Genomic DNA, 115,343 nt, shown 5'->3' on the forward strand with positions numbered 1-115,343 from the left:
GATCTCACCCAACAAGAACGACCAATGCGTCGGAAAGACCTTGTTGATCGACCGCTTGACGAACGCCGCGGCACGATACCGCTCATCCGCCTCATCGGCTTGAGCTGCCACAGAAGGACTCATGAGCGACGCTCCCAGTAGGCCGGGCCGAGCGGCTCGATGAAGTCGCCGTTGGCGACCAGGAAACCCTCAGCGTTGACAGTGATCGGCAGCTGCGGCAGGGCGCGAGCGGCGGGACCGAAGACCGGCTTGCCCCACTCGGTCGCTGAGAACTGCGACTGGTGGCAGGGGCACAGAATCCGGTTGGTCTGCTGCTCGAACAGCGAGGTCGGGCAGCCGAGGTGGGTACAGATCTTCGAGTAGGCGAAGTAGTCGCCGTAGTTGAAGCTCTCCTGGCCCTTGCGCTTGATCGCCTTCTGCGCGTCTTCGGTGCGCAGGCGGATCAGCATGACGGCGTTGCGGATGCCGCGCAGCGACTCCAGCGTGGCGTGCTCGTCGCCGCGCCACTTCTCTTTCCATGGAAACACCGTCTCCATCGCACCCGCGTCCAGATCTTCGGGACGTACAAGCAAGACGTCGTCCGGACGACCGGTGTCGCGGCGGATGTAGATGGTCTCGCCCGGGTAGTCCGGGGTCCAGCCCGAGACCCACAGGGGCGACTTGGCGCCCTTGGCCCACGGGTTCTTGATCATGCCGCCGACGAACACCAGCAGCGCGCCGACGCCGAGCACACCGACGCCCGCACCCGCGGTACGGGTGATCATCTTGCGCCGGCCCAGCGTGGAGGTCTCCAGCGCGTCCTGCAGCTCGGCGACCAGGGTGCGGCGCTCGACCTCGGGCGACGGACCGTCGTGCCGCTGCTGGATGGACAGCTCGGCGGGAATGAACAGCTTGCGGATCAGCACTACCGCGACACCGATGACCAGCACCGCGACACCGAGGGTGATCCCGATCAGCGGGGTGAACAGGGAGTAGGCCTGATGCCCCTCCTCGTCCGCGCCCTTGAACTCCCACGGCCAGAACAAGAAGACGCCCACCAGCGCGGCGGCCGCGATACCGGACACGGCGAACCAGAAGGTCACCGCGCGCTCGGCCCGCTTCTCGGCACGGGTGCCGGGGATCGGGAAGCGCTCACGCCGGTAGGCGACCTCGACGTCGTCGCGCTCGGTACCGAGCTTCACCAGCTCGGCCTGCGACATCGCGTCCAGTTCCGCCTCGGTGGGCTCCGCCGGAGTGGTGTGTGCCGACTGCTCTTTCGACGGCTCAGCGTCGTGGCCCTCGTCCGGCCGACCCATGTCGTCTCGCTCCTTATCGCTCATGCCTGCACCTCGCCGGCGCGCGGCTCCGGCACGAGCAAGTGCTCGGCGGTGACCATTGCTCGCTCGCTCATGACCTCGATCCGATCCATATCGCGGCGCCGACGACGAGCGTGATACCGACCACCCAGATGGCCAGCCCCTCGGTCGCGGGACCGAATCCGCCGAGGTCCCAGCCACCCGGGCTGTGCTCTTCGGACGCGTTCTTGACGTAGGCGATGATGTCGCGCTTCTCCTCCGAGCTCAACTGCCGGTCGGAGAATTTCGGCATGTTCTGCGGGCCGGTGAGCATCGCGGTATAGATCTGCTGCTCACTGGCCGGTTCCAGCGGTGGCGCGAACTTACCGGAGGACAACGCGCCGCCGCGTCCGGTGAAGTTGTGGCAGGACGCGCAGTTCATCCGGAACAGCTCCGAACCGCGGGCGATGTCGGAGCCGCGCAGCGACTCCTGCGCGATCTCGCCGTTCGCGTCGCGCGCCACGGTCGGGCCGCCGCCGTTGGCCGCCACGAACGAGCTGAGCGCGTCGGTCTGATGTGCGTCGAACTTCGGTGGTTTGCGTTGCGCCTGGGCCTCGTTACGGGCCATCGGCATCCGCCCGGAGGACACTTGGAAATAGACCGCCGCCTCACCGACACCGATCAGGCTGGGACCGCGGTCCGAGACACCCTGCAAGTTCGCGCCATGGCAGGTGATGCAGGAGGTGTCGTAGAGTTGCTGGCCCTCACGGATCAGCGCCGACTGGTCCTCGTGCGCGGTCGCGCGTTGCGGATCCGGCGTCAGCGCCGATGCCAGGAAACCTGCTCCGACGAGGCCCACCAGCAGCGCAAGTCCACCCGCGATACGACGGCGAACGCGGCGCTGCCTGCGCGTCCTGCTGGCCTGGCCGTTCCCGGGGCTCGCGGGCTCTGGCGCTGATGGGGGAGATGAACTCATCTGTGTCCCTTTGGAGTAGACGGAACCGACTTGTGCAAAAGCTCGAGGCGTCTCGCCCGGCTCAACGGACGAAGTAGATCGTGGCGAACAGCCCGATCCACACGATGTCGACGAAGTGCCAGTAGTACGAGACGACGATCGCCGCGGTGGCCTGCGCGGGAGTGAACTTACTGACCTTGGTGCGGGCCAGGAGGAACACGAACGCGATCAGACCACCGATGACGTGCAGACCGTGGAAGCCGGTGGTGATGTAGAACACCGAGCCGTACGCGCTACCGGCGATCGAGGTGCCCTCGTGCACCAGGTTCATGTACTCGTAGCCCTGTCCGCAGACGAACATCGCGCCCATGATCAGCGTGACGACATACCAGCGGCGCAGGCCGAAGACGTCACCCTTCTCCGCGGCGAACACGCCCATCTGGCAGGTGAACGACGACGCGACCAGAACGGCCGTGACCGGCACGGCGAGCTTCAGGTTCAGCTCGGTCGGCTCCGGCGGCCAGTTTCCGTGCGCCTGCGCGCGCGCGACGAAATACATCGCGAACAGGCCGGCGAAGAACATCAGCTCGCTCGACAGCCAGATGATGGTACCGACGCTGACCATGTTGGGCCGGTTCAGCGAATGCACACGCTGAGTAATGGCCGATCCTGGGGTCCCTACTGCGGTCGTCACGGGGGTAAGTATGACTCGTCGTAGTACGACAGGAGTACTCGGGTTCGAAACTTGTCTTCCGGTGTCGGAAAACACACGGGGGGACGAGCTCTCGACCGGGCATCGGCGGGTAAGTTCCGCCCGCTGACGGCGCGTCTTGCCGGGATCGCGGTGTCGGACGGACGCCGCACGAGCATGGCAGGCGAGAGTAAGGAGAAGCTGAGATGGTGGCAGATGTGCTCGCACGAGTGTGGCGGCGAGCCTTCCGGCGGGGCCGGTCGGCAACACTCGACCCGAGCCGGGCGGATCTCGTGGTGGTGGCGTCCGGTTTCGACGACGCGGAGGCGTGTTCGACGGCACTGGCGCGGGCGACCGCGCTGACGCCGGAAGCCCCCGCAGTGCTGCGGCATCATCTGCGCATCCCATCCCGGCATGTCGAGACCGTGTGCGCGATCGCCGCGCAGGACGGATACGCGCCCGCGCCGAGGACCGTCCGGCCGGGCTCCGCGGAGTCGCCGGAGTTGCAGACCGTGGTCCTGCAGCGGGTTCAACTGCTCGATGCCCTGCACTGCGCGCAGGAGCGCTCGCGCATGGCCGGTCTCGCGCAGCGCCACGACGGCCACGCCGACGGCTGGGATGCGCTGCAACCGAACCCTCGGCCACAACGTCTCGCGGATTAGGCTGCTTCCCGACAAACTGGTGCGCGAACCAGTGTGACGGGAGAAGTGGTATGAGTGTGCGCAGCTGGCCCCAGGTGCTCGGAACCCTCGCCGATGGTGGCGACCTAGCCGCGGACGACACGGCATGGGCGATGAACGAGATCATGTCCGACAACGCCACCACCGCGCAGATCGCCGCATTCGGCGTCGCGATGAAGATCAAGGGGCCGACCGCCGCAGAGTTGACCGGCTTGGCCACCGGCATGCTGGCGCACGCCCGCCTGGTTCGGATCGACGGCGACGCCGTCGACATCGTCGGCACCGGCGGCGACCGCTCGGGCTCGGTGAATATCTCCACGATGTCCTCGATCGTCGTGGCGGCGGCCGGGGTTCCCGTGGTCAAGCACGGTAACCGGGCAGCATCGTCCAAGAGCGGCGGCGCCGACGTACTGGAGGCGCTGGGAGTGAAACTCGCGCTCGGACCGGAGGCGGTGGCGCGATGCGTGCAGGAGACCGGCATCGGATTCTGCTTCGCGGCGGCGTTCCATCCCGCCCTACGGTTCGCCGGTGCCGCGCGCAGCCAGATCGGTATCCCGACCGTGTTCAATGTGCTCGGGCCGCTGACCAACCCAGCGCAGCCACGGGCGGGACTGGTCGGCTGCGCATTCGCCGACCTGCTGCCGGTGATCGCGGGCGTGTTCGCCGAGCGCGGCGCGAGCGCCATGGTGGTCCGCGGCAACGATGGACTGGACGAAATCACGACCTCCGACACCACCGAGGTGTGGGTGGTGTCCGACGGACGGATCCGCGAGACGGCCATCGACCCCACCCGGATCGGCATCCCGCGCGTCGACCTGGACGCGCTGCGTGGCGGCGATGCCGAGGTGAACGCCGGTATCGCCCGTGACATGCTCGCGGGCTTCGGCGGTGCGGTCCGCGACGCCGTGCTGTTGAACTCGGCCGCCGCGATCGTGACGTACGACTGGTCGCGCGGGGCGGGTGACCCGGAGGCGGATCTGCACGAGGTCCTCGCCGCGGGCATCGAACGCGCCGCCGAAGCGATCGACACCGGCAAGGCGGCCGAGCTGCTCGACCGCTGGGCGAAGTTGACACAGACGCTCGGCGACAACTGACACGCAGCGCTCCCACCGAGTCGCCCGGAATCACTCCCCGAGCGAGAAACCTGCTTCCATCTCGGCGCGCGAGTACGACTTGAACGCAATGTGGGTCGTGGTGCGCAGCACGCCGAGAACCTTGTCGATCCGACCGGTCACCACCTGGGCGATCTGCTCGTGGTCGCGCACCCGCACGATCGCGATCAGGTCCACGTCACCCGCGCAGGAGTAGACCTCGGTGACGCCCTCGGTGTCCGCTACCGCTTGCGCGGTTTCGGGGATGCGGCCGTTGTCGGCGTGAATCATGACGATCGCGGTAATCATGGTGCTCAGCCTAAGCGCTCGAGATATGCCTGCTCGGTGGGTCGGGCGCGAGCCGCCGTGTCGGCCAGCACGGCCCAGCTCAGCCATCGGGCCGCGCTGTACATCTGCTCGCGGTACCCCTCGGTGGTGCGTACGATCCGCACCCCTGGCCGCGCCAGCCAGCGCACGGCCAGGGCTACTTCTTCCGAGGGGGCTCCACGCAGAGGTGGAGCGTTCACCAGCGACGGTGTGTGCTCGGCCACGCCGACGTGCGCGGGTACCGATCCCGCTGACGGGTGCGGCCCGGGCGGCGGCATCTCGGAGTGCGACGGCCGCACCAGATCCGCGAACTCGTTGTCGGCTTGCGGTAAACCACCTGCCGGAACGACAGTCTCGGCGGCCGCGACTATCTGTTCCACGATCGGCATCGGTGCCACACCCCGTGCCGCGGTACCGGAACCAGCAAGCCGGCCGTACCGAACGACCGCGAATTCCCAACCGCCGTCGCCGTCGGGATGTGCGGCGATCAGTTCCGCGATGCGCGCTACCGCGGCGAGTCGCTGGGTACGGTGCAGCGCGCGCACCACCGCGACGGCTCGGTCACGCAGCCGTGCGGCGGCCTCGAAATATTCTGCGTGTGAGTAGCTTTCGATTCGATCGAACATGGCCCGCAGCGGCGCGTCGCAGCGCCCGGCGAACAGTGCCCGCACGAGCGCGGGCGCGGGTGCGTACTCCGCCATTCCCAACGGCCTCCCGCCCGAGCCTGCCGGGCACCCGCCGACAATCGCGGACGGGCAGTGGTGGACCCCGCGCCGGGGCAGCCGCCTTGTACAGGTACGCAAGCCGGTGAACTCGGCGATGATTACACCCAGATCCGCGGCGTCGTTGCGGGAGCTGAACGGCCCCAACGCATCCCGGCTCGGCTCTCGAACGACCGAGAACCGCGGGAACGGCTCGTCGGTGAGGGTCAGCCACCAAGCCCGCTTCGGAAACTTCGACCGCCGGTTGTACGGTGGCGCGTGCGCGACGAGCAGTCGGAGTTCGCGTACCCCAGCCTCCAGTGCGTGCGCACAGACGACGTGGTCGACCCGAACCGCCAGCGACACCATCTCTTTCATCCGGCCCCTGGTTTCCGAGCCGGTGAAGTAGGTGCGAACTCGGCGGCGAAGGTTCACCGCTGTCCCTATATAGAGGACTTCGTCGGAAGGCCCGCGGAACAGGTATACGCCGGGCATCGCGGGCAGTTCGGCCGCGAGGGAGCGCTTGGCGCGTTGCCGGGGCGTGACATCGGGCAGGTAGTCGAGCAACTCGGTGAGACTGTGCACGCCTTGATTGCCGACCCGGCCGATCAGCGCGTGCAGCACATCGACCGTGGCGCGGGCGTCATCCAGAGCGCGGTGGGTCGGCTGTGTGGTTGCGCCGAGCAATCGCGCCAGCGTGCTCAGTCGCACCGAGGGCGCCTCGTCGCGGCCGAGCACCCGCCGGGCCAGTTTTACCGTGCACAAGACCTGCGCCGCGGGCCACGGGGTGTCGCACTGTGCCGCCGCGGCCCGCAGGAACGCCAGGTCGAATCGAGCGTTGTGCGCGACGAGCACAGTTCCGGCGGCGAACTCCAGGAAGCCGGGCAGAACCGCCTCGATCCGCGGCGCGGCGTAGACCATCGCGGTGGTGATCCCCGTGACGTGCACGACCGCGGGCGGAACCGCCCTTCCCGGGTTGACCAGAGTCGCGAATTCGCCGAGGACCACACCGCCACGCACCTTCACCGCTCCGATCTCGGTGATGCCGTCGGCGCCGGGGCTGGTCCCGGTGGTCTCCAAGTCCACAACCACGAAGGTGGTGTCGTAGAGGGGCGTGTCGAGATCATCGAAAGCCAACTGCTGGGTGGTGGCTTTGCGCGGCGCGGGGTCGGACACGGCGTGCAGCCTAGAGCCTCGGTCCGACAGGAACTGGGGCGCGATTTATTCCCCGAATGTTCGAATTACACATTGGTGATTTCGCTGAATTACCCGCGAAATGATCTAGAAGCGTCAATTGAGACGTACGTCACATGCGAGATAACAGAGCATCAAATGCTCGGGCGAGTCCTACGGAGCGCGCAGCACTTTTTGCGATGCTGCGATCAGCCCTGACACGGCGACCCCATACCCAGATCACCACCCATGACCTCGATCGATTCCCTGCGTCGACCTGGGGAAAAATCGATGACGCGACATGAGGTGGCAGACGACCAGGTTGTGCGCACCACATCCCGACGACACCGGCCGACACCGAGAAAACGCCGCCGTTATCTTTTCGTGATTGCCAGAGACGCATCTCACATCACTTGTCCGCACAATTAGTTGCTCGCGCGCATTTCAGATTCCGTCGGCTTTACAAACAACCGTGATTGGTTCGTAACCTTTTCGAGACCTCACGGAGTCCGGCACACCGAACGGTGCGACGCCGACGAAGTCCGCGGCACCACCGGGTGCGGCGTCGTGAGGCAGATCGGGAGTAAGCATCATGACGACCAATGCCGTCAAGCGACAGGCACGACGCGCCATTGCCGCCGGGGCCGTCGGCGCTGCCACCATCGGCGCGTTCCTCTTGCCCGCCGCCCCCGCGTCGGCCCAGCCGGTGACCATCCCCGGTGTGGGAACCTTCGAGGTCCCGAACGAGGTCCAGATCCCCCAGGGCGTTCCGGGCATCGAGTTGCCGCAGCTAACTCCACTCCCGTTTCTCGCCCCCCAGAAAAATGTCGGTGAGGCCGCCCTCGACGCAGCCATGAGCAAGCTCGGCGCGCCGTACGTCTACGGTGCCGCCGGCCCGAACTCCTTCGACTGCTCCGGCCTGGTGCAATGGTCCTACCGGCAGGCGGGCAAAGAACTCCCACGCACCAGCGGCGCTCAACTCGCCTCCGGCACCCCGGTATCGGTGGACGCCCTTCAGCCCGGCGACCTGGTCTCCTTTTACGGCGGCGGCCACTCAGCCCTGTACGCGGGCAACGGCAACATCGTGCACGCGTCGACCTCCGGAACACCTGTGCAGCTCGCGCCGATCTCCTCGATGCCCATCGCTGGCGCCCGCCGCTTCTGAGAAACCCGTGTAGGGTCGCGAGCCGCGGGCTTACCGCCGCAGCGGGCGCGTGATCGTTTCGTTCTCTAACTGGACATCGACCTACGCCGTTCCGTAATCTAATCGAGATCTTCCTCAGGGTACCCGGGTTTGCGCACCGCAAACCTCGGCATCACCGGAAGTCTCTGCGTCGGTTTCACGAGAGATAGCTTCACGAGAGAACGGGGCACCGCGGGCCGTGGCTGTACATCACCGGAGACTCCGCACGAAACGTCTGGTGGGCGGGACGCTTGCGGCCGGAGTCCTGGCTACCGCACTCTGTGCTGGCAGTCCCGCCGGAGCGGATCCGGTCGCGTTACCCGGGTCGGCGACCGACGCCGTACAGCAGATGATCGACCTCTCCCATCAGTCCGAGCAGCTCAACCAGCAGGCGCTCGCCGCGCAGGACGATCTCGACGCCAAACTCGTTGTCCAGCGCGCCGCCGACGCCAAGCTCGGCGCCAGCACCGACATGGTGAACCTGGCCCGCGACGAGGTGCGCAGATACCAGCCGATCATCGACCGTACGGCGATCGCCGCCTATCAGGGCGCCCGCACCAACCGCTTGTTCGCCGTGCTGGTCAGCGACTCACCACAGCAGCTGCTCGACCAGATGTCCACGCTGGATGTGCTCTCCGCACAGACCGCCGAGCAGCTCGACCATTACTCGAAGGCCACCGACGCCGCGACCGCGGCCGAATCGGCCGCACGCGCCGCCGCCGACACCGCCCGCATGGCCGCTCAGAAGGCGGACGCGGTACGCGGCGACCTCGAGCACAAGCGCAGCGAACTGGGCGGCGCCATCGCCCAAGTGGTGCAGGCATGGAGCGCGCTGTCCACCAAAGACAAGTCGGCACTGGCCGGCTCCCCGTTCCCATCCGGTTTCGACCGCGACACCCTGCTGCAGGGCCTCGTTCCCGGCAGCGGCACCAGCGCGCTGGCCGCCGGACTGACCCGCGTCGGCGACCCCTATGTGTGGGGCGCGACCGGTCCACAACAGTTCGACTGCTCCGGCCTGGTCCAATGGGCGTTCAAGCAGGTCGGCAAAAACGTACCGCGCACCAGTTCGCAGCAGGCCACCTACGGCACGCCGGTCGCCAAGAAGGATCTACAACCCGGCGACGTCGTCTTCTTCTACTCCGACATCTCGCACGTCGGCATCTACGCGGGCAACGGGCTCATGTTGCACGCTTCCACGTTCGGTGTCCCCGTCGCCGTGGCGCCGATGGACTCGACGCCGTTCCATTCGGCTCGGCGATTCTAGACATCGTGAGCGAGCCAACCACCGGCGTCGCATGACCGCACACCACAGCGCCGAACAGCAGCGCCCAGCAGCCGTGAGCAGCGTGCGGCGCTTGTTCGACTGGTGGTCGGCACGGCGGCGATTCGAGTTCTGCCTGACCGTTTCGATGGTGATGGTGCTGAGCGGGATCTGTGTCGCCCTGCTCATGCTGCCGAACTGGGTGCTGCCGAACATGCGTGCCACGCCGCCGGCCCCGATCGATTCCGTCGGCCAGGTGGCGGCCACCGATCCCCGGCTGACCGAAGTGCGCCGCATCGTCGAACCATTCGGACCGGTCATCGCCCGCCGGGTGCCTACCGGCGACGGACAGCAGTCCCTGGTCATCGGCCATTCCCCGCAGCAGACCGACATCGACATCCTGCAGCGCGAACTCGCCGCCGCGACCGCCGCGGTTACCGACGTCTGGGGCACGGACTGGGCGCAATCTACACTCGTGGTCGTTGCCTCCTCCCCCGCGGAATTCGCTGCTCTCGTTCGCGCGGCCGCTCTCTTGCCAACCGAAGTCGCCGCCGCATCGGTTGCCGACCCCTTCCCACCGGGTACCCGGCCCAGCGGACAACGCGTGGTCTTCAGCTCCGACGCGGGCCACCGACTCGACCCAGCGGGTCTGGCGACCCTCCTGCGCCACGAACTCACCCACATCGCGGCCCGCGCCCAGACCGCCGACGGCGCACCGCTGTGGATGGTGGAGGGATTCGCCGATTACATCGCCCACCATGACCAGGGCCACCGCTTCGCCGACATCGCCCCCACCGTCACCGCACACGGGCGGGTACACGATCTGCCACCAGAGCTGCCCACCGACACCGAATTCTCCGGCCCCAACGCCGCGTTCACCTACGAAAAGGCCTGGTCCATCTGCGCCTTCGTCGCTGAAAAGTACGACAGCTCCCGCCTGGTCCAGCTCTACCACCGCATCGCCGCGGCCAAGCAGAACCCCGCCACCGAGGACCGCATCCTGCGTGATGTCCTTGGTACCACCCGCACCGATTTCCTCACCGACTGGCACTCCTGGCTCATCGCCCGCACAGCCTGAGTCCCGACCGAGGCATCCGGCCCCGCACATTCCCGGCCACCCGACATCCAACCAACAACCGGACCGACCCACACCACCCTGAACACAACAAATAGCCCACTCACCACACCCACTCACCCGTCGAGTGCGAGTCCTACGAGCACCGTTCGCGGTCCCGCTCGCGTCCGAGCGGCCGCCGCGCCCGCGACGAAGTCGCATGCGGTCGCTCGGACACGAGCCAGAAAGGGCCGCGAACCCGCAGCGCCGCAGGCGCTGCAAATCCAACACAGTATTTTGTTGCACATGGCCCGAACTCTGCTGGTTACCAATGATTTCCCGCCGCGGCCGGGCGGTATCCAGTCGTACCTGCAGGCGTTGGCCGGCGAACTGCCGCCGGATGACCTGGTGGTCTACGCTCCGCGCTGGCGCGGTGACAGCCATCTGAAGTTCGATGCCAACCAGAAGTTCCAAGTGGTTCGGCACCCCACCACGCTCATGCTGCCGACCCCGTTGGTACTTCGCCGTGCCATGCGCCTGCTGCGCAGCGAGAGGTGCGACACGGTCTGGTTCGGGGCGGCGGCGCCGCTCGCAGTGATGTCGCCCGCGCTGCGTCGCGCGGGGGCCGAACGCATTCTGGCCAGCACGCACGGCCATGAGGTCGGCTGGTCGATGCTGCCCGGTGCGAGACAGGTGCTGCGCGCTATCGGCGAGCACACCGACGTGGTCACCTACGTCAGCCGTTACACACGCCGGCGGTTCGCCTCCGCGTTCGGTCCGAACGCCGCGTTGGAGTATCTGCCGCCCGGCGTGGACTCCGAAGTATTTCGACCGGATCAGGCGGCGCGTGCGGAATTGCGGCACCGCTACGGCCTGGGCGACCGTCCGACGATCCTGTGCCTGTCTCGACTGGTTCCGCGGAAAGGGCAGGACGCTCTGATCGTTGCCATGCGCGACGTCCGCGAGCGGGTGCCGGGAGCGAGGCTGGTGATCGCGGGCGGCGGGCCGTTCGAGGACAAGTTGCGTGGGCTGGCGGTCGCCGTGGGCGTCACCGACGATGTGGTGTTCACCGGCCGGGTCCCGTCCGGCGAGCTGGCGGCGCATCACACACTGGCCGATGTCTTCGCTATGCCGTGTCGGACCAGGGGCGCGGGTCTGGACGTTGAGGGCCTCGGCATCGTCTACCTGGAGGCGTCCGCGTCCGGGGTTCCGGTGGTGGCAGGCAATTCCGGCGGTGCGCCGGAGACGGTGATCGAGGGCGAGACCGGTCGTGTGGTGGATGGCCGCTCGGTGCGACAAGTCGGGGATGCGCTGGTGGAGATCCTGTCCGATCGGGATGCCGCGGCCCGGATGGGTGCGGCAGGTCGTGCGTTCGTGGAGCAGCAGTGGCGTTGGGACCGATTGGGCGCGCGCCTGCGACAGCTGCTGCGGTGATCCGCGCCGCATCCATTACGCTCAGCGGAGTGAGCAGTATCCAGGTCGCAGATCAGACCTTTGTCGCCGCCTCGGGGTCCGCCGTCGCCGACCTGCTGACGGGACCGAACAATTGGCGCCGTTGGTGGCCGGATCTGACTTTGGATGTCCGAGAGAACCGGGGCGACAAAGGAATCCGCTGGTCGGTGCGCGGCGCACTGACCGGGACCATGGAGGTGTGGTTGGAACCCTCGATGGATGGGGTGATCCTGCATTATTTCCTGCACGCCGATCCGGAGCCCGCACTGCCCGCGGGCAGACTCGCCGCGGCCAACCGGGCACGCCGGGTCGCGGGCAAGACCATGTCGTTCGAACTGAAGTCCCGGCTGGAGGCCGGCCGGCCGGCGGGTGTCGCGCCGGCGCAGGTTTCTTGACATCCCGTGGCACCGACGCTGAAAGGAATCGCCGTCCGCATGGCCGACAGGACCCAGAGGTCGATCATCATCGAGGCCCCGTCGCAGCAGGTGATGGCCGTCATTGCCGACCTGGAGTCCTACCCGGAGTGGGTATCGGCGGCGAAATCTGTCGAGGTGCTGGAGAGGGGGCCTGGTGGCCGGGCCAAGACCGCGCACTTCGTGCTGGACGCCGGGGTGGTGAAGGACAACTATGTGCTGTCCTATACCTGGCGCGGCGACGACAAGGCGGTTAGTTGGACGCTACTGAGCGGTGAATTGCAGAAAGCGCAAGACGGGACCTACGAACTGATCGATCAGCCGGACGGTGGCACCGAGGTGGTCTACACACTGACCGTCGATTTGACGATCCCGATGATCGGCATGTTCAAACGCAAGGCGGAGAAGGTGATCACCGACACCGCGCTGAAGGAACTGAAGAAACGGGTCGAAGGCTGACCGCGCACAAGACCCGGGTCGAGTTGTTCATCGGCAAGGGTGGGGTCGGCAAGACAACGCTGGCGTGTGCCGCGGCGATGTCGGAGGCCCGGTCGGGTCGCCGTGTGCTGATCGCCTCGCTAGATCAGGCGCATTCCCTCGGTGACGCGCTCGGCTTCCGCTTTCCGCATGATCCGGGGACGGTGAGCGGTGTCGCGACCGTTCTTCCCGGTCTCGACGTGATCGAGGTGGATTCGCTGGCGTTGCTCGAGGACCGGTTCCGCGAGGTGGTACGGATGATCTCGACCGGTCGTGGGCATGAGCACGGTATCGATGTCGCTGCTCTGGACCCGGCCGAGCTCACGGGGCTACCCGGTGTACAGGAACTGTTGATGCTGGTCGAGATCGCGCAGTTCGCCGCGGAGGACGACTGGGATCTGATCGTCGTCGACTGCCCGCCGTCGGCGGACATGTTGCGCATCATCACCGCGCCGGACACCCTGCTCGGCTATCTCGAGCGGATCTGGCCGCCGCACGCGCGGGCGATGAGTGCCGTCGGCACCGATCTGCACCGCGCCGTGCTCGCGGCCGTGGTCGAGCGGATCGTCAAGGCGGTCACCGAGGTTCGTGATCTGCTGGCCGACCACGTGCGCACCGGAGCGTGGCTGATCACGGTCGCCGAAAGAGTGGCGGTGGCCGAGTCCGAGCGGGTGCGTTCCGCCGCGGCGCTGCTGGGCGTGCGACTGGACGCCGTGGTGGTGAACAAGGTGCTTCCCGAGGTCGCGCCGCCGACCGGTCCGGTCGAGGCGCAACATCCCGCAGTGCACTGGTATCTGAACCGGCACGGCGAACAGCTGGACGTGATCGCCGAATGGCGGGGCAAGATGCCAGGTGTTCCCGTGGTGATCGCGCAGCACACCGGGCCGGAGCCGGTCGGGCTGAGTTCGCTGGCCGCGCTGTCGTACGCGGTGGGCTCGGCACGGAGCACCGGCGCCGCCACGCTTATGCTGGGCGACATTCAGACGGAGGTCGACGCGGTTTCCGGCGGACCGGTGGTTCGATGGGAATCGGGTGCCGGGTTGCAGTCGGTGTACGCGTTGCGCATGCACCTGCCCGTAGTCGACGCCGCGACGCTGCGCCTTGGCCGAGTGGAGGACGATTTGATCGTGGGAGCGGATGGTGTCCGGCGCCGGGTGCGGTTGACGCCGGTGTTACGGCGATGCGCGGTCGACGGCGCGGAGTTGAACGACGGCTATCTGGTTGTCCGCTTCCGTCCCGACCCCCTGGTTTGGTCGCACGCACCCGAAAGCCACGAACATGACCGCTGACGCACACTCGCGTACGGGCGAGGAAAGGGTGCCGGATGAGATCGCCGAACTCGTGGCAGAGCTGAAACTGCTCGCCGAGGCGGCGTTGGAGCGGGTCGAGCCGGTGCTGCGCGGCGCAGCCGAGGAGCGGACCGAATGGACGAGTTGCAGCTGGTGTCCGGTGTGCGCTGCCGCGGCATTGGTGCGCGGCGAGCACCATGAGGTGCTCGCCGCGGTCGCCGAGCACGGCACCGCGATCGTCACCGTGCTGCGTGAGGCGCTGGCGGGGGCGCCGGTCGAGCCGGTGCTGCCACCGGACGTCGACCCGGAACCCGGTGTGCCGCATCGGCACGCTTCGCGCGAGGATGCGGGCGATCGCGCACGTCCCCGTTACGTAGACATCCCGGTGACGATCCATCCATGACGCACCACATGACCGATGCGCGAGCGCTGACCGTCGGAATCGACGTCGGCGGCACCAACATTCGTGCCTCCGTGATCGATGGTGGTGGCGAGGTGCTCGACACCGTGCAGGCGCCCACCCCGCATTCGGCGCGAGCGCTGGAGGACGCGCTCGACCGTGCCGTCCGCGAGTTGTGTCGCAGGCATCCGATCAGTGCGGTGGGACTTGCCGTCGCGGGATTCATCAACGGCGACCGCTCGACCGTCCGTTTCGCCCCGCATCTGCCCTGGCAGGACGCTCCGGTCGCGCAGCGACTCACCGAGCGCCTCGGACTGCCGGTGATCCTGGAGCACGACGCCAACGCGGCCATGTGGGCCGAGTATCGGTTCGGCGCCGCGGCGGGTGGGAACAATGTGGTGCTCATCGCGATCGGCACCGGCATCGGCGCAGCCCTGCTCATCGACGGCCAGTTGTATCGAGGAACGCACGGTGTCGCACCGGAACTCGGCCACCTACAGGTGGTTCCGCAAGGACGAGCGTGCCCGTGTGGCAAGCGCGGATGCTGGGAGCGGTACTGCAGCGGTACGGCGTTGGCTGACACCGCCATCGAGATGCTCGCCACTGACCCGGTGCGCTCGGTGTTGGCCAAGGATGTGCTGCGTGACCCGGGCTCGCTGACCGGGCGGCGGGTCGCGGGCGCCGCGCAGGACGGCGATCCGCTCGCGGGGCGGGTGCTGGCCGACTTCGCCCGCTGGCTCGGGCTCGGGCTGGCCTTTGTCAGCGATATCTTCGATCCGGATCTCGTGGTCATCGCGGGTGGGGTCAGCAGTTCGGCGCCGCTGTTCTTGGACGAGGCACGGGAGGAGTACGCGCGAGCGGTCACCGGCGCGGGACACCGTCCGCTGGCTCGGATTCGGACCACGCAACTGGGCGAGGCGGCGGGGATGATCGGCGCGGCCGACCTCGCCAGGGCGGCGCTGCCCGCCGGCGCTCGGAAATCCGCACGCGTGGCGCGAAGCAGTCCTTGATCGCGCGGCGGCCGTTGTCACGGCGCGGCGGGACCTCGTCGCCATTGGCCGACACGCCGTCGGCCGTCGTCGGTCGTCGTCGAGACCGAACTGTGGTGAGATTCGCCTCTGCGGTTGGATGTGATCTTGCACCAGCGGTAAAGTCGGCAATTGACGCAGGTACCCGCCACTATCCCGGTCCCGGGGGAAGGACGTCATGTTCTACTGGCTGCTGAAGTTCGCGCTGCTGGGACCGTTCATTCATCTCTACAATCGGCCCACGGTCGAGGGTGTGGAGAACATTCCGGCGGACGGGCCGGCCATTATGGCGGGTAACCATCTCTCCTTCGCCGACTGGCTGTTCGCGCCGTTGCTGAGCCCTCGGCGGATCAACTACCTCGCCAAGGCCGAGTACTTCAATACCCCGGGCGTCAAAGGCCGGTTCCAAAGGTTCTTCTTCAGCGCCTCGGGTCAGTACCCGATCGACCGCAGCGGCGCCGACGCAGCCGAGGACGCGCTCAACGCGGCCCGCAAGTTGCTCGACGAGGGCCGGCTGGTCGGTCTCTACCCGGAGGGCACCCGCTCGCCCGACGGCCGCCTGTACAAGGGCAAGACCGGGATGGCCCGGCTCGCACTGGAGACCGGTGTGCCGGTGATCCCGGTCGCCGTCACCGGCACCAACGAGGTCAGCCCGCCCGGACCATTCCGCTGGCGCCGCCGCAAGGTCACGGTCAAATTCGGCAAGCCGATCGACTTCTCCCGCTACGAGGGCATGGGCGGCAACCGCTTCGTCGAGCGCTCCGTCACCGACGAGGTGATGTACGAGCTGATGCAGCTCGGCGGCCAGGAGTACGTCGACGTCTACGCCGCCAGCCTGAAGAAGGGCGTGCCGAGCGGCAACCGCCCCCGGGCGGCGCGGATTCCCGACACTGCGGCGAGCTGACCGGCGCCTTCCACCAGGCGACCGATACGGTGCGGACCGAGTGTGTCGAATCCGGTCGACGACCGATCCGAATAGTGCGACATACGCTGATTCCGACACGCTCGGATCCTGTGCGGCGTCACGCATGTCGCACGAACGCGCTCGATCCTCGACCTCGGCCGGGCGACGGCCGGTGCGGTCGTCGACCAGCCGGTGCACGCCGCGCGGTCGGGTCTGCGGGCCGCTGAAGGCCGGCGCACTCGGCCCGAACCCACTGGACGGAACCCTCGACCCCGAGGCGGTGTCGTGCATGCGTTGTCGGCAACAGTTGCCGTTGGATATCTTCCGCCATTTCGGCGAGATGCGTATCCGCGGGAGTCGAGCGAACCGACCGTTGACCTGTACGACTCACACGGATCCGTGCTGTCGCGCGAGCGCCTTGCGCCCGCGGTCCGATAACCCGGATTCGGGTGCGCGGCACGGGCCGCGCTGTGGTTAGCTTTCGTGCCATGAGCACGCCGCAGATTGTCTCCAACGCCGAAGAATTTCTCCCCCGGGATACCGCCGATGTCGTTCGCACGATTAGGGATTCACGCGGGCGATCGGAACGGCTGATGGTGCGCGGCGGCGAACTGATCGACGAGGGTCTCACCTTGCCCGCCCAGCCGACCGTGGTCTCGCTGCGCCGGATGAACCAGGTGCTGGACATCAACCTGGGCAGGCGCACCGTCCGAGTGCAAGCGGGCGCCAAACTGTCGGACGTCGACCGCAGACTCGGTGCGCATGGGCTCGGCCTGCCCATTGTCGGCGACCACCGCGACATCACCGCGGGCGGCTTCGCGTCGGTCGGCGGCGTCAGTGCGGCCTCGCACAAGTACGGCCTGTTCATCGACCAGATCGTCGATCTGGAATACGTGGACACCGACGGGCGGATCGGCACCTGCGGCCGCACCCACCACACCGATCGGTTCCAGCGCATCCTGGGTGCGGGCGGACGCGCGGGCATCATCACCGCGCTCACCCTGGACGCGATCGAGGTCGACAAGGCCCACACCTGGCTGACCACCACCGCGGACCGGTTTCTCGACTTCGACTCGTTCGTCGAGCATGCCTACGCCGAGATCGCGCGCCCGGGCACGTCCGCGCTGCAAGTCGGTCGCTGGGTCGACACCGCGCCGCTGAAGGTGGCGCGCCCGGTCGGCACCGGCCATGTGCAGCTCGGCACCGTACGTTTCGGGCAGTGGTCGAGCTTGTACCCCACCGCGCCCACCAGGGGGCTGCGAGCCCGGCGCGAGGTCGGGTCGCGCGCACGGAAATCGTTGGGCGCCATCGCCTCCGCCGCGCCAGGCAAGGCGGGCATGCCGGTCCGCAATGCGGCCGCGGGCGCGGTGATGTTCGCGCCCAAGGTGCAGACCCTGCGCGACGCCGAGTATCTGGCCGACACGGCGCTCAGCTCGTCCGAACGTGGTCCGGCCTACCGGGTGGGCATTTTCGCGCCCCTGTCGAGCTATACGTCGGTGTTCTACCGCGTACACGATCTGTTCGCGGGACATCGGGAACGCTCCGGCTGCTTCACCGTCATCTCCGCGATGACCTATGGCGTGCGCTCACGCCACCTGCGCGCGGAATCGGCGGCACGTGGCCTGTCCCCCGAGGACTACGGCCTGATCACGTTCACCTGCCGCCTGCGCCCCACCGCACTGCCGTCGGGACTGCTGCGTGACATCGTCTCCGGTATCGAGGAGATCTGCCGCTCGGAAAACGCGTTGCGTTACGAGAGCGAGTAATCTCCAGCAATCCGGGCGCAGGGGATGGATGTCCCCCACCGACCCCTGTGCTGATCGATGCTCGTATGAGCATGCACCATCGGCGGTGGGGCCTCCCGGCGAGGCAGTCTGCGTCCAATCGACTCGCTCAGGCCATTCGGCCTCCAGGTGTTACTCTCCCAGATCTGCTCGGCGATGCAGCTCGCTGGCAATGACATCGGAGCAGGCGGGCAGGACCACGGTCTCGGTGTTCTCGACACTGATGAGGTAGCGGCCGTGGGCCGGATCGTCGTCTCGGATATCTATCCAGCTCACATAGGAGGGCGGGTGTGGCCTTGGGCGTGCGGGTAACGTTGCACTCGTAGGTGCCCCTCCGCGGTGCGGGGCAGACTCAGCAGAGTCCGGATACGTTCTTCACCTGGACGTTCGCGATCGGATGACGATCTCCACGAAGTGGGTGGTTGTTCACCGCGAACGCGCGGTGTGTAACCGATCAATCGGCCCGCAGCGCCAGCGGGCGCCGCAGGCATGGTTGCGGCGATGTGCAGTCCGAGGCTCTGCCGCTGCGTGACGACCAACTTGATATCTGCGCCGAAGTCAGCTCTCGTGCCGGATCGTTGGAAGAGAACAACGCCGAGGCTGCCCACCGCAGACCGTTTGCGTTGTCACCGGCCCGCGCCCTCGACTCCGTCATCAATGATCGGGCCGGTACCGGAGATCGTGAATACCTGCGGTTCGCTCTCGGCACCGTCCGGATTGTCGTCCATCACCGGGCCATTGCCGCTGATCGTCACCGTCTGGCGTTGGGCATATGCGTCTGCGTCCGCGGTCGGATAGGCATCCATCGGCCTGGCATCGGGGCTCTTCGCGGCGGCCGGAGTGTCACCGGAGCCGGTTGATTCGGCATCACCGATATGTACCCGATCACGGCCTGTGGTGACGTTCTGCGATCTGCCCGCCACTTCGACAGGACCGGGAGCATGCAGACGTGTTTGGTCTAAACCGGTGTCGTCCATGGGGCGCGGGGCGGATGGGGTTTCTGGCGACGCTGCTGGCTGCACTCCAGGCGTCGGCCGGTAGTCGTACGTGCTGGGCACGGCGTGATCTGGTGGTCGAGTCCAGGACGGGGAGGTTCGACGCGGCGCAGAATCCAGGCTGGAGTCGCCCATACGCCCGACGCTGGCTTCATAGTCGAATTCGGCGAACTGATCGTCGCCGATAACGCCGACTGCGCTATCGATACCCTCGGTCCAGTCGGAATGCACCCGCCGGAGGTAGTCGGGGGACTCGTGTGTTACTTCGTCGTCGTTCTTTCGAGTTCCAGCAGCGGGACTCATCGGTCCCATAGGTGTCCCCGTTCCCCCACGCAGGCCAGCCGAACCACTTGTGCCAGTAATTGTCACTGGCCGCCCTGAGATCGGCGGGGCGGGAAGTGCGGAGCCAGGCCCGCCGGGGCCGAGACCAACGCTGCCTGGACTCCCGAGCCCGGCCCGCCTGGCGAGAATCCCGGTATGCCTGGAATGCTCGGTGCCGGGCCGAGCCCGGCAGGTGTAGTTGCGTTGCTCGGCGTGGTATTCGGTTCAGGGAGGAGCCCTTCGGGCAGTTCGAGCCCAGAGGGGAGGGTCGGTGCCTCGGTTGAGGCGCGGCCTGTACTGGTGGGTCCGCGCGGATCCTGCTCAGGTGCTTCACTACCACAGCCCACTGCCGAAGATCCGATTGAGGCCGATCAGGTTGAACGTGGATAGATTCGCAAGATCGGAATAGCTCTCGAACCAGAACTCCTCCGAACAGTGATCACCGCGAAGTCTGCGGTCTTATTGTTCGAACAGAATCGGCGACATCGCCGCGGTGGCGCCGAGTTCACATCCCGGTCGTGGACGGCTCCACACCGGGACGTCCACGATCACACCGACAACGGTTTCTTCCCGTCGATCCCCCGCGGTCCGACCCACGTCTCCGATGGGCCTCGCGGTAGATCGTCAGTTCAGTGTTTTTCCGGGCCGAGGTAGTACTCGAACACCAGACCCGCAGCCGCGACCAGGATGCAGACCACGCCGATGCCGATCAACCAGAACTGGAAGAACGCCAGACCGAGTGCGGTCACCGAACCGGCGGCGGCCAGGGTAATGGGCCAGAAGCTGCCGGGCGAGAAGAAGCCGAGGTCACCGGCACCGTCCACGATCTCGGCGTCCTCGTAGTCCTCGGGACGCAGATCGAGCCGGCGTGCGACGAAGCGGAAGTAGGTGCCGATGATCAGCGACAGGCCCGCGGTCAGCACGGTGGCGGTAGTACCAGCCCACTCCACGCCGGTGCGCGACTGGCCGGTGAAGAAGCCGTAGACCACCGCCACGATGATGAAGAACACCGTGAGCAGTTCGAAAATCCGCGCTTCGATCTTCATGTCAGATCAGTTCCTCACTTGCTCTCGGCCGCGGCCGCGCTCTTGGTGTCGCGCTTGGTGTCGAACGGCGTGGTGGAGGTGGCGACAGGGGACTCACCGATAGACCCGAGCGCCTCGGCATTGGTCTTGCCCGCCTTGCGCGCGTCCAGGTACTTGGTGAACTTCTCCGGCGAGACCGCGCGGACCTCGAAGTTCATCATCGAGTGGAAGGTGCCGCACATCTCGGCGCAGCGGCCGACGAACGCGCCCTCCTTCTCGATCTTGGTGATCTGGAAGACGTTGTCGGAGTGGTTTTCCTTCGGATTCGGCATCACGTCGCGCTTGAACAGGAACTCCGGCACCCAGAAGGCGTGCACCACGTCCGCGGCGGCGAGCTGGAATTCGATGATCTTGTTGGTCGGCAGAACCAGAACCGGAATCTCGGAACTGGTGCCGATCGTCTCGACCTTGTCGTAGTGCAGGTAGGACAGGATGTCGTTCTCCGGCTTGCCGTGCACCGGGCCCGGCTGGGGGTGACCGTCCTTGGTGCGCTCTTTGTACTCCTCGAGCTGCTCCTGGTTCGCGGCCTCGCGCGTGGTGTCGATGCCGTCGAACTTATAGCCGTCCTTGAAGTCGACTTCGCGGTAGCCGAACTTCCAGTTCCACTGGAAAGCGGTCACGTCGATCGTCACGTCGGGGTCGGCCACCTTGTCGTGCACGTAGTTCTGCACGACAACGGTGAAGTAGAACAGCACCGCGATGATGACGAACGGGATGGCTGTGTAGGTCAGCTCCAGCGGCACGTTGTAGCCGGTCTGCCGGGGGAACTCCGGCGAGTCCGCCTTCTTGCGGTGGAAGGCGACCGTCCAGAAGGTCAAACCCCAGACCAGGACGCCCATTGCCAGCGCGGCGATGACCGACCAGGTCCAGAGCTCCCGCATCCGGGTGGCCTGCGGCGTCACACCCGAGGGCCAGCCGAACCTCAGCCAAACATTGTCGATCGAGCAGCCCGAGACGAGCACCGCGGTGATCCCCAAGGACACCGCCAGCCCGGCCCGTCGAAGGATGCGGCCCTGCCGACCCCGTGCGGGTCGTGCCCCGATCACTTCGCTCGCCTTGTGCGCCACGCTCACGCCTTCCTGGTCGCCACACATTCCGACAGTGCATTGTCAGGGCTGCGATCGACCTCGACAATGCATCTTCAGCACGTTTCAGGGCCCCTCCGGGCCGGCGCGACAGCGCACGGGTCGCCTGAGAGAGACCTGAGTACTACGCAGCGTAGACCAAACGGACGGCTGGTCCGTCGTCGGGTCGGATTCGACGCCCCACCCGACCGTGCCGGGGTCACCGCCACCAGCGTGTCCGGCCCGGACGCGGTGCGCGTGCCACGCGGACCCGGTGTGTGCGGCATACTCGGACACTAGATTTCATCCCCCGCGCTCCGCCCGGTGAGCGCGTACCCGACTGCGCGAAACGAGGTTGCCGACACCGTGTGTGGACTGCTCGGATTTCTGACATCTGACGAGGCAGCACCTGGCACGGTGGAGCAGGTCTACGAAGCCTTGCACTGCGTGCGCCACCGCGGCCCCGACGAGCGCGGCACCTGGCACGACGATCACCTGATCGTCGGCTTCAACCGGCTGTCGATCATCGACATCGAGCACTCGCACCAGCCGCTGCGCTGGGGTCCGCCGGACAACCCGGACCGCTACGCGCTGACTTTCAACGGCGAGATCTACAACTACCTGGAGTTGCGCGCGGAGATCGCCGAGGCGCATGCCGCCGACTTCCCGGACGGGACGATCTTCCGCACCGAAGGCGACAGCGAGGCGATCGTCGCCGCATTCCACTACTGGGGCCCCGAAGCGGTGCGTCGACTGCGCGGCATGTTCGCGTTCGCCATCTGGGATACCGAAACCGAGGAACTGTTCCTCGCCCGCGACGCGTTCGGCATCAAGCCGCTGTTCCTCGCGACCGGGCCGGGCGGCACCGCGTTCGGCAGCGAGAAGAAGAGCCTGCTGCAGTTGCTGCCCGCACTGGGGCTGAGCGACGCCCTGGATCCGCGGGCCCTGGAGCACTACACGGTGCTGCAGTACGTGCCGGAACCCGAAACGTTGCACAAGGACGTGCGCAGGCTCGAATCGGGCAGCTATGCCACCGTACGGCCCGGCGCGGCGCCCGCGATCACCCGCTACTTCACCCCGAAGTTCCAGGTCCGTCCGTTCGCACCGGGCTCGGCGGCGGCGCGCTACCGGGAGATCGGCGCCGCGCTCGAGGACTCCGTCGCCAAACACATGCGTGCGGACGTCACGGTCGGCTCGTTTCTGTCCGGTGGCATCGACTCCACCGCGGTCGCCGCACTGGCGATGCGGCACAACCCGAAGCTGATCACCTTCACCACCGGGTTCGAGCGCGAAGGCTACTCGGAGGTGGACGTGGCCGCCGAGAGCGCCGAGGCGATCGGCGCGCGCCACATCGTCAAGGTCGTCTCCCCCGCCGAATTCGCCGCCGCGATTCCCGAAATCGTCTGGTACCTCGACGATCCGGTGGCCGATCCGGCGCTCGTTCCGCTGTACTTCGTGGCCAAGGAAGCCCGTAAGCATGTCAAGGTGGTGCTCTCCGGCGAGGGCGCGGACGAGCTGTTCGGCGGATACACCATCTACCGGGAACCGTTGTCGCTGAGGCCCTTCGAGCGCCTGCCCAGCGGGCTGCGCAGACTGGCGGGCAAACTGTCGGAGCGGATTCCGGACGGCACCCGGGGCAAGAGCCTGCTGCACCGCGGTTCACTCACCCTGGAGCAGCGCTACTACGGTAACGCGCGCAGTTTCAACGACGCCCAATTGCGTGCGGTGCTGCGCGAATTCCGCCCGGAATGGACCCACCAGGACGTCACCGCGCCGCTGTACGCCCAATCCCACGGCTGGGACCCGGTGGCGCGCATGCAGCACTTGGACCTGTTCACCTGGCTGCGAGGCGACATCTTGGTCAAGGCGGACAAGATGACCATGGCCAACTCGCTCGAACTGCGCGTACCGTTCCTGGACACCGAGGTGCTGCGGGTCGCCGAAGGAATTCCGTTCGATCAGAAGATCACCAAGGAGACCACCAAGTACGCGCTGCGCCAGGCGTTGGAGGGCATCGTGCCTCCGCACGTGCTGCATCGCGCCAAACTGGGCTTCCCGGTTCCGTTGCGGCACTGGCTGCGCGGCACCGAACTCTACGACTGGGCCCAGCAGCAGATCGCTGAGTCGCAGACCGACCACCTGCTGAACAAGCGCGCGATCAGCGACATGCTCGTCGCGCACCGAGCCGGGACCTCCGACCACAGCCGCAGACTGTGGACGCTGTTGGTGTTCATGGTGTGGCACGGAATCTTCGTCGAAGACCGGATCAAACCGGAGATCCAGGAGCCCGTCTACCCGGTCTCGCTGTAGCTGTTGCGCCGCCCCGGGCGGTCCTACGCTATTGCGCCTCTCGGGGTGGCCGTGATCCGGCGGCCACCCCCAGAGCCTTCAGCGCAAGAGATGTCGTGAGTAGATGAGTGACTCGCCCGGCAACGTTCAGAACTCGAGCGCCATTCGACGCAGGACCTCAACACCCATCGAACGTCACCCGACCGGTACGGCTTCGAGACCCGGAGAGGCGGAACAGAGCAGGGGCTTGATGTCCGCCGCGGCTTCGGGGCCGTATGCCAGGGTGAGGCGCTCCAGTGCATCGTCCCGGTTCAGCGTCCACTCCTGGGTGCCCATGGTCTCCAGCACGAGGACGGCGGTCAGCGAGCCGAGCTGAGCTGCGCGTTCCAGGCTGAGCCCGGCGGTGTGGCCGGTCAGGAAGCCCGCGCGGAACGCGTCGCCGACACCGGTCGGGTCGACCTTCGCGGTGTCGGGGACCACGCCGACGGTCACTTCGGTGCCCGCACGGTCGACGATCAGCACGCCGTCCGCACCGAGCGTGGTGACCCGGATGCCGACCTTCTGCGCGACCTCTTCCTCGCTCAGGCCAGTCTTCTGCAACAGCAGCGCCCACTCGTACTTGTTCGTGAAAAGGTAAGTGGCCCCGTCGATCAGCTGCACGGACTGGTCACCGTCGAGGCGAGCCAACTGCTGGGAGGGATCAGCGGCGAACGGGATGCCGAGTTCGCGGCACTCGGCCGTGTGGCGCAGCATCGCCTCCGGGTCGTTCGCGCCGACCAGGACGAGGTCGAGTTCCCGCTTCTCGGCAAGCTGGGCGATGGAGATATCGCGCGCTTCGCTCATGGCTCCCGGGTAGAACGACGCGATCTGCGCCATGTCGTCATCGGTGGTGCAGACGAAGCGGGCGGTATGCGCATGATTGGAGACCAGAATGGCGGAGCAGTCGACGCCGTGCGATTCCAGCCAGGCGCGGTATTCGGCGAAATCGGCGCCCACGGCGCCGACCAGCAGTGGTGTGTGGTTCAGCAGACCCATGGCGTAGACGATGTTCCCGCCGACCCCTCCCCGACGGATCTGCAGATCGTCGACGAGGAAGCTCAGCGAGACGTGGTCGAGCTGATCGGCCAGCAGTACGTCGGCGAACCGCCCGGGAAAACGCATGAGGTGGTCGGTCGCAATGGACGCGGAAACGGCGATGGACACGTGACTGAGCCCTTCAACGGTAGGCGGCAGGCGGTGAGACCGGGACGGGAAGCCCCGATCTCACCGTAGTCGATCCACCCCTCCGATCCAGGTGCCGCGGCACAGCAACCCGCCCGAACGCGACAACTGATTTCGCAAGGACACGGGTAACTCGCCGGGAACGCCCAAAACTCGAGCGCCACCGACGCAAGACCTGTACGCGAATCGGCTGTCACCCGACCGGTACGGCCTGAATACCCGGAGAGGCGGAATAGCTCAGTTGAAGGAGTCGCCGCAGGCGCAGGAGCCGGTGGCGTTCGGGTTGTCGATGGTGAAACCCTGCTTCTCGATGGTGTCGACGAAGTCGATCGAGGCGCCCTGGACGTACGGAGCGCTCATCCGGTCGACGGCGAGCGTGACGCCCCCGAAGTCGACGACGAAGTCGCCATCGAGCGAGCGGTCGTCGAAGAACAGCTGGTAACGCAGGCCGGCGCAACCACCCGGCTGCACCGCGATTCGCAGCGCCAGGTCGTCGCGACCCTCCTGATCCAACAGCGCCTTCGCCTTGGTGGCGGCGGCGTCGGTCAGAGTCACACCATGGGTGGCGGTCTCGTTCTGCACAGTCATGGACTCTCCTCGAGGAACCTATGGTCAACCCGTGAACAGCGCACGGTCGCGTCGGTCAACACCACTCGGCGGGCTGCTATTCCCTATCTTGCCACCACCTGGCCGCCGACGGCACGCAACGTCCGTGAGCTGGCGCACTTCGGCGAATCGGACCGCGTTTCTCGCCGCGAAACGCATCGAATAGCCTGGTCGGTGTGAAATTGTTCCGTCGCGGCGAGTCCAGTACCGACGTGACCGTCGAATCGACGGCAGTCATGGAAAGCGGCTCGGTCGCGGGTTCCACCCGGACGGCAGCCCCAGCCACCGCAGGCAAAGGCCGTCCCACCCCGAAACGCCGTGACGCACAGGGCAAGCGCCGTGGTCCGGTAGCTCCCGCCCCACTCACCGCCAAGGAGGCCCGCGCCCGGCGCAAGGCCGCCCGCGGCACCAGGGCCGAGCGCAAGGAGGCGTCGGCCGAGCGCCGCGCCGCGGCCCAGGATCGGCGGGCGCGAATGCTCGCGGGCGAGGACAAATACCTGCTGCCGCGCGACCAGGGGCCGGTGCGCGCGTTCGTCCGTGACATCGTCGACGCCCGACGCAACCTGGTCGGCTTGTTCATGCCGATGGCACTGGTGCTGATCCTGTCGATGTTCGTCGCACCCGCGCTGCAGACCATCGTCACACTGGCCATGCTGGTGATGATGGCGTTCATGGCCGCCGAGGGCTTCCTACTCGGCCGGGTCGTGAACGGGCGGGTCAGAGAGCGTTTTCCGGACAGCACCGACACGGGATACCGGCTCGGCTGGTACGCCTTCGTCCGTGCCTCCCAAATCCGCAAGATGCGTGCCCCGAAGCCGCGGGTCGGCCCCGGCGACGCGGTCTAGTTCCGCAGCGCAGCGGGGTAGTTGCGCAGCGCAATTGGCGGACTCGGGCGTAACCGAAGCGCCGCGCCGGTCATCCGCGGTGGGCGTCGCGGCCGAGCATCGCGGTCAGTTCCGCCTGTACGCGCTGGGCGTCGCGGTCGATGACATCCGACGATCCCGCGTGGCCGGTGCGGTACGCGACGAACGCGGCGAAGGCCACGCAGGCCGCCAATGAAACGAGAAAAGTGATCATGGCGGTAATTTTGCGCTCACCTATTTACCGCCGAAAGTGGCTGCACTGACACTGTGCGCAAAGATTCGGCCAGTAGACTGGGCGCATGCTGTCAAAGGTCGCCGTGGTGCTCTCCGAGCGGATGGCCATGTTCGAGTTCGGTGTCGTCTGCGAGGTTTTCGGTCTCGATCGGACTGCCGACGGGCTACCTGGCTTCGACTTTCGCGTGTGCGGAGCCGAGCCGGGTATCCCGTTGCGATCGACGAGCCCCGGGATCACCGTCACACCGGAATACGGGCTCGCTGGACTGGCGGGGGCCGATCTGGTCGCCATCCCGGCCGCCGCCACCACGACCGGCGCGGCGTTGGATCCACGAATCGTCGAGGCCGTCCGCGACGCGGCAGCGGCGGGCGCCACGGTGCTCACCGTGTGCTCCGGAGCGTTTCTGGCTGGTGCCGCCGGACTACTGGACGGGCGCAAATGCACCACGCACTGGCGTTACGTGGACAAACTCGCGGCCGACTACCCCGAAGCGACCGTCGATCCGGATGTGCTGTTCGTCGACGAGGGTGACCTGATCACCAGTGCGGGCACGGCCGCAGGCATCGACGCTTGCCTGCACCTGGTGCGACGCGAACTCGGCAGCGGCGTGGCCAATGCGATCGCGCGACGCATGGTGGTCTCACCGCAGCGCGACGGCGGACAGCGCCAGTTCATCGAACGCCCGGTCGCAGCCTGTACCTCCGACAGCCTCATCCCGACCCTGGAGTGGATGAACGAACACCTCGACCTGCCACAAACCATCGAGGAACTCGCCACCCGCTCCGCCATGTCCACCCGTACCTTCGCCCGCCGGTTCGCCGCCGAGACCGGAACCACCCCGGTGAAATGGCTCACCAACCAGCGCGTTCTGCTCACCAAACACCTCCTCGAGGACACCGACCTCGGCCTGGAACAGATCGCCACCCGCTCCGGCTTCGGCTCCGGCGCTCTACTGCGCCACCACTTCCAGCGCCTGGTCGGTATCGCACCCACCGAATACCGCCGTCGCTTCGGCGCGAGCCCGGATGGGGGGCAGGAGACGTAGCGCGCGGTCGAGCGGTCGGCGCCGAATGTCGGATGTGAATTCGGCGCCGAGGTCGGTCAGCCCGTGGGCGAGTTCACAGGGTCCGGTCCGGGTGGGAACGTACCGCCGTCGCAACGTCGACGGCGGTCGAGATGCCGGCATCGGCTTGTCTGCGCGACCGTGGGGCGCTCGTGACCGGCGCAATCAGAAGTGATTGTCGCGCGGCGAGGGAGAAGAACCGGTGTCGGTGACCTTTCGGTTGATAGCGTGCACCCGTGTCGCAAGGTTCGTCGTCCACAGCGCCGCGCCGCACCCTGGTCGTCGGGGGCGCGCGGTCCGGCAAGTCGGCATTCGCGGAGAAGCTGGCGGCCGACGCGGGCGGCGCGGTCCGTTATGTCGCCACCGCGGTGCCCGACCCGGCCGACTCGGATTTCGCCGAACGCATCGCCAAGCACCGCGCCCGCCGCCCCGCCGACTGGTCGACCGTGGAAAGCGCGGACCCCGCGACGATTCTCAGCGCCCCGGACAACCCGTCGGACGTCACGCTCATCGATGACATCGGGACCTGGCTGACCGCGCGCATCGATGCGCGTGCCGCCTGGGACGCCCCGCGCGGCACGATCATCTCTGATACCGACGCCTTGCTCGAGGCCGTCGCCGCCTACCAGCACCACCTCGTCATCGTGACCCCCGAGGTAGGCATGGGCGTCATCCCCGCCACCCACTCCGGCCGCCTGTTCCGCGACGAGATGGGCACCCTCAACCAGCGCCTCGCCCAGGTCTGCGACGAAGCATTCTTCGTCGTGGCCGGCCTTCCGCAGCGCCTGAAGTAGCGCATCCGGCCCAGCGCGCCGTCTTCGCGTCCAGGGCCTGCTCGCGGAGAGGACACCGGGCCGGGAAGGGGCTCTGCGTGGGCGAAAGCCCGGCTCCAGCGGCGCGGGACGCCGGGAATGGCAAGATTGGGCGGCGAAGTCGGCGGGAACCGCCACGACCGGAAAGGCTCGACAGTGACCCACGGATTCGGACCGGTAGCGCCGCCGGACGCACAGTTTCGTGCGACGGCCGAGCAGCGACAGGCGCAGCTGACCAAGCCCGGTGGCGCCCTGGGACGGCTGGAGGAACTCGGCAATTGGGTCGCGGCGTGCCAGGGCCTGTGCCCGCCGAAGCAGTTCGAGCGAGCCGCGGTCGTGGTGTTCGCCGGCGATCACGGCGTCGCCCGACACGGGGTGTCGGCGTATCCGAGCGAGGTCACAGCGCAGATGGTCGCGAACTTCCTCGATGGCGGCGCGGCGGTGAACGCTCTCGCGGCGGTGGCGGGTGCGACGGTCCGGGTCGCGGACATCTCCGTCGACGCCGACACCGATCCGCGGGTGTCCGAGCACAAGGTGCGCCGTTCCAGCGGTGCCATCGACCGTGCGGACGCGCTGACCGGCGAGGAGGTCCAGGCGGCGCTCGCCGCGGGCCGCGCGATCGCCGACGAAGAGATCGACGCGGGCGCGGACCTACTGATCGTCGGCGACATGGGCATCGGCAACACCACCCCGGCCACCGTCCTCGTCGCCACCCTCACCGACACCGAACCCGTCGCCGCCGTCGGTCGCGGCACCGGCATCGACGATGCCGGCTGGGCGCGCAAAGTCGCCGCCATCCGCGATGCGATGCGCCGCGCGCGTCCGGTCGTCAAGGATCCGGTCGAGCTTCTGCGTGTCGCCGCGGGCGCCGATTTCGCTGCGATGGCCGCATTTCTCGCCCAGGCGGCTACCCGTCGAACTCCTGTCATCCTCGACGGCGTTGTCGTCACGGCCGCCGCGATGGTCGCCGAAGACCTCGCCGCGGGCGCGAGCGCCTGGTGGCTGGCCGGCCACCGCTCCACCGAACCGGCTCATACCCTCGCATTGAAACACCTGCGCCTCGAGCCGGTGATCGACTTGACCATGCGCCTCGGCGAAGGTTCCGGCGCTCTCGCAGCCCTCCCCATCCTCCGCAGCGCGGTGGCTGTCCTCGCCGACATGTCCACTTTCGCCGAGGCCGGTGTCAGCACCGCCGACGCGCGACCGGCACCGACCGCTCCGGACCTGCGCAAGTGAATCGTTCCCGGCCCCACGACACAATCGGTGCGGCGGCACCGGATGTTGTTGTCGGGTGCGTGCAATTCGTTTCCTGGGTTGTCTTGACACACACCGGCGCCCGCAGGGTTCCGGCATGGTCGCGGCAGGTCGGCGTGGCGTCTGCGCGGCTTCGTGGCGAGTACGGAGCGTCGAGCGTCGGCGGAAGCCGCGCACGGTGACCGGGGTACGACTGGCGCTCTCCTGGCTGACCGTGTTGCCCGTGCGCGGACCGGCGGACGTCGATCGCGCGGCGGCGAGACAGGCGATTCGGCTTGCGCCGATCGTCGGTGTGGTGCTCGGGTCGGGTGCTGCGGGACTGCTGTGGCTGCTGACCTGGGCCGGCGCGGCCACTCCGTTGGCCGGCCTGCTGGTGGTCGGCGCATTGGCGCTGATCACCAGGGCCATGCATCTCGACGGGCTCGCCGACACCATGGACGGCCTGGGCAGCTACGGTCCGCCCGAACAGGCCAGAGCGATCATGAAGCGTGGCGGCGCAGGTCCGTTTGGTGTCGCCGCACTGGTGTTCGCCATAGGGATACAAGCATTTTCCTTCGCGGCCGCGGCCGACTCGGGCCGGTGGTGTGCGGTGGCCGTCGCGGTCGCGACCGGGCGGGTGGTCGTCGTCCTCGCCTGCCGACGCATCGACGCCGCACCCGGTACCGGCTTCGGCGTCTTGGTCGCGGGCACCCAGTCGACACTCGCCGCCGCGTCGTGGTCGGCCGTATTGATCGTTCTCGCGGTCTGGGCTGCGCCCGACCGTCCCTGGCTCGGCCCGCTCGCCGTGCTTTTCGCCCTCGCCACCGGGATGGTCCTGGTCGGCCACTGCGCCCGCCGCTTCGGCGGTCTCTCCGGCGACGTCCTCGGCGCCGCGCTCGAAACGTCGGTCACCGTCACCGGGACAGTTCTGTCGCTGGCCGTCTAGCCGTGTCGACCAAGCCATAATGGCGAGGTTGCCGCGCCGGCCCAGATGGATATCGGTCCAGTGGGGACTGGAACAGGAGCCCAAGACTCGGGCACATTCCGGCTGTCGTGCGTAGATCGTCTGAGTCGGGCAATAAGGTGTGCGGTATGTCTTCTGAGCGCCGCTATTTTCGCCAACTGTTGTCGGGACGCGACTACGCAGTCGGCGATCCGATCGCGACGCAGATGCGCAACTTCGCGTACCTCATCGGCGATCGAGAGACGGGTGAGTGCGTAGTGGTCGATCCGGCGTACGCGGCAAGCGATCTGGTGGACATCGTCGAGAGCGATGGTCTCCGGCTGACCGGGGTGCTCGCGACCCATCATCATCCCGACCACGTGGGTGGCACCATGCTCGGCTTCACCCTGTCGGGTCTGCGCGAATTGCTCGAAAAGACACAGGTGCCCGTACATGTCAACGCGGAAGAACTGACGTGGGTAGCCAACGTCACCGGCATCGCCGACAGTGAGTTGACCGGTCACGAACACGGTGACAAGATCACCGTCGGCGCTTTCGACATCGAGCTGTTGCACACGCCTGGACACACTCCGGGCAGCCAATGCTTCCTGTTCGACAACCGTCTCATCGCGGGCGACACCCTGTTCGTCGACGGCTGCGGTCGCACCGATTTTCCCGGCGGGAACTCCGACGATATGTTCCGCAGCCTGCGCTACCTCGCCGGACTGACCGGTGACCCGGTGGTCTACCCGGGCCACTGGTACTCCGAAGAACCCCACGCTGCCCTGTCCACCGTCCGGGACAACAACTACGTCCTGCGCCCGCAGACGCTCGAGCAGTGGCACATGCTCATGCCGGGCTGAGTCACATCCCCCGCATCCACCCGTGGATGTCGGCGAAGGTGCCGCGCTGAATGCCGGTGAGCGTGTCACGCAAGGCCATGGTGACCTCGCCGGGCTCGCCGCCGCCGATGCTGAACTCGTCATCGCCGGAGCGCACCCAACCGACCGGAGTGATCACCGCGGCCGTGCCGCACGCGAAAACCTCGGTGATCTCACCGGATTCGGCGCCCGCGCGCCACTCCTCCACCGAGATCTTGCGCTCCTCGACGGGGAAGCCGGAGTCGGCGGCCAAGGTCAGCAGCGACTCGCGCGTGATGCCGGGCAGCAGTGAGCCGGACAGCTCCGGGGTGACCAGCCGAGCCTCCGAGCCGGACCCGAAAACGAAGAACAGGTTGTTGGTACCCATCTCCTCGACGTAGCGGCGTTCGCACGCGTCCAGCCACACGACCTGATCACACCCTTGCGCCGAGGCCTCGGCCTGCGCGAGCAGCGAAGCGGCGTAATTGCCCGCGACCTTGGCCTCCCCGGTGCCACCGGGTGCGGCCCGCACGTACTCGGTGGACAGCCAGACCCGCACCGGCTTCACACCGCGCGGGAAATACGCGCCCGCCGGGGAACCCAGCAGCAGGTACTTGTACGAGGCGGCGGGCTTCACACCCAATCCGGCCTCGGTCGCGAACATGAACGGACGCAGATAGAGCGACTCCTCGCCCCCCGCCGCGGGCACCCAGTCTCGGTCCACCTCGAGCAGCTGGCGCACCGACTCGATGAACAACTCCTCCGGCAACTCCGCCATCGCCATGCGGCGAGCCGATCTGCGGAACCGCGCGGCATTCGCGTCGATCCGGAAGCAGGAGACGCTACCGTCGCTCTGTCGATAGGCCTTCAAGCCCTCGAATATGGCCTGGCCGTAGTGGAACACCATGGTCGCCGGGTCCAGCGCGAGCGGGCCATACGGCTCCACACGTGCGTTGGTCCAGTCACCGTCGGTGTAATCGATCGAGACCATGTGGTCGGTGAAGTAGCGTCCGAACCCGGGTGCCGCCAGTACCTCTTGTCGCCGCTGCGCCGGAACGGGCGCGGTATGCGGAACACGGGTGAACTGTGCGGCGATGGTCATGCCGGTGATCCTATCCGGGCGCGATGTCCCCGGTACTCCCCTGGTCCGGCCAGTGACCCCGACTACTTCGTGTTGGTCTCCACGAAGGGCGGACGGACGACCCGGCACCGCACCCGGCGGCCGCGTACGTCGACCTCGACCTCGGCGCCGGGTTCGATGTCCGCGGCAGTGTCGAGCAGTGCCAGTGCGATGCCGACCTTCAGGGTGGGCGAGAAGGTGCCGGAGGTGGTTTCGCCGACCGGCGCACCGTCGCGGAGCACCGCCTGTCCTTCCCGGAGCACGCCGCGGTCGAGTGCCCGCAGCCCCAGCAGGAGCCGGCGCGGGCCGGCCGACTTCTCGCGCTCCAGAGCGGCTTTCCCCCAGAACTCCGACTTCTTCCAGCCGACTGCCCAGCCGCAGCGCGCCTGCACCGGCGAAATCCGCCGCGTCAGTTCGTGCCCGTGCAGCGGGTAGCCCATCTCGGTGCGCAGGGTGTCGCGGGCGCCGAGGCCCGCCACCTGCCCCCCGGCTGCCCGCACCTGCTGGATAAGGGCACGGAACAGCGGTTCGGCATCATCCCAACGCGGCAGCAGCTCGTAGCCGTGCTCACCGGTATAGCCGGTACGGCACACGCGGACCGGGCGGCCATCCCATTCGGCGTCGACGTACGCCATGTACTCCAGTTCGGCGGGCAGGCCGAGCGCGCTCAGCACTTCGATGGAGCGCGGACCCTGCACCGCGAAAACGGCGTGATCGCGGTGCTCGTCGGTCACGGTGACGCCCTCGGGCGCGGCCACCCGCAATTCGGCGACCACCGCCGCGGTGTTGGCGGCATTAGGGACGAGAAAGATGTCGTCGTCGCTCACGTAGTAGGCGATCAGGTCGTCGATCACGCCGCCGTCCCGCGCGCAACACAACGTGTATTGCGCCTTGCCCGGCTGGATCCGCCCGAGGTCGTTGGTGAACGCCGAGTTCACGAACGCCGCGGCTCCCGTCCCGCGCACCGTCGCCTTTCCCAGATGGCTGACGTCGAACAGCCCGACCGCGGTGCGAACCGCGTGATGCTCGGCCACCGTCCCCGCGTACGAAACGGGCATCTCCCACCCCCCGAAGGGCGCGAACGTAGCACCCAGCTCGACATGCACGGCGTGAATAGGTCCTTGCAGCAGGTTCGTCTCGGTCACCCGCCGAGCTTATCCGCCACTACCACGGGCGTATTCGGCACTGGCACGCCCCCTGGCGCGGTCCGCCACCAGCCCGACCGACGGATCACCGACGAGTGGCATTCCGAAGAAGTCGCGAATTCATCGCGGCCGGCTGCCATTCGACGGGCGAAACCACATGGGAATGAGAGTCGGGCCATCGTCCGGGAGAAGGTGCGCGGTTCCGGCGCGGACGAAACCGGAACGGGCGTAGAGGCGGGCGGATCGTTCGGTGCTGGCTTCGAGGAATGCCGGGACTGCCGCCGCTGCGGCGGCTCGGAGCCGGTCGGAGAGGATTACGGCACCCGCACCTTTGCCGCGATGCTCCGGCACCGTGACGATCACTTGCAGGTACTGGTGCGGAAATTCCCGTGGGTGTGCACGGGCGAGCAGGTCGGTCACGGTCGCCATCCGGCGCAGCGGCCGCACGTCGGGTGCCTGGCCGGCCAGCGTTCGTGCCTCGGCGGCCTCCTCGGCGAATCGCTCGACCGAGGTGACGGACTGCCAGATCGAGACCGACCAGATGTCCTCGCCCGGCCCCGCGACCCAGATCTCGTCATCGCGCAGTGCTCGATCGACCAGGCCGGGCACGAACGCGGTCCGGATATCGGTGTCCGGCTGGTCCGCCAGCACCCACGCCGTGACCACTTCGTCCGCGCCGGCCACGCCGAATGCCTCGATCAGCGCGTCGCGGTCCCGAGCATCGGCGCGTCGTGCGGTGAGTTCCATCGACCACCCTTTCGTGGTGAACATTGTCTGTGATTGTTCAATTTATGCAGGTGATAACCATCTTGCTAGTATTTCGTCACACTGGTTTGTGTGACGAAAGGGAAGGGTCCGCGGATGCGGTGCACGACCTGCCGAGACGAACTGACCCAACCGGCCCTCGGTCGCAGGCGGAAGTACTGCTCGCGGTCCTGCCAGGCCCGCGCCTACCGCGCCCGGCGGGACGGCGTGGCGCCCACCCGCCGCAGCACCCGGCCCACCCGGATGTCCAAGATCACCATCACCCGAGCAGCCGTCGATCTGGCCGACAGCCACGGCATCGACGGACTGACCATGCGTCGACTGGCCGCCGCCCTCGGGGTCGCAACGGCCGGCCTCTACCGGCACTTCCCTGACCGGGAAGCACTCCTCGCGAGCATGGCCGAACTGGTGCTCGATGAGATCCCGCCACCCGCCCCGCTCTGCACCGATTGGCGCCCGCGGCTACGACACGAGGCGCTCCAGGAGTGGAGCCTCTACCGCAGACACCCGTGGATGCTGCCCATCCTGGCGCGCACCCGGCCGCCGCTCGGCCCTGCCTTGCTGGACATCCTCGAACGCAATGTCGCCGCGATCGATCACCCCGCCCTGACCACGCGGACCGCATTCGCGATCTACCTCTCACTATCCGGCCTGGTCCAGGGCCTGGCACTGTTGTGGAGCTCCGAACGCGTCGACCGTCTCGGTGCTCCGCAGTCGTCAGCCGAAGCCGCGCTGCGCGACGAGCTGGCCGAATTGCTCGACCCCGCAACCCGCCCGGTCCTGCATCGCCTCATCACCACCGACCCGGCCGGCTTCGCTCTGGACTTCGACGAACTCCTCGACGCAGGCGTGGAACTCTTGCTGGATGGCGTCGCGATGCGACACCGAGAGCGGACCGAATAACCTGTGCCAATGACCGCTGTTGCAGATCGCTCGCTCGGACCAGAACTGGCGCGCACCGAAACCATCGGCGCGGATACCGATGTACTGGTCGTCGGATTGACCTCGTCCGAAGACGGCCCCGCTATCGTGCCCGAGGACCTGTTCGGCGACGTACTGACCGCCGAGGTGCGCGCCGAACTGCTCGACCAGCTCGGCGCGGTCGGTGCGAAGGGCAAGGCCGAAGAACTCACCCGGGTTCCAGCCCCGACCGGCCTGGGCGGGGTGTCCAGCGTGCTCGCGGTCGGCCTCGGCGCCGCCGACAAGGTCGACGCCGAGCAGATCCGCCGCTCGGCAGGGGTGGCGGCCCGCGCGCTGTCGGGCACCGAACTGGTGGTGACCACGCTGTCGGGAATTGACCTCGGCGCCGCGACGGAAGGCTTCTACCTGGGCGCCTACTCGTTCACACCGTTCAGGTCGACCAAGTCCGCGCCCAAGCCGGATGAGCGTCCCGTGGCCCGCGTCGAGTTCCTCGTGCCCGAGCCGGGCTTCGGGGAGCAGGCGTTCTTCCGCGCGAAGCTGACCGCCGAAGCTGTCGCCACCGCACGCGACTTCGTGAACACCCCGCCCAGCCATCTGTTCCCCGCCGAGTTCGCCTCCCGCGCGCAGGACCTCGCCGAGGCTGCCGGCCTCACCGTCGAGGTGCTCGACGAGAAGGCCCTGGAAGCAGGCGGTTACGGCGGTGTACTCGGCGTCGGCAAAGGCTCCTCCCGCCCGCCCCGCCTGATTCGGATCACCTACGCCGGTGGCCCGAAGAAGGTCGCGCTGGTCGGCAAAGGCATCACCTTCGACACCGGCGGCATCTCCATCAAGCCCGCGCAGAACATGGAGAACATGACCTCGGACATGGCGGGCGCGGCCGCCGTGATCGCTACCACACTGCTGGCCGCACGACTGAACCTGCCGCTGACCGTCACCGCGACGGTGCCGATGGCCGAGAACATGCCCTCGGCCACCGCGCAACGTCCCGGCGATGTCCTCACCCAATATGGCGGCACCACCGTCGAGGTGATCAACACCGACGCCGAGGGCCGCCTGATCCTGGCCGACGCGATCGTCCGCGCGGCCGAGGACGACCCCGACTACATCATCGATGTGGCCACGCTGACCGGCGCGCAAATGGTCGCGCTCGGCACCCGCACACCCGGCGTGATGGGTACCGACGAATTCCGCGACCGCGTTGCCCGCATCTCCCGGGAGGTCGGTGAGAACGGATGGGCCATGCCGCTTCCCGGCGAGTTGCGGGCCGATCTGAACTCCAAGATCGCCGACCTGGCCAATGTCGCGTCGCACCGGTGGGGCGGCATGCTGATGGCAGCGACGTTCCTCCAGGAGTTCGTCCCGGGAGATGTGCAGTGGGCCCACCTCGACATCGCAGGCCCGTCATACAACACCGGCGGTCCGTTCGGCTACATCGGCAAGGGTGGCACCGGCGTCCCGGTTCGGACCCTCATCACAGTGATCGAGGACATCGCTGCCGAGTAAACACGCGGGGGGCGTTGTCGGAGCTGGACGACGCCCCCTTACGGTTCGCGCAATTCCGCGTCCGACGCTCGCTGGCGTTCGACCCGCTTGCGCGCGTCGTAGTCGCGCATCCGCTGCGGATAGCCGGTCTTGCGCACGTCGTAGACAGGGATTCGCAAATTTCTCGCAAGCCGCCGTGCCCCGCGCTCGCCGACGATCCGACGAGTCCATTCACCATCAGCGGCAATAAGAATGACTGTGACATCGGTCACCGCCGTCTTCGGTTCGACGTAGCCTTCGACTCCCTCGTGGCTCCGCACCCAGTCGGTCAGATAGCGAGCATCCGCACTGTCCACCGAACCCGCACGTAGAGCGGCACCGCCACGGGTCGCGCCGCCACGGAAACGATCCAGCAAACCCAACGACGTCGACCTCCTTTCCGGCACCGGAGAATGTTCATCGCCGGTCTTCCCATACTGCCAGCTCCGCGCAGTTCGCAGCCCTGCGCTTCGCGGCGGACGGGCGAATGCAAGGATGGACCGCGGTACCAGAACCACACAGCATCTCCGAGGCCACGCACAATGATCGGTGGCGTTCGGACACACGTCGCGACCTGCGACGAGCGTCCGCAGTGAGATCAGCTGTTGTAGAACCCGTCGAGCAGTCAGAGGAGTCAACGGACATGGCCTTCTCCGTCCAGATGCCCGCTCTTGGTGAGAGCGTCACCGAGGGAACGGTGACCAGGTGGCTGAAGCAGGAAGGAGACACGGTCGAGGTCGACGAGCCGCTGCTCGAGGTCTCCACCGACAAGGTCGACACCGAAATCCCGTCCCCCACGGCGGGTGTGCTGTCGAAGATCGTCGCGCAGGAAGACGACGTGGTCGAGGTCGGCGGCGAGCTCGGCGTCATCAGCGAGGCCGGCGAGGTGGCTTCGTCCGCACCCGCGCCCGCTCCGGAGGCCGCGGCCCCCGCCCCCGCGCAGGAGGCTCCCGCCCCCGAACCCCAGCCCGCTCCCGCCGCCCAGGAGCCTGCCCCCGCCGCACCGGCCGCGCCCGCTTCGTCCGGTGACGGCACTGCGGTCAAGATGCCGGAACTCGGCGAGTCGGTTACCGAGGGCACCGTCACGCGCTGGCTGAAGGCGGTCGGCGACCAAATCGCCGTCGACGAGCCGCTGCTCGAGGTGTCCACCGACAAGGTCGATACCGAGATCCCGTCTCCGGTCGCGGGCACCCTGCTGGAGATCACCGCGCAGGAAGACGATGTCGTCCCGGTCGGTGGACAGCTCGGCGTTATCGGCAGCAGTTCCCCCGCAGCCGCCGCACCGGCACCAGCGCCCGCACCGGCACCAGCGCCCGCACCGGCACCGGCACCGGCACCGGCACCGGCACCCGCTACCGCAACTCCCGCACCTGCTCCGGCACCCGCTACCGCAGCTCCCGCACCGGCACCAGCGCCCGCACCGGCACCGGCACCCGCTACCGCAGCTCCCGCACCTGCTCCGGCACCCGCTGCCGCAGCTCCCGCTCCGGCGCCCGCCGCCGATTCGGCAACCAATGGCGCGACCCCGTACGTCACCCCACTGGTTCGCAAGCTGGCCGAAGAGAACAACGTCGACTTGGCGTCGCTCACCGGTTCCGGTGTCGGCGGGCGCATTCGCAAGCAGGATGTGCTCGCCGCCGCCGAGGCCAAGAAGGCTCCGGCTCCCGCCGCTGCTACGTCGGCGCCCGCCGCGCCCGCCGCCAAAGCCCCGGCGGCCCCCGCCGCGGTGCGCTCGGACCTGGCCCACTTGCGCGGCACCGTGCAAAAGGCCAACCGCATCCGTCAGATCACGGCGACCAAGACTCGCGAGTCGTTGCAGACCACTGCGCAGCTGACCCAGGTGCACGAGGCCGACGTCACCAAGATCGCCGCACTGCGCAACCAGACCAAGGCCGCGTTCAAGGACCGTGAGGGCGTCAACCTGACGTTCCTGCCGTTCTTCGCCAAAGCCGTCGTCGAGGCGCTCGGCGTGCACCCGAACGTCAATGCCAGCTACGACGAGTCCACCAAGGAGATCACCTACCACGCCTCGGTGCACCTCGGCATCGCCGTCGACACCGATCAGGGCCTGCTGTCCCCGGTGATCCACAATGCGAGCGACCTGTCGCTGGCCGGCCTGGCACGCGCTATCGCCGACATCGCCAACCGCGCACGCAAGGGCGGCCTCAAGCCCGACGAGTTGGCCGGTGGCACCTTCACCATCACCAACATCGGCAGCCAGGGCGCACTGTTCGACACCCCGATCCTGGTTCCGCCGCAGGCGGCCATGCTCGGTACCGGTGCGATCGTCAAGCGCCCGGTCGTGGTGACCGATGAGACCGGCAACGAGTCCATCGGCGTCCGCTCGATGTGCTTCCTGCCGCTCACCTATGACCACCGACTGATCGACGGCGCGGATGCCGGTCGCTTCGTGACCACGATCCGGCACCGGCTCGAGGAGGCGGCGTTCGAGGCCGACCTCGGCCTGTAAAGGAAGCTCGGCACGAAATGAAAGTCGTGATCGCCGGCTCGTCCGGGCTGATCGGGACGGCGCTCGTCGCGGCATTACACCGCGACGGGCACGACGTCGCCCGACTGGTGCGCAGAAATCCGGCGGGCCCAGACGAATTCGTCTGGGACCCCGCCCGCGCCCACCTGGACGAGCAGGCGCTTCGCGGCGCGGACGCGGTGGTCAACCTGTGCGGCGCGAGCATCGGCCGACGCCGCTGGACCGGTAGTTTCAAGCAGGAGTTGCGCGACAGTCGCATCACCCCCACCGATGTGCTGGCCGACGCGGTCGTCGCCGCCGGCGTTCCCGTACTACTGAACGCCAGCGGCGTGCACTACTACGGCGGCGACACCGGCGACCGGGTGGTCGACGAAGCCTCGTCCTCCGGTTCTGGTTTCCTGGCCACCTTGTGCCGGGACTGGGAGGCCGCGACCCGCCCCGCCATCGCTGCCGGTGTGCGCACTGTTCTGCTGCGCAGCGCCGTCGTGCTGTCCGGCTCCGGCGGGATGCTGAGCATCCTGCAACCGCTGTACTCGGTCGGGCTCGGTGGACGGCTCGGCAACGGACGCCAGTACACGCCGTGGATCTCGATAGCCGATGAGATCGGTGCGATCCGCTTCGCGCTGGGTAACGACGGCCTGTCCGGGCCGATCAACGTCGTCGGCCCCGCGCCGGTCACCAACGCCGAGTTCAACCGCGCGCTCGGGCGGGCACTACACCGACCCACCCCACTGGTGCTGCCCGCATTCGTCCTGCACACACTGATCGGAGAGTTCGCGCAGGAAGCAATCCTGCACGGCCCGCGCGCGATCCCCACGGCCCTCGAAGAGGCGGGCTACCAATTCCTGCATCCCACCATCGGCGCCGCGCTCGGGGCCGCGGTGGGGCGACCCGGAGACGCCCGATGACCGACCGACTCGATACCAGGCCAGTTACCGTCATCCGCGACGCGCATCTTGACGACCTGCCACCGATCCTCACCATCCACAACACCAACATCGCCGCCTCTACCGCGATCTGGGACACCGAGCAGGTGCAGTTGGACGAGCGCATCGCCTGGTTCCGTGCTCGCACCGCGGCGGGGTTGCCGGTACTGGTCGCCGCGATCGATGGGGAACTGGCCGGTTACGCGAGCTACGGTCCGTGGCGCACCAAATCTGGTTACCGGTTCACGGTGGAGAACTCGGTTTACGTCGACGAGCGGTTCCACCGCCGCGGCATCGCCACCGCACTGCTCGGCGAACTCATCGACAGAGCGCGGCGGGCCGGCACCGTGCACGCGATGGTCGCCGCGATCGAATCCGGCAATACCGGTTCCGTCCAGCTCCACGAGCGCTTCGGCTTCCGCACGGTCGGTGTGCTGCCCGAGGTCGGGCACAAGTTCGGGCGCTGGATGGATTTGACGCTCATGCAACTGACATTGCCGATCGACGCCGACTGAGCCCAGCTACGGCCGATCCAGGCTGCTCCTACGGTCCCAGTGGTTCGAATCACTGCCCAGCAATTCCACTCGTCACGATCGGCGGCCACCCGGGGACATCGCGCCGCTCGTCGGCAACCTTGGCGCCCCAGGTGGCACCGCGCCATGCTCAGTGGCCGAGCGAATGATCAGCTCTCCCCCGGCAAACCGGATCCGATGTGGTAGTTCCCACACCGAGGCGGTGGAGTCGGCTATCGTCCTGGGCGTACCGTCATGGCTGTGAACGACACGCGCACCACCCTGTCCGCTCGATTCGACACGACCCCGATCGTGGTCGAGGATCTCGGACTTATCGACTACCACGCCGCCTGGGACCTGCAGCGCACCATCGCCGCGGAGCGGGCCGAGGGCAGCGGATCCGATCATCTGCTGCTGCTCGAACACCCCTCGGTGTACACCGCGGGCCGCCGGACCGAGGCCGAGGATCTGCCGATCGACGGCAGCCCGGTAGTCGAGGTGGACCGCGGCGGAAAGATCACCTGGCATGGCCCCGGCCAGCTTGTCGGCTACCCGATCGTGCGCTTGGCCGAGCCGGTCGACGTGGTGAACTATGTGCGCCGTCTCGAGCAGGCGCTGATCACCGTCTGCACCGAGCTCGGCCTCACCTGTGGCCGAGTCGAGGGCCGTTCCGGCGTATGGCTGCCGGCGACCGAACTGTTCGCCGAGCGCAAGATCGCGTCGATCGGAATTCGCGTTCAGCGTGGCGTCGCCTTGCACGGCATCTCGTTCAACTGCAATTCCGCCTTGGACGGCTTCCAGGCCATCGTCCCGTGCGGCATCCGCGACGCGGGCGTCACCACCCTGACCCGCGAGCTCGCCCGGGAGGTGACCGTGGCCGAGATCAAGCCACTGGTGTCCGACGCGATCATCCGCGCCCTCGACGGCGAACTCCCAGTCACCGACCACGACATCCCCCGCGCGACGCAGGTCGGTACGACCCCGCAGCGCCCGACAGCCACGGCGTAAGGTCGATCGAGTGACCTCAGTCGACACCCCGACACCACATAACGGCGCCGCGGCGGAATCCGCTGCGCGGATCTCAGGGCCCTCCATGACTTCGCAAACCTCCGCCTCCGACGCTCGTGCCGCGAACGGCCGCAAACTCCTGCGCATCGAAGTCCGCAACGCGGAAACCCCGATCGAGCGCAAGCCCAAGTGGATTCGCACCCGCGCTACCATGGGCCCCGAGTACTCCGAGCTCAAGGGCCTGGTGAAACGCGAAGGCCTGCACACCGTCTGCGAGGAGGCGGGGTGCCCCAACATCTTCGAATGCTGGGAAGACCGCGAGGCCACCTTCCTGATCGGCGGCGAGCAGTGCACCCGCCGGTGTGACTTCTGCCAGATCGATACCGGCAAGCCCGCCGCGCTCGATCGCGACGAGCCGCGTCGCGTCGCGGAGAGCGTTCAGGCCATGGGCCTGCGCTACTCCACCATCACCGGCGTCGCACGCGACGACCTGGAAGACGGTGGCGCCTGGCTATACGCCGAAACCGTGCGGGCCATCAAGGCGCTGAATCCCAGCACCGGCGTCGAACTCCTCATCCCCGACTTCAACGCCGATCCCGACCAACTGGCCGAGGTCTTCTCCTCTCGCCCGGAAGTGCTGGCACACAACCTCGAGACCGTGCCTCGGATCTTCAAACGCATCCGGCCCGCGTTCCGCTACGAACGCTCCCTCTCGGTGCTGACCGCGGCCCGCGCCGCCGGACTGGTCACCAAGTCCAACCTGATCCTCGGCATGGGCGAGACCCCCGAGGAAGTCACCCAGGCCATGCGCGACTTGCATGAAGCAGGCTGCGACATCCTCACCATTACGCAGTACCTGCGTCCTTCCCCGCGCCACCACCCTGTCGACCGCTGGGTGAAGCCGGAGGAGTTCGTGGCGCATTCGACGATGGCCGAGGAAATCGGCTTCGCAGGCGTCATGGCGGGGCCGCTGGTCCGTTCCTCCTACCGAGCCGGTCGCCTCTATGCGCAGGCGATGGTCCACCACGGCCGCGAGATCGCCCCGACGATGGCGCATCTCGCCGAAGAAGGCACTGCTTCCCAAGAAGCCAGCGCCGTCTTGGCGCGCTTCGGCGATTGACCATCACGTTCGGCCTACGGCTCGAGGACACTACCGACCACCATGCATACCCGGGTCATGGTCGCCGGCTTCTGTCCGGCGTCGGTTCTCGGTGATCCGGCCCGGATAGTGCGGCGACCGTGTCGGCGATCGCCCGGTAGCCCTTGTCTGCCGTCTCCAGGACTCGCCGCTGCTGGGATTCGATAGGCCGCCAGCTGGCCGACATATCGACGCAGCGGCAGTGTCCGGCCACCAGTTCGACGCTGAACGGCGTCGACTCCAGCGCGTCATGCCAGGAACGGGTTTCGGCGCGAAGCCGCCGCATGATCTTGCGCGTCGTGGTTCTACTCGGTCGGACGCTCGGCGCGGACGGCGTCGCGCAACCGCTCCATCAGGTGGCCTTTACGGTCGATCGTCAGGTCGAAATATGCCGCGCTCTCGGCCGATCGGCACAATTGATGAATCCGGTTCTTGGCCTGCTCTTCGAGGTCGACCGCTTGTTCGGCGAGTTCGCTGAGCGTCGCGCCGAGTCCGCAGTGGCCGAGGGTGAACGTCTTCAACCGGTCTCCGATCAGGTCGGTAGCGAGGTCGGGCAGCGCGGATTCGGCGCCGAGCAGTTCGAGTGACACTCGGTTGGTGAGCCCGTCGAAATCCTCGTAGGTGCTGGCGCCGCCGAATTCGGGCACGAAATCGGTGAGGTCGTTGAAGATCTGCCTCGCCAATCCGAGTTGCCGCATCGCATCGTCGAGTTCGGCCAGTTCGTCGTCCGGCACGCGCAGTGCGATCGCGGCGGCATTCAGTGGCATACGGAACAGTGTCGAGGTCTTCAGCGTCGCGACCGACTCCCAGAACGTCAGGCGGTCTTGTGCTTTCGCCGCCACGATGTCGCGGCGAATCTCGGCCAGCCGGGTCGACATGTCCACCGCCTGACCGATGAAACCGTTCTCGACAGCCTGCACCAGATAGCTCACCACAGCGGGTGTTTCTGTGTGGCGCAGCGCGGCGAGCACCATCCACGCACCGGTATTGAGAGCGAGCGGCACCCCGTGGACAGCGTGCAAGGCGGGTTCGCCGTATCGGACCGGACTGCCGTCCTCGATGTCGTCGAGAACGACCGCGGCCTTCAACAGAATTCGGACCGCGACCGCGACCCGGCGGATGACCGGAAGGTCGGCAGCCGCCTCGCCAGAGTTGGTGAAACCGCGGTAATTCCGAAAGACCCAATACGAGATGGACGGCCGGAAGCCGGGTCCGCCGGCCGGGCGCAAGGCTTGCTGCCCCACCTTCGAGCCGAGTGCGTCAGCGACCGGTCCGTGGAATGCTTGCCGCAGAGCTGAATCCAACTCTCGCGGCCCATTGGCCGCGCCCGCCACATGCGAGGCCGAGACCGTCAACTTGGCGAGGAATACCGCCAGATCCACTTCCAGCAGTTCCGAGTCGGCGCGCACGGTGTCGTTCACCTGTATGCGATTATCCACGGCGGTCATTTGTGGCCTCTCCTGTTATCCGGACCGACCCCGGGCCTTCGGGTCCTCCCACCGCGGCCCCCGAGGTTATTCGATGGAGGCCGTACACCTTGTGGGAGTGTCAGGAGTGTACGAAGGAGCCGAGCAGGAATAGCTTCCCACATTCGGGAGGGTTTACCAGGTCGACCGATCCCGCGTCCCATGCGGCTCGTCGCGTGCCGATTGCCGGATCACGCACTTCCACAGGATATTTCGTCGCCACCGAACCGAGCCGCAGCGGGAGATGCCCGTCGATGCGCGACGACCTCGGTGCGCCGACGCGCGGATGGCTCCGCACCGAGGTGTGGGGTCAGCGGGCCCGGGTACGCAGGCGAAGTGTCCGCGAGCCCAGCACGAATCTGGGCGCGGCGCGGGTGCGCGGTACCGAAGCGCCATCCGCTGATGAGCATGGCCAAGACCAAAGTCATTTCGTTCAGGGCCAAGTCGCCGCCGATGGGCTGAAGGGCACCCCACCCCGAAGGGGGAGCATCACAGCACGGTGCGGCGGACCACCGTGCCGTCCGGGGTCGAATCGCTCCGGATCCGGGCGCGGATCCCCGCGGTGATGAATGAGGCACGGGCTGCCCACAAGAGTGATCCCCACCGAAATATGTTGTCCGGCAGACTCAGTGGCGACTGTTGTCACGCGGATCAGAAACCACGTCGGTGGATACAGCCGGAGCGTCTGCGCGACAACCCGCCTGGTGAGCTCCCACGCGGGCCTGTCCGCGGCAGTCGGGGTCCGGCCGGACAGCACGGTGTCGACTCCCCGACGCACTGGCTCGACGATGTCCGGCATATCCGTCAGCGAGTGCGGCGCCCACACCATGGCCGCGGCGGTGGCGTCGACCGTGGCGATCAGAGTTGTCGTGACTTGATCGGTGAGTTCCGGCACGGACAGCCCTGGCCGTTCTCGTCGCGAGCCGCCGCTAGAACGGTCAGGATGGCCCCACCATCGGTGGCCTGCGAACCAGCGATGATGTCCGCGTCCCGGCCGCCGCCGCATAGCCGGGCAGCAAGTCTCTACGGAAGGCCGGTTGCACCAGCCGCCGCTGGCGACGGTCGGCGTGACTACAGGTGACCAGGCCGTTTCCCACGATCTCCCTGCCCCGCTCGCCGGTAAGCGCGCACACTATCTCTGTGGGACTTGATCGCGCATCAGGAAGGCGCGGCGGGCGAAGTGATATCGCCACCCCCACCGCCGCGCACGCCCTCCTGCGCCGGCACCCGAAGGAGTTCGCCGAGTTCCCGAACGAGCCGCTATCACCCAGTAAGGAGTTGACCACGATGACCACACTGCTCAGCACCATCTTCGACGCCTATGGCGGCCTCGATCGCTGGCAGGCCGCCGAACAGATCTCGGCCCGACAGCGGGTCGATGGCGTGCTGTGGCCGATGAAGGGTCACCCGGGCGCCCTCGATGACATCCGCGTCACCGTTGATCTGCACCGACAGTTCACCTCGCACGAGCCGTTCCTCGCACCGGACCGGCGCACAGCGTTCACCCCCGATCGGATCGCTGTCGAGACCACCGACGGCGACGTCGTCGAAGAGTTGCGAAATCCTCGCGATTCATTCGCCGGGCATGAACTGACCACGCCTTGGACCAGGTTGCAACTTGCCTATTTCGCTGGATACGCGATGTGGACGTACCTGACCGAGCCGATCTCACTCACCTTTCCTGGCGTACGGACCGAGGAGATCGAGCCGTGGACCGAGAACGGGGAGAAGTTTCGGCGGCTGAAGGTGACCTATCCCGCCGACATCGCCACCCATAGCCCCGAACAGATCCTCTATGCCGATGCCGCGGGCCTGCTTCGGCGCCGCGACTACAACGTCGACATCAGTGGAGGCGCACCCAGCGCGCACTATATGTCCGGCCATCGCGAGGTCGACGGACTCATCATCCCGACCACCCGAATGGTCTACAGCCGGGACGAGGCCGGCAACAAAGTGTCGGAACCCCTGATTGTGACCATCGCCCTGGATGACATCGTCGTCCGGTAGCGACCGTTGTGGTGCGAGCAGCGACAAACGATGGCCGCCACGCGGATGCCGCCCTATGCCGATATGATCGATGCGGCGATGATCACCACTGGTATTCGAGAAACTTCCCGTCCAGGGTCACGACGACACGATCCCCGCCAGGGTCCGGGCGGCGCCGCACGTCCACGGTGAAATTGATGGCACTCATGATCCCGTCACCGAATTCTTCGTGAATCAGCTCCTTGAGTGCCGGCCCGTACACCCGCAGCGCCTCGTAGAATCGATAGATCGTCGGGTCGGTCGGGATCAGGGAGTCGGACGCACCGCGATACGGCTGGACCTGGAGTGCCTCTACGACGCCGTCGTCCAGTTTCAGCATCTCCCCGACTTTTCTCGCGTCTTCCTCGCGCATCGGGTGCTGACCGAGTAGCGCTGCCGTCGTCCATACGACAGGCTTGCCAATTTTGCCGGCGATCTCCGACCAAGAGATGCCGGACCGGAATCGCGCGCGGGAGATTATTTCTCCGGCTTCGGTTTTACTGATCATCAGGTTCACCGCTTCTTCGAATGTCGCCCTAGTTGTAGACCATGACGGCACGTCCGATGATGTCACCGCGGGCCAGCGCGTCGACCGTGTCGTTGATGTCATCGAAGCGAACCGGGGTCACGGTATGCCGAATCCGACCGGCTTCGGCCAACGCGAGCACCTCGGTGAGATCGTTGTAATTGCCCCAGAACGATCCGAAATAGCTGAATTCCTTGGCGACGAACGGGAACAGGGGAATGTTGATGCGGTTACCGATCAGACCGACCGAGGCGACCGCTCCCTCGATCGCGAGCACGTCGAACGCCATCCGGATGGATTCTTCGGATCCCGCGCATTCGATGACCGCATCGACGTCCGGGCGCCCGGTGCTGCTTTCCAGCGCGGCCCGCACTTCATCGGCTGTCTTGCCTCGGGTGTTGATGGTGTGGTCGGCGCCGTTCTCCCTGGCGACCGCGAGTTTGCCGTCGTTGCGGGCGAACGCCACCACTGTCGCGCCGCCACCGAGCAACTTCGCGTACTGCGTCGCATAGACGCCAAGGCCCCCGACACCCATCACCGCCACCGTGCGCCCGGATCCCAGGACGCCCGCGGATCTGAGTTTCTTGAGTCCGCGGTACGGCGTCAGCCCGGCATCGGTCAACGGTGCCAAGTTCTCCGGAAGAACATCATCGTGTGCCGGTACCCGGATCAGATGCCGGTAATGCACGGGCACATACTCCTGATAGCCGCCGGGCGGACCGAAACCCGCCCACTGTCCGTGGCCGCACAGCTGTTCGTTTCCGTCGTGACATTGACGGCACACGCCATCACCCCAACAGCTTTCGACGACGACCTGATCACCTTCCGCGAGACCGGCCGACTTGGGCACCTCGGCGCCGATGCCATCGACCCAGCCGGCGATCTCATGGCCGGGAGTAACCGGAAATTCCAAGGTCAGCGAGTCCGCGAAGTAGCCGTCTATCATTTGGAAGTCGCTGCGGCATACCCCGGCGCCGCCGACCTTGATCAATACTTCCTCCGGTCCGAAACCCGGAACCGGAATCTCTTCGAGCCGCAGCGGCTCTTTATACCCGTACATTCGGGCCGCACGCATCTTCATGGTCACCAACCTCTCTACAACACGGTCAGAGATTCGGCCCAGGCACCCGATACCACGGGTTCTAGAAGGCGGGCATGTCGAAAATTAGCACTTGTCGTCGCTCGACGTCAGAAAGCACGCACAATTGTTGCGATAAGGAGATAGCGGCACAGGCCGATATTTCCGCGCCCCTTCGGCGCGTCATATCGCCTTCCGAGAGTGAACTCGAATCCCTACGCGCATTCCGGACGCCGGCCGCAGATTCCGCGCGGACCGGATACCGACCGGCAAGCACCGCGGCAGTCGTCGACCGGATCTGGACAACACATACGCATCCGGCGGCACATACACATCCGGCGGCTGACCGCGTCGGTACTCCCGCCAGTGATAACAAGCACAGACCCACCGCCATCTAGTCTTGGGACATGCCCCGTTGGAGCGCACTTGGTCGGACGGCAGCGAGACTCGGTCCACCGGTTCGGATCGCGGGCGATCCCGAAGAACTCGTTGCGACATCGATCTCCATGACGAGTGCGAAATCAGCCACCACCACGAGCGGTGCCAGTCCGGCGTCAGATGCCGACCGCGACCCACCTGGATCACCGGTCCACCGTGACGCCCGCCGCGAGCTGCGACGATGACCGGCGTTGAATCACCCGGCGGCTCCGACGCGGAAGCCCCGACGCAGACGCCCACACCGAAACCGCAAGGCACACTGGACGAACCGCACCGCCTGCGCCACTCGAGCGCGGCCGCACTCGTCGGACTCTGCATCGGCGTCGTGCTTCTGGTGGTCTCCGGTTGTCTGATCGCCGACCGTTCCACCGACCCCGCGGCGTCGAAGACCGCGTTTCGTACCAGCACTCCGCCCAGCATCACGACACCCGCGACTACCGCGCCCGCGACAACGTCGGTGGTCACCCCGGTGGGGGGCGGGGCAGCCTTCGGGAGGGTCGCGACCAACGACGGCAAGACCCTGGTGGTCGCGAATCTGGCGACCGGCAGTAACACCTATGTCCACACCAACGCACGCACCAGGGTGTACGTGATGCTTGCCACTCGGGCGGCCGACATCCGTGTCGGTGCCACCGTTGCCGTGTTCGGGCAGAAGCAATCCGATCACTCGATCGTCGCCGGCGTCATCACCGGCTTTTCGATCGGCGCGCCCGCCAAATGATCTCTCGCGCAGAGGTGCGAGCCATCCGCCTCGATGCGGAGTCGGTCGACTGCGCTACCGCGTCGACCTCAGTGACCCCAGGACCTGGCACACCTCCGCCGACCTGAATCAGACCGGCGGAGGCGAGCGAGTGCCCGATCTTATTGGAACAGTTTGAGCAGATTCACGACCAGGCGATCGACGCCATAGGCGAACGGCACGGTAACCCACACCCAGGAGAAGACCAGTAGTGGCATACGCTGTGGCGAGGCGGCCTCGGCCCGGTTGAATTCGGTCATGTCGGTTGTCCCTCCGCGACGACGGCCGGCGCGGCGACCGGCCGATGGTACTTCGCCGCGACCGGGCGAATTAGTTCGTTGGCGACGAAGCCAACGCAGAGCAGCGTGATCATGATGGCGAATGACGGCCCGTAGAGTCCCGGCCCGGTCTTACCGGCTTCCTGGCCCGAGTCCGCGATGGCGTTGACGATCAACGGCCCGGCGACGCCCGCCACCGACCACGCCGTGAGCAGTCGACCATGGATCGCGCCGACCTGATACGAACCGAATAGATCCTTGAGATACGCCGGAGCGGTGGCGAACCCACCGCCGTAGAAGGACAGGATCACCATGGCGCCGAGGATGAAGACCGGCTTGTTCGCCTGACCAACCGACCAGACCAGCGCATAGGCGAGTGCACCGACACCGAGGTAGATCCGGTACATGCTCTTGCGACCGATGAGGTCCGACAGGGACGACCAGCCGAGGCGACCTGCCATATTCGCCGCCGACAGCACGGCGACGAAGCCGGCCGAGGCGGCGACGGTCACCGGAGTCTCGGTGTTCTTGAAGAAGTCCACTACCATCGGCGCCGCCTTCTCCAGGATGCCGATGCCCGCGGTGACGTTGAAACACAGCACGATCCACAACAGCCAGAATTGCGGGGTGCGGATCGCGTCGCGCGCGGCGACGTCGTAGCTACTGATCAGCTTGGAGGCGTTCGCCGAAGGCTCCCAGCCCGCCGGCCGCCAACCGGGCGGCGGCACCCGGATGAGCAGCACGCCGACCGACATGAACACCGCGTAAATCACGCCCATGACCAGGAAGGTCTCGGCGATACCGGTCTGGTCTTTACCGAAACTGGAGAGCAACTGGGTCGTCCACGGCGACGCGATCAGCGCGCCGCCACCGAAGCCCATGATCGCGAATCCGGTCGCCATGCCGGGCCGGTCGGGAAACCATCGGATCAGGGTGGAGACCGGCGAGATGTAGCCGATACCGAGACCGATCCCGCCGACGAACCCGTACCCCAAGACGACGAGCCAGTAAGCGCCGACTGCCGCGCCGAGCGCGGAAATCAGCAGACCGGACGAGAAGCATGCCAGGGAAATCTTCATCGCCCAGCGCGGACCGCGCCGCTCGACAATGGTGCCGCCGAAGGCCGCCGACAGACCGAGCATCACGATGGCGAGCTGGAACGGCAGCGCACTGCCGGTGCCCGAGATGTGCATCGATTTTTCCAGCGGGGGCTTGAAAACACTCCACGCATACGCCTGCCCGATGGCGAGATGGATGGACAGTGCGGCGGGCGGAACCAGCCAGCGGCTCCAGCCCGGCGGCGCGATGACGCGGGAATAACCCGGCGCCTTGACTTCGGTTGCTACGGTCATGCTGCGATCTCCACAAGTTAGCTGTGCGGCGATCATAGAGGGAAGATAGTTCGCCTAACAAGCTATAGTTTCCACGCCGGCAAGAGGCATCAGCTACCGAACACGCAGGCTGTCGCCACGCCACTCGTAGCCAGGAGTCGCTCCCCGAGCCTCGTCGCCGCACAGCTCGCCCCCGGACGCTCGATTCGCTGGCTCCACCATGGCCCTCCGGTGCTGCCGTGATCTCGCGCTGATGGCCGGCAGCACCGTCAAGAATCCACTGCTGCCAGGCCGCGCGCACAGGCGCCGCCCGTGCTGATCTCTCCGACCGATGGCACGCCGTCGCGGAACACGAGCAGGGATCGAGCCCTGCCCGGTGCGCACGCACGTAGGTCGTCCGGAATCGCCATCCTGGCGTGTTTTCGGAGAACGAGCGCTATCCGGGCAGAATTCTCAGATTCTCCCGGCATCCGCAGATGCGGACTGCCGATCGCCTTTCTTCACGGCGAGCGTCACCAGCTGACGGGTATCCGGATGCAGACAATGGGAGTGCAGGTCGAGACCACTCTGGAAGCAGATCACTTCCTTGTCGAGAACGGTGAGACCAGCCGTACTCAACCACTCGATCACGGCATTCTCCTCGGTCCAGGAGATGTGATGTCCCGGGATGGGATGGTCGACCTCCACCGGCAGCGAGAAGATGAAATGCGTGCCGGCGGGCACGCCGTCGACATAAGAATGCAGAGTCTCGGTAGGACGCAACGCATGCTCGATCGAATCCTGAAAGATATAGACGGAATATCCGGAGGGAAGCGGGTCGTCATCCATGCTGTGTTGACGCAATGTCACCGAGTCCGCCCAGTCGGGCCGCCAGTGCTCGAGCACTGTCGCCGCGAACTCCAGACTGCCGGCATCGTATTCACACAGGGCAATCGCCGTCCTGGAGCCGCCGATCAACTCCCGGACGTAGCGTTGCGGAGTGCCGAAACCGATCTCACAAATAGTTTTCGGCGCGATTCTGCTCAAATACTCCACAACAGCGGCCTGCCGCCGGTCGTGCCAGTTGCCGGCCAGCGAATTATGCAAGTGCATTGCCAGTCGGAGCACCGTCGAAGAATACGCTTCATTCGAATAACTCGTGATGGAGAGATCATAGAACAGCCATGCGGCTATTATTTCTTCGCGGCTGACCGAAAGGCGGTGCTGTAAATATTCGATCTCCGCGCGATGTTCCGGCACTTGCAACAACGAGTCGAGCAGATTCGCCACCACGGCCGCGTAATCGATCCCACTCCGATCCAGCGGCATCGGACTGTTCCGCTGCGCTGGCGCGGTCATAGGGCACCGCCGGCATCTATCGTGAGAGTTGTTCCCGTGACGTACCGACCGGCATCGGACACCAGGTAGTACACCGCATTGGTGACGTCCTCGACTTCCAGAGCGGCGACCGGCAGCTTGTTGAGTGTCCGCGCGGCCACCTCGAAATCTGCGCGGTTCGGATTGTCCAGATCCGGTCGGAAGAGCCGGTATACCGAGTCGTTGAGAATCATTTCGGTCGCAACGGTCGTCGGATGTACGGTGTTGACGCGGATCCGGTGCGGCGCCCATTCGGTCGCCATCACCCTCATCATCGCGACCAAGCCGGCCTTCGCGGCGCTGTAGTGCGCCATATTCTCGTTCGTCTTCATTGCCGCCAACGAGCTTGTGATCACCACCGCTCCGCCCCGGCCGCCGGCGATGATGTGCGGGACGGAGACCTTCAGGGATTTCCATACCCCGGTCAGGTTGATGTCGATCATGTCCTGCCAGGCCTGCTCGCTCATCTCGAGGGTGGACGCCGGGTTCGAGATCCCCGCGTTGGCCACAACGATGTCCAGCCGCCCGAATTGGTCCACACCGCGCTCGACAATCGCAGCCTGTGCAGCGAGATCGCGTACGTCGGCCTGACCGGCGACGATCTTCCCGCCGACCGCCTCGACCGCACGCACCGTTTCCGCCAGATCCGCCGCGGTGGCAAGAGGATAGGGGACGCTGTCCACCTGCGCGGGAATGTCGGTGGCGATGATGTCGGCGCCTTCTTGCGCCAGCCGCACCGCGTGGCTGCGCCCCTGCCCACGCGCGGCCCCGGTGACGAACACCACCTTGTTCGATAATTGGCCCATTGGACCTCCTCTGACTCTGTGTCGATAGAACGAGGCTTCGAACCTCGTCAGTCGTTGGTCGTGCTCGGCGGATTTCGCAACCCGAACCTGCGGCAGGTTGTCACGCGGTCGTCTGGATCAGCTCGCTTTCAGCACCGGGGACATACGCGAGACTCGCGCCGGAGTCGGAACAGACGGATAGGTCAGGTGAACCCGGCAGCGGCGAGCGGGCGGCGCCTCGAGCAGGTCGAGCTCGTACCGAGACAGCACGCCATCGAGCGTGACGGCAGTCAGAATTTTGCTGAATTCCCGTGCGACGCAACCGAACGCACCGCGGCCGAACAGCGCCAACTGTGTGCTTTCCCCGCCCGCGTGCCGGTCGGGCCGATAGTCGTCCGGGCTCCGCACCAACCCCGGATCACGGTTCAACGCGCCCGGAAACACACCGACATAACCACCGGCCGGCACGTGATATCGCCGACCGTCGTGGTCGATGTGCAGTGGCACGGTCAACGAGCGGACCAGTGAGGTGACCGGGTTGAGCCGGATCGTCTCCTGCAGACACCGGCTCAGAAACGCTTGACGTTCGGATAGTTTCGGCTGCGCTCGTAGCTCGGCAAGCAACGGCGGACGCTGCAGTATGTCGATCAATGTCCAGTAGGTGTAGCTGCCCGGATAGGCGGTAGCGTTCCACAGTACGTACATGAGCATCCAGACGGCGTCGGCGTCCGACCGTACCGTGTTGTCGACCCGAGCCTTGGCGACCGCCGCCAGAAGTGGCGAATTGGCATCGGTATGCCGTCGCTGGGCCCCCCGTAGCACCCGATACAGGGCCTTGGTTGCCCGATATTCGGGCATGAGAATCTGCAACGGGGTCTTGGCCAGCGTGGCTCGTGGAATGTCTATGCCATCGGCGATCGTCCGATAGAGCGGAATCAGCTGTTCTCCGATGTCCGCCCAGACGCGCTCGCCGAGCAGTGAGCGGCACGATGCTTCGTAAATGATGGGGTGGATGTCGGTGGAGAGATCGACCCGGTCGCTCCAACCGTGGGTTCGCTGGGTGACTATCTCGGGGATAGCGTCGGCGAGTTCGGCCATTCGTGCGGACGTCATCAACTGCGCCATCAGGCGCCGACCGGCCAACACCAGGTTCTGCAGCGAGTCCGTATCACGCGATGATCGAGGGAACCAGAATCCGACCGTCGGTACGTTGCCGAAGACGGGGCCGATAGTGGCCTGCTCCGCGGGCAGGGACATGACGGCACGGTAAGCGTCGGCGCCGAGCACATAGGTGAGGTCGAAGGCGAACGGGATCCGCAGCGTGAACAGATCGCCGTGCGTAGCGGCCGACCGTTCGACCAGACCGACCGGATCGGTGATGATGGCTCGAAGCCGACGGTAGACACCCACCAGCGGCGTCCTGCCGCCGGCGGGGAAAGCCAAGGGCGGCGAGGCTCCTTGCGGCGACATGCACGAAGAACCCTGTTCTGCGACCGCGACTTTCATGACACCTCCGGGGACGCGAACGGGTTGTCTGCCACGTGAAACTCACTGTCTCCCTGGTAGAACTGCTGTGCCCACTTGCGGTAGCGGCCGATCGGGCCGTCACCCGCAGCCAGCGCGGGCCTGCCGAGGTAGCACTTGTGGTTCCAGATCGCGATGTCGGCGCGCACCTCTGAGACGAACGCGTGCAGTGCGAATCGTTGCAGCAGCAGATCCGGGCCGGCCCACACCCGACCGCGTCTACGCACGGTGAGGGCGAGGCGCAACTCCACCCGGTCCCGGTCGATCGGAGTGGGCAATACCAGCTGTCGCACTTGCCATCCGAGCGTGGGCATCGTGAGTTCGACTCGCGAAAAGCCCAGACCGTCGACGTGCACGTCGAATTCGAGCGGCAGGCTGCCGCGCAAAAACGGCGTCCGCCGCCGAATGGCGTACCGGGTAAACAGTCGCTGGCCGTCGACGCGCAACGGCTCGAGTACCTCCACGTTCCGGAAGCCGTGCAGCACCGTGAGATGGCCGAGATCCACACTGTTCTCGGTGACCTCCTGCGGATGCCCGCGATGCCGCAGCGTGGCGTGCCGTACCGGCCACCATTGCCGATCGAGCTGCTCGGGCGCCGTCACCTCCCAGGACGGCTCAGCACCGCGCGGGTCGTGAAAGAGCAGAAGAGCACCACACACCTCCCGCAGCTGAAGCACACCGAGCCGGGCCGACGGTGGTGGGGACCCGTACGGAGTCGCGGCGCAGTTGCCTGTGGTGTCGAACTGGAAACCGTGAAAGGGACAGCGGAGGTTCTCCCCCGTGACGACGCCGCCTCGGCCGAGATGCGCGCCGAGGTGCGGGCAGTGGGCCTGCACCGCCGCGGGACGACCGCTCGCCGTGCGGAACAAAACGATCTCCCGCCCCATGAAGTGCCGCGTCAGCACGGCACCCGCACGCAACTCGCGGCTGAACCCGACCGCGTACCAACCCTGCGGATACGGTGGCGGAGTGGGAGCGGGCCTGCGGCTGTCGATCGCGTTGCGCGCGCTGCTCATCGGGGCATGCCAGGAGAAACCGCAGTTAAGCGGCGACGAAGATTGTCGAGCATCGTGACATGCGCATCGACACCCAACCGCCGAACGATCGTGACCAGCCCCCACGGTGCGGCGAAGCGTAACCGTTCGGTCAGCAACGTACCCGAGTCGTGATCGGCGAACGAGACCTCGTTCTGCACGTGAATCCGCGGGAACTGGTAGACGTCGACGACAAGGTTTCCCTCGTCCGTCATTCGGCTCCGCACCCGGTAAGTGATCCGATACGAGAACAGTCCGAACGGCATGCGATCTGTCACTCGATAGTTGCTCGAGCTGACGCCACCCTCGTCGGTGTCGGGTAATCGGTCGACACGGACGACGAGTGGATGAACCCGACCCAGCTGAGAAAGGTCGCGATAGAAATCTCGGACATCGCCGGGCGAGCCCGGAACCACCTGGGTAAGAGTCGTTTCGGCGTAGGGAACTCTGGTGGCCATCCGTGTCGTCCTTCAACCAAGTCGCGGGCGCCGCATCGCGCACCGCGTCCGGCTCATCATCGAACAGCACCGTGTGACCCGCAACTCGAGGGACAACCTCGAGAGAGCCGATTCTGTGACAGTCAGATCGCATCGGGTTGTGGCAGTACGACTTCCAACCCACGCAATTCGTAACTGTTGATCTCCTCGTTGAAACTCACCCGTGGCGGCGCCGCCATGCGCACACCGTCCAAGGCGAACAGTCTGCTGAGGAAGATATCGGTCTCCAGCATCGCGATGTGCACGCCTGGACATTTGTGCGGGCCCGCGCCGAAGGACAGCCCCACATCGATGACGCCCTCGGCAACGGGGCGGACGGGACGGACGGTCGACGGGTGCGCGCCCATCGCCTTCGGGTCGAGGTTGGCCACGCTGAGCACTATGTCCACCAGTTCACCCGGAGGCACGGTGACTGTCCCGCCATCCGCGGTCGGCACCTCTACCGCGGTCGTGGTGCGCCGCAGCAGATTTCCGATCACCGGTTCGAGCCGCAGCATTTCCCGCAGGATTGCCAGTCGGTCGGATTCCGCCGCGGTTCGGTACCGTTCCAACAGCAAGTTATCGGTGAAAAGATGCCACGCGGCGACATTGACGAACTCGCGCGCGGTGATCATCCCGGCAGCCGCGAACGTCAGGCATTCGCCGAGGATCTCGCCATCGGTGCACCCTTCGTCGAGCAGGTGCGAGATCAGGTCGTCCTGCCGTTCTCGACGCCGCGCTCGAACCGCAGGCCGCACATCGCCGAAATACAGTCGCAGCCACGCCGAGGTCTGCCGGATCGTCCAGTAGACCCCACTCACACTGGTCAGCCCGGGCTTGCCGAACTTCTCCGGGAAGAAACGGTCCAACCTGCGCTGGATACCGGGGCGACTGTTGGTGAGTCCGATCACCGCGGACACGACCTCGATGGCGAGCGGAAAACTCAGCTCTGTGAGCTGTTTACGGCCCGCCCGTCGCAGCTCGGCGAGCTGCGTTTCGGCCACGCGCACCATCACCTCGCGATAATGCTCGTCCACGCGACGCGGAGTGAAGTACCGGGCCGTCTGCCGTCGGTGTTCCCGATGTTCCGGACCGTCCCGGTACAACACCGGGCGGCGAATCCGCGCCGGCAGCTTTTCGATGGTCTCGATCCCCAGTCCTGCCTGTCGAGTTCCCGCGCTGCGCAGCATCGCGAGGCCGGCCGCGTAGCCCCGAACCCGCCAGACCCCGTCCTGGCCACGCTCGACCGGACACCCGATCTCGGGGCCGCCGCGAGCGGCCTTACGAGCATTCACCCCGATATCAGCCATATGCGCGCACTCCCTCCGAGAATTCCGGCAGAGTCTAGTGTTCCCGGGGCTGCTTCACACACCGACCGATGCTTGGTCCAGTTCCCATGTGCACGTGCACAACTAGCCGCAAAGATTTCCCGACCCAGGCCAGGAACGCCGATGCGGGACGGCCAGGAACTCGCCGGCAAGCGTGGTGGCATTCGGGCCTCGGCGACCACTGCCGGAAGCTCGGTCCCGGCTTCGGTCAGCACCTCGTTCCCCATCAGGCTCAGCTCGCTGACGTATTGGTTCGACAGTGATCGCGCGGCCCGCTACCAAGTCCCGCCCGAGGAAGCGAGGCTTGACGTCGACAACGAACTCGACGATTCGCCGGGCGCGAACAACGCGAGGGCCTCGTCCATCGAGAGGTCGCGCTGGACGGTCGCCCCGCAGAGCGCAGCCACCTCGGCAGTGCGCCATCGACCGATCGCGGTCATGACATGGTCACGGCGTGCCCGGTTGAGAACATCCAGGGCGGACTCGGTCAACTCGGTAATGCCCTTGTCGTTCGGAACGGGGGCCGGTACCGCCGCGCCCGCCGCGTCTCGCTGGCGGTTGGGCTTGTACAGGTACTTCTTCGCCACCATCAGGTGGGCGGCCGACAGTCGCGCGTTGAGTTCCAGGTACAGGTAGCACTCGCCGAGGGCTGGGCATCGGCGCAGCGCCGATGCCAACTCGGAGTCCGACATGGTGGCGAGGTCGACGGTGGACAGCCCGGCCTCGTCCAGCAGAACTCTGGGCAGCGAAGGTCGTACCGCCGCGTCGGTGACCACCTGTCGCTCTTCGGCCAGCAATCCGGCGTGTATCCGCTCGACGTGGCGTTTGAAGCTGGGCAGCTGAATATCGGTCATCAGGTCGCGCAGGATGAACTGGATGTCCTGCGGACCGCTGGGCGGGACATCGTCGTGATCCCAGTGGATCGCGTACTGACGAAAGACATCCACGAAGTGATCCACCGACAATGCGCCACGCTCGTCGCCCAGATGGAAGTTCAGGAACAGCCGCCGAACACCGGCCAGCATCAGCCGAGCCGTCGCGAACCGCTCGGCGAGTTCGTCGCGACCCATGGTGGATGTCCCACCGGCCCAGATCGGTTGCAGGACTTCGTTTGCGGCCAATTCGAGGGTCTCACAGCGCTTGAACAGCTCGATGATCAACGTTTCGCCGATCTCCGCGGTGTAGGTGCGGATACGGCCGTCGTCGAAGACACTGGGTACCGTGCAGAGGCGGCTGACACCCCGATACGCACTCATCTCCGGCGCGTTCCAACGGATCAGCGAGGCATAGGCGTCCCGGTTCGGGTGGCCCGTACCCGAACGTCCGATGAGGTCACTGAAATACGCCCGGAACGGCGTCCTCGTCGCGCCGACGCGGAGTGCTTCCAAACTGTGTCCAGGATCGCGCCGGGCTAGGGCGAGGTTCTCCCGGTGGCTGTAGCAAGCAACCGAGGAGCCGATAATGCCCAACTCGACGATCAGCCGCCGCGCCGCGTCGGGATCATTGTCGTCCGCGAACGGTAGATCCGCGAGAGCCTGGTTGGCCAGACCGGCGAAGGCGGACGCGGTCAACGAGCCGTCGACGACCGAGGAGCCGAAAGTCGGGAGCGAATCGATCACCCAGGCCGAGAAGATGTCGCGCGATCGTAGCGCAGAATAGGGCTGTTCCGACACAACTTGACCCATCACGCTACCTCTACCGTCTATTCACAACGAACTTTCGCCGCCATTTTGACCGACGAGCAAATCAGCAGCTTCCCGATTGTGGGAAACTCGCACGTTTCATGCCTTCTCGCCCCTGACGGACACCGACTCCGAACCTTCCGCGGTTCATGAACGCACCTCGTCATCGCCCCGGTCGGACCCCTCCGTTGCGGTCCAGATCAGTCGCCCAGACACGCAACGCCACCACTATCGACCCCCCGAACCGCACGGACTCTTGGCATCGGCCGACACCACACTGCGACGTCAACTTCATCTCGGGCACGCACGACGGCGTGACGTAACCAGTCAGAAGTCACAGCTTCGCAGTTCACTTGGCACCTACACCGTAGCGGCCGCGAATATTTCAGCGATGGACACCGGGCCGGCGAGCGCCCTATCACAAATCAGCCCACAATAGAAATCGCGTGATCGAGGCACAATGCTTGTGCGCCAATTCAATCGGGAACAGCAGGTGAATATCATTTGCGCGGGGAGCCCACCATCTGTGGCTATCGCCACACTCATATCGTCCCAATCGTGCACCCGAGCCTGGCATTCCACCAGGGCCGCCTTCCACCAGGAGTCGTCGCCGCGGTGGCGCGCGAGCAGCGTCGTAAACACCGACAACCCGCAGTTTTCACTCAGCCGCCATGGCATCCCGAACAACACCGCGACCAGGGGTTCCGGGCGAATCGCGCGGAAAACAACGACAATGGCTTGACCAGCAGCGATGGCGGGTTGCCGGGGTCCCGGTAGTAACGGCGGAAAGCCAACGGATATGGACGTATTCGCTGGTCGGGCCGCAACCCGGCCCGTTGTCTGCAGCTACGATCCTGCTGCGAAGTCACCCCGCTTGACCAGGACTTATGTCGAAATACGTTGTTTTTTGCGCCGTTACTACCGGAACCCCAACTACCCGGGGTGTTCGCGGACGAGTCGTGCCGAGTCAGCCGCCGATCGAGCGGATCCACAATTGCCAGCCGCTGCCTTGCTGGCCATAGACGCAATCGGGCCGGGTGTCGGAGCTGCGGTACTGCTCCCCGGCTGCCACACACTGTGCATTTGTCTCGTACTCGCCGACAAACACGCCCTCGGCGGTCGCGGTGCCCGCCGCCGCACCGAGAACAACCATCGCCGCGGCACCGGCTGCCAATACTCCCCACACTGTTCGCATGCCCGACAGCATGCCATGCCGAGGGGACACGGCGTCGCTTTATCTCGGCGCCGAATGTCGTAGAGCGCGGCAGCGAGATGTCTTGTGTGTGGCGCACATTGACGGTCCGGTATGTCGGGGTGGCTCGGTATCTTCTCGGTCATGACCGGTATCAGCCCGCTCGCCAACGCCGCGCGGGTGAGATTCGGTGACCCCGGAATCCACGCGCTCGTGCGGTCCGGCCGCACCGTGCACGCGGTGCGACTCGGGAAGTGGGTCGGTGGGGAGATGTGCCCGAGTTGGTGTGCCGGACCGGTGTGGCGGGGTGGGATCCGGGCGCGCTCGTCGCGACTCGCGATGAGGTCAGATGCGCGCGGTGCCGGCGGATCCTGGGCGGCACCCTTCCCCAGGCTCAGCTGTTTCTGCTCGGCCGGGACCGGTAGCTACTTTTCGCGGCCGTACAGCACGTCGCCGCCCGGCAGCGCGAGGAGCCGCGCCTCGATGCCCAGCTTCTCGAGTTCATCCCGTGCAGCCATCACCTCGGCGAGGGCGGTGCGCCCGTAGCCCGAACATCGTCGAGCCGACACGTCAGGCACCCTTTGCCCAAGCCCAGGCCGTCAGCCGCCACTGTGTTCCAACTTTGCCGAGCGCGATGGTGAAGGTAGAGCCGGTTTGTGTTACCTGCGTGCCCTGCACATTGACCGTCATGGTGGCGGGAACAACGACATACGCGTGGTCACCGGCGATGTCGACGTGTCGTGGCTCGCCGACCGCAATGTGGTAGCCCGATGCTCCTGCGTGCTCGCCCTCCTTGCACACGTCGCGCCACCAGTCTTGGCTGGCTGTCGGCCCTTGCCACACATGCGGTGCCATTCCGTCGAGTATCTGCATCGGATCAGCGCACAGCGCTGCCATCGCCTTCGAGTCACCGTTGTTGAAGGCATCGACGTATCGGAGCACCACTGCCATGGGCGGGTGGGGGGCGATGTCCATGCTGGGGACGGTAACTCATCGGCTGGCTTGAATCGTCCCTTGGCGGTGATGACTGCTGGTGAAGGTACAGCGGTCATGGGTCCTGTGCGGCGAGCGCTCGCCGGACTCCGGGTGCCTTCGGTGAGTTCGGGCAGGCACTTGTAGAGAGTGGTCCTGGAGACGCCGAGCAGCCGCGCGATCTAGGACACCGACATCAGGCCGGGTGAGCAGCGCGCGGGCCTGGCGGACCTGTTCGTCGGTCATCGCCGGTGGTCGGCCGAGGCGCTGACCGCGAGCACGGGCAGCCGCCAGGCCTTCGTGGGTGCCTTCGACGATGAACTCGCGAATGAATTCGGCTAGGGCGGCGAACACATGGAACACGGCCGCCAGCGGTGGTGGTGTCGAGCGCTTCGTGTAGCGACCGGAACCCGATCCCGCGGCGGCGGAGGTCGGCCACAATCGAGATCAGGTCCTGCAGGGAGCGGCCGACCCGGTCCAGCGAGGCGACCACGAGGGTGTCGCCGGCACGCATGTAATCCAGGCACGCCGACAGTTGCTCACGCTCGCGGTCTTTTCCGGACTTCTTGTCGGCGAACACCTTCTTGCACCCCGCGGCCTTCAACGCGCGGGTCTGCCGATCCAGATTCTGGTCGCGGGTCGATACCCGGGCATACCCGATCAGAGCGCCTCCCCCGCCGATCGGATCCAGAGCATCGCCATCGAGGGAAAACGGTTCGAGCGCATCGGTATCCGTCACCCAACAATCGCAGATAAAAGGGTGGCTCACCATTGTTGAACAGCTAGACTTTACGACACGTTTTTCGAACAGTCGCCATTTTCGGCCGACCTGGGCGTTCCCGTGCCGAAGCCGGTTTCGGGCCGAGTGTTCAACAACCGCAATTCATGAACAGTCCCTGCGGACGGGTGTCGCGGGTTGTTCAACCCTCGGTGGCGAGGCGGCAGCCGAAACCGATCAACGTCATGCCCGCGATCGCGTCCAGGCGCCGGCGCACTCGCGGGGTCTGCATCCAGGCGGCGATCTTCCCGGCCACGGCGACCAGGAGCGCGCAGTAGATCGCGGTCAGCACGATGTAGAGGGCACCCAGCCCCAACGTGGTCCAGCCCACCGAGTGCCCCTGCGGGACAAAGCCGGGCACGAAGCTGATGAACACGATGCCGATCTTGGGGTTGAGCAGATCGGTGAGCAGACCGGAGGTCAAACCTCCGGCACGGCTCATTGGCGAAACCGGCCGTGTCGGCGCCGGGTCGGCGGCCGCGACTGCGGGGGCCGCGCGCAGGACCGACCGCAACGACCGCACCCCCATCCAAACCAGGTAGCAGGCTCCGATGACCCTGAGTGCGTCGTAGCCGAGTTCGCTGGCCTGCAGCAACGCCGACAACCCCGCGACAGCGGCCAGCATCCACACCATCAGCCCGCACAACACCCCGACCGAGGTGAGCACTCCCTCCCGGCGGCCGCCGCGCACCAACCCACGCAACACCACCAGGGTGTCGGGGCCCGGCAAGATAACGAGCAGGACCGCGGCGAGGGTGAACGAGACGAGAGAAGCGAGCACCCACCGATCCTAGGAGCCGCTGCGGGCTCCCTGGCAAAGCGGATCACTCGCCACTTCGACACGCTCTAGCCTGGCGACGAAGTCCTCGATACCTGTCTCGAAACCTTCTTGGGCTCAAGACCCGCCACGTCGGGTTCGGACGAGCCGACCGATCAGCGTGTGGCGCTGCATTGCTGGAGGAGATCACACTTTGAGTTATGAGCAACCCGAACTTGCCCACCGACGTCAGCGAAATCCTGGAGTGCATCGGCAGATACGCCGAAGGCTATGGCGGTCACATGAAGTGGAACGAGGAGGCGAAGCTCAAAGCCGACATGATGAATATGCGGCACCGATGGGGACGGAACCGTGTCTCGGTAGATGTGCTGAGACACAAGTGTCGCGAAGTCGGCCTGTCGGTTGAGGACGCCGGCCGGATCGTCGATTCTCTAACCAAGACCCAAGCCGGTCGACGCCTGATCCCTCAGAAGACGTCTCGCGACTTCCCTTTCGCGCAGGAGGTCGAGGGCTGAACCGACTGGCTCACAAACCTGCCTCAGTCATCAGTACGAGGCGGGGTTCGGGTGGTAATCGCCGAAAATCGGGCGGATATGGCGTATTGCCTGGTATGGGCGGGGTTTTGTGCCGCCGGTTCGGGTCGTTGATGCTTGGCTTGGCCGCTGATGAGGTTGATCGGAGCAGTTGGAGGTTTGGGAGTTCGTGGCGACGCGGCTATTCGCGGACGAGGAGTTGCAGCGTCTGCGCGAGTTCCCGGAGATCAGCCGGGAGGAGTTGTTCCGGTATTTCACGCTGACGCCATCGGATTTGGCGTTCGTCGATCCGGGCCGAGGGCGGGGTTCCGGCGGATCGGTAGGGCCTGTCGGTGACGCTGTGTGCCTTGCCGGGGCTGGGATTCGTGCCGGACAAGGTGTCGGCGGCGCCGCCGGTCGCGGTTGCCGTTACGCGTCCGCGACACCCTCTTCTGATCGGGTGCGCGAAGTGTGCGAGTTGACCTTCGGCGACTACGGCCGCACTCCATCCGGTGGCCGGATACCTGGCCGATGACCGAACACCGGCACGGGAGCAATGGCCTAGTGCTCGGTGGGGGCCGACGAGTCGGATTTGCCACCTGACCGCAGGCGCTCGATCTGAATAGGGCTGAGCTGCTGAACTTTCCGCATGTGCTCGATAGTCAACTCGAACTCGGTGTCGGTGTGCTCGCTGATCATAAACCGCCGCCCCTCGCCGAGGTCGTTCCAGACCGTCGTGACGCGGGCCACGCGTTCGGGGACCGGGGTGACCAGCACGCGGCGCCGATCGTGCGTGTCTGGCACGCGGGTGACGTAGCCGCCGCGCTCGAGTTGCCGAACCGGTCGTCAACCCGGTCATGTCGGCGATCTATTTCACCGTGAGTGGCGCGATTACTACGGGAACCCCGACTACCGCCCGAGTACCTGCCGGCAGCGGGCCGCCCAATCCCAACGTCGGCGACGCTAATTCACCGCGATCAGATACCTCGGTAACTCCCACAGATCGGCAATCTCATCGGGGAGATCCCGCACCGATCGACGGTAAGCCGTGGCCAGTTCGGCCGGACTGAAAGTCTGGACCGACCAGCCACTTTCGGTCAACCACTGCACCGGATCAGCACGCTCGTCGTCGTAGAACAGTTCGGTCAGGTCGATATCGCCGAATGGACTGTTGTCGAAATACTTCGATTCGATGCTCGCGAAGCGCTTGACATCGGTACCCGCGACGAAGCTCTCCACGCCGAGATGACTACCGGGTGCGGACAATTCGTCGATCCGCTCGAACAACGCGTCCTGCGCCGCACCGGGCAGATACGGCAGCAGCCCTTCGGCCGACCACGCGGTGGGCTGGTCGGGATCGAAGCCCGCCCGATCGAGCGCGGCAGGCCAGTCGTCGCGTAGGTCCACCGCCACCACTCGCCGATCCGCCTTCGGGTGCGAATGATGTTCGGTGAGCACCTTCTCTTTGAACTCCAACACCTTCGGCTGGTCGACCTCGAACACCGTGGTACCCGCCGGCCACTCGAGCCGGTAGGCCCGCGCATCCAACCCTGCGGCGATGATCACCGCCTGCCGCACCCCGTCCGCGCCGGCCGACAAGAAGAACTCGTCGAAGAACTTTGTCCGAAAGCCCATGAAACCGGGAACCAACGGCGTGTCGGCAAGCGTGGATGGGTCGGCCAGCAGCCCGGTGAAATGCGGTTCACCAGCGGCCTCGACGAACAGCGGCGCGTAATCATCCTGAATCAGCGGATCGGGACCGGCCGCCTCCAACGCCCGAAACGTCGCGACACCCAACGCGGTGAGTCCGACGCTGCTGACAATGTCCCACTCGTCACCTTCAGTTCGCATAGCCGAAACACCATCCGATCTTGTCGACAGATGTTGACGTGACAACGAACCAGGCGAGCCGACCAAGAGTGCCGCGCCTCGACGGCCCCACATCGAGCCGCTCGCCCACACCGAGTTGAAAACACCCGACTGCCCGGTATTCTACGTCGATCTGGCGACCAGGGCTGCCGCCGCGCTGGTCACAGTCACTCACCCCGCGTGCCGCCGGGTAGGTCGTCGACTCGAACCCATCCCGACGCTCGCGCCGAATTGTGCATGCGGAGCACCTCGCCTGTGCCGAATTCTCGACCCGTCCGGTTCAACCGCCGCTCGCACGGCCAGTGCCCGCACCGGGGGTCGGCCCACCTCCCGTCCACCACAGACTCGCCAGTCGCGGCCGCGATCACCCATCGATACCCGCCTGGATCAATGTGAGGCGACCTCGACGCCTGCGTGCCGACACGGCGATAGGGACTGTTACGGTTCGATCTCCGCCCGGCGCGCCGCCCGCTCACCTGAAACGAATATCTCGGGAACGTCGACAGACCTGTCGATTCATATTCAGCGTCATCGAATTCACCGAGGAGTTCTGTATGAACCGCATCATGCGCCGAGTCGTCGGAGTTGTGGCGACCGCGGCCTTGGCCCCGATCCTGTTGAGCGCGACGGCGCAAGCCGATCCGGGACCCGTGTACTTCAGCGTGGGCAGCATCAACTGCGCCATCGCCGCAGACGGTACGGTCGGCTGCGACTTCGGCTACCCCACGCGCCTGCAGTACAGCTTTCTGCCGTTCCCGTTCAGCGTGAACGACATCGTCATCGATCAACCCTGGCTGCCCGCGCACCCGACTTTCGGCTCGGGCGCCGCCTTCACCCTCCCCGACGGCAACCCATCCCTCGATTCGGTGAAAACGGGCAGTGGCCAGTGGGGCCCGTTCATCGAGTACGCGGGATCCAGGTGTGCGGCCGGCTTCCACGGCAGCTTCGGGTGCCAGTCGAAAGGCCGGGCTTTCACCGCCTACAGCGGAACCATCTCCGCGTGAGATGACAACGGGCATCCAGCGCGCGACTGCCGCGCTCGCGCGCTGGATCTCCCAAGAGGGCAGCAGGGTTCGCCCGGCCAATCCGCCGACCCCGCACGCTGAGATGGATACTGGCCGGATGACCCGCTCCCTCGTGGATCCGCAATGGCTTCCCGTCGAATTGCGTCCATACTTGGAAGACCTCGTTCAGCGCACCCGCGCGGTCTGCGGCTCTCATCTCGTCAGCGTCTTCGCGGTCGGGTCCATCGCGCTCGCGGACTATCGACATGGACGCAGTGACATCGATGTGGCAGTGGTGACCGACCCGGACCTTCCTGCCTATGCCGTGCGCGAACTGGCGCTGTCGGTCGCCCATCCGGCCCTGCCATGCCCGGCGGCCGGGTTGGAGTTGGTGGTTTACGACTCGGACTTCGCTTCGCATCCGTCTGGTGCGGCGGGATACCTGCTGGATCTCAATACCGGCCCGCTGCTGTCGAACCGCGCCAGCTTCGATGCGACGCGAGCACCAGCCTTCTGGTACGTCATCGATCGCTCCATCGCCTATCAGACCGGGCGTCTGCTCTTCGGGAGTCCGGTCCGGCAGGTCATTGCGGCGCCGACCCGGCATGACCTGTTGACCGCGATTCTCGCCTCGGTCCGCGAACACACCGACGGGGAAGGCCACCTGGCCGACAACCAAGTGCTCAACGGCTGCCGCTCGGTCGCGTTCTGCCGCACAGGCCGCTGGCTGGCCAAGCGCGAGGCCGCACAGATGATCGCAGCGTCGCAGGACGATTTTCGGCCTCTCATCGAAACCGCGTTGCGCAGCTTCCTGCGCCCCCGCGTGGCAGCACTCGCGCTACCCACCGCCGAGGTGCGAACCTTCCTGGTCTGGGTACGCGAACGTGTCGAAGAAATCAACACCTGACCGTACCGCTGTACCGACGATCCCACCCCGCTCCGCCCGCCGATCCGCGGCGCGGCGAGCGCGCCAGAGCATCCTGCCGGACCGCGTCCCGGTGACTGGCCGACCTGCCACAACGCCGTCGACAACGCGGGCTGACTCGAGTGCCGCGATCGCCCGGTTCTTGCCCGATTCATGGACGTGCCGCAGTCGGAGGTGGGAAGCTCGAAGTACTGCGGTGTCGAGGCGAGGAAGCGAGACCCATGGCGGACAAGTCGAGCGGTACTGCGGGGGGCAACGGCAGAGGAATGGCGGCTGAGCGGCCGGAATACATCCGGAATGTGGCCCTGGTCGGCCACAGCGGATCGGGAAAAACCACGCTGGTGGAGGCGATGGCGCTCACCGCACGGGCGGTGAACCGGGCAGGACGGGTGGAGGACGGCACCTCGCTGTCGGATTATGACGAGATCGAGCATCGGCAGCACCGGTCGGTGCAATTGTCGGTGGTGCCGGTGGCCTGGCGGGGAATGAAGATCAATCTGCTGGACACACCCGGGTACGCGGATTTCGTCGGTGAGCTGCGGGCCGGGCTGCGCGCCGCGGACGCGGCGCTGTTCGTCATCTCGGCCGCCGAGGGAGCCGAAGGCATCGCGGGCATGACGAGGGCGCTGTGGGAGGAATGCGCCGCGGTCGGCATGCCGCGCGCCATCGTGATCACGCACCTCGACACCGCACGGGCGGAGTTCGACGAAATGACCGAGACCTGTCGGAGGGTGCTCGGCAATGGATCGTCGGAAAATATCCTGCCACTGCATCTTCCGGTCTACGGCCCGAAGAGTCCGGACGGTCACCGCCCGGTCACCGGAATGGTCGAACTGCTGCCGACCTGCGTCGGCGACTACTCCTCCGGCGAGGAGGTCGAAAACGATCCCTCCCCTGAGCAACTTCCGGAGTTGGAGGAAGCGCGCAACAGACTCATCGAGGGCATCATCGCCGAAAGCGAAGACGAAACCCTGATGGACCGCTATCTGGAGGGCGAAGCCATCGGCCTCGAGACCTTGATCACCGATCTGGAACGCGCCATCGCTCGTGGCAGCTTCCACCCTGTCCTCTTCGCGGCGCCGGCCCCAGAAGACGCCAAACAGGGACTTGGCACGGTCGAACTGCTCGACCTCATCACCGGCGGATTCCCGACCCCCGCCGAACACGCGGTATCCGCCACCAACGGCGCCCAGCCCCATCAGCTACGTTGCGACCCCGAGGGCGAACTCGCGGCAGAGGTGATCCGCACGGCGTCCGACCCCTATGTCGGCCGGGTCTCACTGGTGCGCGTTTTCTCCGGAACCCTGCACACCGACGACACCGTGCATGTCCGCGGCCACGGAATGGCGAACCGCGGCCATCCGAGCCATGACATCGACGAGCGGGTCGGCGCCATCTCCTCTCCATTCGGTAAGCAGCAGCGGCCACTGGGCCAGGCGATCGCGGGCGATATCGCCTATGTCACGAAACTCGGTCACGCGGAAACCGGCGACACCCTGTCGAGCACCGACACGCCGCTGCTGATCGAACCATGGCCGATGCCGGACCCCTTGCTGCCCATCGCTATTCACGCTCACAGCAAGGTAGATGAAGACAAGCTCTCGCAGAGCCTGGCGCGTTTGGCGGCCGAGGATCCGGCGATCCGGCTGGAGAACAACGGCCAGACCGGCCAGCTGGTCCTGTGGTGTCTCGGTGAAGCACATCGTGACGTGGCATTGGAACGCTTGCGGACGCGATTCGGTGTTCAAGTCGACATGGTCGAGCACAAAGTAGCTCTGCGAGAAACTTTCGCGTCCAAAGCGGCCGGCCACGGCAGACATGTCAAACAGTCCGGCGGTCACGGCCAGTACGCCGTATGCGACATCGAGGTCGAACCACTTCCCGGCGGTTCCGGGATCGAGTTCGTGGACAAGGTTGTCGGTGGAGTCGTTCCGCGACAGTTCATTCCGTCGGTGGAGAAAGGCGTTCGCGCGCAAGCGGCGCGCGGAGTGGCGGCCGGGCACCCGCTCGTCGACGTGCGGGTCACGCTCTATGACGGCAAAGCGCATTCGGTCGACTCCTCCGACGCCGCGTTCCAGACCGCGGGAGCGCTCGCCCTGCGGGAAGCGGCAGCTGCCGCTGGAATCGACCTGCTGGAACCGCTCGCCGAGATCTGGGCGATCGTCTCCGACGACTACCTCGGCCCTGTACTTACCGATCTGTCCAGCCGACGCGGCCGGGTCCTCGGCACCGAACCACATGGCAACGGACGAACTCGCGTCCACGCCGAAGTACCGGAACTCGAACTCAGCCGTTACGCCATCGATCTGCGCTCCCTGTCGCACGGAACGGGCGATTTCACCCGCACCTATGTGCGTCACGAGCCCATGCCCGGTCAGCTCGCCGCGACGATGCGCGGTGACAAGACCCGCGCCTGACCGGCACGCCCCATAACTGTCCGTAACCGTCGGCCCGGCACGTCGAGCATGGACGGCCCGTTCACCAATCGGTGACATCGTCGATACCGCACCCGCATTCACCCATTTCGAACACGGGCTGACCGACCCGAAGTGCGTCGAGAACATTTCAATGCCGGGAATACCCGATACTTGGGTAACGCATGTGCGCCGCCGGGTGCCAGGAGACTTCCAGTCAGAGGTTACGGATGCTGTTTGTTGGTCCGCGGAGAACCGCAGTATGGACCGCGCCGGGTGGAGGGCACGCATCATGACGACGACCTTCGAAGACATAGAGATCGATCTTCCGTATCCCGCCTATGCCAACGACGGTCTCAGAGCGTTCGTCGACATGGCGGAAGAGTACATGCAAGGGTCGATCATCCTGTTCGCGTCCGGTTACGACGGCGGACAGCCGGACATGATCACGTGGCTGAAAGACAACGATCTGCTCAGTGCGGACGGACTCGAACTCACCAAGGATGGTGCCCAGACGCTCGACCCAGGATCGTCGGTGATGACCGAAAGCTACGACGACAAGCGCAACAAGATCCTGGACAAAACATCGCAACTACGCATGCAGAACGACAATGTCAACCAACGCGCCTTCGCGAGCTTCGACACCTCGAACCAAGCGTTCCAGGATGTCGTGGGGACCGTGGACAAACTCAAAGCCGAGCTGAGTCGTCCGCCTGGGGAGCATCAACTGACTCGGTTGCCTGATGGCAACCTGCACCTGACCGCGGCTGAGGAAACCAGGTTGCTGCGCCTTATCGCGGAGGCCGTGGACCGTGTGAGTGACACGATCGAGGATGCGGACCGGGGCATGCAGAGAAATGCCGACAATATCTACGATCTGATGCCGGACCTCCCTCGAAACCCCCACGGCAACGCGCCGGATGTCGGTGAGCGGTCTCCATGGACGCCAGCGAGCAGCGCCAGTTGGGAGCCCGGTAACGGAACCCCTGACGATATCGTCGAGAAGGCGAAAGAGCAGCTGAAGCTCGGCGTTTCCGAAACCAATGGCAACAACATCCCGATATTCAAAGGCCCGGACGGCAAATTCCACGAGGCCCCGTACAACATCAACGACGCATGGTGCGCAGCCTTCTCCACCTGGGTATGGGACAAGGCCGGCTACAACGTCGACTGGACCAACCCGAACTACGTACCCGCGATCTGGAACGACGCCAAGCATATGGGGTTGGCGAAGAATATATCAACTGCCCAAAAAGGGGATATGGTCATCTTCGACTGGGAGGGCGATGGCACCCCGGACCACGTGGGAATCGTGGAATCCGTGGACCCCGGAACCGGCCGAATCAACACCATCGAAGGCAATTCCAGCAATGCACTGCGGAGCAAGAATTACTCCATGAACGCAGGATCACTCGTCGGTGTCGTCAAGCCACCCGCCTAACCTGAATCTTCTCGCGCGGCTGACGTGTTGGCCTGATCGGTATTTCGTGGCCGGTTTCCGACAAGATCACGGCCGATCTCCCTGGACCGCGTAGTTATTTCCCATGGCGCACAACTGATCCGCAGCACCGCCGGGACTCCCCGCCCGTTGTCGATCTCTCTCTGCCGGGTACAGTTGGCCTCCTATACGGGCCGATTGCCAAGTGGAGAAAAAGATGGATGCCTCCCGCTGTGTCGTGCTGGTACCGGCGAGCGATCATATCGAGCCCGAGTGCGCTCAGGGGTTGGCCGAACTCGAACGGCGCGGCCATCCGGTCTGGCGCGTATACGGTTGTTCTGCGATAGACCAGGCGCGCAGTCAAATTGCCACGGATGCCTTGGCACGGGGGTTCGAGGAGCTGATGTGGATCGATACGGATGTCAGCTTCCATCCGGATGCGGTGGAAATGTTACGGTCCCACGATTTGCCGGTGGTCTGTGGCATCTACCCCAAGAAGAGGTCGCGCGAACTGGCCTGCAGTCTCATGCCCGGTACCAACAGAATCATATTTGGCGAAGGCGGCGGCGCGATGGAGATCCGATATGCGGCCGGGGGGTTCCTGCTCACCAAGCGGTGCGTCTACGAGAAGATCGAACAACAGGAAAAGCTCCCGACCTGCAATACGCAGTTCGGGCGTCCCAACGTCCCTTACTTCCTGCCGCTCGTCATCCCGGATGGCGAGAACCACTGGTATCTCGGTGAGGATTTCTCATTCTGCGAACGCGCTCGCCGGTGCGGTTTCACAGTCCATGCCGATACCCGACTGCGCCTGGAGCATATCGGTAAATATGGATACACCTGGGAAGACGCGGGCAATGGGCGGAATCGCTACGGTACCTACGAATTCGAAATCCAACAACTATCCGCGAAGATCGACACCGATGCCGGTGAACAGATCGATGCGAGTGCCGACGAATCCGACTGAGCAGAGCCCTCCACCGAAAGAACATTGCGCAGGACGGCCCGCTGCTGATTCGCCGGACAGAAAACGCTCATCACGGAGCGTCTGATGATCCATCGCTCGACGAAGGGGAATCCGGCACCGGCGAATACAGCGGTATCGACGAGCGAGCCCGAGGGATGCCGAAGCTATGTGCCACGTGCAGTATCGACGCGCCATCGACATCAGCGAGAACACGAGCCAATCCGGCTCGAGAAGAAGGAGAACGTGCACGCTTCGAAAATGGGTCGTCCGGCATACTCCGGCACACATCCTGTGCATCCGCCACAGGCACCGACTGCAACCTGCTCAGCAGCGCGCGGTGCCACTCCGGCACCCGATCATACTGATGCACAATCGGATACAGTTTTCCTCCGGCCGTCTGCACGCCCTCCGCAGCGAGAATCGGCTCGGGTTCCAAGAGAAATGGGCGCAAGGTCGCAACCTTGTCAGGATCCCCCAATGTCCCCGCCGGACAGGCGAAACCGTCTTCCGAGGCCACCAACTGCACCGCTGAGCGATACGGCTCCATATCGAGCAGCAGGTTATATGCGCTCTGATCCGCGATAGGCCTCCCGGTGGACTCGGCGATCAGGGAGACGGCGAGACACAGATCCGCCATCATATCGACGCGGCCGGCGAGAACACCGACATTGCGGACCACTGTCGACCGCAGGCGACCGGTTTGCGCCGGGAAACTTCGTTGCAGGTTGTCCCGATTCCACTCCTCGTCGGAATATCGCACCGCTTCGCCGACAGCGAGAAACGGTCGTTTCAAGTTGCTTTCCAACCACGTGACCGGGTCTGTTTGGAAGTACACATCACGCACGTCGGTGACAACGACGAATCGGACCGAACGCGCGAATGTCCGCAGCACATCGGCAATATCTGCGAACCGCGTGTTGTATACGCTGCCCCGGAGCGGCATTCGCACGGCATACAACCCGAGTGATTCCAGATTCCGGGCCACGACATCACCGCGGTGATCCCGGTCGTATACGATCACGACGGCCACACCGGTGAATTCGGTCGCGACGAGACTTCTCGCCCACGGCTCGACATGGGCCCAGTCATACCCCGATACCGCACCAATGACAATGTCGTTCTTCGGGCCCATCTCCCGCGCCGCTCAGATCATTTTCGGTGGTGTGACTGGTGGTGGTCCGGCGGGTTGTGCCTGGTTCACCGACGGCGAGGGTGGCGCCGCGGATGATCCGGTGTCGGTACCAGCGACGCTATCCAAACCGGTCGGATGGATATAACCGGTGAAATTCCCGTACTTTTCTTTCAGTGGAGGATCGTTGGGATCCAAAGGAATGAGATGACCGCCGTCCAGAACATACAGCTTGTTCTCGTGATTGACGATCAATGCACTATGCCCCTCCCACTGAAGGATATCGCCCGTCCTCAAGTCGCCGGGACCATTGACCGTCGCCGGCGGGTGATCCGCTGTCAACTCACCCACGGTTCCCTGGTATGCGGACACCGCATCCATCGCAGTGTTCTGCACCTGATTCCGCAGCGCCTCCGCGACCGGCTGCGACGCCTTCACATTCGTATTATCGATCGGAACATCCACCATCGCACCCGGTGTCGTCACCGCCGGCGGCGCACCCGCATACGCCGGCGCCACCACACCCGCAGGAGAAGCCTGCGCACCCGGATCAACAGTGGCAGCAGCAGAAGCGGACGCCGAACGCTCCCGCTCACGCTCACGTTCCCGCTCACGTTCCCGCGCATCCCGATCATCACTGATGTCATCGATCGGGGAACGGTTCTGCTGGTTCCCCATCCCTCCCATCATCGACGCCAACAGCAGCGGCGTCATATCAGGGCCACCACCACCAGTGTTAGCCGGGGCCGGGGCCGCGACCGTGCTAGCGGGCGGAGGCGCACCGGTCCCAGAGCCCTGCGACCCTCCCGGCACAGTGAAAGGCAGACCCCCGTCCGACAACCCACCACCACTATCAGAACCAGTACCGCCGCCTAGCGGAACAACCGAGGAATCATCCGTGGCACCCGGCAGAACATCACCGAACAACGAACTGAAATCCTCGTTCTGACCAGTGGGCTGCTGCCCAAGCATGTTCTGCCCCAAGCTCGGGTCACCGGTGTACACCACAGTGTTCCCACCATTACCACTGTTGTCCTTGGCCGACTTATTACCATCGCCCTTGTCGCCGTTGTTGTCGCCCGTCTTGTCCTTCTTCTCGGTCGGATACCCCGGTAAATCTCCGAACTTCTTTCCGTAGCCCTCGGACCGATTCGCATACTCGGTAACCTGATCTACGCAATACTGGACAGTCTGACTGACAATTCCATAAATAGGCTTCTCTTCGACGACATTCTGAATACCACTCGCCTCGAAGTTCTTCTCACTGAACGTACTCGACCCATAATACCCAGCATGAGGCTCCTTGAGCTTCGCCCAAATATCTTCATGCGTAGTCTGAATCCTGTCGTACATATTCCTATACGTACGATCATTGTCCGCACTGATCTGCTCGTTCGCGAGCTTGAAATCCTTGTCACGGCGCGACCACTGAGCATCCAACTGGTCAAGAAATTCCGAGGCCGACTTATAAGCATCGACAGCCTCACCCTTCCCCGCGACCTCAGCCTCCCCCGCGGTACCCATCGTATCCACGAAACTTTTACTCAGATTGTTGTCCCACAGATTCGTATCCTTACCCTTACCCGAATCCAAGGCAATCGGCTTACCCTTGCCCGTACCCATCTGATACGCCAAATACGCAAGCTGACGGTTCGCCAAATTGATGAACGTCTTCAAATCCTCCGACGCACTACCAGGCGGAACATTGATCTTCAACGGAAAATCGCTAAGCTTATCCCCCTCCTCCGGATCCTTATCCAACCCCTCCATATACTTCTTTTTAAGATCATCATCCGAAGGCGGAGGAGGCGTCGACGTACGATCCTCCGCCGGCAACCGCTTATCGGGGTTGCCATAAAGATCGCCATTCCTATTTTCGGATTCTAATGCCTTCCCATCGGAGGTAATGATGGTATGGATGTCGCCGAGGTCATCCCACTCTTGTAACTTTGTTTTCTGATCACCCGGCTTCGCCTCATAAAGGGCATATGTGGAATCGAATACACCATCATCTTGGGTGTAGTAGAAGCCCGACTCGGGTGGGCTATCACGCTCTTCGAACTCGCCGTTGCTCTTGTATACGTAGTATTCAGTCATGCGCCCTCCTCAATGAACGGTTTTCCGCTGCCCATTCCGCGACCGGGGGCGATACCAGGACTGACCGATACCCGATTCGACCCGACCGGCGCGCGCACATGGGCTCCCGGGCGATCTTGCTGGCGAGTTTCGGCCGGATTGAGGCACAGCTTTTACATCCGGTAGCGCACACCCACGGACCACACACGTGAGGTGGACGGTCTACAGATCGGCTTCGACCGCGGGATTTCCTACCGGGTATTCGTCGGACGTTGAAGCTCAGGCCTCCGGCGACGTGCGCCGAACCCTGGTGCCACCCGCGCCGTCGGTGTCCTCGATGGCGCCAGCAGTCGCACCCGAATTGTCGCCCGTACCTTGACGGCCATCCGCCACCGAGGTCCACCCGGAGACACGATCACGCAGGTGCGGAAGAGCATAACTCTCTAGAAATGCGTAAGCCGCGTAGCCATTTTCCGCGATGAATTTAGCCTTGTAGTCAGGATCGTTCTTCGCGCGCTCGAGCAAAGCAGGAACCATGTCATGGTTGACACCGCGCCGTCTGCGCCAATCCTGTGGATCTTGATCGAAATCACTGACCATATCGACGAATCTCTCTCCATCCAGACCGATTTTCACATTGTTCCCCATCCCCACAGCTGGGGATAGCAGATCGGCTGGGGGTGCGACGCCGACGATCACCCACTCGGACAGGGAAGTTGCGGCACCGACACTGTGCGGACCTTTGGTCATCATCCCCTCGCGTCGTAGGCTGATCACGGCCCGACCTGCACCGGTAATCCCTGGTCACAGAGCCGCAGCCGGGCAATCCCGGCAGCCAGTGCCGAACGCGGCAGCCCGCAGCCAACCCACTGAACGGTCAACCGCATCACGCTGTTTCTACGGCGACATGGCCGCAGAACACCGATACCGAGCCGATCAGGCCAGCACATCAGACCCACGAAAGATCCGGGTCAGATCATTTTCGGTGGTGTGACTGGTGGCGGTCCGGCGGGTTGTGCCTGGTTCACCGACGGCGAGGGTGGCGCCGCGGATGATCCGGTGTCGGTACCAGCGACGCTATCCAAACCGGTCGGATGGATATAACCGGTGAAATTCCCGTACTTTTCTTTCAGTGGAGGATCGTTGGGATCCAAAGGAATGAGATGACCGCCGTCCAGAACATACAGCTTGTTCTCGTGATTGACGATCAATGCACTATGCCCCTCCCACTGAAGGATATCGCCCGTCCTCAAGTCGCCGGGACCATTGACCGTCGCCGGCGGGTGATCCGCTGTCAACTCACCCACGGTTCCCTGGTATGCGGACACCGCATCCATCGCAGTGTTCTGCACCTGATTCCGCAGCGCCTCCGCGACCGGCTGCGACGCCTTCACATTCGTATTATCGATCGGAACATCCACCATCGCACCCGGTGTCGTCACCGCCGGCGGCGCACCCGCATACGCCGGCGCCACCACACCCGCAGGAGAAGCCTGCGCACCCGGATCAACAGTGGCAGCAGCAGAAGCGGACGCCGAACGCTCCCGCTCACGCTCACGTTCCCGCTCACGTTCCCGCGCATCCCGATCATCACTGATGTCATCGATCGGGGAACGGTTCTGCTGGTTCCCCATCCCTCCCATCATCGACGCCAACAGCAGCGGCGTCATATCAGGGCCACCACCACCAGTGTTAGCCGGGGCCGGGGCCGCGACCGTGCTAGCGGGCGGAGGCGCACCGGTCCCAGAGCCCTGCGACCCTCCCGGCACAGTGAAAGGCAGACCCCCGTCCGACAACCCACCACCACTATCAGAACCAGTACCGCCGCCTAGCGGAACAACCGAGGAATCATCCGTGGCACCCGGCAGAACATCACCGAACAACGAACTGAAATCCTCGTTCTGACCAGTGGGCTGCTGCCCAAGCATGTTCTGCCCCAAGCTCGGGTCACCGGTGTACACCACAGTGTTCCCACCATTACCACTGTTGTCCTTGGCCGACTTATTACCATCGCCCTTGTCGCCGTTGTTGTCGCCCGTCTTGTCCTTCTTCTCGGTCGGATACCCCGGTAAATCTCCGAACTTCTTTCCGTAGCCCTCGGACCGATTCGCATACTCGGTAACCTGATCTACGCAATACTGGACAGTCTGACTGACAATTCCATAAATAGGCTTCTCTTCGACGACATTCTGAATACCACTCGCCTCGAAGTTCTTCTCACTGAACGTACTCGACCCATAATACCCAGCATGAGGCTCCTTGAGCTTCGCCCAAATATCTTCATGCGTAGTCTGAATCCTGTCGTACATATTCCTATACGTACGATCATTGTCCGCACTGATCTGCTCGTTCGCGAGCTTGAAATCCTTGTCACGGCGCGACCACTGAGCATCCAACTGGTCAAGAAATTCCGAGGCCGACTTATAAGCATCGACAGCCTCACCCTTCCCCGCGACCTCAGCCTCCCCCGCGGTACCCATCGTATCCACGAAACTTTTACTCAGATTGTTGTCCCACAGATTCGTATCCTTACCCTTACCCGAATCCAAGGCAATCGGCTTACCCTTGCCCGTACCCATCTGATACGCCAAATACGCAAGCTGACGGTTCGCCAAATTGATGAACGTCTTCAAATCCTCCGACGCACTACCAGGCGGAACATTGATCTTCAACGGAAAATCGCTAAGCTTATCCCCCTCCTCCGGATCCTTATCCAACCCCTCCATATACTTCTTTTTAAGATCATCATCCGAAGGCGGAGGAGGCGTCGACGTACGATCCTCCGCCGGCAACCGCTTATCGAGATCGATACGGTATACGTTGTTGACCAGCTTCGGTTCGAATGCTTTCCCATCCGAAGTGAGGATGTACTTCGTATCCCCGGCACTGGGCCAGGTGACTATCTTCTTCGGATCCCCTCCCGCAGGATCAGCCTCATACACGGTGACTTCGCCACCGTTCTTTTCCTGGGCCTCGTAGAAACCCGACTCGGGACGAGTCGTCGACTTTGTATAGTTACCTTGCCCGTCATGCACGTAATAATTGGTCATGCGCCCTCCTTGCGGGCGATATTGCCGCAGCGGTTATTGCTGGCTCTATCTCGGTGTCGTCGATTCGATTTTCGCAATGACGAGACGTCAGTTCCGGAATGCGACGAGCACAGTTTAATTCGCCGCATGGAGGGTGCCTCGCTGCTCGATGACGCCAGAATGATTTCATCGCTCATCAGCGCGACCCTCGATCAGATGCGTTACTCCGGACTTCTCGTACGCAGATAACAGCCATACCGAATCCTCCCGCCCGGCTTACCGTCGCATGCTGGAGTTCAGACTCCCGGCGAACTGCGCCGAACCGCCGCGCCGCCCGTACCATCGGTGTCCTCGATAGCACTGGCTGTCGCACCCGAATTGTCACCCGCATTTTGGCGGCCAACCGCCGCCGAGGTCCAACCGGAGACACGATCGCGCAGGTGCGGGAGGGCATAACCATCCAAAAATGCGTAGGATGCGTAACCATTTTCCGCAATAAAGTCGTTTTCGTAGTCGGGATCATTTTTTGCGAGCTCGAGACGGGTAGGAACCATGTCATGGTTGGCGCCGCGCCGTCTGCGCCAATCGCCTGGATCTTGATCGAACTCAGTGACCATATCGACCAGCTCTCTCCAACTCTCCGACCTCTTCATTCTTCAGCATCCCCATATTTGGGGATAACGAACAAGAGGTGCGGGGAGCTCTACGCGCTGCTCACGCCGATGTCAGGGCCACGCCGAGCCTATCGGCTGAAATCAGAAGCTTTCACCGAACTCGGCCTTCTGAGCAAGGGTGTACTCGGCCTCGGTGGGTAGCCCTAACGAGTCGGCGAGGCGCGGCAGCGCACCGTTGTACAGCAACTCCGCACGGCGACCAACCTGAGACTTCAGGCGGGCCAGTCGAGCGACGCGAAGAATTTCGGCAGCGAGCCAGTCGTCCGTGTTCTCCCACACCTCGTCGCCGAGGTGCAGACCGACAATCATGCCACTCGGGTCGCACGCGACGCCAACCGAGTAGTCGGGGTTGAACACCTCGTAGATCAGATTCTGCCAATCGGGCGGCGATTCCGCCCCGACGCCGCCCGACATGTCTAGCTCCGCCACGACATCACTCCTGGGTATCGTTGACTGCGCCGACGAGTTAGGACTCCGGCCACGACACCTGGGGCCAAGTTGTCTCCTCGACAGCAAGTTTGTGTTGCCGTGTGGCGTCGATGGTGCTGTCTCGAATCGCCGCCATGATGTCGTCCACCAGTTCCTTACTGCTTGCGGCGTTCGCGATCGTTCCAGGGACGATGTACAGATCGGTGAGTCTGCCCACGGCGTCCACTTCCGGAATCACTCGCGAACTCGGCGATGGGCGGCGAGCGCGGATCCGGTCGATCCGTTCCAGCATGTCGTCGACGATATGCACCATCGCCCGACCGGATTCCAGCGCCGATATCGTATACGGATGCATCATGCGGGCCCAGTTTCCCTGCACGATCGCCGCACTCCCGGCAAGCGACGAGCCATCACCCCGGCGACAGAGCATGAACCTGGCACTGCCCGAACAGGCACGCCGAGCCACATGGCTATCGGACGCACAGCGGGGTTACTGCCCAGCTCTTTTCGCATGCCACCTCCTCCCATGGATGATAGGTTTCCAATTCTTCATACGTCCCACAGAATTCCCAGGTCTGAGAAGTGCGCAGTGTCATCCCGCACTCGCCAGACCGCGAGGTGATGCTCGGAGGCGACGCCGGATCGGCTATCTCCAGAGGGTTACTCGATATCCCGCATCCATCGGTGGGATCCACGGCTGAGATGCCGCGTCCAAGATCTATCACGCGAAGGTCGACGTCAGTAGAGCAACCGACGAACCACCGCATCCAGATGCTCTCCACCAAGCGAGTCTGGCGCCGACCCTGTCGTCCAGCCATGCAATTGGGCCTCGTAGCCGCTTTCGGGCCGAACGCCGACGAGCCCACCCGATCGCGACCGGTTAGTGATCGCGGAACGGATGGACTCGCTGACTACTGCGGGTGAACTGCGGCCAGAAGACCGCGGTGAGATACTCCGCCGCAGTTCAGAAGCCTCGAACGGCGTACACGTCGAAGTAGAGTTCGAATCACCACCATGGCGTTGACTCGTGGCGGCACGTTGCGACACTGACTCTGACCTGCGCACCTGTGTTGGATTCGCTGGCTGTAACCGGCACTTTTCGATCACCCTGCGTACTCACTGCGTACCGTGTTCGGCCTCGTAGACGAGAAGGGGGTACTCGATTGCGAGTAACCTCTCGCGACGCAACCGGTTCGATGGGTTACGGGTCCTCTTCGACCGGAACCACGCGGCCGTCTACCACCTTGAATGGCGGGCCGGGGATCCCGTACTCATCGACCACGCTCCAGGTTCCGCCATGACGCTCCAACCACGCGGCGGGGCCGTCCTGGTCGTCATCCGGCCCCGTCACAGTGCCTCGTCCTCAACGCACTGGATGATCTCGCTCGCCGGAATCGACTCATCCGGTTCGCCGCCGAGGTCGATTAGCCAGGGCAGCTCCCAGAACACGGGTATCAGCATCCCGCCGACCACGGCCATGACTTTCAGGTCGACTGCAATTTCTTCGGACATTCGCTCCACCCCTCTTGGCGCTGCCCGCTGTGGTTGGCAAGCACCCGCCGCCGAGGACGTACGTCCAGCAGGGCGGCTCAATGGGTAGCCGGACAGGTGTCGACCCGGCGACGGGGTGGCGTCGATGCGGCCGAACTCCGCCGACACGACTTCTTCGTCTGCTGTGCGCGTGGTTCAGGAGCCCGACCTTCGGGCTGTCCCTGGGCTCGAGGGTGGGGGACGACCTGACCGAACTCGTGCGTGGACTCGCGACCCGGCACCACCCATGCCGTCGACGCCCTCGCGCAGGCAGCGGAGTCGTGTGAAGCGACCTGGAGTTACTCGGCTGTCGGACTGGGCTTCTCCCCCGACCACGGCGTCGACAAACTCAACGTCTATGGCACACCCACGTGGAGTACCGCGTAGCACACAAATGGCTGAATGCTCGTAGCGGAACAGCGGAAAATATCTGCGGTCAAAAGGATTCGGTTTGCATGCCAAGCACCGAAGCCGAGTGCATACTTCGGGGAAAGATGGACGAGGCAACGTACATCGGCCCGGTCCCAAATATCAGTCGCGAAGGCGGCACACCAGGCATCTCGATGTCGTATGGCCGCGTCCCGATGAAGCGACCGTTTTCGTCATGGACACCGGGGACGTTGTTGCCGCCGCTCGCACGGACCCGAGGCAGAACTCATACTTCGCTGCGTTGACGACAACGTCGATAGTGCCCGTTCCCGACAGGGCCATAGCGCCGCTGTCGAAACGTTCGAGGATGCCGGCCGCCCGCTATGGACGAGCGGACGGCGCTCGCCGGGATTCCGCGGCGCGTCTGGTCGCAACCTCTGTGACACTCAGTTGACGACACGACCGGGTAGGAGCTGGCCATGACAACACCATCAGACCATCAAGTGCGGCAACCGATCGCGAGCGGGAGCACCACCGGCCTGTCGCATACACCGGCGGAGTTTCTCGCCGCATATCCCGACTACCCGACCACCGCTCGGCTCGATGAGCTACGGGCCACCGAATACAGCTACCTGGACAGCAACAACCACGTCTACCTCGACTACACCGGCTCCGGACTGGCCGCACGCGCCCAGTACCATGCCCACAGGTCACGACTGTCCGAAAGTTGTTTCAGCAACCCACATTCGGAGAATCCGACCTCACGTGCGGCGACCGAACTCGTAGAGCGCGCACGCCAGGCGGTGCTCGCACACTTCAACGCCGCACCGACGGAATACACCGCGATCTTCACGGCCAACGCGACCGCCGCGTGCCGGCTGGTCGGAGAGGCTTATCCGTTCGGACCGGCGGCACCGTACGTGCTCACCTTCGACAACCACAATTCGGTGAACGGAATCCGAGAATTCGCGCGGGCGAGACGTGCACAGACCCAGTACATTCCGATCACCGACGCCGAGCTGAGAGTGAGCGAACAAGCGGTCCACGCGGCACTGCGTCGTCGCTCTCGACTCGGATGGCGCACAACAGTGGAAGGGACCGAGCGCCACGGGTTGTTCGCCTATCCGGCGCAGAGCAACTTCACCGGCGTGCAGTATCCGCTCGAATGGGTTGATATCGCCCATGAATACGGCTACGACGTCCTGCTGGATGCCGCCGCCTTCGCGCCCACCAACGCACTCGACCTCACCGCGGTGCAGGCCGACTTCATACCGGTGAGTTGGTACAAGCTGTTCGGATATCCAACCGGCATCGGTTGTCTGATCGCCCGCCGTGAAGCATTGGCCAGGCTGCGCCGGCCCTGGTTCTCCGGCGGCACCATCCTCGCCGTCAGTATCCAGGGCGACTGGCATTCGGCGGCGGCGGGCGCGGCGGCCTTCGAAGACGGCACCCAGAACTTTCTGTCCATCCCCGACATCGAGTACGGGATCGGCTGGCTGCGCGGTATCGGCATGGATCGGATCCGGCTGCGCACCCGCTGTCTGACCGGATGGCTGCTCGACCGACTGATCTCACTACGGCACGACAATGGCACGCCACTGGCCAGGATCTACGGCCCACACCACAGCGGCGGTCGGGGCGCTACCGTCGCATTCAATGTTTTGGACCCCGCCGGCGTCGTCGTCGACGAGCGCTTGGTCGCTCGGGAGTCCGCCGCAGCCGGTTTGTCGATACGCACCGGATGCTTCTGCAATCCCGGGGTCGGCGAGACGGCGTTCGATATCGGTCGCCGGTCCTTGCTCGGCCTCCTCGGGAAGCGGCTCACCAGCATCGACGAATACCTTGACGTGCTGGGCCTGCCCACCGGCGGCGCGGTCCGCGTCTCGCTCGGGCTCGCCTCCAACATCCAGGATGTCCAACGATTCATCGAGTTCATCGACAACACCTATCGAAACCGGCCGGCGACCGCCGACTGCCTCCCCCCACGGGAACAGTGCTGACCCGACCAGCCCGATCGTCCGGGACCGGGCACACCGCACCCCCGAATCTGATTCGGGGGTGCGGTGGCTCGATACGGATGAGTCCACCCGCCAGGTGATCGCGTCTGTGATCACCTGGCGGGTGGACTCGGTTCCGACCGTTTCGTAACGAGGGGATTATTCTGCCGCCTTCGTGCGAGTCAGACTTACACGTCGAAGTAGAGCTCGAACTCGTACGGGTGCGGCCGCAGGTTCACCGGCGCAATTTCACCGTCGCGCTTGAGGGTGATCCAGGTCTCGATCAGATCCTCGGTGAAGACGTTGCCTTCGGTGAGGTAGTCGTGGTCCTGTTCGAGGCGGTCGATGACCGAGGACAGGCTGGTTGGGGCCTGGGGGATGTTCTTGGCCTCCTCCGGCGGGAGCTCGTAGAGGTCCTTGTCGACCGGGGCCAGGGGCTCCATCTTCTTCTTGATGCCGTCCAGGCCGGCCATCATCATGGCGGCGAAGGCCAGGTACGGGTTGCCCGAGGAGTCCGGCGCGCGGAACTCGAGGCGCTTGGCCTTCGGGTTGTTACCGGTGACCGGGATGCGGACCGCGGCGGAACGGTTGCGCTGCGAGTACACCAGGTTTATCGGGGCCTCGTAGCCCGGAACCAGGCGGTGGTAGGAGTTCACGGTCGGGTTGGTGAACGCCAGTAGCGACGGCGCGTGGTGCAGGATGCCGCCGATGTAGTGGCGTGCCAGGTCCGACAGGCCGCCGTAACCGGCCTCGTCGTGGAACAGCGGCTTGCCGTCCTTCCACAGCGACTGGTGCACGTGCATACCGGAGCCGTTGTCGCCGAAGAGCGGCTTCGGCATGAAGGTGACGGTCTTGCCTTCCTGCCACGCGGTGTTCTTGACGATGTACTTGAACAACTGCAGGTCGTCGGCGGCGGCGAGCAGGGTGTTGAACCTGTAGTTGATCTCGGCCTGACCAGCGGTACCGACCTCGTGGTGGCCACGCTCCAGTTCGAAGCCGGAGTTCTGCAGGTTGGTCGAGATCTTGTCGCGCAGGTCGACGTAGTGGTCGTAGGGCGCGACCGGGAAGTATCCGCCCTTGTTGCGGACCTTGTAGCCGCGGTTCAGGGTGCCGTCCGGGTTGAATTCGGCACCGGTGTTCCAGGAGCCCGAGACCGACTCGATCTCGTAGAACGCGCCGTTCATGGCCGAGTCGTAGCGGATCGAGTCGAAGATGTAGAACTCCGCCTCGGGGCCGAAGTACGCGGTGTCGGCGATGCCGGTCGAGCGCAGGTACTCCTCCGCCTTGCGCGCGACGTTACGCGGGTCGCGGCTGTAGGCCTCCCGGGTGAACGGGTCGTGCACGAAGAAGTTGAGGTTCAGCGTCTTGGCGGCGCGGAACGGGTCGATCCGTGCGGTCGTGTAGTCGGGCAGCAGCAGCATGTCCGACTCGTCGATCGACTGGAAACCACGGACGGAGGAGCCGTCGAAGGCCAGCCCTTCCTCGGCGAGATCAGTGGTGAAAGCCTTGGCCGGAATCGAGAAGTGCTGCTGCACACCGGGAAGGTCGCTGAAACGGATGTCAACGTACTCGACTTCTTCGTCAGCGAGGTATTTGATGACCTCGTCGGCCGTGCTGAACGTCACTTGTTCTCCTAACGGATCGGTTCCCAGCCAGTGTCGATTGCTTGGGCTCGTCGCGTCCAGACGCTATGGATGCCGTGTTTCCCCGCAGTCAAGGCTGTGTTTCGCCAGTGTTACGCGTGCACCTGGCCGAGTGGCAATGGCCACCCGAGCTCGAACAAATGGTAGTCCTGTCACCCCTTTGTGGCATGCGCCGACCTGAACTCCCATTATGCGGTACCGATCGGCCGGTCGGACGGGCCTATTCTGGGGTGTATGGCACGCATCACCGGATCTTGGCTCTCGGGACCTTCGGCCGATCCCGGCGACTCGGCAACCCCTGATTTCCCCGGTGAGTATTTGGGCCTGCCGCAGACCGGTGCCGGTTCGTTGGCGGGGATGGGACGCCGTATCGCCGCCCTGTTCGTGGACTGGTTGATCGCGCTCGGTATCTCGGCGCTGATCGTGCGCAGCGGTTCGGCGTCGAGCTTGACAATGCTGGTCTGGTTCGTGATCGGCGTCGGTGGGGTCACGCTGTTCGGTCTCACGCCGGGGCAGTATTTCCTGCGGCTACGGACGGTCCGCGTCGACGCCGCGGTTCCGGTCGGCTTCGTACGGGCGCTGGCCAGGCAGATGCTCCTGGTTTTCGTGGTGCCCGCGCTGTTCACCGATGCCGACGGACGCGGGATGCACGATCGTGCGACCGGCACGGCTCTCGTCCACTCGCGCTGACGCCCGACCGGTGTCCGTGCACCGACTCGGCGCCCCAGCGTCCCGGGTCACCGGCTATCGACCTGATAGGGCGGTCGGTCGCTTTTCGGCAGTGAGGATGCCGATTACCTGCGTGACCGCAGACGAAAGGCCGGTACCTCGATAGGTACCGGCCTCTCGTGTGCATCAGGTCAGCGCCGGCGGATGGTCCGCTGTACGCCGCGCATCTTCGCGCCCCCGGGCACCGGGCCCTTCGGCAGCGCGGGCCCACTGCGTGAGCTGAGCGCAGACAGGCGGCCTTCGATGAGGTCGATCCGTTTGGTGTCGATATTGCGGGGCAGCTTGGTCAGGTAGCGCTGCAGTTCCTTCAGGGGAACTTGACCCTCGTCGTTACCGATGACGATGTCGTAGATCGGGGTGTCGCCGATCAACCGGGCCGTGCGCTTCTTCTCCTGGGCCAGCAGCGATTTCACCCGCTGCGAGGAGCCCTCGGCAACCAGGACCACGCCGGGTAGACCGATCACCCGATGGACCGCGTCCAGCTGGGTGGTCGCGGCGATGCCGTTACGCACCCGCCACTTGCCTTGCAGGTTGTCCAGCACCCAGGCCGCGGCGCCCGCCTGGCCCTCGGCCTTGTGGTAGACGCTCTTTTGCACCCGCCGGCCGAAGAGGATGAAGGCGAGCAGGGCGCCGAGTACCACGCCGAGCGGGACGAGGAACCAGGTGAGCCCGAAGAGCAAACCGACGACGACAAAGACGGCGGTGACGCCGATCACAGTGCCGATCATCAGTGGCAGCAGCAGCTTGTCTTCCTTGCGCTGCATCTGGAACGCCTGCCAGAGCTGCCGACGACGTTCTTTCGACTGCTGCTTGCGAGCCGCTTTCGCCGCGGCCTTCGCTTCCTTGCTGGGCTTGCCTGCTGCCATGCCTCTCAGGATAGTGCCCAGGTAGTCCCGGCTTTGCCACGGGACAGTAGCGCGATCAATTCAAGCCACGGCGGACGATCGGACCGAGCACGGTCAGATCCAGATCACCGGATGCCTCGGTCCAGCCCATAGCACGCAAGTCCACCGGGGTGGCCACGCCGAGGGCGTCGCGCAGGCCGACCACGACCGAGCGGGCGAACTCGAGCAGGCCATTGGGTGAGATCGGCCAGAACAGTGTTCTGGTCCAGTTGTCCATATCGCGTCGCAGCACCGGCTCGTGCCAGCCGAGTTCGCGCAACTCCTGTGCGGCGGCATCGGGAATGGGCTTCGTCAGATAGTGGTTCCCGGCCAACTCGGCGGAGAGTTTTATATCGTACTGAACGAACTGGACATAGCGATTTCCGGGCGCCGCGATAATCAACGTCGCGCGCGAGGGCAGCTCGGAGAGACATTGCGCCAACGCCTGCACGAACCGTTCCCAGTCCATGGTCGCCGACTCACTCATTCTTGCCCTGGCACTGCACCGGCTGATCATACGCCCACCGGCCCCGGACACCAGGCGAATTCTGTTGAACCACGGTGTACTTCACGCGTATCCAACGAGAGAGAATGGTCATCACGAAGGCCGGATATCCACGCCCCGCCATCCCCGCGTCCGTAGCCGATGGGTGCGGCAAATCGGGCGACAAGACCTGTTACCGGAATAAAAACGTCGCCGCGGAATCAGTCCAGAAATCGATCGATCATGCCGTGGCGAGTTGCCGATCCCGTGGCGCAGGTCAGCACCGCGAAGCCCGCGCAGCACCACCTCCGGATCGAGCATTCGGAGCAACGCCAAGAGATAACCGGACGACCACCATGGTTCCGGGGGCTGGACGCCTCTGCCGGCACACCCGATAGTCCTAGAGTGACCGAACGAACCGGAATGCTGCGCGCCCTGTTCGGGCTATTGCTGCTATTGGTAGCGTCCGCGCCGGCGACCGCCGCCGCCGAGCCACTTGCGGCGCCCTTTCAGTGGCGGCAAGCGTTCATCGATGGCAAGGACGGCACCCGGCTGCACGCGGATATTTTGCGACCGGACGGCATCTCCGACGACATACGCACGCCGGTCATCCTCACCGTCAGCCCGTATCGCGCGCATCTCGCGTATCTGAGCGAGCCGCGCCTTGCGGGCGGCCCATCCACCGACAACCTCACCGTGGATCTGTTCCTGCGCGCCGGCTACACCTATGTGATCGTCGACCTGCGCGGCTTCGGCGGCTCGGACGGCTGCCCCGACTTCGGCGGCCCCGGTGAACGCTCGGATGTGGCGACCGCGGTGGAGTGGGCGGCGAGTCAGCCGTGGTCCACCGGCAAGGTGGGGATGTTCGGCGCCTCCTACGAGGCATGGACCGGGCTGATGGGCCTGGCGGCCGCACCGAACGGCCTGGCGGCGGTCGTCGCGTTCGAGCCGGTCGTCGACCCGTACTCGTACCTGTACATGCAGGGCGTCTCGTGGAAGTTCTCCGGCAAACCGATTACCGAGAACGGTGTGCGTCCCGCCGATTTCGCCGGACTGGAGCATCTGCTCATCGCCTCCACGCCGCCGCGCCCGGAGGACTCTCCCGGCTACCGGGCCAACGCGACACAACTTCCTGCGCATTGCTACCAGCAGTACCTGGCCGATATCACGAACCACGATGGCGGCACCGCTTTCTGGCGAGACCGCGATCTGGTAGCACCGTTGCGCGGCACCATGATTCCGCTGTTTCTCGGCCAAGGCTTCGTCGACTACAACACCAGGGCCTACCGGGTGTTCGATCTGTGGCACGGGCTCGGACCAGGCGAGCACCGGGCGTGGTTCGGCCAGTGGGGCCACCGCACCTGCCACGACAAGTGCGGCACGCCGCATTTCGACACCGAGGTGCTCGCCTTCTTCGACCGACACGTGGCGGGCCGCGATGTCGAGGTCCCCGGTCCGCGCATCACCGTCGGCCAGTTCGACGGCCGCTGGCGGGCGGAGACGGCGTGGCCGCCCGCCGACGCACAGCGGGTCGCCGTCGAGCTTCGCACCGGCGGCTACACCGACCGCGGGCTGGTCCCGGGACGCGATCGTGAGGTCTGGTCGGTGTCCGAGCCGCTGACGCAGCATCAGCACCTGTCCGGCATCCCGACCGCTACCTTGCGACTGAGCGGCCCGCCGAGCGCGACGGTGGCCGTCGAACTCTACGACATCGCGCCCGACCTCCGCGCCACGGTGATCACCCGTGGCATCGCCCCGGTCACCGACACCGCCGAGATCCGGCTGCTGGCCCAGGACTGGCCGATCTCGGTGGGCCATCGGATCGGTGCGCGCGTCACCGACGTGGTCGACGACGTGTGGTCGCACTCGCCTGCCTTCGCGCACGTCACCGTTGCCGCGGCGAGCGTCGAGCTACCCCTGCTGACCGGCACGCGCAACCCCGAGCTTCCCGGCGGGCTCACCGAGGGCATCGTGAAGTGGCGCAACGAGGAGACCGTGACGCTCGAACCCGGCATGCTGGACAATGCAACGGTGCCTATGAACGTGCCCGACCGCACCGGTGACCGATGACGAAGCCGGTCGACGACCCGACCGCTGAGCGCCTCGCCGCGGCGCTGCGCTGCGCCACCGTGTCCACCGATGATCCGGCGGACGCCGACACCGCCGCGTTCGACCGCCTCGACACGCACCTCGAGCTTTCCTTCCCGTTGGTGCACGCGCAGCTCGAACTCGAACGATTCGGATACAGCAGGCTCTACCGATGGCCAGGCAGCGAACCCGACCGGGTCGCCGCCATCCTGCTCGCGCACCAGGATGTGGTCCCCGCGGACCATCCACAGCGCTGGACCCATCCGCCGTTCGCGGGGGTGGTCGACGACGAATTCATCTGGGGTCGTGGCGCGATCGATGACAAAAGTCGCGTCGTGGCCATTCTGGAGGCGGTCGAGTCGGCACTCGCCGCGGGCGTCCAGCCACGGCACACCGTCTATTTGGCGTTCGGGCACGACGAAGAGGTTTTCGGCGGGGACGGCGCCGAACGAATGGCCGAGCGGCTGCGGCGGGCGGGCGTGCGCGCCGATCTGCTGCTCGACGAGGGCGGCGTGATCACCGAGGGCGTCGCCGACGGTGTGCGGCAACCGGTGGCCTCGGTCATGCTCGGCGAGAAGGGCTACGCGACGGTCCGGCTGTCGGTCAGTGAGGTGGGTGGGCATTCCTCCATGCCGGGTCGGCAGACCGCGGTCGGCCGGATCGCCCGCGCGGTGAGCCGGATCCAGGACCATCCGATGCCGCTGCGCCTGACCCCGGTGATCGCGGACATGCTGGCCCGGCTGCGCCAGGTCATGCCGGCGCCGCGGCGGCGCCTGCTCGGCTTCGCCGGCGTCGTCGCGCCGCTGATCACTCGGGTGCTCGCGGCGAGACCGACTACCGAGGCGATGGTGCGCACCACCACCGCACCCACCGTGATCCGCGGCGGAGTGAAGGCGAACGTCTTGCCGCAGCATGCCGAAGCGCTGGTGAACTTCCGCATCCTGCCGGGCGACTCGGTCGACTCGGTGCTGGAGCACTGCCGAAAGGTGGTGCGCGACAACGGTATCCACTTCGAGCTGGTCGGCATGTCGTCGGAGCCGTCCCACACAACGGGGCCGGGGCCCGCCTTCGACATGATCGCCGATGTCGCCCGTGCCATCGTGCCCGGTATCGCCGTCACCACCGGCCTGGTCCCCGGCGCCACCGACTCCAGGCACTACGACGATCTGACCGGTACCCGATGCAATTTCGCCCCGATCGTGCTGAACGAACGCGATCTGGCCTCGATCCACGGAACCGACGAGCGACTGTCCCGGGTCAACTACGCTCGGCTCATCGAGTTCAACCGGCGGCTGATCGACCATTTCGCAGCCGCCACGACCAGCGCAGTACAGACGTCAGGAGTCGATGCATGACCACCGAGCCGACGCCGAGCGACCTCGAGCCACCCACCACGTCCACGATCCACACCGAGACCGGAGAATTCGACGGCACCGGCAGGGTCGCCTGGCGCGCCTGGCTGCCGGACAGCTCGGCACAGGGCGTTGTCGTGCTCGTACACGGCATCGCCGAGCACTCCGGACGCTACGACCACGTCGGGCAGCGATTGGCGGCCGCGGGTTTCGCGGTATACGCGCTCGATCACATCGGCCACGGCAAGTCGGGGGGCAGCAAAGCCAACATCGGTTCGATGGCGGACGCCGCGGACAATGTCGCCGCCATGCTGGAGATCGCGAGCCGCGAACATCCGGACGGACCGCGCTTTCTCCTCGGGCACTCGATGGGCAGCCTGATCGTGCTCTACCTCGCCACCCGGGCCCCGATCGACGTCGCGGGCATCGTGCTGTCGGCCCCGCCGCTGGATATCCCGGTTGGCAACCCGGTGCAGCGTCTACTCGCGCCTGTTCTGAGTAGGTTGACGCCGAATCTCGGTGTGCTGAAACTGGATTCGACGATGATCAGTCGCGACCCCGCGGTCATCGCGGCCTACGATAACGATCCGCTGGTTTATCGAGGCATGCTGCCCGCCCGCACCGGCGCCGAGATGCTCGAGGCGACCACCACGGTCAAGGGACGACTCGCGCAGCTCACCGCGCCCCTGCTGGTGCTGCACGGCACCGCCGACACGATCGCGGCACCCTCCAGCTCCGATCTCATCGAGCGGGGCGCCCGCTCCAAGGACCTCACCGTGATCCGATACGAGGGTCTCTACCACGAGGTATTCAACGAACCCGAGCAGGACAAGGTGCTCGGTGATGTGGTCGGCTGGCTGACGGAGCACGCTACCGGCCATTAGGTCCGTAGTGGGAACTATCGGATCCATCCGGTGGCTTCGTGCCAGCCGGCACAGCCCGATCGTCGGTCGGACCGATGTTGGCGCTACCCGACGGCCGAGATCGCTTCAGTTCAGACGTACCTGGGCCAGCACGGCGCGGTGGTCGGAGCCCGGCATGGTCAGGGTGTGCACGTTCTCGGCACTGGCGTCGGCGAGCAGGATGTGGTCGATGCCGATCACCGGGCCCCAGCCGCGATCGTTCGGGAAGGTGAGGAGCAAGCCCGCGCCGGTTTGGTCGGCGGCGGAGGCGAAGCGACCATGCAGCAGATCGCGGTACGCGGCGTGGTCGCGGGTCGCGTTGAAGTCCGCGCCCACGATCGCGGGACCGCTTTCAGCGTCGAGAATGTGGCGGATCCTGCCCATCTCCGCGGTCCATGCCTCGAATTCGAAGGGCGGCGGGATCGGGTGGAAGGCGAAGATCGTGATCGGTCCACCTTCCGGGTGATCCATCGTGGCGGACACATTGTTCAGGATGAAGCCGTCGTATTTCCTAGCGTCCCGCAACGGGTATCGGCTGTAGATGCCGGTGCCCCCACCACCCGCCCGCGTCGGCTCGGTGTAGTGATGTGGCAGGGCCGCCAGGATTCCCGCGGTCGTCAATCGCTCGATCGCCGAGTCGGTCAGTTCATCCACGGTCAGCACATCGACCCGGTTCTCCCGTACCGCTCGAACCACAGCCGTTGAATCGGCGCCGCCGAAGAACAAGTTCGACTGCATGACGGTGAGCCGCGGCCCGGTCGCCGCCCGCCCCTCCGGCACGAACGCAGGCACCAGCGTCCACAGTGCCGCCACGACAAGGACCCCGGCCACGGCCGCACTTCGCCACCCACGCGCGATCGATAACAGCACGAGACCGGCGACCGCGCCGATCATCAGGTAGGACGCCCCGGACGCGACCAACACCGGCCAGCGCCACGGCCATGCGACGAAATGCAGCACGATCCCCATGGATCCCGCCGCTACCGCGCACCATCCCGCTCCGAGTAGCGCCCGGTCCATCCCTTTACGCATGCGGTCGAGCCTAGGCGGTATGGGTGCAGACCATGTGTGGAGTTTGTGTCGCTGGTGTGCGTTTCGATGCGGGAGTCGGCGTCGTGAACGTCCGGCTGCTACCGGACCGTCACAATCGTTGCTGCCCGAGCTGTTGGCCTTGCCGCGGCCTGCGCGGTTGTTCGCCGGGCCGGCGTGGCCGCCTGGCTGCCTCGGTCCTAACCTCGCTGATCTGGTCTTCGGGAACGAATCTGATGATGTCTTCGCGTGAGGCGATGGTCAGTTTCTGGAAGATCGCGGCCATCTGCGCGTCGACGGTTCTCCCTGAGTTTCCACGGCGAGCCGCGATCTCGGTGTTAGTCCACCCCGCCGCGGCCAGCGTCGCCACCTGCTGCTCGGCTGTCGACAGCTCGCCCCAGTTCGAGGGAGTATTTTGCCGGGCGGGATGGTCCATCGGCATTTTCTCGATGGAGAGTGTCCCGAGCGCCAAGCGCTGCACCTCGTGCAGTTCCGAACGCAACAGGGAGCCCTGCTTCTCCGCGGCAGCGAACTCGGCGGGTCCCAGCACTTGGCGAGCGACGTCGATGGCCTTGTTCGTTTCATCGGCGAGCGGGCTCAGCTCCTCGATGTCGACACCCAACTCCGCGCGCAATCCCGCGGCCCCTCCGACGAGTTGCGCGGTCTCGGTGGCCAGCTTCCGGAGTTCAGCCCGGTCGGCGCTGTCTGCCGCGATCAAGTCGGTGATGATCTGCGCCAGCGTCCACATCCGAATGTGCACGGTCCACACCGCGCCCCAGTGGTCGTGCACAGCTACCTGGTGCGCCAAGGCAGTGCGTCCGACAGTCAATGCCTCGGTGGCGTCACCATGTTTGGTCAGCGCCAGCGCCCAGGCGATTTCGGTCCAGGATTTCGCCCACCCCTCCCCGGACGCGCTCGCGTAATCAAGGTTGCGTCGCGTGATCCGCAGCGCCTGCTGCGCTGACCCCAGAAAGCTTGCGGTCCATGCCTCGAAGTGCGCGCTGATCGCCTCGCCACCGCGATCACCGAGGGAACGGAACTTTTCCCGAGCTCGTGCCAACACCGTGATAGCCCTCGGATCGCGGTGGGCCATCATCAGCTCCACTCCCCATACGAATTCGAACAGAGCGGGTAGGCCGATGTCGGCTTCCGGGGCCTGCCGCCAATTCTGCCGGGTCTGCGGGTCATCGATACAAGCGATCACGCAGGCCTCGAGAATCTGTTCGGCGTCCTCACGTCTGCCCTGGATCAGGGCGAGCCACCCGATCAAGGCCATGGCTCTTATTTGGAGTTTGACGGGCTGCACGGGCAGTGCGCGGGTGGCTTGCAATGTGCGTTCGATCCAGCGACGCATTTCTCGAGGTGAGCCTTTGACGATCGGCAGGGCGATCAGACCCGCGGAGATTTCCAAGCCGAGAGTCGGTTCGCCCGAAGTGAGGCTGGTCTCGATCGCGGTCACGATGTTGTCCCACGCCACGCGCGCCCAGTCCAGCAGATCCTGCTCGGCGGGGCTGAACCAATGGCGTTGGGCATGAACGATTTTGTCGCGATAGTAGCGGCGGTGCCGCTGTGCGAGGCGCGCTGGTTCGTCGACCTCGCCGGTGGATCGTTCTTCGAGCCGTTGCCGGCTGAACAGGCGAATACTCTCCAGCAGCGAGTACCGCACGGTAGTCGGCGTGATGTGCACGGTCACCAGCGACTGCTCGACCAGACGCTCGAGTAGGCCCTCGACTTCCTCGGCCGCGATACCCACCGCGCTCATCCCCTGACGCGAGGGTTGCCCGCCCTGGTCCGATGCCGGATCGTCGCCGCAGACCTTTTCGATGGCTTCCAGATCGGCGCCGACATCCATGACCGAACTGGTGTCGTCTTCGGGATTGGTGTCATACCCGGCAGCGAAAACCGACATCCGGTCCAGCAGCAGTTGCTCCTTGTCCGAGCACAGGTCGTAGGACCACGCGATCACGTCACGAACTCCCTGATGTCGTGGCTCGGCGCCCACCCGCGGCCCGTGTGACCACCGCAACCGTTTATCGGTCGCCTCGCCACTCAATTCTCGGACGATCATCGCCAGCGGCTGCCGCAACAACCGCGCTGCCGCCAGCCGGATATACAGTGGATGGTTGTCCACCCGACGGCAGATCAGGCCGGCCATCGCCACCTCGTCCGGCTCCACGATGGGGTGACCGGTGAGTTCGGCGCGTTGGCGAAACAGGGTCACCGCCTGCTGCCGGGTCAGCGGGGGAACAACTACCACGTGTTCGTCGACCCACCCGATCGCTTCGCGACTGGTGGCCAAGATGGTCAATCCCGGCACTGCCTCGAGCAACTCCGTGATCAGGCCGCCGGTATCGGCGAGGACATGCTCGCAATTGTCCATCACCAGCACCGTCTGTAGGTTTCGCCCCGCGCCGTCGGTCCTGGTCAGGGTATCGACCAACGCGTCCCAGCCCGAACGTCCCGAGAAGTCGGCCTCGACCACCGAGGCCGCGGCCTCTTCTTCGATCGCCACCGCGTCGGCGCCTTTGGCCAGTCGCGCCAGTCGCACCCAGAACACCGGCGCACGCCTCGCCCGACCGAAGCGCCCCAGCGCCTCGGTCGCCAACCGCGTTTTCCCGATGCCGCCCGGGCCGACCAAGGTGATCAGCCGGGCCGAGCCCACCAGCAGCGCGCTGATCTTGTCCAGCTCCGGACCACGACCAACGAAACCATTTGTGGCAACCGTCGGATCCCCAGCGCGCTCTCGGCGTGAGGCCATCATATTCGCCGAGCTTAGTCGCCGAGCCTCCCGACAGCTATCACACAGCAGACCCAACGCACCCGTAGCGTGGAACAGCCAGCAACCCCCCGGGGCCGAGGGGCACGACCGGCGTGCCGTCGCCACGTCCGAAGCGAGCCACAGCGTGAGCCGGCCGAGCTTATGCCGGAGCGTCGGCTCCCGGTTCAGATGGACCTGGACGTCCCGGTCTGTTCGAGGTCACGGCGTTCGGGCCGGACTCGACGTCGCGCGACCGCACGCGTCTGCGTGCCGAGCGGTGCGTCTGTTCGACCCAAAGTCAGGATGAATTGTTGCCAATACTTTTGGCATAATTTCGGACAATATGGTTGTCACACCTATCGCCAGGACGGTGTCAGTGTCGGAGAATCACGAACTCGAACGTGGAACGCAGGGCAAAGCCATTGCGGTGGAACAACTTCGCCGCGCCGTCCGCCATGGCGACGTCGCGCCGGGCCAGCGGCTGGTCGAGGCGGAATTGGTCGAGCAGTTCGGCGTCACACGAGGGAGTGTGCGGGCCGCGATCGACGAACTGGTCGCCGAGGGGCTGCTCGAGCGGATCCACAATCGGGGCGCCCGGGTGCGCACGGTCTCGCGGCAGCAGGCGATCGAGATCCTGGAATGCCGCAAAGTGTTGGAGGGACTCATCGCAGCCAAGGCGGCCGAGCGTGTCGGCCCGGCCGATGCCGAGCGACTGCGCCGCTACGCCGACCAGCTCACCGCGGCGGTGCGCGACGGCGAGCCGATGAAGTATTCGAGCCTCAACCATGAGCTGCACGCGGCGCTTGCCGATATCGCCGGGCAGCTGACCGCGGCCGATCTGATCGACAAGCTCAACGCCCAGATCGTGCGACATCAGTTCCAGTTGTCGCTGCGACCGGGACGCCCGCAGGTCTCGTTGGGTGAACACCTCGCAGTGGCGGAAGCGGTGATCGCGCGGGATCCCGTCGCCGCGGAGCGGGCCATGCGTGCACACCTCGACAGCGTGATCGTCGCGCTGAGCGAATCCGACTGAGTCGTCGCCCGGCCCGGCGATTACTTGTCGACGAAATTGTTGACAATTCTGCATGCAGAGTCTTACCGTCGGTGTGGGCGTGCCACGCACGTCCTCGAACCGCGACGTGGCGGTGCGACTGTGAGCATGTGAGGTGAGGCAATGCCCGAGTACACGTCAGAATCGCTTGTGGTGGTCAGTGCCCATGCGGGTGATTTCGTATGGCGCGCCGGTGGCGCGATCGCACTGGCCGCGTCGCGCGGAGAGCGGGCCACCGTGGTGTGCCTCAGCTTCGGTGAGCGCGGCGAGTCGGCGAAGGCATGGCGCGAGGGCAAGAAGCTCGACGAGATCAAGGCGCTGCGCCGCGACGAGGCCGAACAGGCCGCGACGGCGCTCGGCGCAGACATCCGCTTCCTGGACGCCGGTGATTACCCGCTGCTCGAATCACCGGAACTCGTCGACCAGCTGGTACACGTCTACCGCGAGACCGCGCCCACAGTCGTACTCACTCATACGCTGGTCGATCCCTATAACGGCGACCACCCGGCCGCTGCTCGCATGGCAATGCAGGCACGCATCCTCGCCCAGGCGGTCGGCTACAACGCGCCGGGCGACCCGCTCGGCGCCCCGCCGGTGTTCAGCTTCGAACCACACCAGTCGGAGATGTCGGAATTCCGCCCGGATGTGCTGCTGGACATCACCGAGGTGTTCGAATCCAAGCGCAAGGCGATGCACTGTCTCGGTGCGCAGCCGCACATGTGGGCGTACTACGAGGACCTCGCCGCTCGTCGTGGGGTGCAGTTGAAGCGCAACGCCGGGCCGAACCTCGGGCTGCAGCACGACACCAAGGCCGAGGCATTCGTACGCCACTACCCACACGTGACCGACCGGTTGTCATGACCGCCACGGCCGCCCGCCCCGTGGTGCGGTTGACCACCGGCACGGATGAGCACGCGGAGTGGCGCGGCGCGACGATGACGGCCAGCGCATCGTCGGTCGCCGGTGTCGGCGACGCCCCGCGGATCACCACCGCCGGCCCAGATGCCCTGCGCGCCATCGCAGAGTCAGGAGAACGTAGATGAAATCCGTTGTCATAACCGATCCTCCCCGCGCCTCGCTCGCGGACGCCGCACGACTCGGCGACTATGGTGTCGCCACGGTGCACGAGGCAGCCGGACGAATCGGGTACCTCGGCCCCCGCCTGCGGCCCGCGTGGCCAGGCGCACGAATCGGCGGCACCGCGGTCACCGTGCTGTGTTGGCCGGGCGACAATCTGATGATCCACGTCGCGGTCGAACAATGCCGCGAAGGCGATGTGCTGGTGGTGGTGACGAACTCGCCGTCCACCGACGGCCTGTTCGGTGAACTGTTCGCCACCGCGTTGCAGCAGCGCGGCGTCCGGGGCGTCGTCCTGGGGTGTGGCGTGCGGGATGTTGCCGAACTGCGGGAAATGGGGTTCCCCGCTTGGTCGACGGCGGTCAGCGCTCAGGGTTCGGTGAAGGCTACGGCCGGGGCAGTCAATGTGCCGGTTGTCGTCGAGGGCCAGTTGATCCGGCCCGGTGACGTGATCGTCGCCGACGACGATGGCGTCGTGCGGGTTCCGCGCACCGATGTGCCCGCGGTGCTGGAACTTTCGGCCGCGCGCACCGCCAAGGAAGAGGCGACCAGGCAGGCGTTTCGCGACGGCGAGTTGGGTCTGGACCGGTACGGACTGCGCGGACGGCTCGACGAGTTCGGTATCCGCTACGCCTCCTACGCGGACTACTCCGCCGAGGGCAGCAGTAATGACTGAGCGAAGCACACGCACCGCGGCGGACGACGCAGCGGCCGCGGTGGTGGAGTCGTTCGGCACGGCGGGCGTTCGGTGTGTGTGGATGCGAGGCGGAACGTCCAAGGGCGCGTTCTTTCTCGCCGAGGATCTGCCGTCCGACAGCGCGACCCGCGATGATCTGCTGCTACGAATCATGGGCACCCCGGATCCGCGCCAGATCGATGGACTGGGCGGCGCGACCTCGCTGACCAGCAAAGTCGCCGTGGTGTCACCGTCGGCGCTACCCGGGATCGATATCGATTACCTGTTCTTGCAGCTCGGTGTCGACGAGCCGACCGTGTCGGAGAAGCAGAACTGCGGAAACATCCTCGCCGCGGTGGGACAGTTCGCGGTCGAGACCGGACTGCTGACCGCCACCGGTGACACGTGCCAGGTGCGCATCCACATGGTCAACTCCGGCGGTATCGCCGCCGCGACTTTTCCGGTGCGCGCGGGGCGACCGGTGTACGAGGGTGACATCGGCATCGATGGGGTACCCGGTACCGCCGCCGGAGTGCTGTTGTCGTTCGAGAACACCGCCGGGTCGGCCACGTCGGGGCTGTACCCGACCGGACGGCTCAGCGACAGCATCGACGGCGTGGAGATCACCTGCGTCGACAACGGTATGCCGGTCGTGGTCGCGCAGGCGCGCTCGTTCGGTCTCACCGGCTACGAAACGCATACGGACCTGGCCGGCGACGCCGCGCTACTGGAGCGCGTCGACAGCGTACGCCGCAAGGCCGCGCAGTTGATGGGCCTCGGTGACGTGTCGGAATCGTCAGTGCCCAAGACGGTGCTCGTCGCGCAGGCACGCGACGGCGGCCAGGTGTGCACCCGTTCGTTCATCCCGGTCCGGCCACACACCTCGATCGGCGTGTTCGCCGCGATCAGCGCGGTGACCGCCATGATGACACCGGGCACGGTGGGTCACGACCTCACGGCGGACTGGCCGGACGGCCTGTCGCGCGTGGATGTCGAGCATCCGTCGGGACACCTGCTGGTCGATATCGACCTGGACGCCACGTCCACCCCGCCGCACGTGCGTACTGCTGGTGTAGTGCGCACCGCTCGAAAACTCTTTGCCGGCAGGGCTTTTCCCCGCCTCTGAAACAACCGGCTCGGTACGGAGACCGTACATGTCACCTGGTCGCCTGACCATTCGCTCGCCCGACGGGGCCGACCTTCAGATGGCCAGGCGAGTCCACTTCCGACGTCAGCGACGTCCCGGCTACTGATCACGTTCAGCACCGAGATCGACGATGGCGTCACATCCGGCGCCCGGCCGGCGCCGGCGGGATGACCGCATCCCAACACATGCGCGCACCCGACAATCTGAGCGCCGGCGCTGTCGACCTGGGACAGGGCGCATTTATCGAGCCCTTGGCATGATTTCGCCAGCCAGCAGATGCGCGGGCGCGACGCTTTCGGCGCGGGCGGCAAGCGGATCGAACCCAGTAACTTCGGCGCACCTCAGGCTCGATTGTTAACAATTTTGCTGAAACTATTGTGCGCCATCTCTCGGTCAATGTAGCGTCGGATTTACTGTGACGCACACCCCTGGACGAAAGGGACAAAGTTGTCCTCACTTCCCGTGAGCCGCGGCGCGACCGCCGCCGACCGACTGGCGCCTAAAACGCCAGGATGGCTGGACTGGTATCCGAACCCGTCCCGTCCCCTGTTCGAGTTGCCGCCGGGTGCTGTCGACGCTCATTGCCACGTATTCGGGCCCCAGGCGGAGTTCCCGTTCGCCCCGGAGCGGAAGTACACACCTTGCGACGCGAGCAAGGACCAACTCTTCGCGCTGCACGACCACCTGGGCATCAGCCGCAGCGTCATCGTGCAGGCCACGTGCCACGGCGCGGACAACAGCGCCATGCTGGACGCCGTCGACGCATCCGGGGGTACGGCACGGGGAATCGCCACGGTCCGTCCGGACATCACCGATGCCGAGCTGCGCGCGCTCGACGCGGCGGGAGTGCGGGGAGTGCGCTTCACCTTCCTGCGACGTCTGGCCGACACCGCACCGAAGGACGATCTGGCGGCCATCGCCGCTCGGATCGCGCCGTTGGGCTGGCACATCGTCCTCTACTTCGAAGGCGCCGACCTGCCGGAACTGGAAGATTTCTTCGGTACGCTGCCCACCCCGGTGGTCGTGGACCACATGGGGCGGCCGGACGTCACCGAACCGGTCGACGGCCCACAGTTCGGCCGCTTCCTACGTTTCGTCGAACACAACGACGTGTGGGTGAAAGTGAGCTGCCCCGAACGACTCAGCGTCACCGGACCGGCGGCCCTGGACGGCCAGCGGAACGCTTATACCGATGTCGCGCCCTTCGCTCGCCGAGTCGTCGAAGAATTCCCGGACCTGGTGCTGTGGGGTACCGACTGGCCGCACCCCAACCTCACCGACCACATGCCCGACGACGGGCTTCTGGTCGACTATGTGCCACACGTGGCCGTCACCACCGAACAGCAGCACAAGCTGCTCGTCGCCAATCCGATGCGGCTGTATTGGCCCGGCGAAGCCTACTGATCCACCTCTTCCACTTCTCTTCTTCTCTTCGACAAGGGCCATTCCATGCAGCACTCCAATGCGGTGAATCGGCTGGACCGACTGCCGATCTCTCGGTTCCACAAGATCACCCTGCTGGCCGTCTCGTTCGCCTATTTCTTCGAGTTCGCGGACATCAACAGTTTCGCGACCACCGCACCCAAACTCATCCACGTGTGGGGGGTCACGGTCAACCAGGTGGCCTACGTCACCTCGCTGTCTTTCGTCGGCATGTTCTTCGGCTCGATCATCGCCGGCGGCATCGCCGACCGGTGGGGCCGCAAGCGAGCATTGATCCAGACCACGCTGTTCTTCGGAATCTTCTCCTTCGCGGCGACCTTCTCCTGGGACATCGTGTCGCTCGGCGTTTTCCGAATTCTCACCTCGGCGGGGCTGTCCGCGATGACCGTCGTCGCGGTCATCTACGTCAACGAGTTGTATCCGGCCGCCGTCCGCGGCAAGTACCAGGCCTACGCCATCGTCGTCGGTATCTGCGGCACTCCGGCCACCAACCTCATCGCCAGCGCGGTCGTCCCGTTGACGGATTGGTCGTGGCGGCTGGTCTTCCTCTGGGGTTCGCTCGGAATTGTGTTCGTGCTCTTCGCGCGGCACATCAAGGAGTCGCCGCGCTGGTACGAGAGCAGGGGCGATTACCTCGCCGCGGATGCGGTGCTGCACGAGATCGAATCCCTGGTCGCGACAGAGAAGGGGCCGCTTCCCGAACCCGCGCCACCCGTCCGCGAGGCCGAGCCCACCAAAGCTCCGCTGCGCATGTTGCTCCAGAAGCGATACCTGCTACCGACCCTGCTGCTCACGGTGCTGTGGGTGACCCAGACCATCGGCTTCTTCGGTTATTCGAGCTGGGCACCTACCCTGCTGGCCAAAGAAGGCTTCAGTGTCGAGAAGTCCGTTTTCTACGTGGCGCTCACGACCGTCGGTGCACCGCTGGGCTCCTACCTGGCCTCGATCGTCACCGACCGGTTCGAGCGCAAGTGGTGCCTGGTGGCCTTCGGCACGATCATCGCGCTGTGCGGACTTTTCTACGGACTGACCTTCAATCCACTCTTGATCGTTGTCTTCGGCTTCCTCGTGAACCTGTTCGAGCGCGGTTACACCGCTCTGGGGTACGCCTACTCCCCCGAGCTTTTCGATACCCGCAGCCGTTCACTGGGCACCAGCATCTCCTACGGCGTAGGTCGGCTGTCGAACGCCGCGGGTCCCTTGATCGTCGCGGCCTTGTACAACAGGTCCGGCTATCAGAGCGTCTTCCTCTTCATCGCGGGCACGTGGCTGGTGGGCGCGATCGTGCTCGCCGTGTTCGGCCCCAAGACCCGTCGCGCGCGACTCGCCGCCGCCGATGAACGCACCGGTCACGATTCCGAACCCACGCGAGACCTTCACCATCGACCAGCGGTTCACCAGGCCGAGTAGATCCACTCGGTTGCCTCGAGCGGTACCGGGTAGCGCATGTCCGAGCGGCAGAGCGCATACATCGAACCGCGAGACCGCCCGCCGATCGCGCCGCCGACGTGCTCGCCCCGCAGCTGGACCTGACGGTCCAGCTGCGGGGCGAGCAGCTGCCGTACCGACCGCCCCCTCTCGCTGGAGCGAAATTCTGCCGATAGTCGTAGGCATGCATCGCATCGCATCGCATCGCATCGCATCGCATCGCATCGCATCGCATCGCATCGCATCGCATCGCATCGACGATCATGTCGTGATCGGTGTACCCGGCGTCGATCATCGCGGAGGCGACGTCGCCGAGGGATCCGCCGCGATTGACGACGCGGTCCACAGCCGCGGCGGCGCTGCGATGGGTGTGACCGCCGTGCTCCTTGACGGCCGACCTGGCGGTTGCCATGACGTTTTCCCGAGTTCGCATGTAATTGACTTGCCAGCCCTTCTCCTTCACCTCCGCATTGGCTTTCCACCCCGACTTCTCAGCACGATTTCGCGGGCTCGCGTTGGGGTCCCAGGGACTACGTTTGTTCCCGAAGAGCAATGCGGTGACCGGGTTGCCGTTGAGGGTGTTGATCGCCGCGGCTCCGGTGAGCAGGCCCGACGCGATGGAATGCGACGTGCCTCCGGGCCTGTGCCGAGGGCGACGCCGGCGCTACCGCCACCGGACCGGCCCGCGCCCTGGATGGTCAGAGAGAACCGGTTGGCGATCCACGGTTCGACCACCGAGGATTCGACAAACCGTGGCGCTCATCGTGTTCCCCCGCTGATACGTGTGCGAACCATCGAAAGACACTGATATCGGGGTGCACGAAGCAAAACCATGTGTCCGAAAGGGACAACGGCATGAATCTCCGCACGCTGATCGCAATCCCCCGAGCGCTCGAGTGGATCAAAGTGCGAAGGTCTCGCATTGGACGCCACGGCGTAGCCAGCATCCCCGACCGGGCGCTTTCTCGCGATGCGTCTGGTGAACCGCAGGGCACGACAACGATCGGGAACCCGGGCACTTCGCTGTCTCCTGCCCGGGCTGACGATGCACCCGCCGAATTTCGCCGCGTGGAGAAATCAGCCCAGATGGGCCGACAGCAGCCAAGCCGGAACCGACTTACGGCCGCTGGGCTCGTCGCGTATTCCCTCGAACCGAATACTTGGTTCTCCGGGCATCCCATAGTCGCCCACCGGAAGATTGCCATGAATTCGCGCCGGCCTGATCTCATCGATCACCCAGTACTTCGACACCACCGCACGAAGCTCGTCGGCGGTGACCGGCGCCGGCGGCCCTTGTTCGGGAACGACGGGCAAGGCGGCCCGGTCGAACACCAGCGCGAAATACGACGCGCCCGGCGCGGCGGCGCGCACGATCGACTGCTGATAGCCCGCCCGCGACGCGACCGGGATCGAATGGAACAGCGTGCTGTCGACAATGGTGCCGAAGCGGCCGTCATAGCCCGTGAACGAGCTGATGTCCGCGACCTCGAAGGCGGCGTTGGACAGCCCGCGCCGGGCGGCCTCGGCACCGGCCAACTCGATCGCGGTCGGCGACAGATCCAGTCCCACGGTGGTGAAACCCCGCTCGGCCAGATCCAGCGAAATCGCCCCCTCGCCGCACCCGACATCGAGGACATCGCCATGGAATTTGCCCTGCTCGATCAGCACAGCGAGTTCCGGCTGGGGTTCCCCGATACTCCAGGGCGGTTTCACGCCAGGTCCGAACGGACCGTCTTTGCCTTGGTAGACGGCCTCGAATTCGAAATCATCCGGTGTAGTCATAACCCACCAATATCAGGGCAGCTGATCCATATTTGGGACGTCGCCCGCGACGCGCTCTGCCTCCCTACGAGCACGGACTGCCCCGCGCAACGCCGACGAGCCAGAAGACCCAATCACCGACCGCCCCCACCAAACACCCCAGATCACGACACCCGCTCCGACTGCCGGCCACTTCCTCACGTTGCGCACCCCCGAAAAGTTTCTGTTCGAACGCAGTCACATGGCGGCCGTCAAAACTTGGGCGACAGCCATCACACTGCGCTCGGCGAGCGTTGTGCCATTTAGTGGGTGCGCGTGGTGACGGCCGGCGTACGGCGGGCCGTTGCTGCTCGCCATCAAAGCGGACACGTCGCTCCGGTGGGTCATCCGAGCTGAGCGCCCGCAGGGGCTGAGCGCGAGTTCTTCCGTGTGCGAGGGTCCGAAGCCATTTCGGTACAGGATATTTCGACGGCCATTACCTATATCGCGGGTGGCTGCTCGGGGTGCTGCTTCGATGTCGCGTTCGACGGTGGCGCCGGTTGTGGCGACTCCCGCGCGCACGACCGCGTTCTGGTCGGTCGCGAAATCGTTGCGGCGCAGAGCTATCGCATTCGTGCTGTTTCACATCGGACACGGCTGCACCGCCTGACCACCACGACACCGCTACTCGGAATGGCTCGGTATGGGGGCCTCGGCCGGTTCGGCCAATACCCTCGCACGGACCGCGTCATGGGCGAAGAATAGGAATTCGCTGACTGATCCAAGTCAGTCGAAGCACTCGTCCGGCCGCCCGGGGCGGGGCGATGACATTCAGCGGGGGTCTCCGAAATGCGAAGTTCGGCACTGGTTTTGATTCTCGCCGCGACTCTGACGGCAGTTGCGGGTTGTGCAGACGGGAATTCGTCTGGCGCACAGTCCACCTTCAGTAGCAGCACACAACAGAGCAACACGATCGGCGAAATCGAACCCACGCCCACCACCCCGGCCGAATCCGGCAGCGATGGGGGGCGTGGCCCCGACAATAGGGGCGAATCCGGCGTCCCCGGCAACCCCGGTGGAAGTAGAGGCGGCGCGCGCGCGAGAGGAATCCCGATCGACCTCGGCTCCTACGAATTCAATCCCGGCCAGCCCGCCACCGACGTCGTGGACGAGATGCGGGCTCGGTTCGCGGCGAACTGCGCAGCTGTCAACCTTTCAGCGGACTGCGTCACGGTCGTGACGAAGGAGGACCTGACACAACCGACACCGTCGTGTGGAAGTCTGGCACACCCGACCGCCGAGGGAACCGTCTCGTTCGTCGGGATCTATCCCGTCCCTCCGTCGACCGGCCAGTCGGCGAAAACAATCAACTCCGGCGAGACGCTATCCGTCTATACGAAGAGGTGCCGAAGCGTTGAGGCGCCGACCACAACCGCGACATCCACATCCCGGGAAATCACAACGACGTCGAAGGCGCCCGCATCTACCGTGACGACGACCGCACCGCCCGCGGCGGCGACGGCGACCAGCAATGGCTGACGCCCAGGGCGAGGACCGCGGATCGGTGTTCGCGGGCCTTCCGCAGATGGCACAGGTCGTCGGACAATTCGTAGCGCCAGCGACGCTGTTGGCAGGGCTGCTGTTCTATTGGGGGTTCTTCCATGCGCGCGGGTTCTGCGGGTATTTCGGCGTGGACTCGGCAGTGCTCGGACTCACCACCACCGACTATGTCATGCGCAGCGCGGACGGTTTGTTCGTTCCGCTCGCGGCGTGTGCGGCGGTCACCCTCGCGGTGATGTGGGGCTGGGTCGCGTTACCGAGACGACTTCGGCAAGGCCGCTGGCCGAAGTGGATCCTTCCTGGTGCGGCGATCGTGGGTGTGTTGTTATTGATCAACGGACTGTCCCGCTTGCGGTTCGAGACGCCGATGAACCAGGCGCTGGGTGTGGCGCCGTCCTGCGTGATCATCGGACTGTTGTTGACGTGGAGCGTCGTCGTCACGCGCCGCCGGAAACTCTCGACCGAATCGGCAACTCCGGCGCACTCGACAGCGCCGTTCGAGTGGGGTTTGATCTTCCTTCTCGTGGGCGGCAGCTTCTTCTGGGGGGCAACGGACTACTCGCTCGCTGTCGGTCACGGACGCGCCATCGAGTTCGAGAACGTGACCTTGCCGAGGGCCGCCGGCCTCAACGTGTATACGGAAAAGGCACTCGACCTGAATGTTCCCGGGGTCCGCAGGATTGCGTGTACCGACGCGGCCGCCGCGTACCACTACCGCTACGACGGACTCGTCCTGGTCATGACGGCGGGCGAGAACCTGGTCGCGGTACCGCGAACGTGGCGGCGTGAGCATGGAACGGCAATCGTGCTGCCGCGCAACGGGATAGGCGCGGTCAGATTGGAATTCACCACTTCTAACTCGGCGGTCGCACCGACCGCTTGCTGATGCCCGTCACCGTCAACACCGCATCCGGCACCGGCCGCCCGGCCGCGGTGCAAACACCACCGGTCAACCCACTCGATCGCCGAGCCCGTAACCGAGTTGCACATCGTAGGCAACCTCGCCACCGGACACAGTGACCTGTCCGGTGACCGGCGGATATCCACGAGCAATCACGGTGTACTGCCCTTCGGGCAGATCGGTCACGACGTAGCAGCCATTCGCGTCGGTGCGGGTTATCGCGATGATCTCACCCGCCGCGTCGAAAACACTGACCAGCACATCCGGCACCGCCCGGCCGCCGTCGACCCGCGCGGACCCGGCAAGCGCCGCCATCGCCGCCAACTCGACGTCATGACGCGACACACCACTGTCCGGCACTGTCAATGTGGTCGCACTGGGACGCATACGCTCAGCGACCGCGACCAAGGTGTAGACACCCGACACCACACCGTGACACACGTAGGTGCCGTCGTCGCCTGTGACAGCCGTCCCGACCACCTCACCACGCCCATCGGTCACCGTGACGGTCGCACCCGACAACGGCACGCCGGCGCCGGCGGTACGCACCACACCCGACAGCTCACCGGAACCCACCAAGATCAGATCCAGCCGCTGCGGCCGCTGACCGACCGACACGGTGACCGCAGCCGGCTGGTGCGCCATGGCCGACGCGATCAACACATAGCCACCGACCGCCGGCGCGCTGATCGCATAACCACCATCAGGCGCACTGCTCGCCCGCGCAACCTGGCGGCCGCCCTGATCGATCAACGTCACCATTGCACCCGGCACCGGACGACCATCCGGACGGTGGACACGACCACGCAACACCCACCCGTCGAAGCCCGACCCGGACAACCCGTTTGTCGAAAGACCGGTCAGCGACGACGCATCGACCCTGTCCACACAATGGCCGTTCTGTGCTACCGACGCATGTCGCCCGACTACCGCGGCCGGCACCGGCTCAGGCTCGGACAACACCCGCTCGGCGCCTTTCCGGAGTTGGTTTTCTTTCCAGTTCGACTCCGTGAGTGCGGCCAGTTCGGCATCCAATGCCGACATGTCGTCCTCGGTGGCCGGATTGTCCTGCCAGGGAGACTTTTTCGTGGTCGGGTCGAGGCCCGAATCGGTGTCGATCGTGCGGCGCAGCGGACGGTTGGGCAGCAGCGTGGTCGCAATGAGGGCGAAGGTCGTCGCCACCGCGGCGATGAGGAAGATCCGGCCGGTCGCATCACCGTAGGCGGCACGCACGATCGTGGCTATCGGTGTCGGCAAAGCATCGAGGTTCAGGTTGCCGCCGCCGGAGGACCTGGTCGTTATGCCGACTCGGGCGAAACCCGCTGCCGACAACTCGCTCACTCGGGTAGCCAGCACCGAACCGAGCACCGAGACACCGATCGCGCCGCCGAATGTGCGGAAGAAGGCGACGCTGCTGGACGCGGCGCCGATATTGTGCACGCTCACGGTGTTCTGCACGGCCAGAACGAGATTCTGCATCATCAGGCCGACGCCGAGCCCGACGATGGTGATGTATGTACCGACCAGCCACAGGTTCGTGGCGTGATCGATCGTCGAGAGCAGCCCGAACCCGACCACCAACAGCACACCACCGGCGACGACGAACCCCTTCCACTTCCCGAACCGGGTGATCAACTGTCCGGAGCCGGTCGACGCGACGAGCATGCCCGCGACCAGCGGGATGGTCAGTACGCCCGCCTGGGTCGGCGAGTACCCGCGCGCTGTCTGGAAATATTGGGCCAGGAAGTTGATCGCGCCGAACATGCCGATTCCGACCGCGACCGAGGCGATGATCGCCAGACCGGTGGTGCGTTCGGTAACGATCGGCAGCGGAATGATCGGCGACTCGGCTCGGGACTCGACCCACACGGTCGCGAGTAGCAGCAACACACCGGTGGCGACGTACAGAGCCGATTCTCGGGAGAACCATGCGTAGTAGCCCGCCTTCCCGGCGAACGACACCCAGACGAGCAGTACCGACGCACCGCCGGTCAGCAGGGCAGCGCCGAGCCAGTCGATCGACACCCCGTCCTCGCGCTCGGTGGGCAGCGTCAAGGTCCGCTGCAACAGCGCCAGCGCGATCACGGCCAGGGGCACACACACGAAGAAACACCAACGCCAGCCCAGCGAGCTGTCGACGATGACGCCGCCGAGGATAGGTCCGCCAGACATCGAAACCGCCATCACAGCGCCCATATAGCCGGAGTAGCGTCCGCGTTCGCGCGGCGCGACGATGGAACCGATGATCGCCTGGGCCAACGCGGTCAACCCGCCCATGCCGATGCCCTGGATGACCCGCGCGGCCAGCAGCACAGCCACAGTGCCCGCGAGGCCGGCGATGATCGAGCCGACAACGAAGATGACGAGGGCCGACTGGACCAGCAGCTTCTTGTTGAACAGATCGGACAATTTGCCCCAGATCGGGGTGGACGCGGCATTGGCCAGCAGCGCCGCGGTGATGACCCACGCGTACGCGGTCTGCGATCCCTCCAGCGCGCCGATGATGGTGGGCAGCGCGGCGGAGACGATGGTCGTGCTGAGCAGTGCCGTGAACAACCCTGCCAGCAACCCGACCATCGCTTCGAGGATTTCGCGGTGGGTCATCGGGTACGGGACGTGGCGCGCCCCCGCCTCGACTGAACTAGACATCTACTTCCCGACTCTCTGTCGAAACTGGCTGGCGCTCGGCCACCGCGGTGCGCTGCACGGCTGCGGCGAGTGAATTCCTGAGCTTCTGAACAACCATGGCGGCCTGCTCGGCTTCGTCCTCGCTCCAGTCGGCGAGAACGGCCCGCAATCCCTGCGCGCGTGACACTCGGATGCGCCGCAGCAAATCGCGTCCCTCGTCGGTGATTCGGATGAGGGTGGCCCGGCCGTCGCTGGGATCGGCATCGCGAGCAATGTCGCCGGAACTCACCAACTCGGCGACATGCCTGCTCAGTGTCGAGGGGCTGATGCACAAGTCCACGGCCAGATCGACCTGCCGACACGGCCCCCTGGCCTCGAGGCAACCCAGCACGCCGACATTGCCGGGAAGCAGGTGCCCTTCTTCCAGGTGAGAGAGGGCAGCGCGGATCACCCGGCCCATGGCGTAGAGCTCCTTGATCAGGCTCTGAGCCGTATCGGATGACACTGCCATGTCCACTTCCCGCACGAGATCAGTTGCTTGCGGTATGCAACTATACATAGGTTACTTACGCTAAGCAATTAGCAGACCGGGGTAAACATCGGCGGGTTGGCGCGCGTGGACGAGTTGCTGGAAGGACGACAATTTTCACCACCACGATCACACCGCAGCGACTCCACACGACGTCGGATTCGCCAATGAACGGCGCCGGAATTCACTCGCACAATCACCCGACAGCCAGTGAAAGTGCGCTGAGCGGTCACCGCGCCGTATCGGGGCGCACAGTCTCGAACGATCGCAGTGCGCGACCGACATGGTCGAGCCATCTGGCTTCATCGAGCAGCGTGTCGGCGCCACCGGATTCAACGAACAAGGTCATCGTCGTGTTGTGCTGGGGCGGGTCGCCCGCTTGCTTCGCCGTCATCGCCGCCGCGATGACGGCCGCCTCGATCATCGGGCCACGCTCGCAGTCCGGCAGGCCGAGCGCGTCGGACTGTTCGACGGCGAGTTGCCGCGCCCGTGGATCGGCATACCCGCGCAACGCCAACTGCGCGTCCCGAATGTCGATGACCCGGCGACAAAGCCGAAATTCAGCGTCCCGTACAGGATTCCAATCGCGGCCGATAGCGAGGGGCACAGCGCTCGCCGTACCGGCGACGGATGTCAGATGGCGGCTCAGCGCGATGAGTTGGCGTTCGGTGCGGTGGCATCGGTATGCATGAAGCAGCGACTCGACGAACGCGCCGGCCGAGGGCAGCGCCATCCCTGCGACGACGATGAGCAATCCGGCTGCCGTGAGCAGCCCGTCGACGGTGGTGTACAGCGGCAGGGCCGGGTGGCCGAGATCGGCTGCGACGAGCACGTAGCCGAGGAAGGCCAGGCGTGCGATCACGGCGATTCCGCCCAGTGCAATGACGCGGAATCCGATGCGTAGCCACGGCTTCGCAGTGAGCACGGCGTAACGGAACCCGAACACGACCGCAGCTACAGCGCTGACACCGCCGTAGCAGATGAACAGATACCGATACCGGGCGGAATTCGCGGACGCCGGTGGGAACGCGGCGAACAGCGAGACGACCGCGACGACGACGACAACGAATCCCGCACGACACAGCTGCGACCTGCGGCGCGCGATCTCGGTCCGGGTCGTGAGGTATACAAACCATATCTGGGTCGCGCACACCGCGAGCATCGCCGTGATGTCACTGAGCAGGATGCCGATTGTCGGAATGCGGGTGCGGTGATCGATGGCATCGGATTCGAGCCAGAACATCATGGTCGCCAGGATCGCAGCAGTGAAAAGCGCACTCGCACGGTGCATCCCGTTGCCCGGATCTCGCATGATGTCGCGAGTCTTGATGGCCAGGACGGCGACGCAAGCGAACGCCGTGAGCAAGATGAGCAGAAGCGGGTCGGGGGTCACAGGGAGTTATCCAAGCGGCGGACTATGTCGGCGATCGCCGGGTCGGCGGCGATCGTGACCGGCTGGCTCGACCGGTGCGCGCGCCGCAGGAGCAACGTCGCCGTCATCTCCGCCTCGGTCTCCTGCTCGGTCGATCCGCAGGACCTGGCCAGCACCTGTCCCTGGATCTCCTGGGCGATGTGCACGAACATGCAGTGCCGTCGATCATCGCCGATCGGCTGGCCCCGGTGACCGAGAAGCAGATGCGCGAATTCGTGGAAGATGATCTGCTGGCGGTGAATCGGACTGGCGGACTCCTCGTAGATGACGGAATGCCCATACTCGTCGGTGATCAGCAACCCGAGTGGACTGGCCGGCGGCAAGGCCATCGGGATGAGTTCGATCCGTCTGCCCACATGACTCGCCAGCCGATCGCACACCTCGTCGATACCGAAACGAACCGGTAGCCCAAGCACATCGATTCGTCTTTCGCAGCGCTTCCGCAAATCCGTAGTCCGCATGACAGTCGACGTTCTTCGCGCGCTACCGGTCGCCGGACGGGCCTGCGGGCAGTCGCTCCAAGCGGCGGAAGCGGTTGATCACGTCAGTGACCGCCGCCAGACTCTCGGCAGACAGTCCCGCCGCCCGCAGCGCCACATCGCGCACGCCCGCGTCCCGCATGGCGGCCAGCAGACCCAACTCGGCGTCGACCTCGCGACTGGTCTCATCGTCGAAGAAGTACGCCGGTGGAACCCCGAAGAATCGAGCAAGCGCGCTCAGGTGCCGAAAGGTTGGATTGTCTCGCTGACCGGTACGCAAGTACCAGACATAGGAGCCTGACATCTTCACCCCCTGATGGCGAGCGATCGCGGTGGCGACCTCCTCGTTGCTGAACTCGCGACCGTCCGGCCTGCGCACGACGTCGAACAGATGGGTCAATCTCGACGCCAACGTTGAGCCCGTTTCGTCCACCGGCCGCCTTCCCCTCAACTGGAATGCCTCCGAATCATTATCGCTTGACGTCCGTTGACAGGCCAGACCAGGCGTGGTGCAATCAGGTCATCAACTGGTGTGAAGGCATATCCTTCTGGAACCACCTATGTTGACATGTCGACAGATTGCGCTGTGTCGTACGGGAGGACTGACATTGGGCGGGAGCAGACTGGACGCGTGCGAGCGCAACGCCGTACACCTGCGGTTCTGCACAGCATGCGCGGCGATCGCGTCGCGGGTACGCGCGCCGAGGTCGCGCCGAATTCGCCGGAAGCCCGAATACCGTGGCTGAAGGGCCGACTGGAGCGGCTCGGCGACAATGACGATGAGTTGCACGCCTCAGCACTGGAGTTGCCCCAGCCCACCACGGAGGGGAGCGCTGGGGCGACGACGCACCCGGAAATACCTACACGATGCCCAGGGCGCCGAATCGACAAGTCCAAGAAATAGACTAAGGAACAGCCTTGGCCGTCGAACACAATCCGTTTCCCGCGCTATGGGCGCTGTTGGTCGGTTTCTTCATGATCCTGTTGGACATGACGATCGTTGCGGTCGCCACCCCGGCGATCCAAGCTGATCTGAATGCTGACATGCCCGGCGTGGTCTGGGTCACGAGTGCCTATCTGCTCACCTACACGGTGCCCCTGTTGCTGGCCGGGCAGCTTGGCGATCAATTCGGGCCCAAGAGTGTCTATTTGGTCGGTCTGGCCGTCTTCACCGCCGCCTCGTTGTGGTGCGGCCTGTCGCAGTCCATCGAAATGCTGATCGCCGCACGCGCGGCGCAGGGTATCGGCGCGGCGTTGATGACGCCGCAGACGATGGCAGTGCTCACCCGAACCTTCCCACCGGACTTGCGCGGCGCGGCGACGGGTCTGTGGGCCTCGGTCGCGGGGCTGTCCATGCTGGTCGGCCCGATCATCGGCGGCGTACTGGTCGACCAGATCAGCTGGCGGTGGATATTTTTCGTCAACATTCCGATAGGGGTCGTGGCGCTCGCCTCGGCGATCTGGCTGGTGCCCTCGTTGCCGACACACACCCATCGGCTCGACCTTCCTGGTGTGGCACTCAGTGCGGTCGGTATGACGTTGTTGGTCTTCGGCATTCAGCAAGGCAACACCTACCACTGGTCGGCAGGCGTCTGGGCATCCATCGGCGCGGGACTCACGGTGCTGGCCGGGTTCGTCGTGAACCAGGCACACAGTAAAGGCGAGCCTTTGGTGCCACTGAGGTTGTTCCGCTATCGAAATTTCGCTTCGGCCAACGTCGCGGTGTGCGCGGCAGGTGCGGCGGAAACCGCCTTGATGGTGCCTGGGTACTTCTATCTGGAGGCAGTCCGGGATTTGTCGCCCATGGCAGCAGCTTTGGTTTTCGCCCCGATGGCGGTGGTCACCGGCATCGCGGGCCCGTTCGTCGGCAGACTGGCCGACCACGTGCACCCGCGTTCCATTCCGAGCCTCGGTTTCCTTCTGTTCGCCGCTTCGTTGGCGTGGCTGGCGTCAGCCATGACACCGGACACCGCAATTCGGCAGGTGGCGCTCTCGAGCGTCGTCATGGGACTCGCGGCCACTTGCATCTGGGCGCCGCTATCGGCCGCCGCTACACGCGACCTGCCCGTGCTCCACGCCGGCGCCAGCGCTGGCGTCTACAACACCACCCGGATGGTCGGCGCGGTCCTGGGCAGCGCGACAATCGGTGCGTTGATCACCGTTCGGATGTCAGCACATGGAATCTCGTCCTCGGCAGCCAGTGGTACCTGGCAGGTTCCCGAGTTCTTGAAACCTCCGTTCAGCGCGGCGTTGAGCCAGTCGACCTATCTGCCCGCCGCGATCTTGCTGATCGGCCTGATCGCCTCGATGCTGCTCGTTGTCCCCCACCCATCATCGACACCGCCTACAGCGGATTCGAAACACCCCGATCCGAACACGTCGGGAACCGGGACCGACGCTCGAATGGCGTCGCGTTCGGTTGCGGATTTGTTCGCCGGTCAGGCGGATCGAACACCGAACGCGGTCGCAGCGATATTCGAAGATCGCTCGCTGCGGTATGCGGAACTCGATCAGCAGTCCAACCGGCTGGCACGGATACTGATCGACCGAGGCGTCGGCCCGGAAACGATTGTGGCGGTGCTACTGCCGCGATCATTGCAGATGATCGTCGCGATTCTGGCGGTGATCAAGGCAGGCGGGGCGTATCTGCCGATCGACCCCAGTCATCCCCGGGATCGGATCGGGTTCATGCTCACCGATGCCGCCGCGCGTCTGGTCCTCACTGATCACACGACAGCCGAATCGGTAATGCGCCCGAGTGTCATCGATCTGCCGACCGCGGTATCGGTGCTCGCAGTCGACGGCGCCGAGACGATCCGACTGATGGCTGGGCAGCATGATGCGCCCGTCATCGACAGCGACCGCCTGTTCCCACTGCGACCACTCAACCCGGCCTATGTCATTTACACCTCGGGATCCACCGGCGTACCCAAGGGCGTCGTTGTCACGCACAACAGCGCGACGACGGCGATTCGTGAATTGTCGGCTCGGATAGCGATGCCCGCTGAATCACGAATGCTTGCCAGTACCTCGTTGACCTTCGACGTGTCTGTGTTCGAAGTATTCTGCACGTTGACCACGGGCGGCAGCATCGACATCGTCCGCGATATTCTGACCCTGGCCGAACGTAACTCGTGGTCGGGCGATATCATCAGCGCAGCGCCCTCGGCATTCGGCGAGCTGATCGGGCAACCCGATGCGGCGAAACTCGATGCGAGAACTGTCGTCTTCATCGGCGAGCCGCTGACAGCGGCACTCGTAGCGAGAACCCTGGCGAGTATTCCCGACGTTCGCATCATCAACGGTTACGGTCCGACCGAGACAACTGTGGCGATCACGTCTTTCACCGTATCGCAGGCTACTGGTCAGGCTGCGGTGCCGATCGGTTCGCCGCTCGAAGATACGCGGGTGTTTGTGCTGGACAACCGGTTGCGGCCGGTCCAGGCAGGGGTCGCGGGCGAACTGTACGTGGCAGGTCCGCAGTTGGCCAGAGGCTATCTGGGACGGACCGGACTGACATCGTCACGGTTTGTGGCGAACCCCTATCCGATCGCCGACGGCGACCGGATGTACCGGACCGGAGACGTCGTCCGATGGAACCGCACCGGACAGTTGGAGTTCGTGGGACGAGTCGATGACCAGGTGAAGATTCGCGGATTCCGGATCGAGCCAGGCGAAGTGGAAGCGGCGCTCATCGCCCACCCCGCAGTGGCGCGTGCGGCGGTCGTGGTACGCGAGGACCGCCCCGGAGACAAACGGCTGGTCGGCTACATCGTGCCAGCACACGAAATACCCGCCGAGACCAAAGATGTCGAGCATGTCGACGCGTGGCGGCAAGTTTACGACGATATCTACAACGCATCCGGCGTTCCAGTGCTCGGAACCGACTTCGCGGGCTGGAACAGCAGTTATACCGATCAACCGATTCCGCGGAACGAGATGCGCGAGTGGCGCGACGCGACCG

106 protein-coding genes and 3 pseudogenes (1 of these 109 running past the window's edge) are annotated in these 115,343 nt (G+C 65.3%); 52 read left to right on the forward strand and 57 right to left on the reverse strand.

Going from position 1 to position 115,343, the window contains the following annotated elements; genetic code table 11:
- Nucleotides 1-119: 119 nt before the first annotated feature.
- The 3 genes from AB0C34_RS21965 to AB0C34_RS21975 form a co-directional block, all read right to left on the reverse strand.
- Nucleotides 120-1,295, reverse strand: coding sequence for a ubiquinol-cytochrome c reductase iron-sulfur subunit (locus AB0C34_RS21965; protein ID WP_357076365.1), 1,176 nt, complete (start codon nucleotides 1,293-1,295; stop codon nucleotides 120-122).
- A gap of 91 nt (nucleotides 1,296-1,386) precedes the next feature.
- Nucleotides 1,387-2,250 carry a cytochrome c gene (locus AB0C34_RS21970; RefSeq protein ID WP_357075914.1) on the reverse strand — a complete coding sequence of 288 codons (864 nt, stop codon included), beginning with the start codon at nucleotides 2,248-2,250 and terminating at the stop codon, nucleotides 1,387-1,389.
- A gap of 61 nt (nucleotides 2,251-2,311) precedes the next feature.
- Complete coding sequence (locus tag AB0C34_RS21975) at nucleotides 2,312-2,923, reverse strand: heme-copper oxidase subunit III (RefSeq protein WP_357075917.1); 612 nt, start codon at nucleotides 2,921-2,923, stop codon at nucleotides 2,312-2,314.
- A gap of 203 nt (nucleotides 2,924-3,126) precedes the next feature.
- Here AB0C34_RS21975 and AB0C34_RS21980 point away from each other — a divergent pair, with 203 nt between their 5' ends.
- A complete protein-coding gene (locus AB0C34_RS21980) occupies nucleotides 3,127-3,582 on the forward strand; it encodes a hypothetical protein (protein ID WP_357075920.1) in 456 nt (151 codons plus the stop codon).
- 50 nt (nucleotides 3,583-3,632) lie between these two features.
- Nucleotides 3,633-4,694, forward strand: coding sequence for an anthranilate phosphoribosyltransferase (trpD, locus tag AB0C34_RS21985; protein WP_357075923.1), 1,062 nt, complete (start codon nucleotides 3,633-3,635; stop codon nucleotides 4,692-4,694).
- A 30-nt stretch (nucleotides 4,695-4,724) separates the two neighbouring features.
- On the opposite strand, the gene AB0C34_RS21990 is transcribed toward trpD, so the two are convergent.
- Entirely contained in the window at nucleotides 4,725-5,000 is a 276-nt protein-coding gene (locus AB0C34_RS21990) for an Lrp/AsnC ligand binding domain-containing protein (RefSeq protein ID WP_357075926.1), read from the reverse strand.
- 5 nt (nucleotides 5,001-5,005) lie between these two features.
- Nucleotides 5,006-6,895: a DEDD exonuclease domain-containing protein gene (locus tag AB0C34_RS21995; RefSeq protein WP_357075929.1), complete on the reverse strand. Its 1,890-nt coding sequence runs from the start codon at nucleotides 6,893-6,895 to the stop codon at nucleotides 5,006-5,008.
- Between the two features lie 589 nt (nucleotides 6,896-7,484).
- Between AB0C34_RS21995 and AB0C34_RS22000 the strand changes: the two genes are divergently transcribed.
- The 11 genes from AB0C34_RS22000 to AB0C34_RS22050 all read left to right on the forward strand — a co-directional run bounded on the left by AB0C34_RS22000 (nucleotide 7,485) and on the right by AB0C34_RS22050 (nucleotide 18,119).
- Entirely contained in the window at nucleotides 7,485-8,057 is a 573-nt protein-coding gene (locus AB0C34_RS22000; protein ID WP_357075932.1) for a C40 family peptidase, read from the forward strand.
- 256 nt (nucleotides 8,058-8,313) lie between these two features.
- Nucleotides 8,314-9,339 (forward strand): NlpC/P60 family protein, encoded by a 1,026-nt coding sequence (locus AB0C34_RS22005; RefSeq protein WP_357075935.1) that lies wholly within the window; start codon nucleotides 8,314-8,316, stop codon nucleotides 9,337-9,339.
- 31 nt (nucleotides 9,340-9,370) lie between these two features.
- Nucleotides 9,371-10,414 carry a hypothetical protein gene (locus AB0C34_RS22010; protein WP_357075938.1) on the forward strand — a complete coding sequence of 348 codons (1,044 nt, stop codon included), beginning with the start codon at nucleotides 9,371-9,373 and terminating at the stop codon, nucleotides 10,412-10,414.
- Nucleotides 10,415-10,696: 282 nt separating this feature from the next.
- A complete protein-coding gene (locus AB0C34_RS22015; RefSeq protein ID WP_357075941.1) occupies nucleotides 10,697-11,824 on the forward strand; it encodes a glycosyltransferase family 4 protein in 1,128 nt (375 codons plus the stop codon).
- 29 nt (nucleotides 11,825-11,853) lie between these two features.
- Entirely contained in the window at nucleotides 11,854-12,237 is a 384-nt protein-coding gene (locus tag AB0C34_RS22020) for a polyketide cyclase / dehydrase and lipid transport (RefSeq protein WP_357075944.1), read from the forward strand.
- A gap of 39 nt (nucleotides 12,238-12,276) precedes the next feature.
- Nucleotides 12,277-12,714 carry an SRPBCC family protein gene (locus AB0C34_RS22025; RefSeq protein WP_357075947.1) on the forward strand — a complete coding sequence of 146 codons (438 nt, stop codon included), beginning with the start codon at nucleotides 12,277-12,279 and terminating at the stop codon, nucleotides 12,712-12,714.
- Between the two features lie 23 nt (nucleotides 12,715-12,737).
- Complete coding sequence (locus AB0C34_RS22030; protein WP_357075950.1) at nucleotides 12,738-14,021, forward strand: ArsA family ATPase; 1,284 nt, start codon at nucleotides 12,738-12,740, stop codon at nucleotides 14,019-14,021.
- Nucleotides 14,011-14,424: a hypothetical protein gene (locus tag AB0C34_RS22035; RefSeq protein WP_357075953.1), complete on the forward strand. Its 414-nt coding sequence runs from the start codon at nucleotides 14,011-14,013 to the stop codon at nucleotides 14,422-14,424. The genes AB0C34_RS22030 and AB0C34_RS22035 overlap by 11 nt, the downstream gene beginning before the upstream one ends.
- Complete coding sequence (locus tag AB0C34_RS22040) at nucleotides 14,421-15,431, forward strand: ROK family protein (RefSeq protein WP_357075956.1); 1,011 nt, start codon at nucleotides 14,421-14,423, stop codon at nucleotides 15,429-15,431. Before AB0C34_RS22035 ends, AB0C34_RS22040 begins: the two co-directional genes overlap by 4 nt.
- Before the next feature lie 196 nt (nucleotides 15,432-15,627).
- On the forward strand, nucleotides 15,628-16,353 hold the full coding sequence (locus tag AB0C34_RS22045; protein WP_357075959.1) for a lysophospholipid acyltransferase family protein: 726 nt from the start codon (nucleotides 15,628-15,630) through the stop codon (nucleotides 16,351-16,353).
- Between the two features lie 488 nt (nucleotides 16,354-16,841).
- Nucleotides 16,842-18,119: an FAD-binding oxidoreductase gene (locus AB0C34_RS22050; RefSeq protein ID WP_357075961.1), complete on the forward strand. Its 1,278-nt coding sequence runs from the start codon at nucleotides 16,842-16,844 to the stop codon at nucleotides 18,117-18,119.
- A 644-nt stretch (nucleotides 18,120-18,763) separates the two neighbouring features.
- Here the strand turns inward: AB0C34_RS22050 and AB0C34_RS22055 are convergent.
- The 3 genes from AB0C34_RS22055 to AB0C34_RS22065 all read right to left on the reverse strand — a co-directional run bounded on the left by AB0C34_RS22055 (nucleotide 18,764) and on the right by AB0C34_RS22065 (nucleotide 21,605).
- A complete protein-coding gene (locus tag AB0C34_RS22055) occupies nucleotides 18,764-19,060 on the reverse strand; it encodes a hypothetical protein (RefSeq protein ID WP_357075964.1) in 297 nt (98 codons plus the stop codon).
- Nucleotides 19,061-20,082: 1,022 nt separating this feature from the next.
- Nucleotides 20,083-20,499: a cytochrome c oxidase subunit 4 gene (locus AB0C34_RS22060; protein ID WP_357075967.1), complete on the reverse strand. Its 417-nt coding sequence runs from the start codon at nucleotides 20,497-20,499 to the stop codon at nucleotides 20,083-20,085.
- Between the two features lie 14 nt (nucleotides 20,500-20,513).
- Nucleotides 20,514-21,605, reverse strand: a complete 1,092-nt coding sequence (locus AB0C34_RS22065) for a cytochrome c oxidase subunit II (RefSeq protein WP_357076368.1) — start codon at nucleotides 21,603-21,605, stop codon at nucleotides 20,514-20,516.
- A 363-nt stretch (nucleotides 21,606-21,968) separates the two neighbouring features.
- Between AB0C34_RS22065 and asnB the strand changes: the two genes are divergently transcribed.
- A complete protein-coding gene (gene asnB, locus AB0C34_RS22070) occupies nucleotides 21,969-23,912 on the forward strand; it encodes an asparagine synthase (glutamine-hydrolyzing) (RefSeq protein ID WP_357076371.1) in 1,944 nt (647 codons plus the stop codon).
- Nucleotides 23,913-24,086: 174 nt separating this feature from the next.
- Here asnB and AB0C34_RS22075 read toward each other — a convergent pair whose 3' ends face one another.
- On the reverse strand, nucleotides 24,087-25,094 hold the full coding sequence (locus tag AB0C34_RS22075) for a carbohydrate kinase family protein (protein ID WP_357075970.1): 1,008 nt from the start codon (nucleotides 25,092-25,094) through the stop codon (nucleotides 24,087-24,089).
- A 255-nt stretch (nucleotides 25,095-25,349) separates the two neighbouring features.
- On the reverse strand, nucleotides 25,350-25,700 hold the full coding sequence (locus tag AB0C34_RS22080; RefSeq protein ID WP_357075973.1) for an iron-sulfur cluster assembly accessory protein: 351 nt from the start codon (nucleotides 25,698-25,700) through the stop codon (nucleotides 25,350-25,352).
- Between the two features lie 254 nt (nucleotides 25,701-25,954).
- Here AB0C34_RS22080 and AB0C34_RS22085 point away from each other — a divergent pair, with 254 nt between their 5' ends.
- Nucleotides 25,955-26,563: a DUF3043 domain-containing protein gene (locus AB0C34_RS22085; RefSeq protein ID WP_357076373.1), complete on the forward strand. Its 609-nt coding sequence runs from the start codon at nucleotides 25,955-25,957 to the stop codon at nucleotides 26,561-26,563.
- Between the two features lie 70 nt (nucleotides 26,564-26,633).
- Here AB0C34_RS22085 and AB0C34_RS22090 read toward each other — a convergent pair whose 3' ends face one another.
- The gene (locus AB0C34_RS22090; protein WP_357075976.1) at nucleotides 26,634-26,795 is read right to left on the reverse strand and encodes a hypothetical protein; all 162 of its coding nucleotides are present in this window, start codon (nucleotides 26,793-26,795) and stop codon (nucleotides 26,634-26,636) included.
- A gap of 85 nt (nucleotides 26,796-26,880) precedes the next feature.
- On the opposite strand from AB0C34_RS22090, the gene AB0C34_RS22095 reads away from it, so the two are divergent.
- The 5 genes from AB0C34_RS22095 (at nucleotide 26,881) to AB0C34_RS22115 (ending at nucleotide 31,730) form a co-directional block, all read left to right on the forward strand.
- Entirely contained in the window at nucleotides 26,881-27,861 is a 981-nt protein-coding gene (locus AB0C34_RS22095; protein WP_357075979.1) for a helix-turn-helix domain-containing protein, read from the forward strand.
- A 254-nt stretch (nucleotides 27,862-28,115) separates the two neighbouring features.
- Nucleotides 28,116-28,673 (forward strand): bifunctional adenosylcobinamide kinase/adenosylcobinamide-phosphate guanylyltransferase, encoded by a 558-nt coding sequence (gene cobU, locus AB0C34_RS22100; protein ID WP_357075981.1) that lies wholly within the window; start codon nucleotides 28,116-28,118, stop codon nucleotides 28,671-28,673.
- Nucleotides 28,674-28,847: 174 nt separating this feature from the next.
- The gene (gene cobT / locus AB0C34_RS22105; RefSeq protein WP_357075984.1) at nucleotides 28,848-29,927 is read left to right on the forward strand and encodes a nicotinate-nucleotide--dimethylbenzimidazole phosphoribosyltransferase; all 1,080 of its coding nucleotides are present in this window, start codon (nucleotides 28,848-28,850) and stop codon (nucleotides 29,925-29,927) included.
- Between the two features lie 196 nt (nucleotides 29,928-30,123).
- The gene (locus AB0C34_RS22110; protein ID WP_357075987.1) at nucleotides 30,124-30,870 is read left to right on the forward strand and encodes an adenosylcobinamide-GDP ribazoletransferase; all 747 of its coding nucleotides are present in this window, start codon (nucleotides 30,124-30,126) and stop codon (nucleotides 30,868-30,870) included.
- 146 nt (nucleotides 30,871-31,016) lie between these two features.
- The gene (locus AB0C34_RS22115; RefSeq protein WP_357075990.1) at nucleotides 31,017-31,730 is read left to right on the forward strand and encodes an MBL fold metallo-hydrolase; all 714 of its coding nucleotides are present in this window, start codon (nucleotides 31,017-31,019) and stop codon (nucleotides 31,728-31,730) included.
- Nucleotide 31,731: 1 nt separating this feature from the next.
- Here the strand turns inward: AB0C34_RS22115 and AB0C34_RS22120 are convergent, their stop codons facing one another.
- The 3 genes from AB0C34_RS22120 to AB0C34_RS22130 all read right to left on the reverse strand — a co-directional run bounded on the left by AB0C34_RS22120 (nucleotide 31,732) and on the right by AB0C34_RS22130 (nucleotide 34,763).
- Nucleotides 31,732-32,829, reverse strand: coding sequence for a branched-chain amino acid aminotransferase (locus AB0C34_RS22120; RefSeq protein WP_357075993.1), 1,098 nt, complete (start codon nucleotides 32,827-32,829; stop codon nucleotides 31,732-31,734).
- A 62-nt stretch (nucleotides 32,830-32,891) separates the two neighbouring features.
- Complete coding sequence (gcvT, locus tag AB0C34_RS22125; protein WP_357075996.1) at nucleotides 32,892-33,992, reverse strand: glycine cleavage system aminomethyltransferase GcvT; 1,101 nt, start codon at nucleotides 33,990-33,992, stop codon at nucleotides 32,892-32,894.
- A 120-nt stretch (nucleotides 33,993-34,112) separates the two neighbouring features.
- Complete coding sequence (locus tag AB0C34_RS22130; protein ID WP_357075999.1) at nucleotides 34,113-34,763, reverse strand: GNAT family N-acetyltransferase; 651 nt, start codon at nucleotides 34,761-34,763, stop codon at nucleotides 34,113-34,115.
- A 66-nt stretch (nucleotides 34,764-34,829) separates the two neighbouring features.
- Between AB0C34_RS22130 and AB0C34_RS22135 the strand changes: the two genes are divergently transcribed.
- Both AB0C34_RS22135 and AB0C34_RS22140 read left to right on the forward strand, forming a co-directional pair.
- A complete protein-coding gene (locus AB0C34_RS22135; protein WP_357076002.1) occupies nucleotides 34,830-35,660 on the forward strand; it encodes a TetR/AcrR family transcriptional regulator in 831 nt (276 codons plus the stop codon).
- A gap of 9 nt (nucleotides 35,661-35,669) precedes the next feature.
- Nucleotides 35,670-37,181, forward strand: coding sequence for a leucyl aminopeptidase (locus AB0C34_RS22140; RefSeq protein WP_357076005.1), 1,512 nt, complete (start codon nucleotides 35,670-35,672; stop codon nucleotides 37,179-37,181).
- A gap of 38 nt (nucleotides 37,182-37,219) precedes the next feature.
- Here AB0C34_RS22140 and AB0C34_RS22145 read toward each other — a convergent pair whose 3' ends face one another.
- A complete protein-coding gene (locus AB0C34_RS22145) occupies nucleotides 37,220-37,582 on the reverse strand; it encodes an oxidoreductase (RefSeq protein WP_357076008.1) in 363 nt (120 codons plus the stop codon).
- Between the two features lie 260 nt (nucleotides 37,583-37,842).
- Here AB0C34_RS22145 and sucB point away from each other — a divergent pair, with 260 nt between their 5' ends.
- From sucB to lipA, 5 genes are all read left to right on the forward strand, one after another.
- Entirely contained in the window at nucleotides 37,843-39,669 is a 1,827-nt protein-coding gene (sucB, locus tag AB0C34_RS22150; protein WP_357076011.1) for a 2-oxoglutarate dehydrogenase, E2 component, dihydrolipoamide succinyltransferase, read from the forward strand.
- A gap of 17 nt (nucleotides 39,670-39,686) precedes the next feature.
- Nucleotides 39,687-40,595 carry a TIGR01777 family oxidoreductase gene (locus AB0C34_RS22155; protein WP_357076014.1) on the forward strand — a complete coding sequence of 303 codons (909 nt, stop codon included), beginning with the start codon at nucleotides 39,687-39,689 and terminating at the stop codon, nucleotides 40,593-40,595.
- The gene (locus AB0C34_RS22160) at nucleotides 40,592-41,128 is read left to right on the forward strand and encodes an N-acetyltransferase family protein (RefSeq protein WP_357076017.1); all 537 of its coding nucleotides are present in this window, start codon (nucleotides 40,592-40,594) and stop codon (nucleotides 41,126-41,128) included. The genes AB0C34_RS22155 and AB0C34_RS22160 overlap by 4 nt, the downstream gene beginning before the upstream one ends.
- Before the next feature lie 252 nt (nucleotides 41,129-41,380).
- Entirely contained in the window at nucleotides 41,381-42,133 is a 753-nt protein-coding gene (gene lipB, locus AB0C34_RS22165) for a lipoyl(octanoyl) transferase LipB (protein WP_357076020.1), read from the forward strand.
- A gap of 85 nt (nucleotides 42,134-42,218) precedes the next feature.
- Nucleotides 42,219-43,253 carry a lipoyl synthase gene (gene lipA / locus AB0C34_RS22170; protein WP_357076376.1) on the forward strand — a complete coding sequence of 345 codons (1,035 nt, stop codon included), beginning with the start codon at nucleotides 42,219-42,221 and terminating at the stop codon, nucleotides 43,251-43,253.
- 55 nt (nucleotides 43,254-43,308) lie between these two features.
- Here lipA and AB0C34_RS22175 read toward each other — a convergent pair whose 3' ends face one another.
- The 3 genes from AB0C34_RS22175 to AB0C34_RS22185 form a co-directional block, all read right to left on the reverse strand.
- A complete protein-coding gene (locus AB0C34_RS22175; protein ID WP_357076022.1) occupies nucleotides 43,309-43,557 on the reverse strand; it encodes a hypothetical protein in 249 nt (82 codons plus the stop codon).
- A 19-nt stretch (nucleotides 43,558-43,576) separates the two neighbouring features.
- Nucleotides 43,577-44,719, reverse strand: coding sequence for a polyprenyl synthetase family protein (locus AB0C34_RS22180; protein ID WP_357076025.1), 1,143 nt, complete (start codon nucleotides 44,717-44,719; stop codon nucleotides 43,577-43,579).
- A gap of 451 nt (nucleotides 44,720-45,170) precedes the next feature.
- Complete coding sequence (locus tag AB0C34_RS22185; RefSeq protein WP_357076028.1) at nucleotides 45,171-45,632, reverse strand: cytochrome P450; 462 nt, start codon at nucleotides 45,630-45,632, stop codon at nucleotides 45,171-45,173.
- 245 nt (nucleotides 45,633-45,877) lie between these two features.
- On the opposite strand from AB0C34_RS22185, the gene AB0C34_RS22190 reads away from it, so the two are divergent.
- The gene (locus AB0C34_RS22190; RefSeq protein WP_357076031.1) at nucleotides 45,878-46,744 is read left to right on the forward strand and encodes a hypothetical protein; all 867 of its coding nucleotides are present in this window, start codon (nucleotides 45,878-45,880) and stop codon (nucleotides 46,742-46,744) included.
- Between the two features lie 82 nt (nucleotides 46,745-46,826).
- On the opposite strand, the gene cynS is transcribed toward AB0C34_RS22190, so the two are convergent.
- Nucleotides 46,827-47,279: a cyanase gene (cynS, locus tag AB0C34_RS22195; protein ID WP_357076034.1), complete on the reverse strand. Its 453-nt coding sequence runs from the start codon at nucleotides 47,277-47,279 to the stop codon at nucleotides 46,827-46,829.
- Nucleotides 47,280-47,298: 19 nt separating this feature from the next.
- Entirely contained in the window at nucleotides 47,299-48,369 is a 1,071-nt protein-coding gene (locus AB0C34_RS22200) for an NAD(P)-dependent alcohol dehydrogenase (protein ID WP_357076037.1), read from the reverse strand.
- 616 nt (nucleotides 48,370-48,985) lie between these two features.
- Between AB0C34_RS22200 and AB0C34_RS22205 the strand changes: the two genes are divergently transcribed.
- Complete coding sequence (locus AB0C34_RS22205) at nucleotides 48,986-49,525, forward strand: hypothetical protein (RefSeq protein WP_357076040.1); 540 nt, start codon at nucleotides 48,986-48,988, stop codon at nucleotides 49,523-49,525.
- Nucleotides 49,526-49,665: 140 nt separating this feature from the next.
- Here AB0C34_RS22205 and AB0C34_RS22210 read toward each other — a convergent pair whose 3' ends face one another.
- From AB0C34_RS22210 to AB0C34_RS22275, 14 genes and pseudogenes are all read right to left on the reverse strand, one after another.
- A complete protein-coding gene (locus tag AB0C34_RS22210; RefSeq protein ID WP_357076043.1) occupies nucleotides 49,666-49,803 on the reverse strand; it encodes a hypothetical protein in 138 nt (45 codons plus the stop codon).
- Nucleotides 49,800-51,173 carry an OFA family MFS transporter gene (locus tag AB0C34_RS22215; protein WP_357076046.1) on the reverse strand — a complete coding sequence of 458 codons (1,374 nt, stop codon included), beginning with the start codon at nucleotides 51,171-51,173 and terminating at the stop codon, nucleotides 49,800-49,802. Before AB0C34_RS22215 ends, AB0C34_RS22210 begins: the two co-directional genes overlap by 4 nt.
- 432 nt (nucleotides 51,174-51,605) lie before the next feature.
- Nucleotides 51,606-52,490, reverse strand: coding sequence for a hypothetical protein (locus AB0C34_RS22220; RefSeq protein WP_357076049.1), 885 nt, complete (start codon nucleotides 52,488-52,490; stop codon nucleotides 51,606-51,608).
- On the reverse strand, nucleotides 52,487-53,314 hold the full coding sequence (locus tag AB0C34_RS22225) for a mycofactocin-coupled SDR family oxidoreductase (RefSeq protein ID WP_357076052.1): 828 nt from the start codon (nucleotides 53,312-53,314) through the stop codon (nucleotides 52,487-52,489). Before AB0C34_RS22225 ends, AB0C34_RS22220 begins: the two co-directional genes overlap by 4 nt.
- Nucleotides 53,315-53,431: 117 nt before the next feature.
- Nucleotides 53,432-54,736 carry a cytochrome P450 gene (locus tag AB0C34_RS22230; RefSeq protein ID WP_357076054.1) on the reverse strand — a complete coding sequence of 435 codons (1,305 nt, stop codon included), beginning with the start codon at nucleotides 54,734-54,736 and terminating at the stop codon, nucleotides 53,432-53,434.
- 59 nt (nucleotides 54,737-54,795) lie between these two features.
- Nucleotides 54,796-55,833 carry a Rieske 2Fe-2S domain-containing protein gene (locus AB0C34_RS22235; protein WP_357076057.1) on the reverse strand — a complete coding sequence of 346 codons (1,038 nt, stop codon included), beginning with the start codon at nucleotides 55,831-55,833 and terminating at the stop codon, nucleotides 54,796-54,798.
- A complete protein-coding gene (locus AB0C34_RS22240; RefSeq protein ID WP_357076060.1) occupies nucleotides 55,830-56,309 on the reverse strand; it encodes an SRPBCC family protein in 480 nt (159 codons plus the stop codon). The genes AB0C34_RS22235 and AB0C34_RS22240 overlap by 4 nt, the downstream gene beginning before the upstream one ends.
- Nucleotides 56,310-56,431: 122 nt before the next feature.
- The gene (locus AB0C34_RS22245; protein ID WP_357076063.1) at nucleotides 56,432-57,637 is read right to left on the reverse strand and encodes a cytochrome P450; all 1,206 of its coding nucleotides are present in this window, start codon (nucleotides 57,635-57,637) and stop codon (nucleotides 56,432-56,434) included.
- A 293-nt stretch (nucleotides 57,638-57,930) separates the two neighbouring features.
- Nucleotides 57,931-59,340, reverse strand: a complete 1,410-nt coding sequence (locus AB0C34_RS22250) for a hypothetical protein (RefSeq protein ID WP_357076066.1) — start codon at nucleotides 59,338-59,340, stop codon at nucleotides 57,931-57,933.
- 964 nt (nucleotides 59,341-60,304) lie between these two features.
- The gene (locus AB0C34_RS22255) at nucleotides 60,305-60,532 is read right to left on the reverse strand and encodes a hypothetical protein (protein ID WP_357076069.1); all 228 of its coding nucleotides are present in this window, start codon (nucleotides 60,530-60,532) and stop codon (nucleotides 60,305-60,307) included.
- A 422-nt stretch (nucleotides 60,533-60,954) separates the two neighbouring features.
- Complete coding sequence (locus AB0C34_RS22260; protein WP_357076072.1) at nucleotides 60,955-61,098, reverse strand: hypothetical protein; 144 nt, start codon at nucleotides 61,096-61,098, stop codon at nucleotides 60,955-60,957.
- Between the two features lies 1 nt (nucleotide 61,099).
- Nucleotides 61,100-61,504 (reverse strand): nuclear transport factor 2 family protein, encoded by a 405-nt coding sequence (locus AB0C34_RS22265; RefSeq protein WP_357076075.1) that lies wholly within the window; start codon nucleotides 61,502-61,504, stop codon nucleotides 61,100-61,102.
- Between the two features lie 179 nt (nucleotides 61,505-61,683).
- Nucleotides 61,684-62,165, reverse strand: a pseudogene (locus AB0C34_RS22270) (recombinase family protein).
- A gap of 256 nt (nucleotides 62,166-62,421) precedes the next feature.
- A complete protein-coding gene (locus AB0C34_RS22275; RefSeq protein WP_357076078.1) occupies nucleotides 62,422-63,060 on the reverse strand; it encodes a LysE family translocator in 639 nt (212 codons plus the stop codon).
- A 197-nt stretch (nucleotides 63,061-63,257) separates the two neighbouring features.
- Here AB0C34_RS22275 and AB0C34_RS22280 point away from each other — a divergent pair, with 197 nt between their 5' ends.
- On the forward strand, nucleotides 63,258-63,572 hold the full coding sequence (locus AB0C34_RS22280; RefSeq protein WP_357076081.1) for a hypothetical protein: 315 nt from the start codon (nucleotides 63,258-63,260) through the stop codon (nucleotides 63,570-63,572).
- A 187-nt stretch (nucleotides 63,573-63,759) separates the two neighbouring features.
- A pseudogene (locus AB0C34_RS22285) lies at nucleotides 63,760-63,997 on the forward strand (DUF4158 domain-containing protein); the annotation flags it as partial.
- Nucleotides 63,998-64,130: 133 nt separating this feature from the next.
- Here the strand turns inward: AB0C34_RS22285 and AB0C34_RS22290 are convergent.
- Nucleotides 64,131-64,373 carry a hypothetical protein gene (locus tag AB0C34_RS22290; protein ID WP_357076084.1) on the reverse strand — a complete coding sequence of 81 codons (243 nt, stop codon included), beginning with the start codon at nucleotides 64,371-64,373 and terminating at the stop codon, nucleotides 64,131-64,133.
- Between the two features lie 159 nt (nucleotides 64,374-64,532).
- A complete protein-coding gene (locus AB0C34_RS22295) occupies nucleotides 64,533-65,420 on the reverse strand; it encodes a class I SAM-dependent methyltransferase (RefSeq protein ID WP_357076087.1) in 888 nt (295 codons plus the stop codon).
- Between the two features lie 572 nt (nucleotides 65,421-65,992).
- On the opposite strand from AB0C34_RS22295, the gene AB0C34_RS22300 reads away from it, so the two are divergent.
- The 5 genes from AB0C34_RS22300 (at nucleotide 65,993) to AB0C34_RS22320 (ending at nucleotide 72,186) form a co-directional block, all read left to right on the forward strand.
- Entirely contained in the window at nucleotides 65,993-66,442 is a 450-nt protein-coding gene (locus AB0C34_RS22300) for a hypothetical protein (RefSeq protein ID WP_357076090.1), read from the forward strand.
- Nucleotides 66,443-66,560: 118 nt separating this feature from the next.
- Nucleotides 66,561-67,349, forward strand: coding sequence for an aminoglycoside adenylyltransferase domain-containing protein (locus tag AB0C34_RS22305; RefSeq protein WP_357076093.1), 789 nt, complete (start codon nucleotides 66,561-66,563; stop codon nucleotides 67,347-67,349).
- A gap of 239 nt (nucleotides 67,350-67,588) precedes the next feature.
- On the forward strand, nucleotides 67,589-69,784 hold the full coding sequence (locus AB0C34_RS22310; RefSeq protein WP_357076096.1) for an elongation factor G-like protein EF-G2: 2,196 nt from the start codon (nucleotides 67,589-67,591) through the stop codon (nucleotides 69,782-69,784).
- 259 nt (nucleotides 69,785-70,043) lie between these two features.
- Nucleotides 70,044-71,222, forward strand: a complete 1,179-nt coding sequence (locus tag AB0C34_RS22315; RefSeq protein WP_357076099.1) for a CHAP domain-containing protein — start codon at nucleotides 70,044-70,046, stop codon at nucleotides 71,220-71,222.
- Between the two features lie 214 nt (nucleotides 71,223-71,436).
- Entirely contained in the window at nucleotides 71,437-72,186 is a 750-nt protein-coding gene (locus AB0C34_RS22320) for a hypothetical protein (protein WP_357076101.1), read from the forward strand.
- Nucleotides 72,187-72,256: 70 nt separating this feature from the next.
- Here the strand turns inward: AB0C34_RS22320 and AB0C34_RS22325 are convergent, their stop codons facing one another.
- From AB0C34_RS22325 to AB0C34_RS22365, 9 genes are all read right to left on the reverse strand, one after another.
- Nucleotides 72,257-73,318 carry a hypothetical protein gene (locus AB0C34_RS22325; protein ID WP_357076104.1) on the reverse strand — a complete coding sequence of 354 codons (1,062 nt, stop codon included), beginning with the start codon at nucleotides 73,316-73,318 and terminating at the stop codon, nucleotides 72,257-72,259.
- A gap of 12 nt (nucleotides 73,319-73,330) precedes the next feature.
- Complete coding sequence (locus AB0C34_RS22330) at nucleotides 73,331-75,412, reverse strand: hypothetical protein (RefSeq protein ID WP_357076106.1); 2,082 nt, start codon at nucleotides 75,410-75,412, stop codon at nucleotides 73,331-73,333.
- A 258-nt stretch (nucleotides 75,413-75,670) separates the two neighbouring features.
- Entirely contained in the window at nucleotides 75,671-76,168 is a 498-nt protein-coding gene (locus AB0C34_RS22335) for a hypothetical protein (protein WP_357076109.1), read from the reverse strand.
- 194 nt (nucleotides 76,169-76,362) lie between these two features.
- Nucleotides 76,363-78,441 (reverse strand): hypothetical protein, encoded by a 2,079-nt coding sequence (locus AB0C34_RS22340; protein WP_357076111.1) that lies wholly within the window; start codon nucleotides 78,439-78,441, stop codon nucleotides 76,363-76,365.
- A gap of 275 nt (nucleotides 78,442-78,716) precedes the next feature.
- Nucleotides 78,717-79,037, reverse strand: coding sequence for a hypothetical protein (locus AB0C34_RS22345; protein ID WP_357076115.1), 321 nt, complete (start codon nucleotides 79,035-79,037; stop codon nucleotides 78,717-78,719).
- Nucleotides 79,038-79,175: 138 nt separating this feature from the next.
- Nucleotides 79,176-79,523, reverse strand: a complete 348-nt coding sequence (locus tag AB0C34_RS22350; RefSeq protein ID WP_357076118.1) for a hypothetical protein — start codon at nucleotides 79,521-79,523, stop codon at nucleotides 79,176-79,178.
- Nucleotides 79,524-79,560: 37 nt separating this feature from the next.
- Nucleotides 79,561-79,881 (reverse strand): hypothetical protein, encoded by a 321-nt coding sequence (locus AB0C34_RS22355; RefSeq protein WP_357076121.1) that lies wholly within the window; start codon nucleotides 79,879-79,881, stop codon nucleotides 79,561-79,563.
- 843 nt (nucleotides 79,882-80,724) lie between these two features.
- Complete coding sequence (locus tag AB0C34_RS22360; protein WP_357076124.1) at nucleotides 80,725-80,874, reverse strand: hypothetical protein; 150 nt, start codon at nucleotides 80,872-80,874, stop codon at nucleotides 80,725-80,727.
- Nucleotides 80,871-81,035: a hypothetical protein gene (locus AB0C34_RS22365; protein ID WP_357076127.1), complete on the reverse strand. Its 165-nt coding sequence runs from the start codon at nucleotides 81,033-81,035 to the stop codon at nucleotides 80,871-80,873. Before AB0C34_RS22365 ends, AB0C34_RS22360 begins: the two co-directional genes overlap by 4 nt.
- A gap of 240 nt (nucleotides 81,036-81,275) precedes the next feature.
- Between AB0C34_RS22365 and AB0C34_RS22370 the strand changes: the two genes are divergently transcribed.
- Entirely contained in the window at nucleotides 81,276-81,440 is a 165-nt protein-coding gene (locus AB0C34_RS22370) for a hypothetical protein (protein ID WP_357076130.1), read from the forward strand.
- Nucleotides 81,441-81,901: 461 nt separating this feature from the next.
- A complete protein-coding gene (locus AB0C34_RS22375; RefSeq protein ID WP_357076133.1) occupies nucleotides 81,902-83,422 on the forward strand; it encodes an aminotransferase class V-fold PLP-dependent enzyme in 1,521 nt (506 codons plus the stop codon).
- A 185-nt stretch (nucleotides 83,423-83,607) separates the two neighbouring features.
- Here the strand turns inward: AB0C34_RS22375 and glnA are convergent, their stop codons facing one another.
- Nucleotides 83,608-85,044, reverse strand: coding sequence for a type I glutamate--ammonia ligase (gene glnA, locus AB0C34_RS22380; RefSeq protein WP_357076136.1), 1,437 nt, complete (start codon nucleotides 85,042-85,044; stop codon nucleotides 83,608-83,610).
- A gap of 252 nt (nucleotides 85,045-85,296) precedes the next feature.
- On the opposite strand from glnA, the gene AB0C34_RS22385 reads away from it, so the two are divergent.
- Nucleotides 85,297-85,752, forward strand: coding sequence for an RDD family protein (locus tag AB0C34_RS22385; RefSeq protein ID WP_357076139.1), 456 nt, complete (start codon nucleotides 85,297-85,299; stop codon nucleotides 85,750-85,752).
- Between the two features lie 170 nt (nucleotides 85,753-85,922).
- Here AB0C34_RS22385 and AB0C34_RS22390 read toward each other — a convergent pair whose 3' ends face one another.
- Both AB0C34_RS22390 and AB0C34_RS22395 read right to left on the reverse strand, forming a co-directional pair.
- Nucleotides 85,923-86,657, reverse strand: coding sequence for a DUF4191 domain-containing protein (locus AB0C34_RS22390; protein WP_357076141.1), 735 nt, complete (start codon nucleotides 86,655-86,657; stop codon nucleotides 85,923-85,925).
- 55 nt (nucleotides 86,658-86,712) lie between these two features.
- The gene (locus tag AB0C34_RS22395; RefSeq protein WP_357076144.1) at nucleotides 86,713-87,162 is read right to left on the reverse strand and encodes a hypothetical protein; all 450 of its coding nucleotides are present in this window, start codon (nucleotides 87,160-87,162) and stop codon (nucleotides 86,713-86,715) included.
- Nucleotides 87,163-87,564: 402 nt separating this feature from the next.
- Here AB0C34_RS22395 and AB0C34_RS22400 point away from each other — a divergent pair, with 402 nt between their 5' ends.
- The 3 genes from AB0C34_RS22400 to AB0C34_RS22410 are packed head-to-tail and all read left to right on the forward strand — an operon-like array spanning nucleotide 87,565 to nucleotide 91,483.
- Nucleotides 87,565-89,229 carry a CocE/NonD family hydrolase gene (locus AB0C34_RS22400; protein ID WP_357076147.1) on the forward strand — a complete coding sequence of 555 codons (1,665 nt, stop codon included), beginning with the start codon at nucleotides 87,565-87,567 and terminating at the stop codon, nucleotides 89,227-89,229.
- Nucleotides 89,226-90,602, forward strand: coding sequence for a M20/M25/M40 family metallo-hydrolase (locus tag AB0C34_RS22405; RefSeq protein ID WP_357076150.1), 1,377 nt, complete (start codon nucleotides 89,226-89,228; stop codon nucleotides 90,600-90,602). The genes AB0C34_RS22400 and AB0C34_RS22405 overlap by 4 nt, the downstream gene beginning before the upstream one ends.
- Entirely contained in the window at nucleotides 90,599-91,483 is an 885-nt protein-coding gene (locus AB0C34_RS22410; protein ID WP_357076153.1) for a lysophospholipase, read from the forward strand. The genes AB0C34_RS22405 and AB0C34_RS22410 overlap by 4 nt, the downstream gene beginning before the upstream one ends.
- Before the next feature lie 105 nt (nucleotides 91,484-91,588).
- Here AB0C34_RS22410 and AB0C34_RS22415 read toward each other — a convergent pair whose 3' ends face one another.
- Entirely contained in the window at nucleotides 91,589-92,533 is a 945-nt protein-coding gene (locus tag AB0C34_RS22415; protein ID WP_357076156.1) for an endonuclease/exonuclease/phosphatase family protein, read from the reverse strand.
- Nucleotides 92,534-92,642: 109 nt separating this feature from the next.
- Nucleotides 92,643-95,291 (reverse strand): LuxR C-terminal-related transcriptional regulator, encoded by a 2,649-nt coding sequence (locus AB0C34_RS22420; RefSeq protein ID WP_357076159.1) that lies wholly within the window; start codon nucleotides 95,289-95,291, stop codon nucleotides 92,643-92,645.
- A 373-nt stretch (nucleotides 95,292-95,664) separates the two neighbouring features.
- On the opposite strand from AB0C34_RS22420, the gene AB0C34_RS22425 reads away from it, so the two are divergent.
- The 7 genes from AB0C34_RS22425 to AB0C34_RS22455 all read left to right on the forward strand — a co-directional run bounded on the left by AB0C34_RS22425 (nucleotide 95,665) and on the right by AB0C34_RS22455 (nucleotide 102,092).
- Nucleotides 95,665-96,321, forward strand: a complete 657-nt coding sequence (locus AB0C34_RS22425) for a GntR family transcriptional regulator (protein ID WP_357076162.1) — start codon at nucleotides 95,665-95,667, stop codon at nucleotides 96,319-96,321.
- Between the two features lie 141 nt (nucleotides 96,322-96,462).
- Complete coding sequence (locus tag AB0C34_RS22430) at nucleotides 96,463-97,200, forward strand: PIG-L deacetylase family protein (RefSeq protein WP_357076165.1); 738 nt, start codon at nucleotides 96,463-96,465, stop codon at nucleotides 97,198-97,200.
- Complete coding sequence (locus AB0C34_RS22435; RefSeq protein WP_357076168.1) at nucleotides 97,197-97,382, forward strand: hypothetical protein; 186 nt, start codon at nucleotides 97,197-97,199, stop codon at nucleotides 97,380-97,382. The genes AB0C34_RS22430 and AB0C34_RS22435 overlap by 4 nt, the downstream gene beginning before the upstream one ends.
- The gene (locus AB0C34_RS22440; RefSeq protein ID WP_357076171.1) at nucleotides 97,379-98,092 is read left to right on the forward strand and encodes a 4-carboxy-4-hydroxy-2-oxoadipate aldolase/oxaloacetate decarboxylase; all 714 of its coding nucleotides are present in this window, start codon (nucleotides 97,379-97,381) and stop codon (nucleotides 98,090-98,092) included. The genes AB0C34_RS22435 and AB0C34_RS22440 overlap by 4 nt, the downstream gene beginning before the upstream one ends.
- On the forward strand, nucleotides 98,085-99,218 hold the full coding sequence (locus AB0C34_RS22445) for a 4-oxalomesaconate tautomerase (protein WP_357076174.1): 1,134 nt from the start codon (nucleotides 98,085-98,087) through the stop codon (nucleotides 99,216-99,218). Before AB0C34_RS22440 ends, AB0C34_RS22445 begins: the two co-directional genes overlap by 8 nt.
- 468 nt (nucleotides 99,219-99,686) lie before the next feature.
- A complete protein-coding gene (locus tag AB0C34_RS22450) occupies nucleotides 99,687-100,643 on the forward strand; it encodes an amidohydrolase family protein (RefSeq protein WP_357076177.1) in 957 nt (318 codons plus the stop codon).
- Nucleotides 100,644-100,688: 45 nt separating this feature from the next.
- Entirely contained in the window at nucleotides 100,689-102,092 is a 1,404-nt protein-coding gene (locus AB0C34_RS22455) for an MFS transporter (protein WP_357076180.1), read from the forward strand.
- A gap of 1,095 nt (nucleotides 102,093-103,187) precedes the next feature.
- On the opposite strand, the gene AB0C34_RS22460 is transcribed toward AB0C34_RS22455, so the two are convergent.
- Nucleotides 103,188-103,892 (reverse strand): class I SAM-dependent methyltransferase, encoded by a 705-nt coding sequence (locus AB0C34_RS22460; protein ID WP_357076183.1) that lies wholly within the window; start codon nucleotides 103,890-103,892, stop codon nucleotides 103,188-103,190.
- A 1,489-nt stretch (nucleotides 103,893-105,381) separates the two neighbouring features.
- Here AB0C34_RS22460 and AB0C34_RS22465 point away from each other — a divergent pair.
- Complete coding sequence (locus tag AB0C34_RS22465) at nucleotides 105,382-106,296, forward strand: hypothetical protein (protein WP_357076186.1); 915 nt, start codon at nucleotides 105,382-105,384, stop codon at nucleotides 106,294-106,296.
- A 63-nt stretch (nucleotides 106,297-106,359) separates the two neighbouring features.
- On the opposite strand, the gene AB0C34_RS22470 is transcribed toward AB0C34_RS22465, so the two are convergent.
- The 6 genes and pseudogenes from AB0C34_RS22470 to AB0C34_RS22495 all read right to left on the reverse strand — a co-directional run bounded on the left by AB0C34_RS22470 (nucleotide 106,360) and on the right by AB0C34_RS22495 (nucleotide 111,812).
- Entirely contained in the window at nucleotides 106,360-107,355 is a 996-nt protein-coding gene (locus tag AB0C34_RS22470) for a carboxypeptidase-like regulatory domain-containing protein (protein ID WP_357076379.1), read from the reverse strand.
- Between the two features lie 69 nt (nucleotides 107,356-107,424).
- Nucleotides 107,425-108,915: pseudogene (locus tag AB0C34_RS22475) on the reverse strand (MFS transporter); the annotation flags it as partial.
- A gap of 37 nt (nucleotides 108,916-108,952) precedes the next feature.
- The gene (locus AB0C34_RS22480; RefSeq protein WP_357076189.1) at nucleotides 108,953-109,450 is read right to left on the reverse strand and encodes a MarR family transcriptional regulator; all 498 of its coding nucleotides are present in this window, start codon (nucleotides 109,448-109,450) and stop codon (nucleotides 108,953-108,955) included.
- 247 nt (nucleotides 109,451-109,697) lie between these two features.
- Nucleotides 109,698-110,861: an MAB_1171c family putative transporter gene (locus AB0C34_RS22485; protein ID WP_357076192.1), complete on the reverse strand. Its 1,164-nt coding sequence runs from the start codon at nucleotides 110,859-110,861 to the stop codon at nucleotides 109,698-109,700.
- Nucleotides 110,858-111,361 (reverse strand): hypothetical protein, encoded by a 504-nt coding sequence (locus AB0C34_RS22490; protein WP_357076195.1) that lies wholly within the window; start codon nucleotides 111,359-111,361, stop codon nucleotides 110,858-110,860. Before AB0C34_RS22490 ends, AB0C34_RS22485 begins: the two co-directional genes overlap by 4 nt.
- 22 nt (nucleotides 111,362-111,383) lie before the next feature.
- A complete protein-coding gene (locus AB0C34_RS22495) occupies nucleotides 111,384-111,812 on the reverse strand; it encodes a helix-turn-helix domain-containing protein (protein WP_357076199.1) in 429 nt (142 codons plus the stop codon).
- 198 nt (nucleotides 111,813-112,010) lie between these two features.
- Between AB0C34_RS22495 and AB0C34_RS22500 the strand changes: the two genes are divergently transcribed.
- The gene (locus AB0C34_RS22500) at nucleotides 112,011-112,283 is read left to right on the forward strand and encodes a hypothetical protein (protein WP_357076202.1); all 273 of its coding nucleotides are present in this window, start codon (nucleotides 112,011-112,013) and stop codon (nucleotides 112,281-112,283) included.
- A 14-nt stretch (nucleotides 112,284-112,297) separates the two neighbouring features.
- Nucleotides 112,298-115,343: part of an amino acid adenylation domain-containing protein coding region (locus AB0C34_RS22505; RefSeq protein WP_357076205.1), annotated on the forward strand (this coding region is incomplete at its 3' end). The annotated region continues 4,020 nt past the right edge of the window; the window shows 3,046 of its 7,066 annotated nt.

Source organism: Nocardia sp. NPDC049220 (assembly GCF_040647855.1).
Classification (GTDB): domain Bacteria; phylum Actinomycetota; class Actinomycetes; order Mycobacteriales; family Mycobacteriaceae; genus Nocardia.

Excerpts from the sequence above, each read along its gene's own strand:
- AB0C34_RS21965 (WP_357076365.1), bottom strand. The coding sequence starts at position 1,295 with ATGGGTCGGCCGGACGAGGGCCACGACGCTGAGCCGTCGAAAGAGCAG.
- AB0C34_RS21970 (WP_357075914.1), bottom strand. The coding sequence starts at position 2,250 with ATGAGTTCATCTCCCCCATCAGCGCCAGAGCCCGCGAGCCCCGGGAAC.
- AB0C34_RS21980 (WP_357075920.1), top strand. The coding sequence starts at position 3,127 with ATGGTGGCAGATGTGCTCGCACGAGTGTGGCGGCGAGCCTTCCGGCGG.
- trpD (WP_357075923.1), top strand. The coding sequence starts at position 3,633 with ATGAGTGTGCGCAGCTGGCCCCAGGTGCTCGGAACCCTCGCCGATGGT.
- AB0C34_RS21990 (WP_357075926.1), bottom strand. The coding sequence starts at position 5,000 with ATGATTACCGCGATCGTCATGATTCACGCCGACAACGGCCGCATCCCC.
- AB0C34_RS22000 (WP_357075932.1), top strand. The coding sequence starts at position 7,485 with ATGACGACCAATGCCGTCAAGCGACAGGCACGACGCGCCATTGCCGCC.
- AB0C34_RS22010 (WP_357075938.1), top strand. The coding sequence starts at position 9,371 with ATGACCGCACACCACAGCGCCGAACAGCAGCGCCCAGCAGCCGTGAGC.
- AB0C34_RS22015 (WP_357075941.1), top strand. The coding sequence starts at position 10,697 with ATGGCCCGAACTCTGCTGGTTACCAATGATTTCCCGCCGCGGCCGGGC.
- AB0C34_RS22025 (WP_357075947.1), top strand. The coding sequence starts at position 12,277 with ATGGCCGACAGGACCCAGAGGTCGATCATCATCGAGGCCCCGTCGCAG.
- AB0C34_RS22035 (WP_357075953.1), top strand. The coding sequence starts at position 14,011 with ATGACCGCTGACGCACACTCGCGTACGGGCGAGGAAAGGGTGCCGGAT.
- AB0C34_RS22040 (WP_357075956.1), top strand. The coding sequence starts at position 14,421 with ATGACGCACCACATGACCGATGCGCGAGCGCTGACCGTCGGAATCGAC.
- AB0C34_RS22045 (WP_357075959.1), top strand. The coding sequence starts at position 15,628 with ATGTTCTACTGGCTGCTGAAGTTCGCGCTGCTGGGACCGTTCATTCAT.
- AB0C34_RS22050 (WP_357075961.1), top strand. The coding sequence starts at position 16,842 with ATGAGCACGCCGCAGATTGTCTCCAACGCCGAAGAATTTCTCCCCCGG.
- AB0C34_RS22060 (WP_357075967.1), bottom strand. The coding sequence starts at position 20,499 with ATGAAGATCGAAGCGCGGATTTTCGAACTGCTCACGGTGTTCTTCATC.
- AB0C34_RS22080 (WP_357075973.1), bottom strand. The coding sequence starts at position 25,700 with ATGACTGTGCAGAACGAGACCGCCACCCATGGTGTGACTCTGACCGAC.
- AB0C34_RS22085 (WP_357076373.1), top strand. The coding sequence starts at position 25,955 with ATGGAAAGCGGCTCGGTCGCGGGTTCCACCCGGACGGCAGCCCCAGCC.
- AB0C34_RS22090 (WP_357075976.1), bottom strand. The coding sequence starts at position 26,795 with ATGATCACTTTTCTCGTTTCATTGGCGGCCTGCGTGGCCTTCGCCGCG.
- AB0C34_RS22095 (WP_357075979.1), top strand. The coding sequence starts at position 26,881 with ATGCTGTCAAAGGTCGCCGTGGTGCTCTCCGAGCGGATGGCCATGTTC.
- AB0C34_RS22115 (WP_357075990.1), top strand. The coding sequence starts at position 31,017 with ATGTCTTCTGAGCGCCGCTATTTTCGCCAACTGTTGTCGGGACGCGAC.
- AB0C34_RS22120 (WP_357075993.1), bottom strand. The coding sequence starts at position 32,829 with ATGACCATCGCCGCACAGTTCACCCGTGTTCCGCATACCGCGCCCGTT.
- AB0C34_RS22130 (WP_357075999.1), bottom strand. The coding sequence starts at position 34,763 with ATGTTCACCACGAAAGGGTGGTCGATGGAACTCACCGCACGACGCGCC.
- AB0C34_RS22140 (WP_357076005.1), top strand. The coding sequence starts at position 35,670 with ATGACCGCTGTTGCAGATCGCTCGCTCGGACCAGAACTGGCGCGCACC.
- sucB (WP_357076011.1), top strand. The coding sequence starts at position 37,843 with ATGGCCTTCTCCGTCCAGATGCCCGCTCTTGGTGAGAGCGTCACCGAG.
- AB0C34_RS22155 (WP_357076014.1), top strand. The coding sequence starts at position 39,687 with ATGAAAGTCGTGATCGCCGGCTCGTCCGGGCTGATCGGGACGGCGCTC.
- AB0C34_RS22160 (WP_357076017.1), top strand. The coding sequence starts at position 40,592 with ATGACCGACCGACTCGATACCAGGCCAGTTACCGTCATCCGCGACGCG.
- lipB (WP_357076020.1), top strand. The coding sequence starts at position 41,381 with ATGGCTGTGAACGACACGCGCACCACCCTGTCCGCTCGATTCGACACG.
- lipA (WP_357076376.1), top strand. The coding sequence starts at position 42,219 with ATGACTTCGCAAACCTCCGCCTCCGACGCTCGTGCCGCGAACGGCCGC.
- AB0C34_RS22175 (WP_357076022.1), bottom strand. The coding sequence starts at position 43,557 with ATGCGGCGGCTTCGCGCCGAAACCCGTTCCTGGCATGACGCGCTGGAG.
- AB0C34_RS22180 (WP_357076025.1), bottom strand. The coding sequence starts at position 44,719 with ATGACCGCCGTGGATAATCGCATACAGGTGAACGACACCGTGCGCGCC.
- AB0C34_RS22200 (WP_357076037.1), bottom strand. The coding sequence starts at position 48,369 with ATGAAGATGCGTGCGGCCCGAATGTACGGGTATAAAGAGCCGCTGCGG.
- AB0C34_RS22205 (WP_357076040.1), top strand. The coding sequence starts at position 48,986 with ATGACCGGCGTTGAATCACCCGGCGGCTCCGACGCGGAAGCCCCGACG.
- AB0C34_RS22210 (WP_357076043.1), bottom strand. The coding sequence starts at position 49,803 with ATGACCGAATTCAACCGGGCCGAGGCCGCCTCGCCACAGCGTATGCCA.
- AB0C34_RS22215 (WP_357076046.1), bottom strand. The coding sequence starts at position 51,173 with ATGACCGTAGCAACCGAAGTCAAGGCGCCGGGTTATTCCCGCGTCATC.
- AB0C34_RS22220 (WP_357076049.1), bottom strand. The coding sequence starts at position 52,490 with ATGACCGCGCCAGCGCAGCGGAACAGTCCGATGCCGCTGGATCGGAGT.
- AB0C34_RS22225 (WP_357076052.1), bottom strand. The coding sequence starts at position 53,314 with ATGGGCCAATTATCGAACAAGGTGGTGTTCGTCACCGGGGCCGCGCGT.
- AB0C34_RS22235 (WP_357076057.1), bottom strand. The coding sequence starts at position 55,833 with ATGAGCAGCGCGCGCAACGCGATCGACAGCCGCAGGCCCGCTCCCACT.
- AB0C34_RS22240 (WP_357076060.1), bottom strand. The coding sequence starts at position 56,309 with ATGGCCACCAGAGTTCCCTACGCCGAAACGACTCTTACCCAGGTGGTT.
- AB0C34_RS22245 (WP_357076063.1), bottom strand. The coding sequence starts at position 57,637 with ATGGCTGATATCGGGGTGAATGCTCGTAAGGCCGCTCGCGGCGGCCCC.
- AB0C34_RS22250 (WP_357076066.1), bottom strand. The coding sequence starts at position 59,340 with ATGGGTCAAGTTGTGTCGGAACAGCCCTATTCTGCGCTACGATCGCGC.
- AB0C34_RS22255 (WP_357076069.1), bottom strand. The coding sequence starts at position 60,532 with ATGCGAACAGTGTGGGGAGTATTGGCAGCCGGTGCCGCGGCGATGGTT.
- AB0C34_RS22265 (WP_357076075.1), bottom strand. The coding sequence starts at position 61,504 with ATGGACATCGCCCCCCACCCGCCCATGGCAGTGGTGCTCCGATACGTC.
- AB0C34_RS22280 (WP_357076081.1), top strand. The coding sequence starts at position 63,258 with ATGAGCAACCCGAACTTGCCCACCGACGTCAGCGAAATCCTGGAGTGC.
- AB0C34_RS22295 (WP_357076087.1), bottom strand. The coding sequence starts at position 65,420 with ATGCGAACTGAAGGTGACGAGTGGGACATTGTCAGCAGCGTCGGACTC.
- AB0C34_RS22300 (WP_357076090.1), top strand. The coding sequence starts at position 65,993 with ATGAACCGCATCATGCGCCGAGTCGTCGGAGTTGTGGCGACCGCGGCC.
- AB0C34_RS22305 (WP_357076093.1), top strand. The coding sequence starts at position 66,561 with ATGACCCGCTCCCTCGTGGATCCGCAATGGCTTCCCGTCGAATTGCGT.
- AB0C34_RS22310 (WP_357076096.1), top strand. The coding sequence starts at position 67,589 with ATGGCGGACAAGTCGAGCGGTACTGCGGGGGGCAACGGCAGAGGAATG.
- AB0C34_RS22315 (WP_357076099.1), top strand. The coding sequence starts at position 70,044 with ATGGACCGCGCCGGGTGGAGGGCACGCATCATGACGACGACCTTCGAA.
- AB0C34_RS22320 (WP_357076101.1), top strand. The coding sequence starts at position 71,437 with ATGGATGCCTCCCGCTGTGTCGTGCTGGTACCGGCGAGCGATCATATC.
- AB0C34_RS22325 (WP_357076104.1), bottom strand. The coding sequence starts at position 73,318 with ATGGGCCCGAAGAACGACATTGTCATTGGTGCGGTATCGGGGTATGAC.
- AB0C34_RS22330 (WP_357076106.1), bottom strand. The coding sequence starts at position 75,412 with ATGACTGAATACTACGTATACAAGAGCAACGGCGAGTTCGAAGAGCGT.
- AB0C34_RS22340 (WP_357076111.1), bottom strand. The coding sequence starts at position 78,441 with ATGACCAATTATTACGTGCATGACGGGCAAGGTAACTATACAAAGTCG.
- AB0C34_RS22345 (WP_357076115.1), bottom strand. The coding sequence starts at position 79,037 with ATGGTCACTGAGTTCGATCAAGATCCAGGCGATTGGCGCAGACGGCGC.
- AB0C34_RS22355 (WP_357076121.1), bottom strand. The coding sequence starts at position 79,881 with ATGATGCATCCGTATACGATATCGGCGCTGGAATCCGGTCGGGCGATG.
- AB0C34_RS22365 (WP_357076127.1), bottom strand. The coding sequence starts at position 81,035 with ATGTCCGAAGAAATTGCAGTCGACCTGAAAGTCATGGCCGTGGTCGGC.
- AB0C34_RS22375 (WP_357076133.1), top strand. The coding sequence starts at position 81,902 with ATGACAACACCATCAGACCATCAAGTGCGGCAACCGATCGCGAGCGGG.
- AB0C34_RS22385 (WP_357076139.1), top strand. The coding sequence starts at position 85,297 with ATGGCACGCATCACCGGATCTTGGCTCTCGGGACCTTCGGCCGATCCC.
- AB0C34_RS22390 (WP_357076141.1), bottom strand. The coding sequence starts at position 86,657 with ATGGCAGCAGGCAAGCCCAGCAAGGAAGCGAAGGCCGCGGCGAAAGCG.
- AB0C34_RS22395 (WP_357076144.1), bottom strand. The coding sequence starts at position 87,162 with ATGAGTGAGTCGGCGACCATGGACTGGGAACGGTTCGTGCAGGCGTTG.
- AB0C34_RS22405 (WP_357076150.1), top strand. The coding sequence starts at position 89,226 with ATGACGAAGCCGGTCGACGACCCGACCGCTGAGCGCCTCGCCGCGGCG.
- AB0C34_RS22410 (WP_357076153.1), top strand. The coding sequence starts at position 90,599 with ATGACCACCGAGCCGACGCCGAGCGACCTCGAGCCACCCACCACGTCC.
- AB0C34_RS22415 (WP_357076156.1), bottom strand. The coding sequence starts at position 92,533 with ATGCGTAAAGGGATGGACCGGGCGCTACTCGGAGCGGGATGGTGCGCG.
- AB0C34_RS22420 (WP_357076159.1), bottom strand. The coding sequence starts at position 95,291 with ATGATGGCCTCACGCCGAGAGCGCGCTGGGGATCCGACGGTTGCCACA.
- AB0C34_RS22430 (WP_357076165.1), top strand. The coding sequence starts at position 96,463 with ATGCCCGAGTACACGTCAGAATCGCTTGTGGTGGTCAGTGCCCATGCG.
- AB0C34_RS22435 (WP_357076168.1), top strand. The coding sequence starts at position 97,197 with ATGACCGCCACGGCCGCCCGCCCCGTGGTGCGGTTGACCACCGGCACG.
- AB0C34_RS22440 (WP_357076171.1), top strand. The coding sequence starts at position 97,379 with ATGAAATCCGTTGTCATAACCGATCCTCCCCGCGCCTCGCTCGCGGAC.
- AB0C34_RS22445 (WP_357076174.1), top strand. The coding sequence starts at position 98,085 with ATGACTGAGCGAAGCACACGCACCGCGGCGGACGACGCAGCGGCCGCG.
- AB0C34_RS22455 (WP_357076180.1), top strand. The coding sequence starts at position 100,689 with ATGCAGCACTCCAATGCGGTGAATCGGCTGGACCGACTGCCGATCTCT.
- AB0C34_RS22460 (WP_357076183.1), bottom strand. The coding sequence starts at position 103,892 with ATGACTACACCGGATGATTTCGAATTCGAGGCCGTCTACCAAGGCAAA.
- AB0C34_RS22465 (WP_357076186.1), top strand. The coding sequence starts at position 105,382 with ATGGCTGACGCCCAGGGCGAGGACCGCGGATCGGTGTTCGCGGGCCTT.
- AB0C34_RS22470 (WP_357076379.1), bottom strand. The coding sequence starts at position 107,355 with ATGTCGGCATTGGATGCCGAACTGGCCGCACTCACGGAGTCGAACTGG.
- AB0C34_RS22480 (WP_357076189.1), bottom strand. The coding sequence starts at position 109,450 with ATGGCAGTGTCATCCGATACGGCTCAGAGCCTGATCAAGGAGCTCTAC.
- AB0C34_RS22490 (WP_357076195.1), bottom strand. The coding sequence starts at position 111,361 with ATGCGGACTACGGATTTGCGGAAGCGCTGCGAAAGACGAATCGATGTG.